93 protein-coding genes and 1 pseudogene (2 of these 94 only partly in view) are annotated in these 114,197 nt (G+C 74.4%); 49 read left to right on the top strand and 45 right to left on the bottom strand.

The features are described from left to right. Nucleotides 1-527: the 5' end (the start) of an ABC-F family ATP-binding cassette domain-containing protein gene (locus tag A2CP1_RS08990; RefSeq protein WP_012633058.1), read on the bottom strand. Its footprint begins 1,120 nt before the window's first position; the window shows 527 of its 1,647 coding nt (coding positions 1-527); its start codon is at nt 525-527; its stop codon lies beyond the left edge, outside the window. An 83-nt stretch (nt 528-610) separates the two neighbouring features. Between A2CP1_RS08990 and A2CP1_RS08995 the strand changes: the two genes are divergently transcribed. Then, nucleotides 611-1,390 (top strand): HipA family kinase, encoded by a 780-nt coding sequence (locus A2CP1_RS08995; RefSeq protein ID WP_012633059.1) that lies wholly within the window; start codon nt 611-613, stop codon nt 1,388-1,390. Continuing rightward, nucleotides 1,368-1,778, top strand: a complete 411-nt coding sequence (locus A2CP1_RS09000) for a DUF3037 domain-containing protein (protein WP_012633060.1) — start codon at nt 1,368-1,370, stop codon at nt 1,776-1,778. The genes A2CP1_RS08995 and A2CP1_RS09000 overlap by 23 nt, the downstream gene beginning before the upstream one ends. Nucleotides 1,779-1,804: 26 nt before the next feature. Here the strand turns inward: A2CP1_RS09000 and A2CP1_RS09005 are convergent, their stop codons facing one another. Beyond that, the gene (locus A2CP1_RS09005) at nt 1,805-2,536 is read right to left on the bottom strand and encodes a DNA-3-methyladenine glycosylase I (protein WP_012633061.1); all 732 of its coding nucleotides are present in this window, start codon (nt 2,534-2,536) and stop codon (nt 1,805-1,807) included. Between the two features lie 465 nt (nt 2,537-3,001). Here A2CP1_RS09005 and A2CP1_RS09010 point away from each other — a divergent pair, with 465 nt between their 5' ends. The 4 genes from A2CP1_RS09010 to A2CP1_RS09025 all read left to right on the top strand — a co-directional run bounded on the left by A2CP1_RS09010 (nt 3,002) and on the right by A2CP1_RS09025 (nt 9,587). Then, nucleotides 3,002-4,363, top strand: coding sequence for an NAD(P)/FAD-dependent oxidoreductase (locus A2CP1_RS09010; protein WP_012633062.1), 1,362 nt, complete (start codon nt 3,002-3,004; stop codon nt 4,361-4,363). A gap of 240 nt (nt 4,364-4,603) precedes the next feature. After that, nucleotides 4,604-5,380, top strand: a complete 777-nt coding sequence (locus A2CP1_RS09015) for a 4Fe-4S dicluster domain-containing protein (RefSeq protein WP_012633063.1) — start codon at nt 4,604-4,606, stop codon at nt 5,378-5,380. Further along, the gene (gene nrfD / locus A2CP1_RS09020) at nt 5,377-6,552 is read left to right on the top strand and encodes an NrfD/PsrC family molybdoenzyme membrane anchor subunit (protein WP_012633064.1); all 1,176 of its coding nucleotides are present in this window, start codon (nt 5,377-5,379) and stop codon (nt 6,550-6,552) included. Before A2CP1_RS09015 ends, nrfD begins: the two co-directional genes overlap by 4 nt. Continuing rightward, nucleotides 6,552-9,587, top strand: coding sequence for a molybdopterin dinucleotide binding domain-containing protein (locus A2CP1_RS09025; protein ID WP_012633065.1), 3,036 nt, complete (start codon nt 6,552-6,554; stop codon nt 9,585-9,587). The genes nrfD and A2CP1_RS09025 overlap by 1 nt, the downstream gene beginning before the upstream one ends. 83 nt (nt 9,588-9,670) lie before the next feature. Here the strand turns inward: A2CP1_RS09025 and A2CP1_RS09030 are convergent, their stop codons facing one another. The 4 genes from A2CP1_RS09030 to A2CP1_RS09045 all read right to left on the bottom strand — a co-directional run bounded on the left by A2CP1_RS09030 (nt 9,671) and on the right by A2CP1_RS09045 (nt 14,935). Beyond that, the gene (locus A2CP1_RS09030) at nt 9,671-11,014 is read right to left on the bottom strand and encodes an anaerobic C4-dicarboxylate transporter (protein WP_012633066.1); all 1,344 of its coding nucleotides are present in this window, start codon (nt 11,012-11,014) and stop codon (nt 9,671-9,673) included. Between the two features lie 260 nt (nt 11,015-11,274). Then, nucleotides 11,275-12,690: a sigma-54-dependent transcriptional regulator gene (locus A2CP1_RS09035; RefSeq protein ID WP_012633067.1), complete on the bottom strand. Its 1,416-nt coding sequence runs from the start codon at nt 12,688-12,690 to the stop codon at nt 11,275-11,277. Beyond that, a complete protein-coding gene (locus A2CP1_RS09040; RefSeq protein ID WP_012633068.1) occupies nt 12,687-14,309 on the bottom strand; it encodes a transporter substrate-binding domain-containing protein in 1,623 nt (540 codons plus the stop codon). Before A2CP1_RS09040 ends, A2CP1_RS09035 begins: the two co-directional genes overlap by 4 nt. 236 nt (nt 14,310-14,545) lie before the next feature. Beyond that, nucleotides 14,546-14,935 (bottom strand): hypothetical protein, encoded by a 390-nt coding sequence (locus tag A2CP1_RS09045; RefSeq protein ID WP_012633069.1) that lies wholly within the window; start codon nt 14,933-14,935, stop codon nt 14,546-14,548. A 295-nt stretch (nt 14,936-15,230) separates the two neighbouring features. Here A2CP1_RS09045 and A2CP1_RS09050 point away from each other — a divergent pair, with 295 nt between their 5' ends. The 4 genes from A2CP1_RS09050 (at nt 15,231) to A2CP1_RS09065 (ending at nt 19,751) form a co-directional block, all read left to right on the top strand. Beyond that, the gene (locus A2CP1_RS09050; RefSeq protein WP_012633070.1) at nt 15,231-17,000 is read left to right on the top strand and encodes a hypothetical protein; all 1,770 of its coding nucleotides are present in this window, start codon (nt 15,231-15,233) and stop codon (nt 16,998-17,000) included. A gap of 76 nt (nt 17,001-17,076) precedes the next feature. Beyond that, nucleotides 17,077-18,360, top strand: a complete 1,284-nt coding sequence (locus A2CP1_RS09055) for an IS1182-like element ISAde2 family transposase (RefSeq protein ID WP_012633071.1) — start codon at nt 17,077-17,079, stop codon at nt 18,358-18,360. Between the two features lie 372 nt (nt 18,361-18,732). Beyond that, a complete protein-coding gene (locus A2CP1_RS09060) occupies nt 18,733-19,224 on the top strand; it encodes a membrane protein (RefSeq protein WP_012633072.1) in 492 nt (163 codons plus the stop codon). A 140-nt stretch (nt 19,225-19,364) separates the two neighbouring features. After that, entirely contained in the window at nt 19,365-19,751 is a 387-nt protein-coding gene (locus tag A2CP1_RS09065; RefSeq protein ID WP_012633073.1) for a hypothetical protein, read from the top strand. A 173-nt stretch (nt 19,752-19,924) separates the two neighbouring features. Here the strand turns inward: A2CP1_RS09065 and A2CP1_RS09070 are convergent, their stop codons facing one another. The 4 genes from A2CP1_RS09070 to A2CP1_RS09085 form a co-directional block, all read right to left on the bottom strand. Next, entirely contained in the window at nt 19,925-20,458 is a 534-nt protein-coding gene (locus A2CP1_RS09070) for a hypothetical protein (protein ID WP_012633074.1), read from the bottom strand. A 318-nt stretch (nt 20,459-20,776) separates the two neighbouring features. Then, nucleotides 20,777-22,060, bottom strand: coding sequence for an IS1182-like element ISAde2 family transposase (locus A2CP1_RS09075; RefSeq protein WP_012633071.1), 1,284 nt, complete (start codon nt 22,058-22,060; stop codon nt 20,777-20,779). Between the two features lie 65 nt (nt 22,061-22,125). Continuing rightward, nucleotides 22,126-22,593 carry an aminoacyl-tRNA deacylase gene (locus tag A2CP1_RS09080; protein WP_012633075.1) on the bottom strand — a complete coding sequence of 156 codons (468 nt, stop codon included), beginning with the start codon at nt 22,591-22,593 and terminating at the stop codon, nt 22,126-22,128. Nucleotides 22,594-22,755: 162 nt separating this feature from the next. Then, nucleotides 22,756-23,952, bottom strand: coding sequence for a cytochrome c biogenesis protein CcdA (locus tag A2CP1_RS09085; protein ID WP_012633076.1), 1,197 nt, complete (start codon nt 23,950-23,952; stop codon nt 22,756-22,758). Nucleotides 23,953-24,126: 174 nt separating this feature from the next. On the opposite strand from A2CP1_RS09085, the gene A2CP1_RS09090 reads away from it, so the two are divergent. From A2CP1_RS09090 to A2CP1_RS09110, 5 genes are all read left to right on the top strand, one after another. Continuing rightward, complete coding sequence (locus A2CP1_RS09090) at nt 24,127-24,660, top strand: RNA polymerase sigma factor (RefSeq protein ID WP_245530022.1); 534 nt, start codon at nt 24,127-24,129, stop codon at nt 24,658-24,660. Beyond that, on the top strand, nt 24,647-25,393 hold the full coding sequence (locus A2CP1_RS09095; protein ID WP_012633078.1) for a zf-HC2 domain-containing protein: 747 nt from the start codon (nt 24,647-24,649) through the stop codon (nt 25,391-25,393). The genes A2CP1_RS09090 and A2CP1_RS09095 overlap by 14 nt, the downstream gene beginning before the upstream one ends. A gap of 123 nt (nt 25,394-25,516) precedes the next feature. Then, entirely contained in the window at nt 25,517-26,725 is a 1,209-nt protein-coding gene (locus tag A2CP1_RS09100; protein ID WP_012633079.1) for an MFS transporter, read from the top strand. Nucleotide 26,726: 1 nt separating this feature from the next. Beyond that, nucleotides 26,727-27,230, top strand: coding sequence for an asparaginase (locus tag A2CP1_RS09105; protein WP_012633080.1), 504 nt, complete (start codon nt 26,727-26,729; stop codon nt 27,228-27,230). A gap of 287 nt (nt 27,231-27,517) precedes the next feature. Beyond that, complete coding sequence (locus tag A2CP1_RS09110; RefSeq protein ID WP_012633081.1) at nt 27,518-28,645, top strand: DUF4382 domain-containing protein; 1,128 nt, start codon at nt 27,518-27,520, stop codon at nt 28,643-28,645. A gap of 102 nt (nt 28,646-28,747) precedes the next feature. Here the strand turns inward: A2CP1_RS09110 and A2CP1_RS09115 are convergent, their stop codons facing one another. The 8 genes from A2CP1_RS09115 to ric form a co-directional block, all read right to left on the bottom strand. Next, nucleotides 28,748-29,533, bottom strand: a complete 786-nt coding sequence (locus tag A2CP1_RS09115; RefSeq protein WP_012633082.1) for a 3-hydroxybutyrate dehydrogenase — start codon at nt 29,531-29,533, stop codon at nt 28,748-28,750. Continuing rightward, on the bottom strand, nt 29,530-30,471 hold the full coding sequence (locus tag A2CP1_RS09120) for a branched-chain amino acid ABC transporter permease (RefSeq protein ID WP_012633083.1): 942 nt from the start codon (nt 30,469-30,471) through the stop codon (nt 29,530-29,532). Before A2CP1_RS09120 ends, A2CP1_RS09115 begins: the two co-directional genes overlap by 4 nt. Then, nucleotides 30,472-31,338 carry a branched-chain amino acid ABC transporter permease gene (locus tag A2CP1_RS09125; protein ID WP_011421190.1) on the bottom strand — a complete coding sequence of 289 codons (867 nt, stop codon included), beginning with the start codon at nt 31,336-31,338 and terminating at the stop codon, nt 30,472-30,474. A 57-nt stretch (nt 31,339-31,395) separates the two neighbouring features. Beyond that, a complete protein-coding gene (locus tag A2CP1_RS09130; RefSeq protein WP_012633084.1) occupies nt 31,396-32,610 on the bottom strand; it encodes an ABC transporter substrate-binding protein in 1,215 nt (404 codons plus the stop codon). Nucleotides 32,611-32,637: 27 nt separating this feature from the next. Next, the gene (locus A2CP1_RS09135) at nt 32,638-33,369 is read right to left on the bottom strand and encodes an ABC transporter ATP-binding protein (protein WP_012633085.1); all 732 of its coding nucleotides are present in this window, start codon (nt 33,367-33,369) and stop codon (nt 32,638-32,640) included. Further along, entirely contained in the window at nt 33,366-34,118 is a 753-nt protein-coding gene (locus A2CP1_RS09140) for an ABC transporter ATP-binding protein (protein ID WP_012633086.1), read from the bottom strand. Before A2CP1_RS09140 ends, A2CP1_RS09135 begins: the two co-directional genes overlap by 4 nt. Before the next feature lie 275 nt (nt 34,119-34,393). Continuing rightward, the gene (locus tag A2CP1_RS09145; RefSeq protein WP_012633087.1) at nt 34,394-34,855 is read right to left on the bottom strand and encodes a hemerythrin domain-containing protein; all 462 of its coding nucleotides are present in this window, start codon (nt 34,853-34,855) and stop codon (nt 34,394-34,396) included. Then, nucleotides 34,855-35,550 (bottom strand): iron-sulfur cluster repair di-iron protein, encoded by a 696-nt coding sequence (ric, locus tag A2CP1_RS09150; RefSeq protein ID WP_012633088.1) that lies wholly within the window; start codon nt 35,548-35,550, stop codon nt 34,855-34,857. The genes A2CP1_RS09145 and ric overlap by 1 nt, the downstream gene beginning before the upstream one ends. 127 nt (nt 35,551-35,677) lie before the next feature. On the opposite strand from ric, the gene A2CP1_RS09155 reads away from it, so the two are divergent. Continuing rightward, a complete protein-coding gene (locus A2CP1_RS09155) occupies nt 35,678-36,688 on the top strand; it encodes a sigma-54 interaction domain-containing protein (RefSeq protein ID WP_012633089.1) in 1,011 nt (336 codons plus the stop codon). Between the two features lie 212 nt (nt 36,689-36,900). Here A2CP1_RS09155 and aceF read toward each other — a convergent pair whose 3' ends face one another. Further along, the gene (gene aceF, locus A2CP1_RS09160; protein WP_012633090.1) at nt 36,901-38,559 is read right to left on the bottom strand and encodes a dihydrolipoyllysine-residue acetyltransferase; all 1,659 of its coding nucleotides are present in this window, start codon (nt 38,557-38,559) and stop codon (nt 36,901-36,903) included. Nucleotides 38,560-38,576: 17 nt separating this feature from the next. Next, entirely contained in the window at nt 38,577-41,234 is a 2,658-nt protein-coding gene (gene aceE / locus A2CP1_RS09165; protein WP_012633091.1) for a pyruvate dehydrogenase (acetyl-transferring), homodimeric type, read from the bottom strand. Nucleotides 41,235-41,451: 217 nt separating this feature from the next. On the opposite strand from aceE, the gene A2CP1_RS09170 reads away from it, so the two are divergent. Further along, nucleotides 41,452-43,371, top strand: coding sequence for a hypothetical protein (locus A2CP1_RS09170; RefSeq protein WP_012633092.1), 1,920 nt, complete (start codon nt 41,452-41,454; stop codon nt 43,369-43,371). 1,080 nt (nt 43,372-44,451) lie between these two features. Beyond that, complete coding sequence (locus A2CP1_RS09180; protein ID WP_011421179.1) at nt 44,452-44,778, top strand: hypothetical protein; 327 nt, start codon at nt 44,452-44,454, stop codon at nt 44,776-44,778. Between the two features lie 11 nt (nt 44,779-44,789). On the opposite strand, the gene A2CP1_RS09185 is transcribed toward A2CP1_RS09180, so the two are convergent. Next, nucleotides 44,790-45,917 (bottom strand): energy transducer TonB, encoded by a 1,128-nt coding sequence (locus A2CP1_RS09185; protein WP_245530023.1) that lies wholly within the window; start codon nt 45,915-45,917, stop codon nt 44,790-44,792. A 312-nt stretch (nt 45,918-46,229) separates the two neighbouring features. Here A2CP1_RS09185 and A2CP1_RS09190 point away from each other — a divergent pair, with 312 nt between their 5' ends. The 5 genes from A2CP1_RS09190 (at nt 46,230) to A2CP1_RS09210 (ending at nt 52,732) form a co-directional block, all read left to right on the top strand. Further along, on the top strand, nt 46,230-47,603 hold the full coding sequence (locus A2CP1_RS09190; protein ID WP_245530024.1) for a kelch repeat-containing protein: 1,374 nt from the start codon (nt 46,230-46,232) through the stop codon (nt 47,601-47,603). Nucleotides 47,604-47,710: 107 nt separating this feature from the next. Then, nucleotides 47,711-50,659 carry a protein kinase domain-containing protein gene (locus A2CP1_RS22800; protein WP_012633096.1) on the top strand — a complete coding sequence of 983 codons (2,949 nt, stop codon included), beginning with the start codon at nt 47,711-47,713 and terminating at the stop codon, nt 50,657-50,659. A gap of 145 nt (nt 50,660-50,804) precedes the next feature. After that, the gene (locus tag A2CP1_RS09200) at nt 50,805-51,095 is read left to right on the top strand and encodes a hypothetical protein (protein WP_150106335.1); all 291 of its coding nucleotides are present in this window, start codon (nt 50,805-50,807) and stop codon (nt 51,093-51,095) included. Nucleotides 51,096-51,153: 58 nt separating this feature from the next. Further along, the gene (locus tag A2CP1_RS09205) at nt 51,154-52,095 is read left to right on the top strand and encodes an MvdC/MvdD family ATP grasp protein (RefSeq protein ID WP_012633098.1); all 942 of its coding nucleotides are present in this window, start codon (nt 51,154-51,156) and stop codon (nt 52,093-52,095) included. A 52-nt stretch (nt 52,096-52,147) separates the two neighbouring features. Next, on the top strand, nt 52,148-52,732 hold the full coding sequence (locus A2CP1_RS09210) for an RNA polymerase sigma factor (RefSeq protein ID WP_012633099.1): 585 nt from the start codon (nt 52,148-52,150) through the stop codon (nt 52,730-52,732). A 315-nt stretch (nt 52,733-53,047) separates the two neighbouring features. Here A2CP1_RS09210 and A2CP1_RS09215 read toward each other — a convergent pair whose 3' ends face one another. Then, entirely contained in the window at nt 53,048-54,040 is a 993-nt protein-coding gene (locus A2CP1_RS09215; protein ID WP_012633100.1) for an aldo/keto reductase, read from the bottom strand. Between the two features lie 129 nt (nt 54,041-54,169). Here A2CP1_RS09215 and A2CP1_RS09220 point away from each other — a divergent pair, with 129 nt between their 5' ends. Next, nucleotides 54,170-54,676 carry a GreA/GreB family elongation factor gene (locus A2CP1_RS09220; RefSeq protein WP_012633101.1) on the top strand — a complete coding sequence of 169 codons (507 nt, stop codon included), beginning with the start codon at nt 54,170-54,172 and terminating at the stop codon, nt 54,674-54,676. A 209-nt stretch (nt 54,677-54,885) separates the two neighbouring features. Here A2CP1_RS09220 and A2CP1_RS09225 read toward each other — a convergent pair whose 3' ends face one another. The 5 genes and pseudogenes from A2CP1_RS09225 to A2CP1_RS09250 form a co-directional block, all read right to left on the bottom strand. Next, nucleotides 54,886-55,626: a metallophosphoesterase family protein gene (locus A2CP1_RS09225; RefSeq protein ID WP_012633102.1), complete on the bottom strand. Its 741-nt coding sequence runs from the start codon at nt 55,624-55,626 to the stop codon at nt 54,886-54,888. Nucleotides 55,627-55,686: 60 nt separating this feature from the next. Further along, a complete protein-coding gene (locus A2CP1_RS09230) occupies nt 55,687-56,364 on the bottom strand; it encodes a hypothetical protein (protein WP_041450481.1) in 678 nt (225 codons plus the stop codon). Next, on the bottom strand, nt 56,351-57,097 hold the full coding sequence (gene rdgC / locus A2CP1_RS09235; RefSeq protein WP_245530025.1) for a recombination-associated protein RdgC: 747 nt from the start codon (nt 57,095-57,097) through the stop codon (nt 56,351-56,353). Before rdgC ends, A2CP1_RS09230 begins: the two co-directional genes overlap by 14 nt. After that, nucleotides 57,078-58,222: pseudogene (locus A2CP1_RS09240) on the bottom strand (HNH endonuclease). Before A2CP1_RS09240 ends, rdgC begins: the two are co-directional and overlap by 20 nt. A gap of 697 nt (nt 58,223-58,919) precedes the next feature. Next, on the bottom strand, nt 58,920-59,912 hold the full coding sequence (locus A2CP1_RS09250; RefSeq protein WP_012633105.1) for a GTPase: 993 nt from the start codon (nt 59,910-59,912) through the stop codon (nt 58,920-58,922). Between the two features lie 128 nt (nt 59,913-60,040). Between A2CP1_RS09250 and A2CP1_RS09255 the strand changes: the two genes are divergently transcribed. Together A2CP1_RS09255 and A2CP1_RS09260 are read left to right on the top strand one after the other, a co-directional pair. Continuing rightward, a complete protein-coding gene (locus tag A2CP1_RS09255; protein WP_041450484.1) occupies nt 60,041-60,484 on the top strand; it encodes a GNAT family N-acetyltransferase in 444 nt (147 codons plus the stop codon). A 177-nt stretch (nt 60,485-60,661) separates the two neighbouring features. Next, on the top strand, nt 60,662-62,287 hold the full coding sequence (locus A2CP1_RS09260) for a peptide chain release factor 3 (protein WP_012633107.1): 1,626 nt from the start codon (nt 60,662-60,664) through the stop codon (nt 62,285-62,287). A 59-nt stretch (nt 62,288-62,346) separates the two neighbouring features. Here the strand turns inward: A2CP1_RS09260 and gloA are convergent, their stop codons facing one another. Both gloA and A2CP1_RS09270 read right to left on the bottom strand, forming a co-directional pair. Continuing rightward, nucleotides 62,347-62,733 (bottom strand): lactoylglutathione lyase, encoded by a 387-nt coding sequence (gene gloA / locus A2CP1_RS09265; protein ID WP_012633108.1) that lies wholly within the window; start codon nt 62,731-62,733, stop codon nt 62,347-62,349. Between the two features lie 20 nt (nt 62,734-62,753). Continuing rightward, on the bottom strand, nt 62,754-63,146 hold the full coding sequence (locus A2CP1_RS09270; RefSeq protein ID WP_011421162.1) for a TraR/DksA family transcriptional regulator: 393 nt from the start codon (nt 63,144-63,146) through the stop codon (nt 62,754-62,756). A 124-nt stretch (nt 63,147-63,270) separates the two neighbouring features. Here A2CP1_RS09270 and ald point away from each other — a divergent pair, with 124 nt between their 5' ends. After that, on the top strand, nt 63,271-64,383 hold the full coding sequence (gene ald, locus A2CP1_RS09275; protein ID WP_012633109.1) for an alanine dehydrogenase: 1,113 nt from the start codon (nt 63,271-63,273) through the stop codon (nt 64,381-64,383). Between the two features lie 119 nt (nt 64,384-64,502). Here ald and A2CP1_RS09280 read toward each other — a convergent pair whose 3' ends face one another. The 3 genes from A2CP1_RS09280 to A2CP1_RS09290 form a co-directional block, all read right to left on the bottom strand. Further along, nucleotides 64,503-65,573: a 3-deoxy-7-phosphoheptulonate synthase gene (locus A2CP1_RS09280; protein WP_012633110.1), complete on the bottom strand. Its 1,071-nt coding sequence runs from the start codon at nt 65,571-65,573 to the stop codon at nt 64,503-64,505. A gap of 118 nt (nt 65,574-65,691) precedes the next feature. Beyond that, nucleotides 65,692-66,513 (bottom strand): class I SAM-dependent methyltransferase, encoded by an 822-nt coding sequence (locus A2CP1_RS09285; RefSeq protein WP_012633111.1) that lies wholly within the window; start codon nt 66,511-66,513, stop codon nt 65,692-65,694. A gap of 61 nt (nt 66,514-66,574) precedes the next feature. After that, the gene (locus tag A2CP1_RS09290; protein WP_012633112.1) at nt 66,575-67,522 is read right to left on the bottom strand and encodes a cation diffusion facilitator family transporter; all 948 of its coding nucleotides are present in this window, start codon (nt 67,520-67,522) and stop codon (nt 66,575-66,577) included. Between the two features lie 378 nt (nt 67,523-67,900). Between A2CP1_RS09290 and A2CP1_RS09295 the strand changes: the two genes are divergently transcribed. From A2CP1_RS09295 to A2CP1_RS09320, 6 genes are all read left to right on the top strand, one after another. Next, nucleotides 67,901-68,515 (top strand): hypothetical protein, encoded by a 615-nt coding sequence (locus A2CP1_RS09295; protein ID WP_012633113.1) that lies wholly within the window; start codon nt 67,901-67,903, stop codon nt 68,513-68,515. Continuing rightward, entirely contained in the window at nt 68,502-69,680 is a 1,179-nt protein-coding gene (locus A2CP1_RS09300) for a cytochrome c biogenesis ResB family protein (RefSeq protein ID WP_012633114.1), read from the top strand. The genes A2CP1_RS09295 and A2CP1_RS09300 overlap by 14 nt, the downstream gene beginning before the upstream one ends. Beyond that, nucleotides 69,677-71,494 (top strand): cytochrome c biogenesis protein, encoded by a 1,818-nt coding sequence (locus A2CP1_RS09305; RefSeq protein WP_012633115.1) that lies wholly within the window; start codon nt 69,677-69,679, stop codon nt 71,492-71,494. Before A2CP1_RS09300 ends, A2CP1_RS09305 begins: the two co-directional genes overlap by 4 nt. 557 nt (nt 71,495-72,051) lie before the next feature. Beyond that, complete coding sequence (locus tag A2CP1_RS09310) at nt 72,052-73,788, top strand: transporter substrate-binding domain-containing protein (RefSeq protein WP_012633116.1); 1,737 nt, start codon at nt 72,052-72,054, stop codon at nt 73,786-73,788. After that, the gene (locus tag A2CP1_RS09315) at nt 73,785-75,194 is read left to right on the top strand and encodes a sigma-54-dependent transcriptional regulator (protein ID WP_012633117.1); all 1,410 of its coding nucleotides are present in this window, start codon (nt 73,785-73,787) and stop codon (nt 75,192-75,194) included. The genes A2CP1_RS09310 and A2CP1_RS09315 overlap by 4 nt, the downstream gene beginning before the upstream one ends. Before the next feature lie 335 nt (nt 75,195-75,529). Beyond that, complete coding sequence (locus A2CP1_RS09320; RefSeq protein WP_012633118.1) at nt 75,530-76,852, top strand: dicarboxylate/amino acid:cation symporter; 1,323 nt, start codon at nt 75,530-75,532, stop codon at nt 76,850-76,852. A 168-nt stretch (nt 76,853-77,020) separates the two neighbouring features. On the opposite strand, the gene A2CP1_RS09325 is transcribed toward A2CP1_RS09320, so the two are convergent. The 6 genes from A2CP1_RS09325 to A2CP1_RS09350 all read right to left on the bottom strand — a co-directional run bounded on the left by A2CP1_RS09325 (nt 77,021) and on the right by A2CP1_RS09350 (nt 84,313). Further along, nucleotides 77,021-77,872, bottom strand: coding sequence for a phosphatase PAP2 family protein (locus tag A2CP1_RS09325; protein ID WP_012633119.1), 852 nt, complete (start codon nt 77,870-77,872; stop codon nt 77,021-77,023). Between the two features lie 176 nt (nt 77,873-78,048). After that, nucleotides 78,049-79,230, bottom strand: coding sequence for a hypothetical protein (locus A2CP1_RS09330; RefSeq protein ID WP_012633120.1), 1,182 nt, complete (start codon nt 79,228-79,230; stop codon nt 78,049-78,051). A 31-nt stretch (nt 79,231-79,261) separates the two neighbouring features. Then, the gene (locus A2CP1_RS09335; protein WP_012633121.1) at nt 79,262-79,927 is read right to left on the bottom strand and encodes a cytochrome c3 family protein; all 666 of its coding nucleotides are present in this window, start codon (nt 79,925-79,927) and stop codon (nt 79,262-79,264) included. A gap of 73 nt (nt 79,928-80,000) precedes the next feature. After that, on the bottom strand, nt 80,001-81,548 hold the full coding sequence (locus A2CP1_RS09340; RefSeq protein WP_012633122.1) for an FAD-dependent oxidoreductase: 1,548 nt from the start codon (nt 81,546-81,548) through the stop codon (nt 80,001-80,003). A gap of 507 nt (nt 81,549-82,055) precedes the next feature. Next, entirely contained in the window at nt 82,056-83,093 is a 1,038-nt protein-coding gene (gene tdh / locus A2CP1_RS09345; RefSeq protein ID WP_012633123.1) for an L-threonine 3-dehydrogenase, read from the bottom strand. A 20-nt stretch (nt 83,094-83,113) separates the two neighbouring features. Continuing rightward, complete coding sequence (locus A2CP1_RS09350) at nt 83,114-84,313, bottom strand: glycine C-acetyltransferase (RefSeq protein WP_012633124.1); 1,200 nt, start codon at nt 84,311-84,313, stop codon at nt 83,114-83,116. Nucleotides 84,314-84,541: 228 nt separating this feature from the next. Between A2CP1_RS09350 and A2CP1_RS09355 the strand changes: the two genes are divergently transcribed. From A2CP1_RS09355 to A2CP1_RS09365, 3 genes are read left to right on the top strand one after another with little or no spacing between them, the layout of a single operon-like run. Further along, nucleotides 84,542-85,090 (top strand): hypothetical protein, encoded by a 549-nt coding sequence (locus A2CP1_RS09355; protein ID WP_012633125.1) that lies wholly within the window; start codon nt 84,542-84,544, stop codon nt 85,088-85,090. Between the two features lie 9 nt (nt 85,091-85,099). Beyond that, nucleotides 85,100-89,710, top strand: a complete 4,611-nt coding sequence (locus A2CP1_RS09360) for an Lhr family helicase (RefSeq protein WP_012633126.1) — start codon at nt 85,100-85,102, stop codon at nt 89,708-89,710. After that, nucleotides 89,710-90,546, top strand: coding sequence for a DNA-formamidopyrimidine glycosylase family protein (locus tag A2CP1_RS09365; RefSeq protein WP_012633127.1), 837 nt, complete (start codon nt 89,710-89,712; stop codon nt 90,544-90,546). The genes A2CP1_RS09360 and A2CP1_RS09365 overlap by 1 nt, the downstream gene beginning before the upstream one ends. A 5-nt stretch (nt 90,547-90,551) precedes the next feature. Here the strand turns inward: A2CP1_RS09365 and A2CP1_RS09370 are convergent, their stop codons facing one another. Then, the gene (locus A2CP1_RS09370; protein ID WP_012633128.1) at nt 90,552-92,843 is read right to left on the bottom strand and encodes a CHASE domain-containing sensor histidine kinase; all 2,292 of its coding nucleotides are present in this window, start codon (nt 92,841-92,843) and stop codon (nt 90,552-90,554) included. Nucleotides 92,844-93,320: 477 nt separating this feature from the next. On the opposite strand from A2CP1_RS09370, the gene fdnG reads away from it, so the two are divergent. From fdnG to A2CP1_RS09390, 3 genes are all read left to right on the top strand, one after another. Further along, nucleotides 93,321-96,383: a formate dehydrogenase-N subunit alpha gene (gene fdnG, locus A2CP1_RS09380; RefSeq protein ID WP_012633129.1), complete on the top strand. Its 3,063-nt coding sequence runs from the start codon at nt 93,321-93,323 to the stop codon at nt 96,381-96,383. A 26-nt stretch (nt 96,384-96,409) separates the two neighbouring features. Then, complete coding sequence (locus tag A2CP1_RS09385) at nt 96,410-98,605, top strand: 4Fe-4S dicluster domain-containing protein (RefSeq protein ID WP_012633130.1); 2,196 nt, start codon at nt 96,410-96,412, stop codon at nt 98,603-98,605. Nucleotides 98,606-98,689: 84 nt separating this feature from the next. After that, nucleotides 98,690-99,520, top strand: a complete 831-nt coding sequence (locus tag A2CP1_RS09390) for a formate dehydrogenase accessory protein FdhE (protein WP_012633131.1) — start codon at nt 98,690-98,692, stop codon at nt 99,518-99,520. An 82-nt stretch (nt 99,521-99,602) separates the two neighbouring features. Here the strand turns inward: A2CP1_RS09390 and A2CP1_RS09395 are convergent, their stop codons facing one another. Next, nucleotides 99,603-100,787 carry a 6-phosphofructokinase gene (locus tag A2CP1_RS09395; protein ID WP_012525837.1) on the bottom strand — a complete coding sequence of 395 codons (1,185 nt, stop codon included), beginning with the start codon at nt 100,785-100,787 and terminating at the stop codon, nt 99,603-99,605. A gap of 129 nt (nt 100,788-100,916) precedes the next feature. Between A2CP1_RS09395 and A2CP1_RS09400 the strand changes: the two genes are divergently transcribed. The 4 genes from A2CP1_RS09400 (at nt 100,917) to A2CP1_RS09415 (ending at nt 104,539) form a co-directional block, all read left to right on the top strand. After that, entirely contained in the window at nt 100,917-101,993 is a 1,077-nt protein-coding gene (locus A2CP1_RS09400; protein ID WP_012633132.1) for a trans-sulfuration enzyme family protein, read from the top strand. A 65-nt stretch (nt 101,994-102,058) separates the two neighbouring features. Continuing rightward, nucleotides 102,059-103,216 carry a DUF748 domain-containing protein gene (locus A2CP1_RS09405; RefSeq protein ID WP_012633133.1) on the top strand — a complete coding sequence of 386 codons (1,158 nt, stop codon included), beginning with the start codon at nt 102,059-102,061 and terminating at the stop codon, nt 103,214-103,216. Beyond that, nucleotides 103,213-103,623, top strand: coding sequence for a peptidoglycan-binding domain-containing protein (locus tag A2CP1_RS09410; RefSeq protein ID WP_012633134.1), 411 nt, complete (start codon nt 103,213-103,215; stop codon nt 103,621-103,623). Before A2CP1_RS09405 ends, A2CP1_RS09410 begins: the two co-directional genes overlap by 4 nt. Before the next feature lie 40 nt (nt 103,624-103,663). Then, nucleotides 103,664-104,539: a hypothetical protein gene (locus A2CP1_RS09415; RefSeq protein ID WP_012633135.1), complete on the top strand. Its 876-nt coding sequence runs from the start codon at nt 103,664-103,666 to the stop codon at nt 104,537-104,539. Nucleotides 104,540-104,801: 262 nt separating this feature from the next. Here the strand turns inward: A2CP1_RS09415 and A2CP1_RS09420 are convergent, their stop codons facing one another. After that, nucleotides 104,802-105,383 (bottom strand): LOG family protein, encoded by a 582-nt coding sequence (locus A2CP1_RS09420; protein WP_041450488.1) that lies wholly within the window; start codon nt 105,381-105,383, stop codon nt 104,802-104,804. A gap of 213 nt (nt 105,384-105,596) precedes the next feature. Between A2CP1_RS09420 and pepD the strand changes: the two genes are divergently transcribed. Then, nucleotides 105,597-107,051, top strand: coding sequence for a beta-Ala-His dipeptidase (gene pepD / locus A2CP1_RS09425; protein WP_012633137.1), 1,455 nt, complete (start codon nt 105,597-105,599; stop codon nt 107,049-107,051). Here pepD and A2CP1_RS09430 read toward each other — a convergent pair. Beyond that, the gene (locus A2CP1_RS09430) at nt 107,026-107,805 is read right to left on the bottom strand and encodes a lysophospholipid acyltransferase family protein (protein ID WP_245530026.1); all 780 of its coding nucleotides are present in this window, start codon (nt 107,803-107,805) and stop codon (nt 107,026-107,028) included. The two genes, pepD and A2CP1_RS09430, sit on opposite strands and share 26 nt — an antisense overlap. Nucleotides 107,806-107,889: 84 nt before the next feature. On the opposite strand from A2CP1_RS09430, the gene A2CP1_RS09435 reads away from it, so the two are divergent. After that, nucleotides 107,890-108,441, top strand: a complete 552-nt coding sequence (locus tag A2CP1_RS09435) for a ribonuclease H family protein (RefSeq protein WP_012633139.1) — start codon at nt 107,890-107,892, stop codon at nt 108,439-108,441. Between the two features lie 71 nt (nt 108,442-108,512). Further along, nucleotides 108,513-109,529, top strand: coding sequence for an aldo/keto reductase (locus A2CP1_RS09440; protein ID WP_012633140.1), 1,017 nt, complete (start codon nt 108,513-108,515; stop codon nt 109,527-109,529). 12 nt (nt 109,530-109,541) lie between these two features. Here A2CP1_RS09440 and A2CP1_RS09445 read toward each other — a convergent pair whose 3' ends face one another. From A2CP1_RS09445 to A2CP1_RS09455, 3 genes are all read right to left on the bottom strand, one after another. Further along, nucleotides 109,542-110,066: a ferritin-like domain-containing protein gene (locus tag A2CP1_RS09445; RefSeq protein WP_012633141.1), complete on the bottom strand. Its 525-nt coding sequence runs from the start codon at nt 110,064-110,066 to the stop codon at nt 109,542-109,544. 127 nt (nt 110,067-110,193) lie between these two features. Further along, complete coding sequence (locus A2CP1_RS09450; RefSeq protein WP_012525848.1) at nt 110,194-110,517, bottom strand: FKBP-type peptidyl-prolyl cis-trans isomerase; 324 nt, start codon at nt 110,515-110,517, stop codon at nt 110,194-110,196. Nucleotides 110,518-110,612: 95 nt separating this feature from the next. After that, a complete protein-coding gene (locus A2CP1_RS09455; protein WP_012633142.1) occupies nt 110,613-111,341 on the bottom strand; it encodes an SIMPL domain-containing protein in 729 nt (242 codons plus the stop codon). Between the two features lie 133 nt (nt 111,342-111,474). On the opposite strand from A2CP1_RS09455, the gene A2CP1_RS09460 reads away from it, so the two are divergent. From A2CP1_RS09460 to leuB, 3 genes are all read left to right on the top strand, one after another. Continuing rightward, entirely contained in the window at nt 111,475-111,708 is a 234-nt protein-coding gene (locus A2CP1_RS09460; RefSeq protein WP_012525850.1) for a hypothetical protein, read from the top strand. Nucleotides 111,709-111,883: 175 nt separating this feature from the next. Then, nucleotides 111,884-113,434 (top strand): citramalate synthase, encoded by a 1,551-nt coding sequence (gene cimA / locus A2CP1_RS09465; RefSeq protein WP_012633143.1) that lies wholly within the window; start codon nt 111,884-111,886, stop codon nt 113,432-113,434. Nucleotides 113,435-113,467: 33 nt separating this feature from the next. After that, a protein-coding gene (leuB, locus tag A2CP1_RS09470) for a 3-isopropylmalate dehydrogenase (protein ID WP_012633144.1) crosses the window boundary here: on the top strand, nt 113,468-114,197 show its 5' portion. It continues 332 nt past the right edge of the window; 730 of the gene's 1,062 nt are visible here — the first part of the coding sequence; its start codon is at nt 113,468-113,470; the stop codon falls past the right edge of the window.

Consider the following 114,197-nt stretch of genomic DNA (forward strand, 5'->3'; position numbering starts at 1 on the left):
AGGATGCGCGCCAGCGCCACGCGCATCTTCCACCCGCCGGAGAGCGCGCCGACGTCGCCGTCCATCATCTCCTGCGTGAAGCCGAGGCCGGCCAGGATCTCCCGCGCCCGGGCCTCGAGCGCGTACCCGCCCAGCTCGTCGAAGCGCGCCTGCACGTGGCCGAAGCGCTCGACCAGCGCCTCCAGCTCGTCCGCGCGCTCCGGATCCGCGAGCGCCTGCTCGAGCCCGTGCAGCTCGGCGGCCACCTCCGACACGGGGCCGGCGCCGTCCATGGTCTCGGCGAGCGCGGTCCGGCCGGACATCTCGCCGACGTCCTGCGAGAAGTGACCCACGGTCACTCCGCGGTCGATGGAGACCTGGCCCTCGTCCGGCGCCTCCTCGCGCGTGATCAGGCGGAACAGGGTGGACTTGCCCGCGCCGTTCGGGCCGACGAGGCCGACCTTCTCGCCGCGGTGGACGACGGCGGAGGCCTCCACGAACAGGAGCTGGTTGCCGTGCTGCTTGGAGATGGCGTCGAGGCGGATCACGAGGGGCGCGTTCTCGCACGCCCAACGCCCCGGTTCAAGCCGGCACGTCGACGGCGCCCGGGCCCTGCGCTACGGTGCCGGCCATGAGGACGGTGGTCGCGACCCGCTACGTCACCCCCTTGCGCGAGGGCGGCTCCCTGCCGGCCATCGTGGAGGGCGACGACGACGGCCTGTACGTCGTGAAGTTCCGCGGGGCGGGGCAGGGGCCGAAGGCGCTGGTGGCCGAGGTGGTCGCGGGCGCGCTGGCACAGGCGGCCGGGCTGCGCGTGCCGGAGCGCGTGCGCGTGCTGATCGACCCGGCGCTCGGCCGCAACGAGCCGGATGGCGAGATCCGCGACCTGCTCAAGGCGAGCGCGGGCGAGAACCTGGGCCTCGACTACCTGCCCGGTAGCCTGACGTTCGACCCGGTGGCCGATCCGCCGCCGTCGCCCGCGGAGGCGTCGGAGGTGGTGTGGTTCGACGCGCTGGTGACGAACGTGGATCGCACCGTGCGCAACCCGAACCTGCTCCGCTGGCACCGCCGGCTGTGGCTCATCGACCACGGCGCGGCGCTCTACTTCCACCACGACTGGGACCGCGCCGCCGATCCGGCGCGCGCGCCGTTCCCGATGGTCGGCCAGCACGTGCTCCTGCCGTTCGCGGGCGAGCTGGCCGCCGCGGGCGAGCGGCTCGCGCCGCGGCTCGCGGGCGGCGCCATCGCCGGCGCGCTGGAGGAGGCGCCGGACGCCTGGCTCGTGGGCGACCCGCGCTTCGCGACGCCGGCCGCGCACCGGGCCGCGTACGTCGATCACCTGTCGCGCCGGCTGGCCGCGGCGCCCGCGTTCGTCGAGGAGGCCGAGCGTGCCCGCGCGAAGCTCGTTTGACTACGCGGTGGTCCGCGTCGTCCCGCGCGTCGAGCGGGAGGAGTTCGTGAACGCGGGCGTGGTCCTGTTCTGCCTGGAGCGCGGGTTCCTGGGCGCGCGGGTGGAGCTGGACCGCGCGCGCGTGACGGCGCTCTGCCCGCACGCCGACCTGGACGCGATCGCCGCCCACCTCGAGGCCATCCCGCGCATCTGCGCGGGCGGCCAGGGCGCCGGGCCCATCGGCGCGCTCTCGGTGCGGGAGCGCTTCCACTGGCTGACCGCACCTCGCAGCACCATGGTGCAGCTCTCGCCGGTCCACTCCGGCCTGTGCGACGACCCGGACCGCGCGCTCGAGCGGCTCTTCCAGCGGCTCGTGCGTCCGCCCGCGCCCCCCCAGGATCCTCGATAGCGGCAGCGCCCGGGCGGCGACCCGGGCTAGCGGCGCCCCCGCGCGACGGCCCGGGCTCGTGCGCGGGACGCTGGCGCCGGCTCGGGCTCCGCTGACGCCCCGTCGACGACGACCGGCCGCTCGAACCCGCGCCGCGCCCGCTCGACGCGGCCGCGCACGGCGCAGCCCTCCACGTGGTCGTTCACGAGCCCCATGGCCTGCATGAACGCGTAGCAGGTGGTCGGCCCGACGAACGCCCAGCCGCGCCGCTTCAGGTCGCGCGAGAGCGCTTTCGATTCCGTGGTGACCGGCTGCGCCCGGAGCGCCGCCCAGGTGACCCGCTCCGGCCGCGAGGCCTTCGGCGGCTCGAATTGCCAGAAGTAGGCCGCGAGAGATCCGGCCTCGGCGGCGAGCTCGCAGGCGCGCCGCGCGTTGTTGAGCGTCGCCTCGATCTTGCCGCGGTGGCGCACGATGCCGGCGTCCCCGAGCAGGCGCGCCACGTCGCGGGCGCCGAAGCGGGCCACCTTCTCGAAGTCGAAGCCGGCGAACGCGGTCCGGAACGCCTCGCGCTTGCGCAGGATGGTGAGCCACGACAGGCCGGACTGGAAGCCTTCCAGGCACAGCTTCTCGAACAGCCGGCGATCGTCCGCGACGGGGAGCCCCCACTCCTCGTCGTGGTACCGGACGTAGTCCGCGGCCGAGAGCCCCCAGGCGCAGCGGGCCCGGCCGTCGGGGCCCGTGCCGAGGCCGTCGTCGAGCGCGTGGGCGTGCTGGGGCATCGGGTTCCTCCCGCGCCGGTGCGCCGGCGCCGTGTGCGCGGAACCTGCCGGCCGGCGGGGGCGGCGTCAAGGCGCCGGGCAGGCACCCGATGGTGGCTCGGGGTCGGAGCGCGGAAATGACTCTGGGTCGGAAACCGAACCGAACCGAACCGAAGGGGCGGGAACCGAACCGAACAGAATGACTCTGGGTCGGGAAGAGAAGAGGACGGTCGGGGACGGGGCAAATGACGTGGGTCGGGAACGAACCGAGCCGAGCCGGGAAATGACTCTGGGTCGGGAAACCGGGGTCGAACCGGGGTCGGGAAACCGGGGTCGGGGAGGAGGGGGAGGGTCGCCGACGGGGCAAATGACTCTGGGTCGGGGACCGGCGGGCCTGGCGGCGGCCGGGTGTCGCACGGGCGGGGCGCGGCGCGCCCCCCGGGGCGGGTCGGGCCGGTGTATACAGGCCGCGGGCAAGGAGGCGGCGTGGATCCGCAGCAGGAGAAGGCGCAGCAGACGCCGCACGTGGTGATCGTGGGCGGGGGGTTCGCCGGGCTGTACGCGGCGCGCGAGCTGGCGGGCGCGCCGGTCCGCATCACGCTGGTGGACCGCCGCAACCACCACCTCTTCCAGCCGCTCCTGTACCAGGTGGCCACCGCCGCGCTGAGCCCCGCCGACATCGCGGAGCCCATCCGCCACGTCCTCTCGCGCCAGCGCAACGTCCGGACGCTGCTCGCCGAGGCGGCGGCGGTCGAGCCGGCGCAGCGCCGCCTGCGGCTCGCCGACGGGTACGCGCTCGACTACGACTTCCTGGTGGTCGCGGCGGGCGCGACGCACTCCTACTTCGGCCACGACGAGTGGGCCCGCTTCGCGCCGGGCCTGAAGACGCTGGAGGACGCGCTCGAGATCCGCCGGCGGGTGCTCACCGCCTTCGAGCGCGCCGAGGCGGATCCGGACCGCCAGCGCCGCGAGGCGCTCCTCACGTTCGTGGTGGTGGGCGGCGGACCGACCGGCGTGGAGCTGGCCGGGGCGCTGGCGGAGATCGCGCGCTTCACCGTCCCGCGCGACTTCCGCACCGTGTCCACCGAGCGCGCGCGCGTGATCCTCATCGAGGGCAGCGAGCGCGTGCTGCCGGCGTTGCCCGCGAGCCTCTCGGCGGCGGCGCAGCGCGACCTGGAGCGGCTCGGCGTGCAGGTGTGGACCGGCAAGCGGGTGACCGGGATCGACCCGCGCGGCGTGCAGGTGGGCGAGGAGCGGGTGGCGGCGCGCACGGTGCTGTGGGCGGCGGGCGTGGCCGGCGCGCCGCTGGCGCGGACGCTGGGCGTGCCGCTCGACCCGGCCGGCCGCGTGCCGGTGAGCCCGGACCTGACCGTGCCGGGCCACGAGGAGATCTACGTCGTCGGTGACCTGGCGCTCGCCCGCGACAAGCACGGCAGCGCCATCCCGGGCGTGGCCCCGGCGGCGATCCAGCAGGGCCGCCACGCCGGGCGCAACCTGCTCGCGACGCTGCGCGGCCGGCCGCGCGCGCCGTTCGTCTACTTCGACAAGGGCGTGATGGCGACGGTGGGGCGCGGGCGCGCGGTGGCCGGCTTCTGGCGCATCCGCATCAGCGGCTACCTGGCCTGGCTCGCCTGGCTGTTCATCCACATCTGGTTCCTCATCGACTTCCGGAACCGCGCCTCGGTGCTGTTCCAGTGGTTCTGGCACTACCTCACGTTCAAGCGCGGCGCGCGGCTCATCCTGGAGACGCCGGAGGAGATCCGCTTCCGTGCCGTGGCCGGCGTGGCCCCACCGGACGTGGACGCCTGGCCGCCGAACGAGAGCGACGCGGAGCGGCCGCGCGACTGAGCGCGCCGGCGCTCCGGACACGAGCGCTGGCGTGGGGAGCGCGGGTCGGCGCCACGAGGCTCCGATGCCGCGGCCGCGCGATGCGCACCGCGGCGCACCTCGTGCCCGCCGTCTCGCTCACGCTCGGTGCGGCCCGACCTGGGGCACGGACGATGTGCCGCATCGGCTGCTTGGAGCGCCAACGTTAGCTTGCCGGCCCTCGTTTCGCGCGCCCTCTGCGGCGCGCCGGAGGAACGGTCGATGCGAAGGCTGTCCCGGAGAAGTGCGCTGCGGCTGGGCGCGGCCGCGGCCGTGGTCACCGCGACGCGGCGCGCGGACGCGCTCGGCCCGGAGGTCGAGGACGGCGAGGGGCCCGCGTTCCGCGGAGATCCCGCGCGCCGCTGGACGATGATCGTGGACCTGCGCCGCTGCGTGGGCTGCCAGTCGTGCACCGTCTCCTGCGCGGTGGAGAACGCGGTCCCGGCCGGCTCGTTCCGCACCGTGGTGTCGGAGTACGAGGTGGTCCGCGGCGGCGCCGCGCGCCGCGTCATGGTACCGCGCCTGTGCAACCACTGCGAGTCGCCCGCCTGCACCACCGTGTGCCCGACGCAGGCGACCTGCCGGCGCGCCGACGGCGTGGTGGTGGTGAACAACACCCGCTGCGTCGGCTGCGCGGCGTGCGTGCAGGCCTGCCCGTACGAGGGGCGCTTCCTGAACCGCGAGACCGGCACGGCCGACAAGTGCACCTGGTGCGCGCACCGGATCGATCAGGGCCTCCTCCCCGCGTGCGTCGAGACGTGCGTGGGGGGCGCGCGCGTGTTCGGCGATCTCGCCGATCCCGGCTCCGCCGTGTCGCGCCTCGTCCGCGAGCAGCCGCTCCAGGCGCTGCAGCCGGCCATGGGGACGAATCCCCGGGTCCGCTACGTCGCGCTCGACGCCGAGGTCGCGGCGCGGCCGGACGCGGCGCGGCCCACGCTGTGGGACGCGGAGGACCTGGGCATCGAGGCCACCACCCGCGTGGCCGGGGAGGGCGCATGAGCATCACCGAGCTCGTCCAGCCGGTCTGGCCCGTGGCCTGGAGCCTCGCCGTCCCGCAGTACTTCTTCATGACCGGCGTCTCGGCCGCCGCGTTCCTGGTCTCCTCGCTCACCTACGCGTTCGGCGACGGCCGGTACCGCCCGGTGGCGGGGCTCTCGCTCATCGTGGCGCTCACGGTGCTGCTCGCCGCGCCGCTGAACCTCATCGCGGACCTGGGCCAGCCCGGCCGGTTCTACGAGCTCACCTTCGCCCTCCACGGCACCGCGCCCATGTCCTGGGGCGTGTTCCTGCTCACCACCTACCCGGCGCTCATCCTGCTCGAGATCCTGTTCGCGTACCGCGGCGCGCTGGCGGAGCGCGCCGCCTCTGCGCGAGGCCGGATGGCGACGGTGTACCGCTGGCTCGCGGCCGGCCGCACGTCGGTGGACGCGGCGGAGCGCGCGCGGACGCACCGGGTGTCGCGCCGCCTCGCGCTCCTCGGGATCCCGTGGGCGCTCGCGGTGCACGGGTACACCGGCTACATCCTCGGCGTCATGAAGGCGCGGCCGCTCTGGCACACCGCGCTCATGCCCATCGTGTTCCTGGTGTCCGCGATGGTGTCCGGCGTGGCGCTGCTCATCCTGGTGGCGGCGCTGTTCCAGCGGCTCGACACCGCCGGCGGACGCGTGGACCGGGAGCTCCTCGAGCGGCTGGCCCGCATGCTCGCCGGCTTCATCGTGCTGGACCTCCTGCTCCGGCTGTTCTGGTACACGATCCAGTGGATGTACGGCGTCGGCGCCTACGGCCCGGTGCTGCAGCACCTGTTCGTGGACTCGTTCTGGACCGCGGTGGTGCTCGAGACCGTGCTGGGCCTGCTCGTGCCGCTGGCCGTGGCGCTCGTGCCCGGCTGGCGCCGGCGCGGGTGGCTCCTGTTCCCGGCCGCGGCGCTGGCGGTGACGGGCGTCTGGGTGTTCCGCTGGGACACCGTCATCGGCGGGCAGCTCATCCCCAAGGTCGGCGCGGGCTTCTACGCGTACGCGCCGCCGCTCGGCGGCAAGGACGGCGTGCTGCAGGTCGTGGGGAACTGGGCCTTCTGGATCTTCCTGCTCCTCGGGGCGACCTCGCTGCTGCCGTGGCAGCGCGAGGCCGGCGGCGCGCCGGCCGGCGAGGCCGCGGCGGCGGAGGTGCGGTGATGGCGACGCGACGGGGCGTGCTGAAGGGGCTTGGGGCGCTCGGTGCCCTGGGGATCTTTGCGGCGGGCTACGCGCCGACGCTGCGCAAGCTCGGACGCGGGTGGTGGTCCGGGAGGAAGCCGCGCCACCCGGTGTACGGGGACGCGCTCCCCTGCGAGGCCGCAGTGAACGCGGCAGGCGAGGTAACGCCGAGCGGCGAGGTGGCGATCGCGCACGCGGTGTGCCACGGTTGCACCACCCTGTGCGGCGTGCGCGTGGTGAAGGACGCCCGGACCGGCGTGGCGCTCCGCGCGCTGGGCAACCCGTACCACCCGCTCTCGGCGGACCCGCCGCTGCCCTACGCGACGCCGGTGCGCGAGAGCCACCGTGCGTTCACCCCGTCCGGCCAGGCCAGCCGCGGCGTCATGTGCGCGCGCGGGAACGACGCGTTCGAGAAGATGTCCGACCCGCTGCGCGTCCGCGCCGTGCTGAAGCGTGCCGGGCCGCGCGGCTCGGGCCGCTGGCGCACCATCCCGTTCGACGAGGCGATCCGGGAGATCTCCCGGGGCGGGCGGCTGTTCGCCGAGGCCGGCGAGGACCGCGAGGTCCCGGGGCTCGCCTCGCTGCGCGACGTCGCCACGCCGCTCGACCCGGGCGCGCCGGAGCTCGGGCCGCGCGCCAACCAGCTCGGCGTCATGGCCTCGTTCGACGACGGCCGCATCGAGCTGGTGCGCCGGTTCGTGCGCGCGTTCGGCACCGCGAACATGTGGGAGCACCGCGGCACCTGCGCGCTCACCATGCGCGCGGGCGCCGCGGCGCTGCTGTCGGACTGGAAGGGGCAGCCGCACCTCAAGCCGGACTTCGAGCACTGCGAGTTCGCGCTGTTCTTCGGCACCTCGCCCGGCCAGGCCGGGAACCCCTTCAAGCGGCAGGCGCAGCTCCTCGCCGGGGGGCGGACCTCGGGCCCGCTCCGGTACGCGGTGGTGGACCCGGTGCAGCACGGGAACGACGTGCTCGCCGCGGGCGACCGCGCCCGCTGGGTTCCCATCCGGCCCGGCACCGACGCCGCGCTGGCGCTCGCCATCGGGCGCTGGATCCTGGAGCACGACGCGCACGACGCGCGCTACCTGGCCGCGCCGAGTCTCGCCGCCGCAGCGAAGGTCGGCGAGCCGTCGTTCTCCGGCGCCACCTGGCTGGTGGTGTCGGAACCGTCGCACGAGCGGCACGGCGCGTTCCTGCGGGCCGCCGAGCTGGGCCTCGGCGGCGACGACGCGGCGGTGGTCGTGGACGCCGCCACGGGGAAGCCGGCCGCGAGCACCGCCTGCGACGCGGGCGCGCTGTTCTTCGACGGCGAGGTGTGGCTGGGCGGGCGGCCGGTGCGTGCGCGCACCGCGCTGTCGCTGTACCGCGAGAGCGCGCTCGGGCTCACGCTGGCGCAGGCGTCCGAGGTCACCGGCGTGCCGGTGGCGACCATCGAGGCGCTGGCGTCGGAGCTGACCCGTCACGGCAAGCGGGTGGCGGTGGATGCGCACGGCGGCACCATGCACGCGGGTGGGTTCCAGGCGGCCTGGGCGGCGCTGGCGCTGAACGGGCTCCTCGGCAACCTGGGCTGGAAGGGCGGGGTGGGCACCGGCGGCGACGCGTTCCCCGCGTTCGGCGAGGGGCCGCGCTACGACCTCGCCGCCATCCCGGGGGGCGCGAAGCCGCGGGGCGTGAAGATCACGCGCGAGAGCGACTACCGCGAGACCAGCGAGTTCCGCGCCAACGGCTTCCCGGCGCGCGCGCCCTGGTTCCCGTTCGGCCGCGCGCTGCAGGGCGAGGTGCTCGCCTCGGCGCTCGACGGATACCCGTATCCGCTGCGCGCGCTCGTGTCGTTCGACGCGAACCCCCTGTACGGCGCGGCCGGGCTGGACCGCCTCGTGCGCGACCGGATCGCGGACCCGGAGCGGCTGCCGCTGTTCGTGGCCGTGGACCCGTTCCTCAACGAGACCAGCCGCTGGGCGGACTACGTGTTCCCGGACTCGGTGATGTACGAGAGCTGGGGCGTGAGCGGCGCCTGGGGCGCGGTGCAGACGAGGCTGTCCAGCACCCGGTATCCGGCGGTCGTCTCGCCGCTCCCCCGCACGGCCGCAGGCGACCCCGTGGACGGCGACGCGTTCCTGGTGGAGCTGGCCATGGCGCTCGGGCTGCCGGGCTTCGGCGACGCCGCCATCCCGCTCGCGGACGGCACGAGGGCGCCGCTGCGGCGGCCCGGCGACTTCTACCTGCGCGCCTTCGCGAACGTGGCGTTCGCCGGCGCGCCGGTGCCGGACGCCTCCGAGGAGGACGCCGCGCTGACCGGCGTGCGCGACGTCTTCGTCCGTCACCCTGGCGTGCTCACGCCGGAGGAGGAGAGGAAGGTCGCGATGGTGCTCTCGCGCGGTGGCCGCTTCCAGCCGGCGGGGGCGGCGTACGAGGGCGAGTGGCTGGCGCGGCGATGGGAGAAGCCGGTCGCGTTCCACGACGAGGCGCTGGCCCGCACGCCGCGCAGCCAGACCGGCCGGCCCTACGCGGCGGTCCCGACCTGGGAGCCGGCGGTGGGCGGCAGCGGCGAGCCGCTCGACGCGGCGTTCGGTCGGGAGTGGCCGCTGCGGCTGGTCTCGTACAAGTCGCAGACCCACTCGTCGATGCACCCGGGCACGCGCATCCGCAGCATCCGCGCCCGGAACGCGATCGAACTCTGCCCCGAGGACGCGCGCCGGTGCGGCGTGGTGCACGGCGGCCGCGCGCGCATCGAGACGCCAGCGGGGGTCGCCGAGGGTGTGGTCCGGGTGCGGGCCGGCATCGCGCCGGGGGTGGTCGCGCTCGAGCACGGCTTCGGACACTGGGGCTTCGGCGCCGAGGGGCGGGTGGTGGACGGGGAGGCGCTCCCGGCCGACGCGCGCCGCGGCCTGGGCATCGCCCACAACCGGCTGGTGCCCGGCGATCCGACGCTCGCTCGCCCGGGCCTCCTCACCGACTCGGTCACCGGCGCCGCCGCGCGCCAGGCGATCCCGGCCCGGGTGGTGAGGGCCTGAACCGAGGGCCTGCGGCCGACCGCCGAGGCCGGCGGCGCGCCCGTGCGCGCACCGCCGGCCCCGCCCCGCGCCCGCGGCGCCCTTCAGAACGCGAGCCGCGAGAGCGCGTACGCGACGACCGTGGAGGTCCCCACGCCGATGAAGCCGGGGATCATGAAGCTGTGGTTGAGCAGGTACTTGCCGATGTGCGTGGTACCGGTCCGGTCCATGTTGATGGCGGCGAGATCCGACGGGTAGAAGCAGAAGAAGAAGTAGGCGTAGCTCGCCGGCATGAGGCCGAGCAGCAGCGTCGCGGGCAGCCCGAGCGCGAGGCCGAACGGCAGCATGATGGTGAGCGTGGCGGCCTGGCTCTTCACGAACGCCGACACGCAGAACATGGCGACGGCGAACGTCCAGGGCGCCACCTGCACCATCGCCTGGATCTTCTCGATGAGGAACGGCTTGTTCGCGGTGACGAAGGTGTCGCTCATCCAGGCGATGCCGAAGATGGACACCACCGCGATCATGCCGGCGGTGAACACGCTCGAGCGCGCCACCTCGGCGGCCTTCACCTTCGCGGTGAACAGGATGAACGCGCCGAACGCCAGCATCACGATCTGCACCACCGTGGTCATGGCCACGGGCTTCCCGCCGTTCACGAGCGGGATGAGCCCGAGGTGCAGGAAGTCCTGGTCGAGCGCGAGCACCACGATCGTGGCGACGCCGGTGAAGAACAGCAGCACCGACAGCCTGGCGGCGCGGGGGAGCTGCTTGTCGAGGGTGGTGACCGAGACGTCGAGCGACTTGCGGAACTCGGGGTCCTCGAGCTTCTTCAGGAACTCCGGGTCGGAGTACAGGTCCCGGCCGCGGTTCATGCTCCACAGCGCGGCCGCGAGGACGCCCACCACGCCCGCGGGGATGGTGATCTTGAGGATGTCGTAGAGCGAGAGCGGCTGGCCCGCCTTGGCGGAGAACGCGAGGAAGGTGGTGACCGCCGCGGCCACCGGGCTCGCGGTGATGCCCATCTGCGAGGCGACGCTCGAGACCGCCATGGGCCGCTCCGGCCGCGTCTTCGTCTTCAGCGCGACGTCGGCGATCACCGGCAGCAGCGCGTACACCGCGTGCCCGGTGCCCACCGCCATGGTCAGGAAGAACGTGCAGAACGGCGCGAGGATCGTCACGTACTTCGGGTGCGCCCGCAGCAGCTTCTCGGCGAGCTGCACCAGGTAGTCGAGCCCGCCCGCCACCTGCAGCGTGGCGGAGGTGGTGACCACCGCCAGGATGATGAGCATGACGGCGATGGGCGGCTCCGACGGCGCGGCGCGGAACAGGAACACCAGCACGGCGACGCCCAGGCCGCCGATCATCCCGAGCGCCACGCCGCCGCGGCGGATGCCGAGCAGGATGGCGCCGAGCACGAGGGCGAACTGGATCCAGAACATGAGCATGTGTGGCCTCCGCCCGTGTCCTTGAGCACGGGCGGTGCCAGGGCGCCGGGCGCAGCAACGTCGCGGGATCGCTGGGCCGCGCGCGCCGCCGGCACGGGGGAGGGGTATGAGCGGGCTCCTGCGGATCCGGGCGGCCGCGCCCGAACCCCGCGTCCGGCCGCCGGATTCCACGCGGCATGCGCCGGCTCATGCGCATGAGCCCGCTCATGCCCGTTCCCGGGCGCGACCGGATGCCGCGGCGCGGGCCGCGGCGCGCGGGGTCACTCGCGCGCGGCCTTGAGCCGCTTCGAGAGCGCCGACTGGGTGATGCCGAGCGTGCGCGCCGCGATGGTCTGGCTGCCGCCGGCGCGCGAGAGCGCCTCCTCGACCAGCAGCTCGACCGCGTCGTGGATGGTGGGCAGGTGCTCGGCCACGGCGAACGGGTTCCGGTCCGGGAGGGCCCCCGGCGCGGGCGCCGCCGCGCCCCCGCGGGCCATGGCCTTCACGAACGCGTCCATGGAGAGCACGCGCTCGCGGTGCAGGCTCACCGCGTCGAGCACCATCGAGCGCAGCTCGCGCACGTTGCCGGGGAACGCGTAGCTGCCGAGCAGCGGCACGAGCTCCCTGGGCGGGGTGGGCCGCTTCTTCCCGAGCTCGCGCGCCGCCTCGGCGAGGAAGTGGTCGAGCAGCAGCGGGAGGTCGCCGCGGCGCTCGCGCAGCGGCGGGATGCGCACCTGGTGCGTGGCGAGCCGGTAGTAGAGGTCCCGCCGGAACGTGCCCGCCGCCTGCCGGGCCGCGAGGTCGTGGTGCGTCGCCACGATCACGCGCGCCAGCAGCCGCTTCGGCCGGTCGCTGCCGAGCGGGAAGTATTCGCCCTCCTGCAGCAGCCGGAGCAGCTTCACCTGCGACGCCTGCGAGAGGTCGCCGATCTCGTCGAGGAACAGCGTCCCGTCGGCCGCCTCCTCCACCATGCCCCGGCGCGCCTGCTCGGCGCCGGTGAACGCGCCGCGGGCGTGGCCGAACAGCGTGTCGGCGAACACCGTGTCGTCGAGCCCGGCCACGTTCACCGCCACGAGCGGCCCGCGCCGGCCCGAGACCTGGTGCGCAGCGCGCGCCACGAGCTCCTTGCCCGACCCGCTCTCGCCCTGGACGAGCAGGGGCTGCGGACTGCGCGCCACCGCCTCCACGTAGGAGAAGATCGCCAGCATGGCGCGGTCCTGGGTGACGAGCCCGGCGAAGGCCTCCGGGTGGCGGAGGTCGCCGGAGAGGAACCGGCTCGCCATCTCGCGGTTCTCGCGCTGCAGCTCGAGCAGGCGGATGGCGCGCAGCACGCCGCCCACCAGCCGGTCCTCCTCGGCGGTCTTCACGTAGTAGTCGAGCGCCCCGGCCTTCACGCAGCGCACCGCCGTCTCGACCTGGTTCATGCCGCTGATGACGATCACCGCGACCTCGGGCCGCTCCGCCGCGAGCCGCTCGAGCAGCGCCTCGCCGGAGAGGTGGGGCATGTTGAGGTCGAGCAGCACGAGACCCACCGGCTCGCGCGCCAGGAGCTCCGGGACCTCGCGCGGCTCCTGCGTCGCGAGCACGTGGTCCACCCCGGCGCGCTGCAGCGCCACGCGCATGGAGCGCAGCCAGGCCGCCTCGTCGTCCACCAGCAGCACGGCGAAGGAGGGGTAGGTGGACGCGGGCTCGCTCATGGGATCCCCTGGGGGCCGGCGTCGGGCGCGGCCGGGAGCGTGACGGTGGCGGTGGTCCCCGCGCCGGGCGCGGAGCGGAACTCGAGCGTCCCCCCGTGCTCCTTCACGATCCCGGACGACACCGAGAGGCCGAGACCCGTCCCGCCGCTGTCGCGCTTGGTGGTGAAGAACGGGTCGGTGAGGCGCGGCAGGTGCTCGGGCGGGATCCCCACGCCCTCGTCCCGGACCTCGCAGATCACCACGCCTCGGGCGCCGTCGGCGCGGGTCGAGACGCGCACGGCGCGGTCGGGCGAGGGCAGCGCCTGGCAGGCGTTCAGCACCAGGTTCACGATCACCTGCTCGATGCGCTGCGCGCTCCCCACCACCGGCGGGAGCGCGCCGTCGAGGGCCAGCTCGAACCGCGTGGTCGCCTTGCGGATGGGGTTCTCCACCAGCCGCACCGCCGCCCGCACCACCTCGTCGAGGTCGAGCGGCGCGCGCGCGGGGGCGTCCTCCCGCCGCGCGAAGTCCTTCAGGTCCTCGACGATGCGCCGGATGCGCCGCGCCCCGTCCAGCATCTCGTCGAGCATGCGCGGCACCTCCTCGCGCGCGGTCGCGAACGGCAGCCCGCCGAGCCGCGGGGGCGCGCCGTCCGGCCGGTCGCGGTCGAGCGCCTCCAGCGCGTCGAGGTACACGTCCTTCAGCGCCGGCATGTTGAGCAGGATGAAGCCGTTGGGGTTGTTGATCTCGTGGGCCACGCCGGAGACCAGCACGCCCAGCGCCGCCATCTTGTCGGCCTGGACGAGCTGGGCCTGGTTGAGCCGCAGCTCCTCCACCGCCGCGGCGAGGGAGGCGGTGCGCTCGGCCACCTCGCGCTGGAGCTGGCGCGACCAGAGCACCGTGCCGCCCAGCACGAGCAGCAGCGGCACGAACACCACCGCGCCGTACTGGAAGAACTTCCCCCAGGAGACGGGCTGCGGCTCGAGCACCCCCAGCCAGCGCTGCCGCAGCGCCTCGTAGCGCCCGGTCTGTTTCAGGATGGCGAGCCCCTCGTCGAAGCGGGACCGGAGCGCCGCGTCGCCCTTGCGGACCGCGTACCCGTAGCGCTGCGAGGCGACGCTATGCGCCACCGGGTCGAGGTTGGTGAGCTTCAGCTCGCGGATGATGAACGTGCCGGGCAGCGCCGCCACCACCGCGTACTCGCCCTTGCCGGACGCGAGCAGCCGCAGCGCGTCCGCCGGCGTGTCGGTGCGCAGCAGGCGGTCGCCCATGCCCAGGGTGGTGAGCTGGTCGTCCATGATCCCGTCGCGGTGGACCGCCACCGCGTGGCCCCGGAGCGCCTCCAGCGACGCCACCGCGGGCGTGCCCTTGCGCGCGAAGATGGCGTGGTTCACCACGAGGTGCGGCGGCGAGAAGTCCACCTCCGCGGCCCGCTGCTCCGACCAGGACATGCCCTGCAGCGCGTCGATGCGCCCGGCGGCGAGCGCGGCGCGCATCTCCGACCACGCGCCCAGGCGGATCTCCACCCGCATCCCCGTCACCTCGGCGATGGCGCGGGTCAGCTCGACGTTGAAGCCGGCGGGCTTCCCGTCGCGGTCGAGGAACTCGTAGGGCGGGTAGTCGCGGTCGCCACCGACCACCACGGTCCGCGCCGGCGGCGCGGCGGGGGGCGGCTCGGCGCGGACGGCCCCGGCGTTCGCCGCGGCGGCGACGAGCGCCGCGAGCGCCGCGCGGCCGAGCGCGGCGAGGGTGCGCGGGGCGGCGAGCCGGGTCCCGGGGATGGCGTCCTCCTCCCCGTACCGTAGGCCGTCGCGCCCGGGCGCTCAAGCGACGCGCCGCCTCGCACCGGGAGCGGCTGCCGCGCCGCCCGCCCGCGTCAGGGCCGCGCGTGCGCGTGGCGCCGCGCGCGCAGGCGGACGCCGTCGGCCTCGACGCCGTAGTCGGTGAGCGCCGAGACGATCAGGATCCCCACGCCGGACGCGAGGAACAGCCCGTCGGCCGGCGCGGTGAGCAGGCCCAGGAACACGAGCAGCCCGGCCCAGCCGGCCGCCTCGACGGCGCCGTGCGCCCAGAACGGGATCACGCGCAACGCGCCGGGGGCGTAGCCGGTGAGCAGCGACATCCCGAGGTGCGCGCCGCCCACCGCGTACGCGATCACCGCGGGCCCGGCGGGCAGGCCGAGCACGGATGGCGCCAGGACGAGCACCGCTCCGAGCAGGTAGTCGAGGATGCCGTGGATGGTGGGCGAGATGAGCGGCGCAGTCATGATCGAGCCCTCGTCTCAAGACGGTGGACACTCGGTCCGGGCGATGCCCCGCCGCCCGGACGCTCCGGGCGCGTGCGGCCTTCGCGCGGGGCCCGACCGTGCTGCGCCGGCGTCTCGCTGGCCCGGGCCGCGCGGGTCCACGCGGGCCGCAGGGAGCGTTGGCCACCGGATCGAGGGATCCCACCGTCACTCGAAGTCCGGATTGACGGCTTTTCGATCCTGACCCAAAAGTGCCCGACCTTCCTCTACAATGCCGCCGCGCCGCACCGTCGCGGCCGCACCTTCCGGAGATCCTGTGACCGACACGGAAAAGCGAAACCTGGTCGCGCAGTGGGCGTTCGACACCCGGCCCGTGCTCCTCCGCTTCCACCTCTGGCTGGAGGACGTCGAGGTCGAGCGCGCGCAGACCGAGCCGGTCTCCGCGTTCTCGTTCACGCCGCGCGGCATCGCCCGCTGCCTGGCCATGACCTCGGCCGCGACCGCGCTCGGCACGCGGCTGTTCGGCGACTACGGCGGCGGCGCGGGCAAGGACAAGGCCGCCTACAACCAGGTGAAGAAGGGCGCCGACGCGATCAGCGCCTACGTGATGAGCGAGGGCCTCTGGCACCTCACCCGGACGCTCCCCGAGAACCACGCCATCATGGTGTCGCTGGGCGAGGGGCTCATGCCCAAGGCGGGCGAGACGCCGGAGATGGGCGCGAACCCGCTGCTCGGATTCGGGCGCGTGTACGCCCGGCCCGAGGTGGCGCGGCTGGTGGATCGCGCGGTGCGCCGCCTGCTCAACGACCCCTCGCACTCCTTCGACGACTTCTACGGGTGGCTGCAGAAGCGCGGCATCACCGTGTGGGGCGCGGCGGTGGACACGCTCGAGAACACCTCGCGCTTCGCCGAGGGGAAGCCCACCGGGCCGATGGCGGTGTTCCACCTGTTCGACTCACCGCTGACCATGTCTCGGCCGTACGAGTCGTACATGGGCAGCCTCACCGTGCCGCGGGCGGTGGCGCAGTCGGCCGAGCGCGCCTCGGTGCTGCTCGACTACCGCACGCCGCGCCGCCAGGTGGTCGAGGCGATCGAGGCGACGTACCCGGGCATCCGCCGCGAGAACGTCCACGTCTGGACGCTGCGCGGGAAGAGCCGCGTGGCCCGCCTCGGCAAGCTGTGGGAGGAGTGGAAGTCGCTCGGCGTGGACCTCGTAGAGGACGGCTGGAAGGCGCCGTCCGGCGTGGCCGTGTTCACCGACTCGGGCACCTACGCGCCCACGTTCCTGGTGGGGAGCTGGAAGGACGCCGAGGGCGCGACGCACGTGTTCCTCACCGACGGCTACGCCGCGACCGCGGAGGCGGTGCAGGCGGCCAGCCTGTCGGAGGTGCTCGACGTCGAGACCACCATGGCGCCGTTCTCGCCGTCGTTCGAGCTGCCCTGCGACGCCGAGGGGCGGATCATGCAGCTCGATCCGGCCGCGCCGGACTTCGCGCGCCGGCTCACCGACGTGTTCGGCGGGCGCGAGCTCGAGGTGGGCAAGGTCGAGAGCTACGCCGAGGCCATCCGCGAGGCGGACGTGTCCAACATGCCGCTCGGTCGGCGGGTGCTGCGCGCCGCCGACTTCCTGCCGGAGAAGAGCTGGCGCGTGCTCGCGAGCACCGGGTACATGTGCGACGACCCGTACACCGGGAGCCCGGGCGTCACGAAGGTGCGCGACGGCGTCTACCGGGTCACCACCCGGCTCGCCACGCACAGCGCGTCCGCGCAGATCGCGTTCACGTTCCGGCTCATGGAGCCGCTCGAGCAGGCGCGGCACGTGTTCAGCCCGCTGCTGGTCCGGTTCATGTCGGGGGTGGACCACACGCAGCGCCCGGTGAAGATCTCCGACTCGGGCCGGATCCGGAACGAGCTGCAGACCATGTTCTCCCAGGCGCTCGAGCACGACCGCGAGAAGATCCGCGTCCACTTCGACCGGGTGGACGAGCGGGTGGTGCCGCGTGAGAAGCAGGAGGCGGTCCGCCGCGTGCTCGAGTGGTACAAGGCGAACCACCCGGTCTGGTTCTCCTGGCTCGAGCTGGGCTGAGCGAGCGCTGAGAGAGCGTGAAGGAATCGGCCGGTGCCCCATGGACTGGGGCCGCCGGCCGTGATCTTCTCGGGGCGTGAGCGAACACGACGCGCCGCGGGTGGTGAGGCCGGTCCGAAATCAACTCTCGCTGCAGCCGACGGACCTCGAAGCGCTGGTCCCGGACGAGCACCCGGTTCGCGCCATCTGGACGTTGGTCGAGCGGCTGGACCTGTCGGCGTTCTACGACGAGATCGCGTCGCGCGGCAGCAATGCTGGGCGGCCAGCAACGGACCCGGCGGTGCTGCTCGCGCTGTGGCTGTTCGCCAACTCGGAGGGCGTGGGGAGCGCGCGGTTGCTCGAGCGGCTGTGCGAGCGGGACGCGCCCTACCGCTGGATCTGCGGCGGGGTGCCGGTGAACCACCATACGCTCGCCGACTTTCGCGTGGAGCACGGGAAGAAGCTCGACCGGCTCATGACGCAGGTGCTGGCCGCGCTCATGAAGGAAGGCGTGGTGCAGCTCCGGCGCGTGGCGCAGGACGGGATGAAGGTCCGGGCGAGCGCCGGCGCGGCGAGCTTCCGGCGTCGTCAGTCACTGGAGCGCTGCCGCAAAGAAGCCGAGGAACAGGTCCGAAAGCTCAGGCGCGAGATCGAGAGCGATCCGTCAGCTTCGACGAAGCGTGTTCAGGCTGCGAAGGAGCGGGCCGCGCAAGCTCGGCTCGATGCCGTCGAGGCCGCACTTGCGGAGGTCGAAGTCGTCGAGAAGCAGCGCGTCGAGCGAGACGAGAAGAAGCCCTCGGACGCGAGGCGTCGCGGCGAGATCCGCGTCAGCACCACGGACGCGGAGAGCCGCGTGATGAAGATGGCGGACGGTGGGTTCCGGCCCGCCTACAACGTGCAGTTCGCGACGGACGAGAGCGGTGTCATCGTGGGCACCGACGTCACGAACAACGGTACCGACCAGCCGCACGTCGTGCCGATGCTCGACGAGATCCGGCGCCGAACGGGCGAGACGCCACGCGAGTACCTGGTCGACGGTGGCTTCGTGACGCTCGACAACATCGAGGCCATCGCAGAGCGGGGCGCGACTCCGTATGCGCCGCTGCCGAAGCCGAAGAGCAAAGCCGTCGATCCGCACGCTCCGAAGCGCAACGACACACCTGCGATCGGGGCCTGGCGCGTGCGGATGGGGACAGAGGACGCCAAGCGCGTCTACGTGCAGCGCGGCGTCCTCGCCGAGAGGACGAACGCAGATCTCCGTGTGCACCGGCGACTCGACCGGCTGAACGTCCGAGGGCTGGTAAAGGTGAAGACGATCGTGCTGCTCGCCGCGATCAGCTTCAACATCATGCGTCTCGTCGCGAGCAGACTCTCGGCCTAATCGCCTCCGGACGGGACTCCCGGCGCCGGACCGAGCTCCGCCGGCTGAACGAGCCCTCCGACGCCCCCGCGTCCCCGAAGGTGGGCGCGCTCGACCCCGGGCGCCTGCCCGCGCCGCACCCGCAGCGCGGACGGATTACTTCACGGTCCCTGAGCCGCCCCGACGTCCTGAGGTCCCACCCGGGTGAGTCACGCCACGGCGTGCCGTGGATTCACGCCCTCCGGGGGCGACGCATTACTCTCGGTCGGGGGAAGCGGACCCTAAGCGCCCGATTTCATTGATCGGCCGGACGGTCCGGGGCTGGTGCGGCGCATGCAGATCCGGGAGGATGGATGCCCGGCGCCCGCCGCCGGCCCAGCCCGGAGACGCTCCATGAAGAAGCCCGCCCTGCTCGCCCTCGCGCTGGTCCCGACCCTGCTCCTCCCCGCCTGCGTGACGACCACCACGAGCACGCGCACCTGGGGAGATCCGTACGGCGGCGGGGGCGGCGACTGGGTCCGCTACGGCCGCGTCGAGTCGATCCGCGAGGTGGTCCAGAAGCAGCAGGGCAACCCCGGCGCCGGCGCGGTGGCCGGCGCGGTGATCGGCGGCCTGCTCGGCAGCGCGCTCGGTGGCCACACGCACTACGACCGCTACGGCTACGCGCACACCCACGCCAGCGCGGGCGGCGCAGTGGTGGGCGCGGTCGGCGGCGCCATGATCGGCGCGGCGGCCAGCCAGGGCTCGAACGCGGAGTACCGCAGCTACGAGGTGTTCGTGCGCTACGAGGACGGCGGCGTCGAGCGCCACGTGTACCAGGGCTACGCCCCGTTCCGAGTCGGCGACGCGGTGGCGCTCACCGCGAACGGCCTCGCCCGCGAGTAGCCGTTCGTCGCCATCGCGGCGGGCGGAGGCACGCGCGGCCTGCGCGCGCTCCCGCGGCCGGCCCCTGCGCACTCGGGGTGCACCCGGCGTTCCGGGGGCGCGGCGCCCGGCCGCGCGGCCCGCGGGTGTAGGATCACGCCATGGTCACCGTCCGCGTCCGGCTCGCCGCCGCCGGCCGCGCCGCCGCCGGCGCGACCCTGCTCCTCGCCCTCGCCTGCGCCGGCCCGCCGGCCGCCACCGGCCCGCTGCCGGAGCGCCGCACCGCCTTCGCGCGCCCGGACCAGGATCCCGCCCTGCGATCGCTGCCGCTCGACGAGCGCTCGCTGACCGGCGTGGAGCGCGTGGTGGTGCGGCTCTCGCCCGGTCCTCGCGGCGGGGTGCGGCTGGTGGAGGTCGTCTCGCCGGACCTCACGCCGGCCGAGCGCGCCGACCTGGCGCGCGCCATCGAGGCCGGCGAGGTGAGGCCGGAGACCGGGCCGGAGCGTCAGGGCGCGAGCTGGACCAGCACCGTGCTGCGCCGGCGCTGATCCACCGAACGTGAACCTCCGCTCAGAGCGCGTGAATCCATCCCCGGACCGAGCCAGGCGGTCGAGCCGCGGGCAGCGCGAGGCGCGACGACCGAGCATGCCCCGAGGCATGTGAGGGAGGATCAACGACGCGATGCGACGCGGATCGGCCGCCGCGGCGACGGGAGGTGCTCTCAACGCCGGTCCTGGGTGGGATCGGGGTTCGAGCTCCCCGACCAGCCGCCGGTGGCGGTGTCGCCGCTCGACGAGGTGCCCCCGCCGGCGTGGGAGTCCTCCTCGCCGCCGGTGCGCGGCCCGGGTGGCTCGACCGGGCTCTCGGCGCTCGCGCCGGACGCCGCGCCCACCTGCTCGCCGGCCGTGGTCCGCCGCTCCGCGCCCGTGCCGCCCCGCCGCCCGTGCACCGGGCGCCGGACGTCCTGCGCGCTCCGCTGCTGCGGCACCGCCTTGCGGGCGTGGGGCGTGCCGGCCGCCTCGCCGCCCTTCGCGCGCGGCGCCTGGCTCGCGGCGGCCGCGTGCTCCCCTGTCGCGTGCGGCGCCGCCTTGGTCGCGTCACCCTTCGCCTTGCGCGGCGCCTCGGGCTGCGCACGCTCCCCGCCCGCTGGCCCGCGCCCGTCCTCCTGCGCGCGCTCCCCTTGCGCCCGCGCGCCGGCCGCGAGCAGCAGGCCCGCCGAGATGGCCGCCCCGATCGCCCATCGCCGCGCCGTCATGTTCCCGCCTCCCCGCGGCGAGCCCGCCGCGCTCCCTCACGGTGGGGAGCGGCGGCCGGCTTCGCAGCGGCAGCGGGCGCCGGGGCGGCGCGCAGCGGGGCGAGCGCCTCGGCGGCCCCGGTGACGGAGCGCAGGGCGGGCGCTTTCGCGCCCGCTCGTGCTGTCAGGGACCGTGAAGTAATCCGTCCGCGCTGAGGGAAGCGGCGCGGGCAGGCGCCCGGGGTCGAGACGCGCCCACCTTCGGGGACGCAGGGGCGTCGGAGGGCTCGTTCAGCCGGCGGAGCTCGGTCCGGCGCCGGGAGTCCCGTCCGGAGGCGATTAGGCCGAGAGTCTGCTCGCGACGAGACGCATGATGTTGAAGCTGATCGCGGCGAGCAGCACGATCGTCTTCACCTTTACCAGCCCTCGGACGTTCAGCCGGTCGAGTCGCCGGTGCACACGGAGATCTGCGTTCGTCCTCTCGGCGAGGACGCCGCGCTGCACGTAGACGCGCTTGGCGTCCTCTGTCCCCATCCGCACGCGCCAGGCCCCGATCGCAGGTGTGTCGTTGCGCTTCGGAGCGTGCGGATCGACGGCTTTGCTCTTCGGCTTCGGCAGCGGCGCATACGGAGTCGCGCCCCGCTCTGCGATGGCCTCGATGTTGTCGAGCGTCACGAAGCCACCGTCGACCAGGTACTCGCGTGGCGTCTCGCCCGTTCGGCGCCGGATCTCGTCGAGCATCGGCACGACGTGCGGCTGGTCGGTACCGTTGTTCGTGACGTCGGTGCCCACGATGACACCGCTCTCGTCCGTCGCGAACTGCACGTTGTAGGCGGGCCGGAACCCACCGTCCGCCATCTTCATCACGCGGCTCTCCGCGTCCGTGGTGCTGACGCGGATCTCGCCGCGACGCCTCGCGTCCGAGGGCTTCTTCTCGTCTCGCTCGACGCGCTGCTTCTCGACGACTTCGACCTCCGCAAGTGCGGCCTCGACGGCATCGAGCCGAGCTTGCGCGGCCCGCTCCTTCGCAGCCTGAACACGCTTCGTCGAAGCTGACGGATCGCTCTCGATCTCGCGCCTGAGCTTTCGGACCTGTTCCTCGGCTTCTTTGCGGCAGCGCTCCAGTGACTGACGACGCCGGAAGCTCGCCGCGCCGGCGCTCGCCCGGACCTTCATCCCGTCCTGCGCCACGCGCCGGAGCTGCACCACGCCTTCCTTCATGAGCGCGGCCAGCACCTGCGTCATGAGCCGGTCGAGCTTCTTCCCGTGCTCCACGCGAAAGTCGGCGAGCGTATGGTGGTTCACCGGCACCCCGCCGCAGATCCAGCGGTAGGGCGCGTCCCGCTCGCACAGCCGCTCGAGCAACCGCGCGCTCCCCACGCCCTCCGAGTTGGCGAACAGCCACAGCGCGAGCAGCACCGCCGGGTCCGTTGCTGGCCGCCCAGCATTGCTGCCGCGCGACGCGATCTCGTCGTAGAACGCCGACAGGTCCAGCCGCTCGACCAACGTCCAGATGGCGCGAACCGGGTGCTCGTCCGGGACCAGCGCTTCGAGGTCCGTCGGCTGCAGCGAGAGTTGATTTCGGACCGGCCTCACCACCCGCGGCGCGTCGTGTTCGCTCACGCCCCGAGAAGATCACGGCCGGCGGCCACAGTCCATGGGGCACCGGCCGATTCCTTCACGCTCTCTCAGTGCACCGGCGCGCCCAGGTTGGCGACCGGCTGCACCTGCTCGCAGCGCATCCACTCGGCGGTGTCGAGCAGGACGGAGTCCATGTACGTCCCGGCGGGCATCAGCAGGCGCGGCGCGTGGGCCAGCGTGGCGTCCACGAAGATCGGCGCGCCGAACAGGCCGAGCGGCGGCTCCGCGCCCGGGTCGCAGGGCCGGAAGTGCTCCGCGAGCTCGTGCTCGGGGACCAGCTCGGCGGCGGCGCCGGTCGCCTCCTCGAGCACGCCGAGCCGGACCTTCTCGGCGGCCGACACCACCGCGATCGCGTACTTGCCGTCGAGCCGCACCACCACCGCCTTCGCGACGCGGTGGCCGGAGACGTGCTCGGTGGCGGCGAGGTCCTGCGCCGACATGGCGAAGGGGTGCGTGTGCAGCTCGTACCCCCGGTGATGCTCCTTCAGGTGCGCCTCGATCATCATCGGGATCATGACCGTTCGCTCCCGTCTCGAGAGATGGGCTACGCGGCGATCGTGCCCCCGCCGGCGCGGCGCGGCGCGCCCGCGACCGGGGCCAGGCGTGGGTCTTCGGGGTTGCCGCGGGCGGGCGTGCCCCCGCGGCGCGCGGCGCCGCGCCCAGCGCTCGAGGATCGCTCAGCCCGCGGCGGGTCGCGGCGCCGCCGGCGCGGCCTGGCACAGCCGGCCGGAGAGGCGCTGCAGCGCGTCCACCAGCGCGTCGAGAGACTGCTCGCCCACCAGCCGCTGCACCTCGCGGCCGGCGCCGTCGAGCGCCAGGAACGTGGGCACGGCCACCACCCGGTGCGCGCGCGCCAGCGCCGCGCCCTCCGGCGCCTCCACCGTGTGCCGCTCCACCCGCGCGCCCGGGCAGCCGTGCTCCGCGGCGGCCACCACCGGCTCCATCCGCCGGCAGACCGGGCAGCTCCGGCTCACGATCTCGACCAGCGCCGGGCCGTGCCGCGGCGGAATGGCCGCGGGCGCCGCGCCGGGCGCGTCGGGCACCGCCACCGCGCAGGCGGCCGAGGACGCGTCGGTGCAGACCGCCGGCGCGTCGGCCCCGGCCGGCCGGGCCGACGCGACGGACGGGGTCGAGGGGACCGCCGGAGCGCCCGCCGCGACCTCCTCTGCCGCGGCGCCGCCCGCCCGCGGCATCAGCACCATGAGCCGATCGGTGGCGAGCAGGATCCCGGCGCCCACCAGCAGCAGCCCGGTCGCCTTCTCGAGCCGGGGCAGCTGCCGCTTCAGCCGGTCGAGCCAGGCGAGCGCGCGCCCCGCGAAGGCGGCCGCGAGGACGAGCGGGGTCACCAGGCCGGCCGCGTACGTGCCGAGGTAGAGCGCGCCGCGGGCCGGGCTCGCGCCGGCGGACGCGGTCCAGGTGAGCACCGAGCCGAGGACCGGGCCGACGCAGGGGGTCCAGCCGAGCGCGAACGCCCCGCCGAACGCGAACGACGCCGCGAGCGAGCCGCCGGGCCGCACGCGCGCCAGCCACGGCCGCCGCTCCACGTCGAGCGCGGGCAGCCGGAGCACGCCGAGCACCTTCAGGCCGAGCGCGACGACCAGCGCGCCGGACACCGCCAGCAGCGCGTCCCGGTGCGCCGAGAGCGCCTCGCCCGCCGCGCTCGCCCCGGCGCCGAGCGCCACGAACACCGCCGCGAGGCCGAGCGAGAACGCGATCGCCGATGGGACCAGCCCGCGCGGCCGCTCGCCCCGGCGGAGCGCCTCCACCGACGCGCCGCCGAGCAGCGACAGGTAGACCGGCACCAGCGGCAGGACGCAGGGGGAGGCGAAGGTGAGGATCCCGGCGGCGAACAGGCCGGGCAGATCGAAGCCCATCTCTGGATTCTCCCCGGGCGCGGGCCCGGCGTCACGGGGCCGATGTGGGAGCCCCGGCCGCCCGCTGGACGCGGGCCGGCGCCCCCTGGACACGTCCGGCCGGCCGGAAAGTTCCCGCGCGCGCCGCTCGGGCGGGTCGCCGGGCCGGCGCCGGGAACCTTTTCGCGGCTCCGCGTGTCTCACCCTCCGGTGGCCGGCGGCTTCCTCCAGCGTGCGCTCGCGCAGGTCCCGTTCCTCCGCCGGAACGGGCGCCGCCTCGCGCGCAGCGCCGCCGACGCGGACGACCTCGTGCAGGAGACGCTGGTGCGCGCGCTGGAGCGGCAGGAGGAGCTGCGCGACCCGGCCCGGCTGCGCGGCTGGCTCGGGGCCCTGCAGCGATCCATCCACCTGAACGCGGTGCGCGGGCTGCGGCCGCGGCTGGAGGTGCTGGAGGGCGGGCGCGCGGCGGAGGCGACGCCGGACGCGGCCCCCACCGCCGAGGAGGCGCTGCTGGCCCGCGCGCTCGGGGACGGGCTCTCGGCGGCGCTCGCCGCGCTGCCGCCGGAGTGGCGCGAGGCGCTGTGGCTGCGCGAGGTGGAGGATCTGTCGTACCAGGAGATCGCGCGCGTGCAGGGGTGCCCGGTGGGCACGGTGCGCTCGCGGCTGGCGCGGGCGCGGCGGGAGCTCGCCGGCCGCCTGCGCGAGGAGGACCGCCATGTCGGCCTGTAGCCCGGAGTGGAACGAGCGCGTCTCGGCCTGGCTCGACGGCGAGGTCGAGCGGATGGAGCGGGTGCGGGTGGAGGCCCACCTCGCCGGCTGCCCCGGCTGTGCGGCGGCGGCGGCGGCGTTCGGGCGGCTGGGCGCGGCGCTCCGGCGCGGCGCGGGCCCGGCCCGGGCGGCGCGGCAGGTCCTGCCGGCGCGGCGCGCACTCCGCCCGGCCTTCCGGGCGGCGGCGCTCGCGGCGGGCCTGGCGCTCGCGGTCGGAGGGATCGCCGGCGGGGTCTGGCTGGCGGGGCGGGGCAGGGCGGGCCTGGATCGCGGCCTCGCCTCCGACGCGGAGCGCACGCACCTGCGCTCCTTCTCGCGCGCCTCGCCCTGCGAGTTCGAGTCGCGCGACGCGGGCGCGGTGGCCTCCTGGCTCGAGGGCGCGCTGGGCTTCACGGTCCCGGTGCCCGACCTGCCCGGCGCGACGCTGCTCGGCGCGCGCCGGTGCGCGCTGGGCGGGCAGCCGGCCGCGCACCTCCTGTACCGGGTGGGCGAGCGCGCGCTGACCGTGCTCGTTCCGGGCGTGGGCTCGCCGGCGTCGGCGGCGGTGGAGCGGGTGGCGCGGGGCGGCGCGAGCTGCACCGCCGGGCCGCTCGGCGAGCGGGTCTGCGCGGTGCCGCTGGGGCAGCCGGCGCTGGCGGTGTCCGAGCTGGATCCGCCCGCGCTCCTGGCGCTGTTCGACGCGCCGCGCGGCTGACGCGCCCGATCGCGCGACGGGGCTCGGCGGGAGCGGAGCGCGGGATGCCGCGCCCCGCGGCTGACGGCCCGGGCCGACGGTTCCGCGAGCGCGGCGGCCGGATCGGATCTAAAACGTCCGGCCGTGTCCGCCGCCCCCTCCGTCCGGTTCATCGTGCTCGTGCTCGCCGTCGCGGCGGGCGCCAGCGTGGGCAACCTGTACCTGCTGCAGCCGCTCCTCCCCGAGGTGGCGCGCACGTTCTCCACCTCGCCGCGGGCGGTGGGGGTGGTCTCGATGCTGACGCAGGTCGGGTACGGCGCCGGCATGTTCCTGTTCGTGCCGCTCGGCGACGTGCTGGAGCGGCGCCGGCTCATGCTGGCGCTGCTCGGCGCGGTGGCGGTGGCGCTGGTCGCGGTGGCGGCGTCGCCGACGCTGCCGGTGCTGGCGGGCGCGTCGCTGGCGGTGGGGATGACCACGGTGGTGCCGCAGCTGGCGCTCCCGCTCGCCGCGCACGTCGCGCCGCCGGAGGAGCGCGGCCGCGCGGTGGGCGCGGTGATGGGCGGGCTGCTGGTGGGCATCCTGCTCGCGCGCACCGCGAGCGGCTTCCTGGGCGCGCACCTGGGCTGGCGCGCGGTGTACGTGGTGGCGGCGGCGCTCATGGTGGCGCTGGCGGCGGCGCTCCGGGCGCTGCTCCCGCGGAGCGAGCCGGACGCCTCCATGCCGTACCCGGAGCTGCTCCGGTCGATGCTCGACATCGCGCGCGAGGAGCCGGTGCTCCGGGAGGCGGCGGCGCTCGGCGCGCTCGGGTTCGCGGCGTTCAGCGTGTTCTGGAGCACGCTCGCGTTCCAGCTCGAGGCGCGGCACGGGCTCGGGCCGGACGTGGCCGGGCTGTTCGGGGTGCTCGGGGCCGCGGGCGCGCTGGCGGCGCCGGTGCTGGGGCGGCTCGCCGACCGCACCCGCCCGCGCGCGAACGCCGGCATCTCCATCGTGGTGGCGCTGGCCGGATTCGCGGTGTTCGCCGCGAGCGGGAGCGTCCCCGCGCTGGTGGCGGGGGTGCTGCTCCTCGACGTGGGGGTGCAGGGCAACCACGTCTCCAACCTGGCGCGGGTGCACGGGCGCCGGCCGGAGGCGCGCAGCCGCATGAACACGATCTACATGGTGACCTACTTCGCCGGCGGCGCGCTCGGGACCGCGGTGGGCACCTGGGCCTGGACCGCCCGCGGCTGGGCGGGCGTGTGCGCGGCGGGCGCGGCGTTCCTCGCCGCCGCGCTGGCCCTCTGGGCGCTCGGGCTGCGGCGCGACCCGGCCCCGGCGCGCGACGGTTCCCGCGGCAACCCGGCCCGAGGGGATTAGAATGCGCCCCGTGAGCCAGCCCATCCGCGTGTTCGTCACCGGCGGTACCTTCGACAAGGAGTACGACGAGCTGTCCGGTCGGCTCTACTTCAAGGACACGCACCTGCCGGAGATGCTGCGGCTGGCGCGCTGCCGCCTCGACGTGAGCGTCCGGAACCTCATGATGGTGGACAGCCTCGACATGACCGACGGCGACCGGCGGATCATCGTGGAGAGCTGCCGCTCCGCCGCCGAGGACCGCATCCTGGTGACCCACGGCACCGACACCATGGCCGAGACGGCGCGGGCGCTCCTCGCCGCCGGCCTCGGCAAGACCGTGGTGCTCACCGGCGCGATGATCCCGTACGCGTTCGGCAGCTCCGACGGGCTCTTCAACCTCGGCAGCGCGCTCTCGTTCGTGCAGGTGCTGCCGCCCGGCGTCTACGTGGCCATGAACGGCCGCGTGTTCCCGGGCGACAAGGTCCGCAAGAACCGGCAGACCGGGACCTTCGAAGACCTCGCCTGAGCGCGTCCGGCCACCGGACTCGACGCGCGCGCTGGTCGAGCGCGCCGCACCCGACTCGGACGGGAGCTTCTCCCCGCTGCGTCGCAGCGTCGCGGACGCGCGGCCTCGCTGTGCCCTGGCGTGGTGTCGCGCAACCCGGGGGCGGCGTGGTCGTCGGAGGTGGGTGAAGGTCGTCTTCCGGAAATTCAGGGCCTGAGAGGAGCGTTTCCCGGCCCCGAGTGTTCAAGGTTGCGACCGCCAGCCCGGTTGCTGGCGTCGCTCCCCTGGTCATCGAAGGAGGTTCGTACATGAAGCTTCAGGGTCTTCGCATCGCGCTCGCTGGCGCGCTCGCGCTCGGTCTCGCCGCGTGCGGCTCGTCCAGCAACGACGCGCCCGCCCGGATCAACGTCCGCCTGGTGGACGCGCCCGGCGACTACACGCAGCTGTTCCTCGACGTCCGCGAGGTGCAGATCGACGGACCGGACGGCTGGCAGACGCTGGGCACCTGGACCGGCGGCCCGATCGACCTGCTCACGCTCACCAACGGCCTGAGCAAGACGCTGGCCGAGAACGCGCCGATCGCGGCGGGTCACTACGGGCAGATGCGCCTGCTGCTCGGGCCGGACAACACCGTGGTGGTGGACGGCATCGCCGAGCCGCAGCCGCTCAAGGTGCCCTCGGGCATGCAGTCGGGGGTGAAGCTCACCGTCAACTTCGACGTCGAGCCCGGCACCACCAAGGACGTCTTCATCGACTTCGACGCCCACAAGTCGATCTTCGTCCACCGCGCCGGCAACTCCGACCAGTACATCCTCCGCCCGGTGGTGCGCGCGTTCGACCAGGTGGTCACCGGCACCATCTCCGGCACGGTCACCGCGGGCGGCACGGCGGTGGCGGGCGCCACGGTGCTCGTCGAGACGGTCGAGGGCGGCGCGCCGAGCGTGGTCCGCGCCACCGTGACGGGCGCCGACGGCAAGTACGCGGTCGGCCTGCTGCCGGTCGCCACGACCTATTACGTGGTCACGCAGCCGGTGGTCGGCGGCACGGTCTACCAGACCTTCGCGAGCGGGCCGATCGAGCTCACCGCGGCGGCGCCGCTGCCGGTGCAGGACGTCGCGCTCACCGTGGCGGCCGAGCACGGCGGCATCAACGGCGCGGTGACGCCCATCGCGACCGACACGCAGCGCGACCTGCTGCAGGTCGTCCAGCCGTTCGGGGCGACGCCGGTGAACCTGATCGTCCGCGAGGTCACCCCGGTGGTGGCCGCGACCGAGACGTTCGCGGCGCCGGACCTGCCCACCGGCGCCTACTCGCTGGTGCTCACGCGCGACACGTTCGACGCGAACGGCGACCAGACCGGCCACGCCGTGGCCGCGCCGGTGGCCGCGACCGTGACGAACGGCGCCACCGCGAACGTGGCGCTCACGGCGCCGTAGCCGCGCAGGACCGGATCCCGGGGCGCAGCCCCGTGGATCGGGAGGGGAGACGGCCCCGCTGCCCATCGCCGGGCGGCGGGGCCGTGCCTTTCCGGCCACGCCCTACTGCGCGGTGTAGCCGCCGTCGACCACCGCCGCCGACCCGGTGACCCCGGCGGCGCGGTCGCTCGCCAGGAACAGCGCGTAGTCGGCCACCTCGCGCGGCGAGAGCAGCCGCCGCTGCGGGACGAGCGGGTAGATGACGTCCTCCAGCACGCGCTCCAGCGGCACGCCGCGGGTGCGGGCCAGGTCGGCGAGCTGGTTGCGCACGAGCGGCGTGTCCACGTAGCCCGGGCAGAGCGCGTTCACGGTGATGCCGTCGGCGGCGCCCTCCAGCGCGGCCACCTTGGTGAGCCCGAGCAGCCCGTGCTTCGCGCTGTTGTAGGCCGCCTTCCCGGCGAAGCCGACGAGGCCGTTCACCGACGCCACGTTCACGACGCGCCCGTGCCGCTGCCGGCGCATGACCGGGAACGCGTGCTTGGTGGCGAGGAACGGCCCGACCAGCATGACCCGCAGCAGCAGCTCGAACTTCTCGGTGGGGAACGCGTCGAGCGGCGCCACGTGCTGCAGCCCGGCGTTGTTCACGAGCACGTCGAGCCGCCCGTGCGCGGCGAGCACCGCGGCGACCGCCCGCTCCACGTCCGCCTCGCGGGTGACGTCGCAGCCGATGCCCTGCGCCACGAGCCCCTGGGCCGCCAGCGCGGCGGCGGCCTGCCCGGCGCCCGCGGCGTCGAGGTCGGCCAGAACCACCCGGGCGCCCTCCCGCGCGAGCTGCTCCGCGATCTCGCGGCCGATGCCGCTCGCCGCGCCGGTGACCAGCGCGGCCCGCCCGTCCAGCCCAGCGCTCATGGCTTCCCTCCGGTGAACGACCGCCGCACCAGCGCGCGGACCTCGCCCACGATCCCGCGGCGGAACGCGACCACGCAGGCGACGAACACCGCGCCGGTGATCACCGTCACCCACGAGCCGGTGTCGGCAAGGTAGTTCTCGAGCGCCACCACCAGCAGCGCCCCCACCGAAGGCCCGAGCACCGTGCCCATGCCGCCGAGCAGGGTCATGAGCACCACCTCGCCCGACCGGTGCCAGTGCACGTCGGAGAGCGAGGCGAACTGGAGCACCACCGCCTTCAGCCCGCCCGCCAGGCCGGAGACGCCGGCCGAGAGCACGAACGCGAGCAGCTTGTAGCGGGCCACGTCGTAGCCGAGCGAGACCGCGCGCGGCTCGTTCTCGCGGATGGCGCGGAGCACGTGGCCGAACGGGGAGTGGATGGCGCGGTGGAGCAGCCAGAAGCCGGCCAGGAACGCGGCGTACACGAACCAGTAGGCGGTGCGCGGGTCGTCGAGCGGGATCAGCCCGAGCGCGCGGCCGCGCGGGATGCCCTGCAGCCCGTCCTCGCCGCCGGTCCAGGGCAGCTGGACCACCAGGAAGTACACGAGCTGCGCGAAGCCCAGCGTGATCATCGCGAAGTAGATGCCGGAGCGCCGGATGGCGAGCGCCCCGAACACGAGGCCCAGCGCGGCGGCGAGCGCGGTGCCGAGCAGCACCGCCACCTCCGGCGGCAGCCCCCAGCTCCGCAGCGCCCAGCCGGTGGCGTAGGCGGACGCGCCCAGGAACGCGGCGTGGCCGAAGGAGAGCAGCCCGGTGTAGCCGAGCAGCAGGTTGAACGCGCTCGCGAACAGCGCCAGGCAGAGCACGTTCATGGCGAAGACCGGGTACACCACGAACGGCGCGGCCAGCCCCGCGGCGAGCAGGGCCAGCCAGCCCCAGGTGACGAGCCGCCCGGGCATCTAGCGCTCCCTCCCGAACAGCCCGGCGGGGCGCACCAGCAGCACGAGCGCCATCACCACGAACACCACCACGCTGGAGGCGGGCGGGTACCAGAAGCGCGTCAGGCCCTCGAGCAGCCCGACGCCGAGGCCGGTGACGATGGCGCCGCCGATCGACCCCATGCCGCCGATCACCACCACCGCGAACACCACCATGATGACGCTCGACCCCATGAGCGGCGTCACCTGGTACACCGGCGCGGCCACCACGCCGGCGAACGCGGCGAGCGCCGCGCCGAAGCCGTAGGTGAGCGTGAACATGAGCGGCACGTTCACCCCGAACGCCTGCAGCAGCTTCGGGTTCTCCGTGCCGGCGCGCAGGTACGCGCCCAGCTTGGTCCGCTCGATGACGAACCAGCAGGCGAGGCACACCGCCAGCGACAGGCCCACCGCCCAGGCGCGGTACAGCGGCAGGAACATGAAGCCGAGGTTCACGCCGCCGCGCAGCCAGCCCGGCACCGGGTAGGCGAAGCCGGAGTTGCCGTAGGCGTGATGGAACAGCCCCTCCGCGATGAGCGTGAGGCCGAACGTGAGCAGCAGGCCGTAGAGCGGATCCAGCCCCTGCAGGCGGCGCAGCAGCGTCCGCTCGACGGCCATGCCGACGAGGCCCACCGCGAGCGGCGCGAGCAGGAGCGCCCAGCCGTAGGGGACGCCCAGGTACGTGAGCCCCATCCACGCGGCGAAGGCGCCCATCATGTACTGCGCGCCGTGGGCGAAGTTCACCACGTCGAGCAGGCCGAAGATGACCGCGAGGCCCAGCGAGAGGAGCGCGTAGAACGCGCCGTTGATGAGGCCGAGGAAGAGCTGGCCGAAGAGCGCCTGGGTCATGGGGGACGGGGCCCGGCGCGCGCCGCCGGCGGGCGGCGCGGCGCCGGGCGCGCGGGGCTACCTCTTCGCCAGCGGGCAGGCCTGGGCCTCGACCGAGGGGAACGCCTCGGCGGCCGGGATGGTCTTCACGATCTGGTAGTAGTCCCAGGGCTGCTTCGAGTCCTTCGGCGCCTTCACGCGGGCGAGGTACATGTCGTGGCGCAGCAGCCCGTCGGGCCCGATGCGGGCGTTCTTCGCGAAGAAGTCGCTCACCGGCGTCTCGCGCATCTTCGCCATCACCGCGTCGGCGTCGTCGGTGCCGGCCGCCTGCACCGCCTTCAGGTAGTGCATGACCGACGAGTACACGCCGGCCTGGACCATGGTCGGCATCTTCCCGTGCTTCTGGAAGAAGCGCCGCGACCACTTGCGCGTCTCGTCGTTCAGGTCCCAGTAGAACGCGGTGGTGAGGTACATGCCCTTGGCCGCCTCGAGCCCGAGGCTGTGCACGTCGGTGATGAACACGAGCAGGCCGGCCAGGCTCTGCTTCGGCGTGATGCCGAACTCCTCGGCCTGGCGGATGGAGTTCACGGTGTCCGCGCCGGCGTTCGCGAGGCCGACGATCTTCGCGCCGGAGCCCTGCGCCTGCAGCAGGTAGCTGGAGAAGTCGGTGGTCCCGGGGGAGGGGTAGCGCGCGGCGCCGAGCACCTTGCCGCCGGCCGCCTTCACCACCTTGGTGGTGTCCTCCTCCAGCGACTTCCCGAAGATGTAGTCGGCGGTCAGGAAGAACCAGGAGTCGCCGCCCTGCTTCACCACCTCGCGGCCGGTGCCGTTCGCGAGCGCCCAGTTGTTGTAGGTGTAGTGCACGTTGTACCGGGTGCACTTCTCGCCGGTGAACGCGGTGGTGCCCGGGCCGGAGAGCAGCGTGATGCGCTTCTTCTCCGCCGCGACCGGCATCACCGCGCCGGCGGTGGACGAGGAGACCAGGTCCACGATGGCGTCCACCTGGCCCTCGTCGATCCACTTGCGCGCGATGTTGGAGGCGACGTCGGCCTTGAGCTGGTGGTCGGCGGAGACGAGCTCGACGGGCTTGCCGAGGACCTTGCCGCCGAAGTCCTCCACGGCGATCCGCGCCGCCACCACCGAGCCGGGGCCGGCCAGGTCGGCGTAGTAGCCGGTCATGTCGGTGAGGACGCCGAGCTTGACCTTGCCGTCGGAGAGCTTCTCCGCGGCGGGGGCGGGCGCCGCGCCGGCGGCGAGGCCGGCGGTGACGAGGGCGAGGGCGAACCGGTGCATGCTTCCTCCCATCCGTGTGTGCGGGCGTCAGACGCCCAGGAACCGCTGCAGCGACTCCATCCGTGACTCCAGCTCGGCGCGCGCCACCTCGCCGACCACCCGGCCGCGCTCGACGAGCAGGTGCCGATCGGCGAGCGGCGCGACGAAGCGGAAGTTCTGCTCCACCAGCACCAGCGTGAACCCGTGGTCCTTCAGGGCGCGGACGGCCCGCCCCAGCGCCTGGACGATCACCGGGGCGAGCCCCTCGGTGATCTCGTCGAGCAGCAGCAGGCGCGCGCCGGTGCGCAGGATCCGGGCGAGCGCCAGCATCTGCTGCTCGCCGCCGGAGAGGCGTGAGCCGGGGCTCCTCCGGCGCTCCCACAGGTTCGGGAACATCTCGTAGATGCGCTCGAGCGGCATGCCGCCGCTGCGCACCTCGGGGAGCAGCGTGAGGTTCTCCTCGGCGGTGAGGCGCGAGAAGATCCCGCGCTCCTCCGGGCAGTAGCCGACGCCCAGGTGCACGATCCGGTGCGTGGGCATGCGGACGGTCTCGCGCCCGTTCACCACCACCGACCCGGTGCGGCGGCCGGTGAGCCCCAGGATGGCCTTCAGCGTGGTGGTGCGGCCCGAGCCGTTCCGGCCGAGCAGCGTGACCACCTCCCCGGCGGCGACCGCGAGGTCCACGCCGTGGAGCACGTGCGACTCACCGTAGAACGCGTGCAGGCCGGAGACGCGCAGCATCTCGCCGGCCGGCGCCGGGGCGGGGAAGGGCGCCGTCACGGGGACGCCCCGATGTACGCCTCGAGCACCGCGGGGTCGCGCGAGACCTCGTCGTAGGTCCCCTCGGCGAGCACGCTCCCGCGCGCCAGCACCGTGACGCGGTCGGCGAGGTCGCGCACCACCGAGAGGTTGTGCTCGACCAGCACCACCGTGCGCCCGGCGGCCACCTGGCGGATGAGGCCGACCACGCGCCCGACGTCCTCGTGCCCCATGCCCTGGGTCGGCTCGTCGAGCAGCATCACCTCCGGCTCGAGCGCGAGCGTGGTGGCGATCTCCAGCGCGCGCTTGCGGCCGTAGGGCAGCTCGACGGTGGTGACCTGCTCCTGCCCCTCCAGCCCCACCGCCGCGAGCAGCTCGCGGGCGCGCGCGTCGAGGACCGAGAGCGAGCGCTCCGGGCGCCAGAAGTGGAAGGAGGTGCCGAGCCCGCGCTGCAGCGCCACCCGCACGTTCTCGAGCGCGGTCAGGTCCGGGAACACCGCCGAGACCTGGAACGAGCGGACCAGCCCGCGGCGCGCGATCTCGGCGGGGCGGGCGCGGGTGATGTCCTCGCCGCGGAACAGGATGCTGCCCCGGGTCGCGGGGAGGAAGCGGGTGAGCAGGTTGAAGACGGTGGTCTTGCCCGCGCCGTTCGGCCCGATGAGCGCGTGGATGCTGCCGCGCGCGACGCGCAGCGAGACGCCGTTCACCGCCACGAACCCCTGGAACGCCTTCACCAGCTCCCGCGTCTCCAGGATCGTCTCGCCGTCCATACGCCTCCGCCGCACCCGGGGAAGGCTCCATTAAGCAGGACGATACGGCCTGTCGAGGTGTGCCACCCCGTGAAGGACGCGCTCAGCGTGAACGGATCGACCCGCACGGAGCGTCATCGCGGCCCGGGAGGGATCGCGCAGCGCGTCGAGGCCGCGCGCGCCGCCGCCTCCCGACCCCGCCGCCTCCCGACCCAGAGTCGTTTCGCCCCGACCCAGAGTCGTTGGGACGGCCGAGCTTCGCCCCGACCCAGAGTCGTTGGGACCGCCGAGGCGGCTCAGGGCAGCGCGGGGGCCAGGGGCCCGCCGATGGCGTGCCCGGCCGCGGTCTCGTCGAGGATGGGGAAGAACACCGCCTCCTCGAGCTCGAAGTGCGCGAGCACCACGCCGAGCAGCCGATCGGCGTGTCGCACGAACCCGACCGCGTCCTCGGGATCGCCGGCGCGCCGGGCCAGCTCGGCCATCCAGCGGTGGATGATGTCGTGCTCGTAGCGCATGGAGGCGCTGAACGCGCGCGGCCCCTCGCAGGCGAACTTGTCCACCACCGGGTGGAGCGTCCGCTCCTCCCACTCCAGGTGGCCGCGCAGGCAGCGGTCGAGCCCGGCGACCACCTCGCGCATCGTCGCGGCGCGCGCCGCGGGCGGGCCGGAGGTGACCGCGCCCGCCTTCTCCGCCACCTCCTGCAGCCGCGCCCGGATCCCCGCGCGCGTGGCGCGCAGGGCGTCGGTGGCGCGGGCCATCAGCCCCGCGCCTCGGCGGTCGCGCGCCCGGCGAAGCGCGGCATGAGCACGTGGTTCTCGAGGTGGACGTGGCGGAGCACGTCGGTCTCGAGCGTCTCCAGCTCGCTCATGAGCACGCGGTAGCTGCGGCAGCCCCACTCCGGCACGGTGAAGCCCTCGGAGAGCGCGCGGATCCGCTCGAGCAGCGCGCCGACCTGGAGGTGGTCGCTCATCATTCCCTCGAGCTCCTTGCGGAGGATCTCGCGGTCCGGGGCCGGCGAGAGGAGCGCGGGGAACAGCACCGCCTCCTCGTGGTCGAGGTGCGGCTCGAGCGCGGCGGCCAGCTCGAGGAACGCGTCGCGCACGCCGAGCAGGCGAGGGTTGTGGTCCCCGTGGACGCTCGCGACCTTGTGCGCGAGCGGCTCGAGGAACGGCAGGGTCCGACGCAGGTAGGCGTGGTGGCGGTCCACGATGCGGGCGACGAGCGCGAAGGTGGAGAGCGCGCGGGGATCCTCGTCGCCGTTCGCCTGGGGGAGCGACGCCTCGAGCTCGGCGAAGACCGTGTCCGGGTCGAGCGCGCGCGGGCGGCAGGCCTCGGCGACGCTGACATCGCCGTGGCAGCAGAAGTCGATGCGGTGCTTCTGGAAGATGCGGGCGGTGACGGCGTGGGCGGTGACGATCTCGGCGACGGTGGCGTTGCGGTCGATGGCGGGCATGTTCGTTCGTTTCTCCTCGGGGGAGCCCAGAGCACGGGCCGTGCCGGATGCCGATCCCCCGGTTTCCGGGCCGGAATGCGCCGATGCGCGCCGCGGCGGGCCCGGTTAAGCTCCAGCCTGGAACACCATGGAACGCCTTCCGGTCATGAGCGATGCGTGCGCGGTCTGCGGCCTGGGGACCGTGGTCGAGCGCGTCCGGCGCACCACGCACGTGGTGGCGGAGAGCCCGGCCATGCAGGCGGTGCTGGTGCGGGCGCGCGACTTCGCGGACGCCGATGCCCCGGTCGTCATCCTGGGGGAGAGCGGGACGGGCAAGGAGGTGGTCGCCCGCGCGCTCCACGCGAGCGGCCCGCGGGGCGCCCGCCCGTTCGTGGCGGTGAACGTGGCGGCGTTGCCTGGGGACCTGCTCGAGTCCGAGCTGTTCGGCCACGTGAAGGGCGCGTTCACCGGCGCGACCGCCGAGAAGCAGGGGCTGCTCGAGGCGGCGCACGGGGGCACGCTCTTCCTCGACGAGATCGGCGAGATGCCGCTGCCGCTCCAGGCGAAGCTGCTGCGGGCGCTCGAGGACGGCGAGGTGCGCCGGGTGGGCGACACGCGCGCGTTCGGCGTGGACGTCCGCTTCGTCTGCGCCACGCACCAGGACCTGGCGCGCCTGGTGACGGAGGGGCGCTTCCGCGAGGACCTCTACTACCGCCTGAAGGTGCTGGTGCTGCGCCTCCCGCCGCTCCGCGACCGCCCCGAGGACGTGCTGCCGCTGGCGCGCCGCTTCCTCGCCGAGGAGAAGCGCCCGGGCCCGGGGTTCTCGCCCGAGGCCGAGCGGCGGCTCCTCGCCTACCGCTGGCCGGGGAACGTGCGCGAGCTCGGCAACGTGGTCCGCTACGCGGCGGCGGTGGCGCGCGGGGCCGAGATCCGCCCCGAGCACCTGCCGGAGGAGCTGACCGCGCCGGCCGGGCCCGCGGCGCGCGGCGGCACGGCGGGCGAGCCGGCGGCGATGGCCACGCTCGCCGAGGTGGAGCGGGCGCACGTGCTCGCGGTGCTGGAGCGCTGCGGTGGCTCGCAGGCGGAGGCCGCGCGGGTGCTGGGCATCGGCCGGAACACGCTCTGGCGGAAGCTGAAGGCGTACGACGGGCCGGCCTGATCCGGCGCATCCCGACCCTTCGACTCCGGGCGCTCATCCCGACCCTTCGACTCCGAGCCGCTCATCCCGAGCGTAGGCCGTGCCCCCTCGACTCCGGGCCGCGTCGCGGCCCTACGCTCGGGGTGAGCGGACGTGACGGGGCACGGCCGGAGTCGAGGGACGCTCGGGGTGAGCGGACGTGACGGGGCACGGCCGGAGTCGAGGGACGGGCTCTAGAGCACGATCCGCCGCATATCCCCGAGGAGCTGGGCCAGGTACGTCGTGATCCGCGCCGCCAGCGCGCCGTCGATGACGCGGTGGTCGTAGGAGAGCGACAGCGGCAGCATCAGCCGGGGCTGGAACTGCGTGCCGTCCCACACCGGGCGCATGGCGCTCCGCGATACGCCCAGGATGGCGACCTCCGGCGCGTTGATGATGGGCGTGAAGGCGGTGCCGCCGATGCCGCCCAGGCTGGAGATGGAGAAGCAGCCGCCCTGCACGTCGGCGGGGGAGAGCTTCCCGTCGCGGGCCTTCGCGGCGAGCTCGCCCAGCTCCTTCGCGAGCTGCAGGACGCCCTTCTGATCGGCGTCCTTCAGCACCGGGACCACCAGCCCCTGCGGCGTGTCGGCCGCGAAGCCGACGTGGAAGTAGCGCTTCAGCACCAGCTCGTCGCCGTCGAGCGAGGCGTTCAGCTCGGGGAACCGCCTCATGGCGGCGACGCAGGCCTTCACCAGGAACGCGAGCAGCGTCACCTTGACGCCCTGCTTCTCGTGCTCGCGGTTCAGCTCGACGCGGAAGCGCTCCAGCTCGGTGATGTCCGCCTCGTCGAACTGGGTGACGTGCGGGATCATCACCCAGTTCCGCGCCAGGTTGGTCCGCGACAGCTTGCGGATGCGCGAGAGCGGCTGGCGCTCGACCGGGCCGAAGCGGGTGAAGTCCACCTTGGGCCAGGGCGCGAGGTCGAGCGCGCCGCCCCCGCCGCCGCCGGACTCGAGCCGGGCGAGCGAGGCCTTCACGAACTTCTGCACGTCGTCCTGCAGGATGCGGCCGCGCGGGCCGCTCCCCTCGACGCGGCCGAGGTTCACGCCCAGCTCGCGGGCGAGCTTGCGGACCGAGGGCGAGGCGTGCGGCACCTGGCCCTGGGCACCGGTCTCCGGCGCGACCGGCGGCGCAGCGGGGGAGGGCGCCGGCGGCGGCGCGGCGGCCTTCGCCGCGGGGGCCGCGGCGGGCTGGGACGGGGCCGGCGCGGCGGCGGTCGTCGCGGCGGCGGGCGCGACCGCGTCGAGGATCGCCACCAGCGATCCCTCGCTCACCTTGTCCCCGGCCTTCAGCGCCACCTCGCGGATCGTGCCGGCCGCGGGCGCGGGCACGTCGAGCGTGGCCTTCTCCGACTCGAGCGTGGCGAGCGGCGCGTCGGCCTCGACCCGATCGCCCGGCTTCACCAGCACCTCGATGACCGGGACGTCCTTGAAGTCGCCGATGTTCGGGACCTTCACCTCCACCGTGCGCGGCGCGCCCGCCGGCGAGGCCGCGGCCGGAGGCGCGGAGGGCGCAGCCGGGGCAGGGGAGGGCGCCGGCGCGGGCGCCGCGGCGGCGGGCTTCGGGGGCGCGGCCTGCGCGGGCGCCGCGGGCGCCTCCGCCTTCGCCTGCCCGTCCGACGCCTCCAGGGTCACGACCAGCGATCCCTCGCTGACGCGGTCGCCGACCTTCACCTTCACCTCGCGGATGGTGCCGGCCGCGGGGGCGGGCACGTCGAGCGTGGCCTTGTCCGACTCGAGCGTGACCAGCGGCGCGTCGGCGTCCACCTGCTCGCCGGGCTTCACCAGCACGTCGATGACCGGGACGTCCTTGTAGTCGCCGATGTTCGGGACCTTGACCTCGATGGTGCGCATGTCCTCGTTCTCGCGGTCTAGACGGTCCAGGGGGCGGGCTTCGCGGGGTCGATGCCGTACTTCTTCAGCGCCTCGGCGACCTTCGCGGCGGGCACGGTGCCCTCGTCGGCGAGCGCCTTCAGCGCGGCGATCGCCACGTGGTGCCGGTCCACCTCGAAGAAGCCGCGCAGCTTCTCGCGCGTGTCGGAGCGGCCGAAGCCGTCGGTGCCGAGCACGTGGTAGGCGCGCGGCACCCACGGGCGGATCTGCTCGGCGAAGGTGCGGACGTAGTCGGTCGCGGCGACGACCGGCCCCTGCGTGCCGCCGAGGCAGGTCTCCACGTGCGAGCGGCGGGGCGCGTCCTCGGGGTGGAGCCGGTTGTGGCGCGACACCGCCATGCCGTCGCGCGCCAGCTCGGTGAAGCTCGGGCAGCTCCACACGTCCGCGTCCACGCCCCACTGGCTCTTCAGCAGGTCGGCCGCGGCGATCACCTCGCGGAGGATGGCCCCGGAGCCGAGGAGCTGCACCCGCGGCGCCTTGCCCTTCGCCTTCGCGCCCTGCTTGAACAGGTACATGCCCTTCACGATGTCCTGCTCCGCGCCCTCCGGCATGCCCGGGTGCGCGTAGTTCTCGTTGAGGACGGTGACGTACCAGTACGCGTCCTCCTGCTCCGCCAGCATGCGGCGCAGGCCGTCGTGCACGATCACCGCCACCTCGTACGAGAACGTCGGATCGTAGGAGCGGCAGTTCGGGATCACCGACGAGAGCACGTGCGAGTGCCCGTCCTCGTGCTGGAGCCCCTCGCCGTTCAGCGTGGTGCGCCCGGAGGTGCCGCCGACGAGGAAGCCGCGGCAGCGCATGTCGCCGGCCGCCCAGGCGAAGTCGCCGACGCGCTGGAAGCCGAACATCGAATAGAACAGGTAGAACGGGATCATCGGCTCGCCGTGCGTGGCGTACGCGGACGCGGCGGCGATCCAGTCGCACATCGCGCCGGCCTCGGTGATGCCCTCCTGCAGCACCTGCCCCTGCTTGTCCTCGCGGTAGTAGGCGAGCTTGTCCGCGTCCTCGGGCGTGTAGAGCTGGCCGACGTGGCTCCAGATCCCGAGCTGCCGGTACATGCCCTCCATGCCGAACGTGCGCCCCTCGTCCGGCACGATGGGCACCACGCGCTTCCCGATGGCCTTGTCGCGCGCGAGGAGCGTCATGATCTGCACGAGCGCCATGGTGGTGGACAGCTCGCGGTCCTCGCTGCTCTTCAGGAGCCGGTCGAACGCGGAGAGCGGCGGTACCTCCAGCGGCTTCGCCTTGGCGCGGCGCCGCGGCCGGTCGCCGCCGAGGTCCTGCCGGCGCGCCTTCAGGTACTCGAGCTCCTTCGAGCCCTCCGGCAGCTTCAGGAACGGCACCTTCTCGAGCTGGTCGTCCGGCACCGGCAGGTCGAAGCGGTCGCGGAAGCGCCGGATGGCGTCCACCGCGATCTTCTTCTGCTGGTGCGCGATGTTCATGGCCTCGCCGGCCTCGCCCATGCCGTAGCCCTTGATGGTCTTCGCGAGGATCACGGTGGGCTGGCCGGTGTGCTTCACCGCCGCGTCGTAGGCCGCGTAGACCTTGAACGGATCGTGCCCGCCGCGGTTCAGCCGCCAGACGTCCTCGTCGGACAGCTCGGAGACCATGGCCTTCAGCTCGGGCGAGTTGAAGAAGTGCTCGCGGACGAACGCGCCGTTGCGCGACTTGTAGAGCTGGTACTCGCCGTCCACCACCTCCATCATCCGGCGGCGCAGGATCCCCTCCGAGTCCTTCGCGAACAGCGGATCCCAGTGGCGGCCCCAGATCACCTTGATGACGTTCCAGCCGGCGCCGCGGAACGTGCCCTCCAGCTCCTGGATGATCTTGCCGTTGCCGCGGACCGGCCCGTCGAGCCGCTGCAGGTTGCAGTTCACCACGAAGATGAGGTTGTCGAGCTTCTCGCGGCCGGCGCGGTCGATGGCGCCCATGGCCTCCGGCTCGTCCATCTCGCCGTCGCCGCAGAACGCCCAGACCTTGCGGTCGGCGGTGTCGGCGATGCCGCGGTCGTGCAGGTACCGCATGAAGCGGGCCTGGTAGATGGCCATGTGCGGCCCGAGGCCCATCGACACGGTGGGGAACTGCCAGAAGTCCGGCATGAGCCAGGGGTGCGGGTACGAGGACAGGCCCTTGCCGTCCACCTCCTGGCGGAAGTTCTGGAGCTGCTCCTCGCTGAGCAGGCCGAGCAGGAACGCGCGCGCGTAGATGCCGGGCGCGGAGTGGCCCTGGATGTAGACGAGGTCGCCGCCGCGGTCCGGGGTCCAGGCCCGCCAGAAGTGGTTGTAGCCGACGTCGTAGAGCGTCGCGGCCGAGGCGAAGCTGGCGATGTGGCCGCCGACGTTGGTGTGCTTGTTCGCCCGCACCACCATCGCCATCGCGTTCCAGCGGAGGTAGTGGCGGATGGTCTGCTCGATGGCGAAGTCGCCCGGGTAGCGCGGCTGCTTCTCCACCGGGATGGTGTTCACGTAGGCGGTGTTGGCCGAGAACGGCAGGTACGCGCCGGAGCGGCGGGCGCGGTCGATGAGCTGCTCGATGAGGAAGTGCGCGCGGTCCGTGCCCTCGCGCTGGAGCACGCCCTCGAGGGCGTCCAGCCACTCGCGCGTCTCCTGCGGATCGAGGTCGGGGAGCTTGTCCATGTCGGTCCCTGGGCGTTGGTTGCGCGCTACTCCTACTGGGGAGGGGTCCCGGATTCAAACGAACCCTTGGACCCCGAGAGGACGGTGCGCACCGGCGCGCAACCGTGCCGCACCGCGCCACGCACGCGACACCAAACGTCGTTGTGACCCCCGCTCGAACATCGGACACTGGAACGCGGGGGCGCGCGCAGGGGAGCGCGGCGCGAGGAGGGGGGCCATGCGGACGCGTCCGATCGGACTTGCGGCTGGAGTGGTGCTCGCCTTCCTGGCCGGGCACGGGTGCAGCAGCGGCGGCGGGGACGGGCCCGCGCCGGCGGTGTGCGAGGGAGCGCCGGATCCAGGGACGGCCGGGCCAGGGGACGTGGAGGGCTGGTTCCCGCTCGCGCCGGGCTGGAGCTGGAGCTACCGGATCGCCGGGCAGCCCGTCACGCGCCCCGCGGACCTGCGCATCGAGGTCGGGGGCGCGCGGAGCTACCGCGGGTTCGCCGCCACCGAGCTGCGCGAGCTGGATCCGACCACCGGCGCCGACCTCGCGGGCGGGACGGCGCTCGTCGCCTCCGCGCAGGCCGGCCTGGTCGAGCTCGGTGACGGGACCGCGACGGACCCGACGCCGTCCACCTACGACCTCCGCTACCCCGTCACCATGGGTGGAGCCTGGTCCGAGCGCTGCACCGGTCTCGATTACGGCGAGGACCTGGACGAGGACGGGAAGCACGAGACGCTCGACCTCGCGCTCGCGGGGCAGGTGCTCGGCCTCGAGGACGTGACCGTGCCCGCGGGGACGTTCGCGGGCGCCGCGCACGTCCGGCTCACGCTGACGCTCACGCTCTACCCGACGCGCGCCGGGCTCCAGCCGGTCACGGCCACCGCCTGGCAGGAGACCTGGTACGCCCGCGGCGTCGGCATCGTGCGCCGGAGCGACGGCGGCGAGCTCTCGCCCACCACCGCGTACGAGCTGGTGGGCTGGTCCGGCCCGGCCGGCGGCGGCGGGCTCGCCGAGCTGACCCGGCTCGTGGTCCCGCCGCCCAGCTCGGATCCGTACGTGAGCCCGTGGCGCGTGGTCCCGGCCCGCGGCGGCTCCTCCCGCGCGATGGTGCTGGACCTCGCCTGGCGCGACGGCCCGGTGCGGCTGGTGGGCCGCTTCGTGGACGGCGGCGCCGCCGGCGCGCCGGTCGAGGTGGTGCCGCAGTGGCCGGCCACCAGCGCGCTCCTCCCGTGGCACATGGCCACGCAGGTCGCGCCGGGGCCGGACCGGCACCTGGTCGCGTTCGCGGCGGAGCCGGCGCAGGCGCCGGGCACGGCGGAGATCCGGGCGGCACGGGTGACGGCGGACGGGGTCGCGCTGGACGGGCCCTCCGGGTTCCTGGTGGCGCAGTGCGCGAGCTGGACGGCGTACGCGGTCGCGGCCTCGCGCGCGGGCGACGGATACCTCGTGACCTGGGGCTGCAGCGCGCCGGCGGGCGGCGTGTACGCGGCCACGGTCGGCGCGGACGGCACCGTGGGCGCGCCGACGTTCCTCGGCGAGGGGCCGGTCCAGTTCCTCCAGGCCGCCGGACGCGGGGCCGAGCACCTCGTGGTCTGGGGCCGTGGGTCGTCGGCCGACACGGAGGTGGTGGGCGTGCGGGTGAGCGCCGCGGGCACCTCGCTCGACGCGGCGCCGGTCCGGCTGGTCGCGGATCAGGACTTCAAGGTCCCGGGCGACCTCGCCTGCGGCGACGCCGCGTGCCTGCTCACCTGGCGGCGGGCGGCGATGCCGTACGGCTCCTACGAGCTCGCCGCGGTGCGCCTCGCGCCGGGGGCGCTGGCGGAGCGCGCCGCGGTCCGGCTGGCCGGCCCGATCGACTCCGAGACCGAGCCGCTCGCCGTGCCGGTCGGCGACCAGTTCGCGATCACCTGGGGCGACCCGCAGATCTACCCGCTGCCGTGGGGCCAGCCGGGGCCGGCGGTCCGGGTGGCGTGGGCCGGAGCCGACCTGAGCCTCTCGCCGCCGGACGGGATCCCGGTCCTCTACCACTGGGACTTCTACGACGCGCTCGGCAACGCGGCGCTCCTCTCGGCCGGCGCCGCCGACGCGTGGGTGGCGTACGAGTGGATCCCGGCCTACCCCGAGCTGGACGCGGTGCACTGGATCCGCTGAGCGGTCACCAGCGCCGCGCCCAGGCCGGCGCAGGGCGAGGGTCGGGGCGAAGGGCGGAGAGGTCGTGCGCGCCGCGGAGGGCGAGCCCCGCGGCGCGCCCGTCGCGCAGCTCGAGCCGCGCGTCGTGCGTGGCGACGAGCAGCCGCCCGCGCGCGTCCCAGTCGGCCCAGGCCGCCTCCGGCAGGGCGACCGTGCGCCGCCCCAGCTCGACCGAGTAGGCTGGGCTGCGCCCCTCGATGCGCGGCGCGCGCGTGTCGAGCCCCCGGTCCTCGAGCGCCAGCCGCGCGGCGCGCGCGTGTCGAGCCCCCGGTCCTCGAGCGCCAGCCGCGCGCCGCCGCCGGGGCGCGGCTTCACCAGCCTGGCGCGCCGCCGCTCGTCCCAGGGATCGCCGCGCGGATCCCGCGGCTCGCCCCGCGGGTCCTCCTCCCATCCGCGCCGGCGCTCGGCTGCGTATTGCACGACGGGCGTCGGCACGAGCCCGCCGCGCGCGCGGAGCGGCGACGCGTCGCCCGCGTCCGCCGGCGCGACCGCGCCGACCTCGCCCGCTGCCGCGAAGTGGTGCCCGCGGCTCCAGGTCCCGCCCTCGCGCCACGCGGCGAGCGCGAACAGCCAGGGCGCCTTCGACACGAGGAGGTACGCGGTCCACGGGTGCTCGCCGAGGAACTCCGGCGACGACGCCGACGCGGCGAACGCGGAGAGCAGGGCGCCGTCCGGCGAGAGATCGCAGCGGCGCGGGTAGAGCGTCCCGCGGAACCACGCGCCCGGCTCGAGCGCGTCCTGCTCCAGGTGCCAGCGCACGAGGTGCCACCAGCCGCCGGGCCCGCGGCGGAAGACGAGCGCCACCGGGGCCGCGGTGGCGACCTGCGCGTAGAGGCGCGGAGGTGGGTGCGTCTGCATCACTTATCGTGTATCACGTGCGGCGCCCGCGCGCAGCGGGCCGGGCCGGGCGGGGAGCGGCGCCACGATCCGGCGCGTTTGCGGTGTGTGAATGTGGCCGGCGCACGCGTCCCGCGGTCCGTGGAGTGGTGGCGAGCACGGACGCAGCGTAGCGTCGGTCCTCGCACGCACGGGAGGGGTCGCATGGCGCTCCACGGCATCGCGGTGTGCAGCCTCGACGACGGTCGTGTCCTCCGGCTCCCGCCGGACGCCTGGTGCGTCCCGCTGCCGCCGCCGCTTCGCGGGCGCGCGCTCCGCATCGAGGCGGTGGAGCGCGGCTTCGAGGACCTCGCCTGCGTGACCTACGCGGACGCCGGCGGGCTGGCCGGCTACGTCATGAGCGAGGCGCGCCTCGGCTCGCGCGGCGCCGGCGAGGACGTGATCGTGCGCAGCGCCGCCGCGTTCGGCGAGCAGCGCTGGATGGTGGTGCGCATCGGCGGGGCCGTGGACGGCGTCCGGCTGGTCGGGTAGGGCGCCCCGCGCTACACGCCCTCGAACCGGATCGGCATCACCACCCAGATCGCCACCGGCCGCCCCCCGGCGTCCGCGCCGGCGCGCCACGGGCAGGCCCGCACCGCGGCCTCGATCGCGTGTGCGATCCGAAGATCGGGCACGCTCGACAGCAGCTCCACCCGCCCGACCCGCCCGTCGCCGCCGATCGCCACGCGCACCGTGATCGGCCCCGAGGTGAACCCGGTCAGCTCGCGCGGCAGCCGGATGGCCCGCCCCACGCAGCCCGGGTCCGCCTCGACCGGCTTGCGGAAGCCCGCCGTCATGTACTGCGGCGCGTCCTCGATCTCCTGCGGCTGCGCGCCGGCGCTGGTCCCCGCCACGGCAGCGCCGCCGCCCCAGGCGCCGCCGCCGCCCCCGCCCACCACGCCGCCGATGACGCCGCCCTCGACCTCGCCGGGCGCGTACTCGCCCTCGTCGGCGCCCTCCGGCAGCGCCTCGACGGGCTCGTCCGGATCCGGCACCCGCATCGCCGCCTTCACCTCGCGCGGCTGCAGGAGCGCGGTCGGCGGCGGCGGCGGGAGGGTAGCGCGCGGGCGGGCCCCGGGCGCGGGCGCCCTGCGCCGCGGCGCGGGCGCCGCCGGCATCCCGGGCAGGCCGGGCGGTCCGGCGGTCTTGCGCGGTGCGGCCGCCGGCAGGTGCACCGGGACGATCATCTCGATCTCCTCGCGCTCCGGCGCGGCCACCGCCGAGGCGAGGAACACCGCGGCGCCGACGAGGCACGCCTGCACGCCCGCGCCGAAGCCGGTCCAGGCCGCCCGCCGGCCGGCGCGCGCGGCGCGGTCGTGGCGGAGCAGCGAGGCGAAGGACGGCGGCGCGACGCCCTGCACCGGCGCGAGCGGCGGCCGCGCGGCGTCGTCCGCCGTACGGTCGCGCGGCAGGGTGGTCCCGGTCCCCGGGCCGGCCAGCCGCTCGAACAGCGGGTGGTCGGGATCCGGCGGGGGAAAGGACAGGATGGAGAGCAGCGCGCTCAGATCCGCGGGCGGGGGCTCGGCCGCGCCGGGCGGCAGCGGGACGAGGTCGCCGAACAGCCGCCGGGCGCGCTCCGGATCGTGCACCTCGACCGGGCCGGGCCCTCCGTTCACCGGGGCGGGGTTCACGGTGGGTATGGTATCGCCCGGCGCCGTGCCTTCCGCCGGACGCGTCTGCGCCGCGTCCTGCGCGCCGGGTTGCCCCCTCCGCTTCGCGCTCCGCCGGTTCAGGATCGTGTCGAACATCGGCGTCCCCTCTTCACTCCTAAGCCCGTCCCGGGAGACCGGCGTTGCGGTTCGTTGTCCGGGGGGAACGGGGGAGGATCGCGGGGGACCGGGCCGCGGGGGACGACGCGCGGGGTGGCCCGGAAGCGCGGCCCCGAGAGCACCCGCCCGCCCGCGTGCGTTCGACGGTCGCGCCGGTGTACACGTCGCGCCCGCATGCGCTCCCGCCACGCACTTTCCGTGATGGTCGCCGCCCTCTCGGCCGCGGCCGCCGCGCTCGCCGGCTGCACCGGCGGCTCCTCCGGCGCCGAGCCGCGCCCGCTCGCCGCGGCGCTCGCGGCCGACCCGCCCGCGTTCGCGCCGGGCGCCGGCGTGACGCTCGTGCCGGCGTTCGCGCGCGGCACCGCGCGCATCGAGCCGGATGTCGGCCCGGTGACGAGCGGTGGCCGATACCAGGTGGGCCCCGCGCTCGAGGCGCGCACCTACCGGCTGATCGTCGAGGACGGCGCCGAGCGCGCCGAGGCGGTGGTCCGGGTCCCGTTCGCCTACCGCGACGCCATCCGGCCGCTGGACCCGCCAGGGAGCGCCCGCGCGCAGCACGTCGCGGTGGGCCTCGGGGACGGCCGCGTCCTGCTCGCCACCGGCTCGGCGAACATCTCGACATTCAGCTGGACCGCGGAGCTCTACGACGCGACCACCGGCACCTCGGCGGCCACCGGCGAGCTGCGCCTGGGCCTCGCGGCCGCTGCCGCGCTGCGCCTCGCCGACGGACGCGTGCTGGTGGCGGGCGGGCAGAGCAACTTCCGCGATCGGGAAGACCTCGCGGCGGTCTGGGATCCGGCGGACGGGCGCTGGACCGAGCCGGGCGCGCTCGCCCAGGCGCGCGCGGGTCACGCGCTCGCGCTGCTCGACGACGGCCGCGTGCTCGTGACCGGCGGCGCGTGGCTGGGCAGGGCGCCGGGCTCGGTCGTCACCGAGGAGCTGCTCGACCCGGACGCGGCCGCGAGCCGGGCGCCGGCGGGCTCGGCCATGATCCATCCACGCGCGTTCCACACCGCCACGGTCCTGCGCGACGGCCGGGTGCTGGTGGCGGGCGGGCTGAACAGCTTCTCCGGCGGCGACGCGGTCGAGGCCGAGCTGTTCGACCCGGTCACCGAGTCGTTCGCGCTCACCGGCTCGCTCGCGCACCCCCGCGGCAGCCACGCGGCGGTGCGGCTCGGCGACGGCCGCGTGCTGGTGGTGGGCGGGCTCGACGCGGGGTGGACGTACGTGGCCGAGGCCGAGCTGTGGGACCCGGACACCGGCGCCTTCACGCCGGCCGGGGCGCTCGCGACGCCGCGGGCGGACCACTCCGCCACGCTGCTCGCCGACGGCCGGGTGCTGGTGGCGGGCGGTACCGACGTGGACGGCAAGCGGCTCGACACGGTGGAGCTGTGGGACCCGGCGACCCGGGCGTTCACCCCGGGGCCGGTCCGACTCGGCGCCCGGCGCGCGCTCCACAGCGCCACGGCGCTCCCCGACGGACGAGTCCTGGTGGTCGGCGGCGAGGACGGCGCGGACGCGCTCCGGCAGGCGGAGGTGTACGAGTAGGCGGGCAGGCCGGACCGTGCGTCCGTCCGTTCCGCTCCCGGCCGGGCCCCCTCGGGACGCCATGTCCGGGCATCTGGTAGAACCCGGGGCGGACCCGGGACCCCCTCGTGACGCCGCCCAAGCCCGCCCAGACCGCCGAGCCGGTGAGCCAGGACTCGCCGCGCTCCGAGCCGGCCGCCGAGCACCGCTCGGTCCAGCTCACGCGGCTGCTCGCCGAGATGGTGCACGTGAACGACGTGCCGCTCGGCGATGCCTGGTCCCCGGTGCTCCGGCCCGGCGCCACCATCGGCCGCTTCCGCCTGGTCCGCGAGCTGGGGCGCGGCGGCTTCGGCGTGGTGTACGAGGCCGAGGACGGCGACCTGGGCCGGACGGTGGCGGTGAAGGTGGTGCGCCCGGGCACGCGCATCGCCACCCGCGGCCGCGAGTGGATGCAGCGCGAGGCCGAGGCGGTGGCGCGGCTCAACCACCCGAACATCGTCACGCTGCACGACTTCGGGCAGGCGCCGGAGGGCCCGTACCTCGTGTTCGAGCTGCTGCGCGGCGACTCGCTGGCGCGGCGGCTGGAGCGCGAGAAGACGCTCGAGTTCGAGCAGGTGATCGACCTCGGCGTCGCCATCACGCGGGCGCTCGTGCACGCGCACGCGGCCGGCGTCGTCCACCGCGACCTCAAGCCCGGCAACGTCCACCTCGGCGACGACGGCGAGGTGAAGGTGCTCGACTTCGGGTTCGCGCACCTGTTCGGGCGCGGCGGCATCGGCGACGGCGGGACGCCCGCGTACATGGCGCCCGAGCAGTGGGAGGGGGAGGGCGGCGACGCGCGGGTGGACCTGTTCGCGCTCGGCATCATCCTGCACCAGTGCCTCGCCGGCGCGCTGCCGTACCGGGTGGACAAGGACTGGAGCGAGGCGCAGGAGCCCGGGCCGACGCCGGCCCTGCCGCGCCGGGCCGCCCCGCGGGCGCTCCGGGCGCTGGTGCGGCGGCTGCTCGACCGCGACGCCGCGAGGCGCCCCGCCAGCGCGCGCGAGGCCCGCGACGCGCTGCTCGCCATCCAGCAGGCGCACGCCGGCCGGACCCGCCGCCGCACCCTGGTCGCGACCTCCAGCGTGGCGCTCACCGCCATCGCGCTCTCCGCCTGGCTCGCGCTCGACCGCGAGCCGCCGCCCGGCGAGCAGCTGAAGGCGGTGCTCGGCGCCATGGAGAACCGCGCCGGCGATCCCACGCTCGACGCGGTCCCCGGCCTGCTCGCCGCCGCGCTCGAGCCCTCGAAGCGCGTGCGGCTGGTGGCGCCGGCGCGGCTCGCCGCGGTGTCGCGCGAGGCCGGGCTGGGGGAGCCGGGGCGGCTCGACGCCGAGCGGGCGCGCAACCTGGCCCGCATCGCCGGCGCCGGCCTGGTGCTGCTGCCGTCTGCGGAGCCGGGCGAGCACGGCCCGGTGCTGTCGGTGCGGGCGGTCGAGTCGGAGACCGGCAAGGAGCTCTTCGAGGCGACCGCCGACCTGTGGAGCGCCTCGGGCATGTCCGACGGCGTGGACCAGCTCGCCGAGCGGATCCGCCGGGAGGCCAAGGAGCGCCGCGCCGACCGCCGCGTGCGGCGCCCGGTGGCGGAGGCCGTGACCGCAAGCCCGGAGGCGGCGCGCTGGTACTACGCGGGGGTGGATTGCATGGAGAGGGCGCGAGCGTTCGCTGGCCCGTACGAGAGTTGCGTTTCGGCTCTCGACCGCGCGCTCGCGCTCGATCCCGCGTTCCCGCTCGCGCACTACAGGCTCGCGTTGGTCGGTTCGACCGCGGGTGCCAAGGACGACGTCGGGCTGCGGCACGTCGACGCGGCAATGAGGGGGGCCGGGCGATTGGGCCCACGCGAGCGGCGGCTCGTCGAAGCGCTCCAGGCGCGCATCGATGGCAGGTTTCAGGAGGCGCACCGCCTCTACGACCTGGTCCTGGCCGAAAACGGAGACGACGTCGAGGCGCTCGAAGGCGCCGGTGACCTCCTGTGGAGGCAGGGCAGATGGGCCGAGTGCGTGCCGTACTACGAGAAGCTCGTCGCGCTCATGCCCGATCGAGAGGATCCGCTGGCGACCCTGGCCGAGGCCCTGGGGCGCCTTGGGCGCTTCGACGAGCTTCGCTCGCTTCGAGCGCTCGTGTTCGGCCGTCCGGATTCGCCCGCCCGCAGCCAAGGGCTCGTGGACGTCCATCTGTGGCTCGGGGAACCCGACGTCGCCTTGGCAGAGGCTCGTCGCGCGTTCGAACTTCGGGGTACGACCGAGGCGCTTCTGCTGCAGAAGGCGGCGGTCGCAGCAGGAGAATACGCCGAAGCAGCCAAGGCGGCGCGCGCGCTCCAGGATCGCGCCAGGGGGTCGGTACAGCTCGCGCGGTTGCTCGCGGCGCAAGGTCAGCTGCGAGATGCTCTGGCCCTCAACGAAGCGGCGTACGCCGAGTATCCGGAGCCGATCGTGAACGAGCGCCACTACATTGGCGCTCACCTGTCCATGGTTGCGTGGGATCGCAAGCGGGTCTGGCCCTTTGCGGCTCGGGCGGCGGCCGTAAACCCGGAGTACGCGGCGGACCTCGCCGTTCCTCTCGCGCTCCTTGGCGACATCGATCACGCGCGGGCTCTTGGCCAGCACCTTGCGCCAGGGTCCGTCGCGGCCGAAGAACTGGCGGCGCTGCTCGCGTGGCGCGCGGGTGACGTGAACGGCGCACTGACCCGCCTCGCTGCGGCGGAGGTGCGGGACGCCTGGCCGATGGACGGCGTGCCGCCCGCCTACCTTTTCGCGGAGGTGAGCGCTAGCGCAGGGAACGATCGCGAGGTGCTCGCGGCGGTCCGGCGATTCCTCCGGCTTCCGCCCCGCGGTGCCTGGCGCTCCTTTGCGTTTCCACGTGCTCTCTATCTTGCGGCGAAGGCGGAGAAGAACATCGGGGACGACGCCGCGGCCCTGGAACGCGTGGACCGCCTCCTCCGGATCGTCGGCGAGGCCGATCGCGATGTCCCGTTGGCGAGGGACGCGCGAGCGCTCCGCTCATCGCTCGCCGCGCCTCAGGGGATTCGTGTCCGTCAGTGAAGTACTATCTCGTTCCGTCTCACGAACCCCGACCGGAGAACGCATGCCGAATGATCCGAGCCCCATGGCCACGACATTGTCGAAGGATGAGCCCAGCATCACCGCCGTGTCCACGCCGACAGATCCGGCGCCTACTGCGACCACGTTGAGCAAGGACGCCGCTACGACGGTCGCACTTTACGGACCGGAGAGCCCGCGCCCGTGGGGAAGCCCGGAGAACGTCAACCTCGACGTCGCGCGGAATCGCAAGGAGATCGCCTCCGCGCTCCTCGACCATCTCGGGAAGCTCCTCGACGTGCTCCAGCCGGCCCATCGCGCCGGCGCGCTCACGCCCGAGGACATCCGTCAGATGCAGCAGGTCGAGCTCTGGTACGCGAGCCTGCAGGTGGACATCGAGCACATCCAGGTCGCGACCGCCGGCGCGACCACGGTCTAGCGCGTCGACCGCACTGCCGCCGGCGCGCGCCTCTCGGTGCGCGCGCCGGCTCCCCCCCATGATCCTCGCCATCACCCACCCCGCGGACGAGCACGCGCCGCTGATGCTCCGGGCGCTCGAGGCCATCCGGGCGCCGGTCACGGTGCTCGACTTCTCGGACCTGCCGCGACACGGGCGCATCGTGCTCTCGCACGGCGGCCGCGCGCGCCGCCGGGAGCTCCGGCTCGACGGCCAGCCGCCCATCGATCCGGACCAGGTCACCGCGGTGTGGTGGCGCCGGCCGCTGCCGTTCGCCGCGGCGGCCGCCCTGAGCCGGCAGGACGCCTCCTTCGCGAACCGGCAGATGGGCGAGGCGATCATGGGCATCATGGCCTCGCTCCGCGAGGCGCGCTTCGTGAACGAGCCCTGGCGCGCCCAGGTGGCCTCCCACAAGACCCACCAGCTCGCCGCCGCGGAGCGCGCCGGGCTGCCGCTGCCGCGCACGCTCGTCACGAGCGATCCGGACGAGGCCCGCGCGTTCCTCGACGGGTGCGGCGCCGACGGCGCCATCCACAAGGCGCTCCACGCCATCGAGGCGGACTGGCGGACCACCCGCCGCGTCGGCCCGGACGACCTGGCGCGGCTCGCGGCGCTGCCGCTCGCGCCGGTCATCTTCCAGGAGCGCGTGCCGGGGGTGGACGTGCGGGTGACGGTGGTGGGCGACCAGCTCTTTGCGGCCGACTTCGACGCGCGCGACACGGCCTCGCCGGACGACTTCCGGCCGGTGACCCACCTCTGCCGCGTGGCGGCCTGCGAGGTCCCGGACGCGGTCGCGGCCGGACTGCGGCGGCTCATGGCGGACCTGGGGCTGGTCTACGGGGCGGCCGACTTCCGGCGCCGGGACGACGGCTCCTGGGCGTTCCTCGAGGTGAACCCGGGCGGCCAGTGGGGGTTCGTGGAGGAGCGGACCGGACAGCCGATCACCGCCGCGCTCGCCCGGCTGCTGGCGGGCCGGCGCTGACCTACACCGCTCCATCTCGACCACCGCCGCGCGCTCGTCTAGATTGCCGCGCATGGACGTCGAGTCCAGGGTCTCCGCGGCGCTGGAGGCGGGCGATCACCGCCTCGCCGCGACCGAGATCATCCGCGGCTACGGCCCGCGGATCCTGGGCTACCTGAACGTCCTGCTCCGCGACGAGACCGCCGCCTCCGACGCGTTCGCGCTGTTCGCCGAGCAGGTGTGGCGCGGCATGCCGGGCTTCCAGCGCCGCTCCAGCGCCCGGACCTGGGCGTTCAAGGCCGCCTGGAGCGCCGCCATGAAGGTGCGCGACGACGCCTGGCGGCGGCTGGGGCAGCGGCTCGACACCACCGAGGCCACCCGCCTCGCCGCCGACGTGCGCACCCGCACCGCGGTCCGCCTCGAGCGCCAGCGGCAGGAGCTGGAGGAGCTGCGCGCGATGCTGGACGACGAGGAGCAGACGCTGCTCGTGCTCCGGCTCGACCAGCAGCTCTCCTGGGACGAGGTCGCGGAGGTGCTGTCGCAGGAGGGGAAGCGCGTGGACCCGGCCACGCTGCGCAAGCGCTACGAGCGCATCAAGGACCGCCTCGCCGAGATCATCCGGCGGCGCGCGGTCGAGGGCAGCCGGGAAGAGTCCTGACGGGCGCCCCTTTCATGGTAAACGTTCTATTGCGCTGAAATGGTGAGTGGTTTCCCCGGGCCGCGCGAGACCCGCGCCCGAGGCGTCACACGCCGCGGGCCGGCCGTTCAAAGTCTGCGGAGCGTCCAAGGGTGAGCGCTCCACTCGAAGTGGCCGGGGGGCCACGGGGGCTCCGCCGGGAAACCGGCGGAGCCTCCGACTTTCTGGGCCCTCGACTCCGCGCGGCCTTCAGCCGCGCCGCTCACCCTGAGCGTAGGCGAGCCGCAAGGCTCGCCGGAGTCGAAGGGTCGTAGTCGAAGGGCGGAACTCGGACGCTCACCAGGCGTACGCCTCCGGCGCCTCGCCGCCGGGGCCCGGCCAGATCGCGTCGATGGCCTGCACAGCGGCCGCGTCGAGCGTCAGCTCGGTCGCGGCGATGGCCTCGTCGAGCTGGGCCACGGTGCGCGGCCCGACGATGGGCGCGGTGACGCCGGGCCGCCCCAGCACCCACGCCAGCGCCACGTCCGCGGGCCGCTGGCCCATCTCGGCGCAGAGCTTCTCCCAGCGCTCGAGCTGCGGGCGGTGCTGCTCGATCTTCTTCTGCACCCGCTCGCCGGCGCGCCGGCCGGTGGCGGCCTTCGCGAGCGCGCCGCCGAGGAGGCCGCCCGCGAGCGGGCTCCAGGGCAGGATGCCGACGCCATAGGCGCGGCAGGCCGGGACCACCTCCAGCTCGATGGTGCGGGAGACGAGGTTGTAGAGGCTCTGCTCGGAGACGAGGCCGAGGAGGTTCCGCCGTGCGGCGGCCTCGCAGGCCTGCGCCACGTGCCAGCCGGCGAAGTTGCTGCTGCCGACGTAGAGCACCTTGCCGTCGCGCACCAGCCGGTCCATCGCCTCCCAGAGCTCGTCCCACGGCGTGGCGCGGTCCACGTGGTGCATCTGGTACAGGTCCACGTGGTCGGTGCCGAGCCGGCGCAGGCTGTCCTCGCAGGCGCGGCGGATGTGGTACGCGGAGAGCCCGCGGCCGTTCGGCCCCTCCCACATCGGCCCGTACACCTTGGTCGCGAGCACGATGCGCTCGCGCCGCCCGCCGCCCTGCGCCAGCCAGCGCCCCACGATCTGCTCGGTGCGCCCCTCGCGCGGGAGCTTGCCCCACTCGCTCGCCTTCTGGCCGTAGACGTTGGCGGTGTCGAAGAAGAACACGCCCGCGTCGAGCGCGCGGTCCATGATCCGGAACGCCTCGTCCTCCGGCGTCTCCGGCCCGAAGTTCATGGTGCCGAGGCACAGCCGGCTGACCTCGAGCCCGGTCCTTCCCAGTCGCGTGGTGTCCATGGGTGGAGGTGATGGCGCCTCCGGCGCGGCCGCGCAAGCTGCGCCGAAGCTGCGCCACCGTGTCGCACGGCCCGGCCCGGGCGCCCGGCCCGGCGGGCGCGCCCGGCGGCCGGCCGCTATCCTCGGAGCGTGTCCAAGGCCTTCACCAGCGAGGAGACGCCCGACCTCGGCCCGGTGGTGCGCCCGCCGCCGCGGCTCGCGCCGGGCGAGGTGCGCTATGTCACGCCCGAGGGGCAGGCCGCGCTGCGCGAGGCGCTGGCGCGGCTCCGGGCCGAGCGCGCCGACGCGGCCCGGCTCCCAGACGCCGAGCGCGCGCCGCGGCTCGCCGACCTGGACGCGCGCATCGCAGCGCTCGACGCGACGCTGGGCGCGCTCACCGTGCTCGGGCCCGAGGCGACGCCGGAGGGGCAGGTGGGGTTCGGGACCTGGGTGACCGTCGAGGAGGAGGACGGCCGCCGGGTCACCTGGCGCCTGGTCGGGCCGGACGAGGCCGACGCGCGGCGCGGGCTCATCAGCGCCGGCTCGCCGGTGGCACGCGCGCTGCTCGGGCGTCGCGCCGGGGAGGTGGTGGAGGTGCACCGGCCCGGCGGCGAGGCGGAGCTGACCGTGGTGGCGGTGCGGCGCACCGCGCCCTGACGCGACGCTCGCCCTTCGACAGGCTCAGGGCGAGCGGAAGACCCCGGTCGCTCATCCCGACCCTTCGACTCCGTTCGCTCATCCCGACCCTTCGACTCCGGCGAGCCGTCGGCTCGCCTACGCTCAGGGTGAGCGCGCATGGCCGCGCGGAGTCGAGGGACGCTCAGGGTGAGCGGACTTCTCCGCTGGGCCGCGCGGAGTCGAGGGACTCAGGCCCGCCCCGTCTCCAGCCAGCGCGCCCAGTCCTCGCGGCCGTTCGCGCGCGCCGTCTCCGCGGCGCGGAAGTGATCGTAGGCCACGCAGCGGAACGCGACGCTCCAGCCCCGCAGCGTGCGGTGGCAGAGGGCGTAGCGCGCGTGCGGCGAGCCGTTCTCGACCCTGTGGTGGGAGGGGTGGTCGTCCTCGTACGCCTGCAGCCCGACGCTGCCCGGGTTCACCACCAGGCGACCGCCGCTCAGCGCGGTCGCGTGCGGCACGTGCGAGTGGCCGCAGAGGATGAGGCTCCGGTCCACACCGAACGCGCGGGTCTCGAGCGTGCCCGGCGCGGCGAGGCGCAGCCCGCCGTGCTCGACGTCCTCGAGCAGGTGCTGGGTGTCGCTGGTCGGCGAGCCGTGGCAGAGGAACACGCCCGCGCGCGCCAGGTCGAGCGTGGGCGGCAGGTGGCGCAGCCACTCGCGGTGGCGTGGCGTGGTGTGCTCGAACGCGTGCTGGTCGGCCGGCCCGCCGGCGTGGTGCTCGCAGGCGAGGAGCTGCCGCTCGTGGTTGCCCGCGATGGTCGGCAGGCCGAGCGGGATGAGCAGGTCGGCGGTGGCCGCCGGCTCGAGCGGCCCGGAGAGGACGTCGCCCGTGTTGACGACGAGGTCCACGCCCTGCCGGTGCGCGTCCTCCAGCACCGCCTCGAGGGCCCAGACGTTCCCGTGGATGTCCGAAAGCGCCGCGATGCGCAGCATGGCCGCGCAGTATTCCGCCGCGCGGCGGTGAGGGCACGGGAAAAATGAGCGGTGCCGCGACTACCGCGCCTTGCGCGCCCGAGGCGCCGGCGCCTCCTCCGGCTCCGCGCCCCCTTCGTCGTCCTGCATCCAGCGCTTCAGCGCCGGGACCGTGCGCGAGGCCCAGGCCCGCGAGGCGCGGACCTCGAGGAACGCCGCCGCGAGCGCGTCCACCAGCGCCGAGAGCCGCTGCGCCTGCTCCAGCCGCTCGACGAGCTTGTCGTCGTCCGCCTCCGCCAGCGGCGGCGGCAGCTTCGCGCCCTTCACGTCCAGGAACTCCGCGTCGAGCGTGACCTCGTAGGCCTGCTCGCCGTGCTGGATGCGCACGCGGGCCTGGTGCACCAGCAGCCCCGCGTCGAGCGCCCGCCGGACCTCGCGCGCGTACGGCGCCTGCGTGCCCCGCGCCGCCAGCTCCGTCACGTCGCCCACCACCCCGCGCAGCGTGACCCGCCCGACGAAGAGGACGACCACCGGCGTCCCGTCCAGCTCGGTGATCGGCTCCCCCGACTCCGAGCGCCACAGCAGCCAGGTCAGCAGCTCGCGCCCTAGCCACGTGCGGCCGCGAACCAGCGCCTCCCGCGCCTTGTCGCGCTCGACCTCCGCCTCGTCCCGCCCGTCCGCGTCGGTCGCGACGCCATCGACGCCCGTGTCGCCGCGCATGAACGCGGCCTCCGCCCTCGCCTGATCACGCCTCGCCACGGCTCGCCTCCTTGCCCGAAAGCCCCGTCAGCGCCGCGGTGGGAGCCAGCGCCGAATCGGAGATCTCCGACCGGACCGCCAGCGCGCTCACCGAGGAGGGCGTCAGCTTGATCTCCAGCGCCCCCTCCACCGCCGCCGCGATCTCGTCCACCAGCTTGCGCGACGCCGCCCACACCAGCAGCTCGCCAGACCCGAGGTGCAGGCTCACGTCATGCACCTTGCTGGAAGGAACCGCCCGCTGCCGGTGCGCATGGCGGATGAGGTCCTTCTGCGTCGCCTTCTCGCCCTTCGTCGGCGGCCGGCCACGCTCCTTCTCGTGGAGCGCGATCCACCGGTCCAGCTCTGCCCGGACCGCCGAGGCCGGCACGCGCAGCGTGTCCACGCGGAACCCGAACAGCGCCCACTCGCCCTCGAGCACGCCCGAGGTGAAGTCCGTGACCCCCGGATCCTCAGCGGAGACGAACCCCGCCGCCCGATCGTCCTCCCCGCGTTCGACATCGAGCGCCTCGAAGGCCCCCTTGGCGAGCCCGCGGGCCAGCCAGCGGCGCGTGTCGGAGGAGCGCTTCGCGGGGATCTCCGCGCGGAAGCGAGCGAAGGTGACCGAACCTCGTCGGATGGGCATAGGGGGGCGCAAGATGGGGGAGGGCGGGAAGAAGGTCAAGCGGCTCAGCGTCCAGGCGGCGAGATGACTTCCCATTCCGCATGCATCCCGCTCACCGTTCGACAGGCTCACTGTGAGCGGAGTGGACCACGGAGCGTCGCCCTCGGCGCGTGTGGCGCTCTATCATCGCCGCCCCCAGCACCCGCCGCGCGGCTTCGAGGTTGTGCGCCGCACAGAGCACGCGAAGGTTGCCCGGAGACGACTCCCCGCCCAGTGACAGCGGCACGAGGTGGTCGAGCTGGAGCGCATGCGTGGACCCGCAGATGTCGCCATTGGCGAGCCGCCACTGGCAGCACCCACCGTCCCGCAGCCAGACCTCGCGGCGCACGCGGGCAGGGATGTGACGCGGATCGCGGGAAGGGCGGGCCGAGGCCCGTGGCCGATCCGTGAGCGCAGCCTTCCGCTTCTCTGCCTTGGCGAGGAGGAGGTCCACCGCCGCCTCGAGCAGCGCATCGTCCGAGAGGTCCGGACGCAGCGACCGCAGCCGCTCCAACTTCTCCCCGAAGCGTTCACTTACCGTGACGTGGAGCCGCTGACGGTCCGCCGTGAGCGGCGTGAGCGCCGCCGAGCGTGGCGGAGGCGCCGCAGCGGTCAGTTCAACAGTTGAACCAGCCGTCCCGCCAGGGCCACCCAGTTCAACAGTTGAGCCGAAGGCCACCGCAGGGATCGCCAGTTCAACAGTTGAACCAGACGTCACGGCAGGGGCAATCAGTTCAACAGTTGAACCAGAGGCCGCCGCAGGGGCAGCCAGTCCAACAGTTGAACCGCCCAGCGGCCGGACCGCCGTGAGCACCGTCCGAACCGGCGGCGCCGGATGCGGCGACAGCCCCGCCACGACTTCCGCCGCCTCGTGCCGCGACAGCCCGTAGAACCGGGGCAGGACCGTCTCCCAGTTCTCGCCCGTCACGACCCGCGCCACCTCGATGATGGAGGTGAAGCACAGCCGCCCATCCCGCAGCGGCTCGATGACCGCCGGGACCGCCTGGATGAGCTCCGCCGCGACCTTGCGGTACTGGGCCGAGCCCTTCGAGAGCCCGAGCTCCCGGTGCAGGTATGGAAGAGCGAGGCGTACCCCAGGTCCGCCCACGCGCGCCGCGCGTCGAAGCTCGCGAGCGCGACGAGAAACTCCGTGAGGGAGAAGCGCTCGCGGCGGAGCAGGGTGGCCAGCCGATCCGAGAGTTCACGCGCAGTGTCCATGCAGACACTGTCTCACGCGTTTCCGAGCCCTCGCCGGACGCACGCGTTCGCCGTCAGACGCACGAAGGGGAGGGGAAGATCGCGAACGCGCCCGGAGCGAGGGCGCGACGCGCAGAGAGGGAGCAGCGCGTTCTGAGCGGGGTTTCCGTGCGTCCCGCGCCGCGGGAATCGCCGCACAGTGAAGTGGCGTCAATGGGAACGAACGTGCCCGTTGGGTCGCAAGCAATCACTCAGCGTGATTCCGGTCCCCGCGTCACGCTCATGGTTCGACGGGGCTCACCATGAGCGGAAGACGGCGGCTCACCATGAGCGAAATACCGGGGCTCACCATGAGCGGAAGTCACAGCAGCGCGCGGCCCCGGGAAGCCATCCCCGCCTCCCCGTCAGGCCTCTCGCAAGCCGATCCCCCCGCGCCGCCCTCGGCCAAAAAGGCCCGTTCCGCAAGCCCGCTGCCCGCCTCTAGCTCCTCTTCCACCACGCGCCCCGTCCCGCAAGCCCGCTGCCCCGCCTTCAGCTCCACTTCCAGGCGCCCCGCCACGCAAGCCCGCTGCCCCGCCTCTAGCTCCTCTTCCAGCACGCGCCCCGTCCCGCCAGCCCGCTGCCCGACCTCCGGCCCCTTTCCAGAGGCCCGCCCCGCCACCCCGCTGCCCCACCTCTAGCTCCCTTTCAAAGGCCCGCCACCATCCAAGCCCCGCAACTACGAATGCAGCTCCACCACATCCCCATCCCCCAGCACGTGCCCCCGGTCGACCTGCTGCCCCTCGAACCGCGCGTGCGGCCCCCACAGCCGCGCGAACTTCAGCCGCTCCGCGAGGTCGTGATGCACCCGGTCCGCCAGGTCGTGCACCGTCGCCCCCTCCGGCAGCACGAACGGCTTCCCGCCGTCCGCCGCATGCCCCGGCTCCTTCGTGTGTACGCGGATCCGGTGCAGCGACCTGAACAGCACCGCCCGCAGCCCCTCCAACCCGTCTCCTCGGACGGCCGACACAGAGAACATGAACAGATCCGGCGGCACCGCCTCCCGCGCCAGCGCCGCGAACGTCCCGTCGTCGTCCAGGTCGCACCGGTTCACGAGCACCACCACCGGCACCGCCCGCTCCAGCGGCGACGCCCCCGCCGCCGCCGCCCGCCCCGCCGGCCGGACCCTCGCCCGCTCCAGCAGCTCGAGCGAGCTCCGCAGCCCCGCCTCCAGATCATCCGCCGCCACGTCCAGCACGATCAGCACCCCGTCCGCCCCGTGGACGAGCTGCGGCAGCCAGGCCGGCACCTGCGCGCCCCCCACCGCCGGCGTGTCCACGAGCTGCACCTGCACGTCCTCGAACTCCATCATCCCCGGCAGCGGATCACGCGTGGTGAACGGGTACTCCGCGATCTCCGGCTTCGCGTGGGTGAGCGCCGCGAGCAGCGACGACTTCCCCGAGTTCGCCGGCCCGATCATCACCCACTGTCCGGCGCCCTCGCGCACCACCTGGCCGACCTCGGCGCGGCGCCCGGGGCGGTGCGCGTGCGTCGCCTCCTCCTCCAGCTTCGAGAGGCGGGCGCGCAGGTCCCCGAGCAGCTTGTCGGTCCCCTTGTGATGCGGCAGGAGCGCGATCATCTCGCGGAGCGCGTCCTCCTTCTCCTCGCGCGTGGTGGCGCGATGGAGGCGCAGCTCCGCGTCCTTGTACCGGGGCGGAACGTTCGCGGGCATGGCCGATGCTCCATCGGCGGCGCCGCCGGTGGCACGGCCGCCGAAGGGCTCGCCCGGTCGAGGGAAACCGCGCCGTTTCGCCGCACCGCGGCATGAGCCTGAACGATCGTTTCGGCTACCGTGCCCAGATGCCCTTCCTCGTCCGTTTCGCCTCGTCCACCCAGGACCGCGACGCCGCCTACGCGCTGCGCCGCGACGTCTTCGAGCTCGAGCAGCACATCCCCCGGCCGCTCGACCGCGACGCCTTCGACTTCTCCGCCGACCACGTGGTGGCGTTCGACCGCGGCGGCCGCTGCGTCGGCACGGGCCGGGTGGTCCGGACCGACCACCGCACCTGCCACATCGGCCGCATGGCGGTGGCGCGGGAGGCCCGCCGGAGCGGCGTCGGCGCCGCGATGCTCGAGTCGCTCGAGCGCATGGCTCGCCTGCGCGGGATCCGCGAGGTGGTGGTGGCCTCGCAGCTCGGCTCGGAGCCCTTCTTCCACGCGCGCGGCTACCGGCGCGACGGGGACGTGTTCGAGGACCAGGGCGTCCCGCACGTCCACATGCGCAAGCTCCTGCTGGTGAGCTAGCCCGCCGGTGGGCCGGCCGGGCGCGGAGGGGCCCCGGCACGGCCGGACGGAGGGCGGCGCGGGGGATGCAACCCACGCGCCGCTGGGTTAGAGTGCGCCCCCGACGACACAGACGCTCGCTCGCCCCGGGTCCCGCGGCCCGGGGCGATTCGCATTCTGGAAGGACCCCCGCAGTCCATGAGCCACCACGAGATCTCGCGCCGGCGCACCTTCGCCATCATCGCCCACCCGGACGCGGGCAAGACCACGCTCACCGAGAAGCTGCTGCTCTACGGCGGCGTCATCCAGCTCGCCGGCGCGGTGAAGGCGAAGCGCGGCCGAGCCAACGCGGTCTCGGACTGGATGGAGATGGAGCGCGAGCGCGGCATCTCCATCACCACCAGCGTCCTGCAGTTCCCCTACCGCGGGCTGCAGATGAACCTGCTCGACACCCCCGGCCACGCCGACTTCAGCGAGGACACTTACCGCACGCTGCACGCGGTGGACGGGGCGGTCATGCTGCTCGACTGCGCCAAGGGCGTCGAGTCGCAGACCCGCAAGCTGTTCCGCGTCTGCCGGCAGCGCTCCATCCCCATCTTCACGTTCGTGAACAAGATGGACCGCCCGGGCCGCGACGCGTTCGAGCTCATCGGCGAGGTGGAGAGCGTCCTCGGCATCGGCGTCTACCCCATCACCTGGCCGGTGTTCCGCAGCGGCGTGTTCCGCGGCGTCTACCACCGCATGGCGCGGCGCGTGTACCTGTTCGACGCCGACCACGCCAACTCCAGCTCCACCACCGGCGCCGAGCGGCCGCCGGTGGAGGTGACCGGCATCGACGACCCGATGCTGCGCGAGGCGCTCGACGACGCCGGCTACGATCGCCTGCGCTCCGAGGCCGACCTGCTCGACGCCGCCGGCGACGGCTTCGACCGCGAGCGCTTCGAGGCGGGCGAGCTGTCGCCCATGTTCTTCGGCAGCGCGGTGAACAACTTCGGCCTGGAGGCGTTCCTCGAGACGTTCAGCGAGCTGATGCCGCCGCCGCGCCCCCGCGACACCGACCAGGGCCCGGTGGAGCCGACCCGCGACGAGTTCAGCGGGTTCGTCTTCAAGATCCAGGCGAACATGGACAAGGCACACCGCGACCGCGTCGCGTTCGTGCGCATCTGCTCGGGCCGGATGGTCCGCGGGATGAAGGCGCACCACGTCCGCACCGGCAAGGACGTCCGGCTCGCCAACCCCACCCAGTTCCTGGCCCGCGACCGCAACGTGGTGGACGAGTCCTGGGCCGGCGACGTGGTGGGCATCCACGACCCCGGCAACCTGGAGATCGGCGACACGCTCACCGGCGGCTCGCGCTTCGTCTACGAGGGCATCCCCAGCTTCGCGCCGGAGCACTTCCGGCGGCTCGCGCTGGTGGACCCCATGCGCCGCAAGCAGTTCGCGACCGGGCTCGAGCAGCTCGCGCAGGAGGGTACGGTGCAGCTCTACCGGCCGCCGGCCGGCCGCGCCGGTGATCTCGTGCTGGGCGCCCTCGGCCAGCTCCAGTTCGAGGTGGTGCGCTACCGCCTCGAGTCGGAGTACTCGGTGCAGGTGCGCGTGGAACCGGTGCCCTACCAGCTCGCGCGCTGGGTCTCGCGCGCCGACGGCAAGCCGCTCGATCTCGACGCGCTCCACGACGCGGTCGAGGGCATGGTGGTGCTCGACGTGCGCGACCGGCCGGTGGTGCTGTTCGACCGCGAGTGGGCGCTCCGCACCGCGGAGCGGCTCCACCCCGAGTACCGGTTCGCCGAGACCGCCACCGGCGTGGTGGTCCGGGCGGCGTGACCCCCCGCCCGCTCGCCCTTCGACAGGCTCAGGGCGAGCGGAGGTGAGGGAATCCGCGCTCAGCTCCCGCGCTGGATGAGCTCGACCTTGTAGCCGTCGGGATCCTCGACGAACGCGATCACCGTGGTCCCGTGCTTCATCGGGCCGGCCTCGCGCACCACCCGCCCGCCGCGCGCCTTGATCTCGGCGCAGGCGGCGTAGGCGTCCGGCACCTCCAGCGCCACGTGCCCGAAGCCGGTGCCGAGGTCGTAGCGCGGCGTGTCCCAGTTGTGCGTCAGCTCGAGGGCGGTCTGCTCGGACTCCGGGCCGTAGCCCACGAACGCGAGCGTGAACCGGCCGTCGGGGTACTCCTGGCGGCGGAGCAGTGTCATGCCGAGGACGCCGGTGTAGAAGGCGAGCGACCGCTCCAGGTCGCCGACGCGGAGCATGGTGTGGAGGATGCGCACGGGGATCTCCGGGGTGCGGGTCAGCTGAAGTCGGTCAGGTTCTTGCGCGTCGCGTTGCGGCGCGGCTCGGAGCGCGCCTGGCACTCCGGGCAGAGCGCCGCGTAGGGCATGAGCGCGAGCCGGCGGGGCGCGATCTCCTCCTCGCACGACTCGCACAGCCCGAAGTCGTCGGGGCGGTTCGCCAGCTTCGCCAGCGCGCGGTCGATCCGGCCGACCAGCTCGGCCTGCCCCTTGTTGCGCTGCGAGGCGAGCACCTGGAGCATCTCCGAGAGCGCCTGCGCGTCCTCGTCGGAGACGCCGGTGCTGGCCGGGTCCCGGCGGTTCGGCTCGATGCGGGCGGGGCCCGCCTGGACGAGCTGCGCGCGCAGCCGCTCCAGGGCGAGCCGGTGGGCGGCGCGCTCCTTCGCGTTCATGGCCGCTCCTTAGCCCAGAACCGTGGGACGCGCCATCGCGAACACCCGGTGCGGGGGTCGACGGCGGCCCTCGTTCGTCTTACTCGGTGGGGGCCGCTCGGCCCTCACCACCCCGGAGCTTCGCATGCGCGTCGGCTGCCCCAAGGAGATCAAGAACAACGAGAACCGCGTCGGCCTGACGCCCGGCGGGGCGCGATCGCTGGTCGCGGCCGGCCACGAGGTCCTGGTCGAGTCCGGCGCCGGCGAGCGGAGCGGGTTCACCGACGCCGAGTACGAGGCGGTCGGCGCGCGCATCGCGCCGGTGGCGCGGCAGGTGTTCGAGCAGGCCGAGCTGATCGTGAAGGTGAAGGAGCCGCAGCCGCCCGAGCTGGCCGCGCTCCGGCCCGGGCAGATCCTGTTCACCTACCTGCACCTCGCGCCGGACCCGCTCCAGACGAAGGCGCTCCTCGAGCACGAGGTCACCGCCATCGCCTACGAGACCATCCGCGACGCCTCCGGGCGGCTGCCGCTGCTCACGCCCATGTCCGAGGTGGCCGGCCGCATGGCCGCGCACGTGGGCGCGTTCTACCTGCAGCAGCCGAACGGCGGGCGCGGCATGCTGCTCGGCGGCGTGCCCGGGGTGCCGCCCGCGCACGTGGTGGTGCTGGGCGGCGGGGTGGTGGGCCTGAACGCCATCAAGGTCGCGGCCGGCATGGGCGCGCGGGTCACCGTCCTCGACAAGAGCCTGCCCACGCTCCGCTACCTCGACGACATCTTCGGCAACCGCATCGAGACGCTCTGGTCGAACGAGGCCCACGTGGAGCAGGCGCTGGTCCAGGCCGACCTCGTCATCGGCGCGGTGCTCATCCCCGGCGCCGCCGCGCCACGGCTGGTGCAGCGGCGCATGCTGAAGGACATGAAGCCGGGCTGCGTGATCGTGGACGTGGCGGTGGACCAGGGCGGCTGCGTCGAGACCACCCGGCCGACCACCCACGCCGACCCGGTCTACTTCGTGGACGGCGTGCTGCACTACGCGGTCGCGAACATGCCCGGCGCGCTGCCGCGGACCTCGACGCTCGCGCTCACCAACGCGACGCTCCCGTACGCGATGCAGCTCGCCGGCCGCGGCGTGAAGGACGCGCTCCTCGCGGATCCCGGCTTCCTGGCCGGGCTCAACACGTACCGGGGCAAGCTCACCTGCGCCCCGGCGGCGGAGAGCCTGGGGATCCCGTACACGGATCCGCGGACGCTGCTGTAGGGGCCCCTCCCGCCGCGGTCCGTCCCTCGACTTCGCGCGGCATTCGCCGCGCTACGCTCGGGATGAGCGGGGATCACTCCGCTCGCCCCGAGCCCGTCGAGGGGCGAGCGGCCCGGCTGCTACCCGCGGTCGCGCCGCGGCAGCACGTCCTTCAGCACCTCGCGGGCCTGGCGCACCATCTCCACGGTGGTGTCCCAGCCCACGCAGGCGTCGGTGACCGAGCAGCCGTAGCGGAGCTTCGAGAGGTCTTCGGGGATGGGCTGGCTGCCCGCCTCGATGAAGCTCTCGACCATGAAGCCGACCACCGAGCGGTTGCCCTCGCGCACCTGGTGCACCACGTCGCGGAGCACGAGCGGCTGCAGGTCGGGCTTCTTCCACGAGTTCGCGTGGGAGCAGTCCACCACCAGGTTGAGCGGGAGCTTGGCGCGCGTGAGCGCCTGCTCGGCGAGCGAGATGGAGACGGTGTCGAAGTTGGGCCGGCCGCCGCCGCCGCGCAGCACCAGGTGGCCGTAGCGGTTGCCGCGGGTGCGGATGATGGCCGACCGGCCCTGGCCGTTCACGCCCAGGAAGCTGTGCGGCCGCCCCGCCGACAGGATGGCGTTCACCGCCGCGTCCACGTCGCCGTCGGTGCCGTTCTTGAAGCCGACCGGGGTGGAGAGGCCCGACGACATCTCGCGGTGCGTCTGCGACTCGGAGGTCCGGGCGCCGATGGCGGTCCAGGAGACGAGGTCGCCGTAGTACTGCGGCGCGTGCGGGTCGAGCGCCTCGGTGCCGGCGGGCAGGCCGAGCTCGTTCACCTGGAGCAGGAAGCGGCGCGCCCGCTCCATGCCCTCGTCCACCCGGAACGAGTCGTCCATGTACGGATCGTTGATGAAGCCCTTCCAGCCCACGGACGTGCGCGGCTTCTCGAAGTACACGCGCATCACCAGCACCAGCGTGTCCTTCACCTCCTCGGCGAGGAGGCGCAGGCGGCGCGCGTAGTCGAGCCCGGCGGCGGCGTCGTGGATGGAGCAGGGGCCGATGACGCCGAACATGCGCGGGTCGCGGCCGTCGAGGATGGCCTCGATGGCGCGGCGGCCCTCCACCACGGTGCGGACGGCCTCCTCGGTGATGGGGATGCGCGCCTTGACCTCGTCCGGCGACGGCATGAGGTCGAACGCGGCGATGTTCAGGTCCTCGGTCTTCTGCACGGGCTCGCTCCGGCGCGGGGGAAGGGGAGCGAAAATACACCCGATCGGCGCGTCCGTTCCACCCCGCGCAGGGGCGATTCCCAGCAGGAAACCGCCGGCCCGCCGGTCGTGCGGCGGGCTACGGCACGCGCGCCGAGAGGATCGGGATCACCCAGGCCGCGTACTGGTCCGGATCGCGGATGGTCGCGATCTGGTCGTCGAAGTGGCGCCGGGCCTGCTCCGCGCTGAAGCGCGTGTGCTGCCCGATCGCGTCCACGTAGCCGTCGCGCCAGGCCTCCCAGATGGCCGCGAACGTCTCGCGCGGCACGCGCAGCGTGTCCACGGCGACGTAGTCGAGCGTGATGTCGGCGAGCCCGAGCGCGCGCATCATCGCGTAGGCGCGCCGCCCGACCAGCATGTCCGAGCCGGTGCGGGCCCCGAACTCGCGCGGCGCGGTCGGCCAGAAGTCGGCCGGGTCGAGCGTGCGCGGCGGGATGTGGATCATCCCGTAGTCCTCGGCGAGCAGGTGGATGCGCCCGCCGCGGCGCGTCACCCGGGCCAGCTCGGCCAGCGCGCGCTCGGGGTGGGGGATGGCCTGGATGACGTGGCGGCAGACGGTGAGGTCGAGCTCGCCGTCCGGCAGCGCCAGGTGGAACACGCTGCCCTGCGTGAACGAGACGCGCGGCGCCAGCGCGCCGTGCCGGGCGCGGGCCACCCGGAGCGGCGCCTCGAGCACGTCCACCCCGAGCAGCGTCGCCTGCGGGAACAGCCCGGCCAGGCGGGCGGTGATCTCGCCCGTGCCGCAGCCCGCGTCGAGGATGCGCGCGCCGGGCGGCAGCTCGTAGCGCCGGAACAGCGGCGCCTCCTGTGGCCAGATGGCCGAGGCCTGCGCGGCCAGGTTGCGGAACATCGACTCGTCCGCCATCTGGCGGGCCTGCGGGTTCAGCGTCTCCTGGCTCATGCCGCGCCTCCGCGCCGGCCACCCGGCGGCCTGCAACTGATGGCGAGGCGTTCGCGCCGCGTCAAGGTGCCTGGCGCGGCGCGGCCGGCGGCAGCGGCCGGTCGAGCTCCTGGTCCTGCCAGGCGGCCGGATCCTCGAGGGCCTCGAGGTGCGTCTCCATGGTGGCGTTGGGCAGCACCGCCCGCGCCTCCTGCTCGATCGCGTCCACCAGCGCGTGCCCCCGCGCCACCGTCCAGGCGCCGGGGACGAGCACGTGCACCGTCACGAAGCGGCGCGAGCCCGCCTGCCGCGTCCGGAGCGCGTGGAACTGCACCTCGGAGCAGGCGTGGCGGTCGAGCACGGCGCGGAGCGCCGCCTGCTCCTCGGGCGCGAGCGCGCGGTCCAGCAGCCCCAGGGCCGAGCGGCGGATGATCTTCACGCCGGTCCAGACGATGTTCGCGGCCACCGCGATCGCGATGAGCGGGTCGAGCCGCTGCCAGCCGGTCAGCGCCACCAGCCCGACCGCCCCCAGCACGCCGGCCGACGTCCACACGTCGGTCATGAGGTGGTGGGCGTCGGCCTCGAGCGCGATCGAGTGGTGCCGCCGCCCCGCCCGCAGCAGGACCCGCGCGACCCCGAAGTTCACCAGCGACGCCGCCACCGAGACGACGAGGCCCAGCCCCACCTGCTCGATGGGGTGCGGCGAGAGCAGGCGCTCGGTCGCCGTCCAGGCGATCCCGGCCGCCGCGAGCAGGATGAGCGCCCCCTCCGCGCCGCTCGCGAAGTACTCCGCCTTGCCGTACCCGTACGCGTGCTCCTCGTCGGGCGGGCGGGCCGCCACGCCCAGCATCGCCAGCGTGAGCATCGCGGCGACGAGGTTCACCAGCGACTCGAGCGCGTCGGACAGCAGGCCCACCGAGCCGGTCAGCAGGTACGCGCCGGTCTTCAGGCCGATGGTGGTGACCGCCGCGGCGATGGAGAGCCAGGCGAAGCGGGTCAGGGAGGCGCGGGCGGGGGCGGGCGTGGTCATGACGGACGGTGCCAGTTGTCCGCCCGGGCCCGGCCGGCGGCAAGCGCGAAGGGGCGGGCGGTCCGCGGCGCCCGCGGGCGAGCGGCCGCCTGCGACAAAGGGCCGCACCGGAGGCCCGGAAAGCGCGTGACGAACCGTTTGATCCCGATCATCTCAAGGGATAGGTTCCTGCCCCGTCTGGTACGGAAGGGTTCCGGGGGCTTGCTGTTGAATGGCAGCCCGCGCTGGACGGTCACAGCGCTGCGGCATGCGCAACTTCGCTGCGGTTTCGAGGGCGGCTGGCCGCCCGTACACGAGGGATGGATGCGAGTCGAAGCACCTGATCCGGGCGCGAGGCGGGACGGCGCACGTCCGTGGTCGTCTGTCGCACCCGTATGGGTGGTCCTGGGCGCGCTGGCCCTGGCCGCGAGCGGCTGCCAGCGCGAGTCGGTGAGCCACTTCCGCGTGCCGAAGTCTGCGCCGGCGCAGGAGCCGGTCGGCATGGCGGCGATGCCCGCGGGCATGGGCGGCGGGATGGGCGCGCCCGGCATGGCGGGCGACGTGCCGCCGCCGGCGCAGCCGACCGGCTCGTCCGCGCTGGCGTGGACGCTGCCGAAGGGCTGGAACGAGGTCCGCGGGGGCGGCGCGATGCGCTACGCGACGATCACGCCCCCGGCCTCGGGCGGCAAGGTGGAGGTCACGGTGATCGTGCTCCCCGGCCCGGCGGGTGGCGAGCTCGCCAACGTGAACCGGTGGCGCGGGCAGATCGGCCTGCCGCCGCTCGACGACGCCGCGCTCGCCTCCGCGCGCAAGCACGTGAAGACCCGCGCCGGCGACGTGTCGGTCTACGACTTCCTCGGCGAGGGCCAGCAGAAGACTCGCGTGGTGGCTGGCTTCACGTTCACCGAGGGGAACACCTGGTTCCTGAAGATGTCCGGCGACGCGTCCGCGGTCGGCGCGCGCAAGCCCGAGTTCGTTTCCCTGCTGGAGAGCCTCCGCCTTGACGCGAATTGAGAACCGGCCCCTGCGCGCGCTGCTCGGCGTGCTCACCTCGCTGAAGCTCACCATCGTCTGCATGGCGGCGCTGATGGTGCTGGTGGTGGCCTGCACGCTGGCGCAGGTCCACCTCGGCACCTGGGGCGCGGTCAACGTCTACATGCGCAGCTGGCTCGTCTGGTGGGACGTGCCGGGCACCGTGCTCTCGGTGCCGGTGTTCCCCGGCGGCGCGCTCGCCGGCGCGGTGCTGGCGGTGAACCTCATCGCCGCGCAGCTGAAGCGGCTGGAGCTCTCCTGGAAGAAGGCGGGGCTCTGGATCGTCCACGCAGGCCTCATCCTGCTCGTCATCGGCGAGTTCGTGACCGGCATGTTCCAGCAGGACATGCAGCTCGCGTTCGAGGAGGGGCACACCGCGAACTACGTGGAGTACCCCCGCGAGAACGAGCTGGCGGTCATCGACGTCACCGACCCGGCCTGGGACGAGGTGTACGGCATCCCCGAGACGCTGCTCGCCCGCGCCGACGAGGTGCAGGTGCCCGGGACGCCCATCACGCTCAAGGTGAAGCGCTTCCTCAAGAACGCCGACCTGGCCATGCGCACGCCGAACGACGCGCCGGCCATCGCCACCGCCGGGGTGGGCGCGAGCATCCGCGTGGCCGAGCTGCCCCCGGTCACCACCGACGACCGCCCCAACGCGACCGCCGCGTTCGTCGAGCCGGTGGCGGGCGGGCGGAGCTACGGCACCTGGCTGGTGTCGGCGCTGCTCGCCGCCCCGCAGCAGTTCGTCCACGAGGGGCGCACCTACCAGCTCGCGATGCGCTCGCGGCGGGTCTACCTGCCGTACTCGCTCACGCTGAAGGACTTCACCCACGACGTGTACCCGGGCACGGAGATCCCGAAGAACTTCTCCAGCCTGGTGCACCTCAACAACCCGGCCAGGGGCGAGTCGCGCGACGTGCTCATCTACATGAACCAGCCGCTGCGCTACGACGGGAAGGCGTTCTACCAGGCCAGCTTCGGAAAGGGCGACACCCTCTCGATCCTGCAGGTGGTGTCGAACCCGGGCTGGCTCCTGCCTTACATCTCCTGCGTGCTGGTCACGGTGGGGCTGCTCGTCCACTTCGCCATCACGATGAGAAGGTCGATGCGGCGCCGTGCGGCCGCGGCGGAGGCGCACTCATGAAGCTCGAGAAGCTGATCCCCTGGCTCGCCGGCGGCCTCGCCGTGGTCGGCGCGGCCATCGCCGTCATCCCGCCGAGCCCGGTCCGCGGGTTCGACACCGACGCGTTCGGCCGCCTGCCGGTGCTGGAGGGCGGGCGCGTGAAGCCGGTGGACTCGGTGTCGCGGAACGCGCTGCTCATGATCCGCGGCCAGCAGAGCTTCAAGTACGACGCGGACGGCGACGGGCCGGAGAAGGGCCGGACCATCGCCTCCGACGAGTGGATCCTGGACGTCCTGTTCCGCCCGGAGCTGGCGGACAAGTACCCGGTGTTCGTGATCAACGACCCCGAGGTCCTCGGGCTCATGGGCATGCGCCAGAGCTCGAACCGCTACTTCTCGTTCACCGCGCTCGTGCCGCACCTGGAGGAGATCCAGAAGCAGGCCATGGCGGCGCACCAGGTGGACGCGAAGCAGCGCACGCGCTTCCAGTCGGCCATCGCGAACCTGTTCGAGCGCGTCTACCTCTACTACCGGCTGAAGAACACCGTGCAGCTCGCCGGCTCCCCGGGCCTCGCCGCCGAGGTCGCCTCGGCGGGCACGCCGGGCGCGCAGCAGCGGCACCAGGCCATCGAGGAGCTCGCGTACTTCCGCCCCATCCCGCCGGCCGCGGGCACCACCGGCGACGACTGGCTCAACATGGGCCAGGCGCTGCGTGGCGCCGCGTCGGGCCAGCCGGGCGACGCGCTCTCGAGCTGGGCGCGCCTCTCGGTCGCGTACATGGCGCAGGATCCCTCCAGCTTCGGCCGCGCGGTGGCCGACGTGGCCGCTGCGGACGCGGCGGCGCGCCCGGGCTCGATCGACCTGGCGGGCCACGAGATCGTCTTCAACCGCGCGCAGCCGTTCTACGCGGGCATGGTGGTGTACGTGCTCGCCATGCTGGCGCTGTTCGCGTCCTGGCTGTGGAAGCCGAAGATCCTGCAGCCGGCCGCGTACGGGCTGCTGGTGGCGGGCGCCGTCATCCACACGCTCGGCCTCGTCTCGCGCGTGCTCCTGCAGGGCCGCCCGCCGGTCACGAACCTCTACTCCTCGGCGGTGTTCGTGGGGTGGGGCGCGGTGGTGCTGGGCGTCATCCTGGAGCGCATCTACAGGAAGGGGTTCGCGACGGCCGTGGCCGCGGCCTCGGGGTTCGCCTCGCTCATCGTGGCGCACCACCTCTCGGGCGACGGCGACACGATGGAGATGATGCGGGCGGTGCTGGACTCGAACTTCTGGCTCGCCACCCACGTCGTCACCATCACCATCGGCTACAGCGGCACGTTCCTCGCGGGCGCGATGGCGATCGGCTACACGCTCCGCAAGCACCTCGTCCGCAAGCCGGACCCGGGCACCACCAAGGCGCTCATGGGGATGACCTACGGCGTCATCTGCTTCGCGCTCTTCTTCAGCTTCCTGGGCACGGTGCTGGGCGGCATCTGGGCCGACCAGTCCTGGGGCCGGTTCTGGGGCTGGGATCCGAAGGAGAACGGCGCGCTGCTCATCGTGCTGTGGAACGCGATCATCCTGCACGCGCGCTGGGGCGGGTTCGTCCGCGAGCGCGGCATCATGGCGATGGCGATCTTCGGCAACGTCATCACCAGCCTGTCCTGGTTCGGCGTCAACATGCTGGGCGTGGGGCTCCACTCCTACGGCTTCATGGACAGCGCGTTCTGGGCGCTCACCGGCTTCATCGCCTCGCAGGTCGCCATCATGGCGTTCACGCTCCTGCCCGCGCAGTTCTGGAAGACCGCGCACGCGCACGGCAAGCAGCAGGAGCCTTCGCCGGAGCCGGGGCACTAGGCGCTCCGGGCGCCGGACCCTTGCGGCCCCGCTCCCGGCACTCGGGGGCGGGGCCGTCGTCCTTTCGCGGTCGGCCACGCGAGCCGCCTCCAGGCCCTTGGTGGGGAGCGTTCGCCGGAGGAACTTGTCGCCGTGGTGCCTCGAAGCCGCCCGCACGGACCCCCGTCCGCAGCGCGTACGCCCTCGCCCGCGACCGCGACTGTCAGCGCAGGCGCAGCACGCGGCGGCCACCTCTCGCGCGCGTATCCAGCCGGCGTGCGCGGCGAGCGTGTCTGAGGCCGCGCGTCGCGCCAGCGATACGCGCGGCCGAGTTCGCGAGCGCGCCCGGGAGCATCGAGCGCGACCCGCGCGCGTCCTACGACCGAAGTCCCGCGCCGAGCATTCCTTCTCCACGTCGCGGGAGCGGGCGAGGGCGGGAGCGCACAAGAGGACCCGAACCCACGGCCCCCCCGGCTTCGAGTCACGCGACGTCCGGCGAGCATCTCCGCCCGGATCCAAGCGATCCCGGCCTGGCCCCCGCTTGTCGCGGCGCCGCGCGCGTCGTAGCGTGGCGACCGATGGGCCGAATCCAGGCTTGCCTGCTCGTCGCGGCGCTGCTCGCGGCGGCCCCGGTTGCACGGGCGGTCCCGCCCGCGCCGCAGCCGCAGGGGGGACGCGCGGTGGTGGTCGGGGCCGACCGCTCCTACCCGCCCTACGAGTTCCTCGACGAGAAGGGTCAGCCGGCGGGGTTCAACGTGGACCTCACCCGCGCCATCGGCGAGGTGATGGGGTTCACGGTCGAATTCCGGTTCGGCGACTGGGCGGGGATCCGGGCGGGGCTGGCGGACGGCAGCATCGACGTGCTGCAGGGCATCTCGTGGTCGGAGGAGCGCGCGCGCAGGCTGGACTTCGCGGCGCCGCACGCGATCGTCCACCACGCGATATTCGTCCGGAAGGACGGCCCGCACCCGCGCTCGATCGAGGCGCTGGCCGGGCGCGAGGTGGTGGTGTTCGGCGGCGGGATCATGGACGAGGAGATCACGCGGGCCGGCACGGCGGCGCGGGTGATCCGGACGCAGACGCCCGCCGACGCGCTGCGCCTGCTCGCCTCGGGCCAGCACGACTGCGTGGTGCTGGCGCTCCTGCCGGGCATCTACCTGCAGCGCCAGCTCGGGCTCAGCAACGTCGAGCCGGTCGGGGAGCCGGTCCGCGCCGAGCGCTACGGGTACGCGGTCCGCAAGGGCGATCGCGAGCTGCTGGCCCGCTTCGACGAGGGGCTCGCCATCCTGAAGCAGACCGGGCGCTACGACGCCATCCACGCGCGCTGGCTGGGGCCGCTCGAGCCGCGGCCCATCGGCTGGCAGGCGGTGGCGCGCTACGCGGCGCTCGGCGCGCTGCCCATCCTCGTGCTGCTCGGCGCCAGCGTCGCCTGGAGCCGGTCGCTGCGGCGGCTCGTCGCGCAGCGCACCGCGTCGCTGCAGCGCGAGGTGGCGGAGCGCGAGCGGGCGGTGGCCGCGCTCCGCGAGCACCAGCACCAGCTCGTGCAGGCGCAGAAGGCGGCGGCCATGGGCGTGCTGGTGTCCGGGGTGGCCCACGAGATCAACAACCCGGCCGGCTACATCCTGCTCAACGTGCCCACGCTGAAGGCCGCGTTCGCCGACGCGCAGGAGGCGCTCGATGCGCGCGCCCGCGAGCGCGACCTGAAGCTGGCGGGCGTCCCGTACGCGCGGATGCGCGACGAGATCCCGCAGATGCTCGACGAGATCGCCGAGGGGGGCCGGCGCATCAAGCGGATCGTGGACGACCTGAAGGACTTCGCCCGCCGCGACGACGCGCCGCGGCTCGAGCCCATGGACCTCGGCACCTCGGCGCGGGCCGCGGTCCGCCTGCTCGAGGCGCCCATCCGCGCTGCGACCTCGCGGTTCGAGCTGGCGCTCGCCCCCGGCCTGCCGCGCGTGCGCGGCAACCCGCACCGGCTCGAGCAGGTGATCGTGAACCTGCTCCTGAACGCCTGCCAGGCGCTCCCCGACCGCGATCGCGCGCTGCGCCTCTCGATCCGCCACGATCCCGTCGCCGGCGAGGTGGTGCTCGAGGTGCGCGACGAGGGCGTGGGCATCCCGCCCGAGCACCTGGCGCGCCTCACCGACCCGTTCTTCACCACCAAGCGCGAGAGCGGCGGCACCGGCCTCGGCCTGTCGGTGTCCGCCGGGATCGTGAAGGAGCACGGCGGCCGGCTCGAGTTCGGGTCGCAGCCCGGCGTCGGCACCACCGCGGCGCTGGTGCTGCCGGCGCTGCGCGAGGAGGGCGCGGCGTGAGCGAGTCGTTCTATCCCGCGTTCGCGATCCTGGCGGTGGACGACGAGGCCGCCTGGCTGCGCTCGGTCTCGCTCACGCTCGAGCGCGCGGCCGGCATCACCCACCTGCTCACCTGCCAGGACGCGCGCCGGGTGATGGAGGTGCTCGACGGCAACGACGTGGGCGTGGTGCTGCTGGACCTCACCATGCCCCACCTCTCCGGCGAGGACCTGCTCGGCCGCATCTCGGTGGAGCACCCCGACGTGAAGGTCATCGTGGTCTCCGGGATGAACCAGGTCGAGACCGCCGTGCGCTGCATGAAGCTGGGCGCGTTCGACTACCACGTGAAGACCGAGGAGGAGGACCGGCTGGTCGCCGGCGTCCTGCGCGCCGTGCGCATGCAGGAGCTGCAGCGCGAGAACGGCGAGATGACCGCGCGCTTCATGTCCGGGGAGCTGCGCAACCCGGAGGCGTTCGCCGGCATCGTCACGCAGGACCGCACCATGCTGACGCTGTTCTCGTACGTGGAGGCGGTGGCGCGCAGCCCGCAGCCGCTGCTCGTCACCGGCGAGAGCGGGGTCGGCAAGGAGCTGGTGGCCGGGGCGGCGCACCGGCTCTCCGGGCTGCCCGGGAAGCTGGTGGCGGTGAACGTGGCCGGGCTCGACGACGCGGTGTTCGCCGACACGCTGTTCGGCCACGTGCGCGGCGCGTTCACCGGCGCCGAGCAGCCGCGGCGCGGCATGGTGGAGGAGGCCGCCGACGGCACGCTGTTCCTCGACGAGATCGGGGACCTGTCGGTGCCGTCGCAGGTGAAGCTGCTGCGCTTCCTGCAGGAGGGCGAGTTCTTCCCGCTCGGGAGCGACCGGCCGAAGCGGGTGAAGGTCCGCGTGGTCGCCGCCACGCACCAGGACCTCGCCGCCAAGGAGCGCGCCGGGATGTTCCGGCGGGACCTGTACTACCGGCTGCGCACGCACCGCGTGCGGGTGCCGCCGCTCCGGGAGCGCCGCGAGGACGTGCCGCTCCTGCTCGATCACTTCCTGGGCGAGGCCGCGCGGCAGCTCGGCAAGAAGAAGCCCACCCCGCCGAAGCAGCTCGCGCAGCTGCTCATGACGCACGACTTCCCCGGCAACGTCCGCGAGCTGCGCGCCATGTGCTTCGACGCGGTCAGCCGCCACCGCGACCGCGTGCTCTCCATGGACGCGTTCCTGGAGGCGATCGGCCGGCACGGCAACGGCGCCCACCCCGCGGCGGAGGAGGGGCAGAACCCCTTCGGCGTGGTGGAGCGGCTGCCCACGTTCGACGAGGCGCTGGAGCTGCTGGTGCAGGAGGCGATGCGGCGCTCCGGCGGGAACCAGACGCTCGCCGCGCGGCTGGTGGGCATCTCGCAGCCCGCGCTCTCGAAGCGCCTGAAGTCCTACCGGCGCTGATCCCGCGGAACGCGCAGCGGCCCGGCCGCGCCGCCGAACGGGCATTCCCGCGGGAATGTCCATGCCCGCTGGCATGGCAGGGCCCAGACGCGCGGGATCACTGCGGTCCGCACCCGCACGGGCCCTGCGGCGCGCGGTCGCGATAACGCGCGGCATGCTGGTTCGGATCGCGACGCGCTGCGCGAGCGGCGGGTGATCACGCCGCTTTCCGCGCGCGGGCGATCCGGCACCGAAGGTGCTCTGGGGCGGGGCCTCGGCACACATGACCGGCCCGCGGCGCGACCGCCGGCCTCGACCCCGCGCCGGGCGGCGGCGGCTCCCGGCAGGAGAGACACGTGAAGCGTCTCGCGCGCAGCCTGTACCTGCAGGTGCTCCTGGCGGTCGTCCTCGGTGCGCTGGTCGGGCACCTGTTCCCGGCCACCGGCGCGTCGCTGAAGCCGCTCGGCGACGGGTTCATCAAGCTGGTGAAGATGCTGATCGCGCCCATCGTGTTCGCCACGGTGGTGACCGGCATCGCGAAGATGGGCGACCTGCGCAAGGTCGGGCGGGTGGGGCTGAAGGGGCTGCTCTACTTCGAGGTGCTCACCACCGTCGCGCTCGCCATCGGCCTGGTGGTGGCGCGCCTGGCGCGCCCCGGCGCCGGGATGAACGTGGACCCGGCCACGCTCGACACCAAGGCCATCGCGTCCTACACGAACGGCGCGCAGGCCCACGGCACGGTGGACTTCCTCATGAACGTGATCCCGCGCGACGTGGCGGACGCGTTCGCGCGCGGCGACATCCTCCAGGTGCTGCTGTTCTCGGTGCTGTTCGGCGCCGCGCTCGCCGCCCTGAAGGACAAGGGCCGCCCGGTGCTCGAGTTCGTGGACGGCCTGTCGCTGGTGCTGTTCCGCATCGTCGGGTTCGTGATGCGCCTCGCCCCGGTCGGCGCGTTCGGCGCCATGGCGTTCACGGTGGGGAAGTACGGCATCGCCACGCTGCTCAGCCTCGGCAAGCTCATCGCCTGCTTCTACGCGACCAGCGCGCTGTTCGTGGTGCTGATGCTGGGGCTGGTGCTCCGCTGGTGCGGGCTGAGCCTGTTCCGGTTCCTGCGGTACATCAAGGAGGAGATCTTCGTGGTGCTCGGCACCTCCTCCTCCGAGTCGGCCCTGCCGCTCATGATGCGGAAGATGGAGAAGCTCGGCTGCTCCAAGCCGGTGGTCGGGCTGGTGGTGCCGATGGGCTACTCCTTCAACCTGGACGGCACGTCCATCTACCTGACGCTCGCCACCCTGTTCATCGCGCAGGCGACCAACACGCACGTCACCCTGGTGCAGGAGCTGGAGATCCTGGCGGTGCTGCTGCTCACCTCGAAGGGGGCCGCGGCGGTGACGGGCGGCGGCTTCATCACGCTGGCGGCGACGCTGTCCGCGGTGGGCAACATCCCGGTGGCGGGGCTGGCGCTGCTGCTCGGCGTGGACCGCTTCATGTCCGAGGCCCGCGCCATCACCAACCTCATCGGGAATGGCGTCGCGTCGGTGGCGGTTTCGCGCTGGGAGGGTGAGCTGGACCAGGCCCGCGCCCGCGCCGTCCTCGCCGGCACCGTGCCGGAGGAGGTGGAGCCGGCCAACGAGCCCGAGCCGCCCGCGGTCCCGGCCGGTGCCGGGCTGCACGGCTGAGCCGCCGGGTCGCCCCCCCGCCGGACCCCACGGAGGAACCCGAGCATGATCCGCCTCATCCGCACGCTGGCCCGCCTCTGGAACGCGCTCTGCGAGCTCGACGCCCGCACCGCGCTCCGCCCCGCGCCCGCGCACGTGCGCAAGTAGCCCGCGCCGCGCCGGGAGGCGCTACCAGGTGCCGGTGAGCTGGACGCCGCGCCCCATGGGCGCGAGCGCCACCGGCAGCCGCCCGCCGCGCGCGTGGAGCAGCGGGACCAGCGTCCCGAACCCGAACCCCGCCGCCGCGCCCACCAGCACGTCGGTGGGGAAGTGGCGCCCGGCCAGCACCCGCTCCGCGCCCACGCTCGCGCCCACCGCCGCGGTCACCAGCCACGGCCACGCGGCCGGGCCCCGGCGCAGCGTGTACGTCCACGACGCGGCGGTGAGCGCCGCGACCGCCGTCGAGGTGTGCCCGGAGTAGAACGACCGGTAGCCCTGCGCCTGCTTCACCAGGCCGTCGCGCCCGGCGTAGGTGACCGGCAGCGGCCGCTGCACCGCGAACTTCACGGTCATCACCGCGGCCGAGTTGAGCGCCAGCGTCTCGGTGAGGACCATGAGGTCCTCGCGGAGCGCCCGCGTGTTCCCCACCCAGAACGCGTCCGCCACCACCGGCACGCCCACCGAGGCGAGCACGGTGACGTCGCTGATCACCCCGGCGGCGCGGCTGTGCAGGTCGATCGCGAAGCGGTCGAAGCCGTTCACCTCGGCCCGATCGCACGGACAGCGCGGGGTGATGAAGCTGAACGGGTAGCGCGCCGGAAGGATGGCGACGCCCGCCGCGAGCGCGGTGAGCGGCACGTCGAGCCAGGGGACCAGGCGGTAGACGCTGTCGCCCGGCGGCCGCACCTCGGGCGCGTCGAGCGGCAGGTCCGGCGCGACCGGCGGCGCGATGGCTGCGGGGGAGGGCAGGGCCGCGGGCACCGTCTGGACGGCGGGGACGGGCTGGGCGGCGAGGGCGAGCGCGAGCAGGGCGGGGAGCATCGGTGACCCGCCGCGGGGGCGGGCACCTCCGAGCCTGTGCACCGGGCGGTCCCGTGTCGAGGCCTGCCTTCACGATCCGTGGCTGCTTCGCGGGGCGGACGCGCCCGGACGAGTGGGCCCCCGGCCGCGAGCGGGACGCGGCCGGGGGCCCGGGGCTGCGAGGGGTTCACCGCTGGTCAGAAGGAGTACATCGCGGTCAGGGACCCCTGGTCGGCGGTGCGGGTTCCGGTGATGGTCCGGGTCTCGTACCGGTAGTACTCCAGGCCGAGGGTGTAGGGCCCCTCGCAGTACTTGGTCAGCGCGCCGACCGACACGTTGCGGAGGCGCGTGGCGCCGGCCTCGCGGACGTCGGCGTCGTCCGGATCGTCCATGCCGGCGAACAGGTGGGCGGAGACGGTGTCGGTGAACGACCATCCCGCCTGCGCCCAGGCACCCCAGCCCTGGATGTCCCCGAACTGCACGATGGCGCCGAAGAGCTGGCCGACCGCCTGGCCCGTCCAGCCGTTCGCGGCGAGCTGGAGCCGGCCCGCGGTCACCTTGCCGCCCAGCTCGGCGGCCCAGCCGTCCACGCCGTCCTCCGGGGCGGTGGCGCCCACGCCGGTCAGGTCCTTGCGATCGTAGTGGCCGACCAGGAACGCGGAGTAGGCGACGCCGTCGGCGGGCTTGCCGCTCAGCATGGCGCGCGCCTCGACCTGCGGGATCGAGGACGCCTCGCCGTAGGAGACGCCCAGCGGCAGGTCGGCGTCCGCGTCGCTCCAGGAGCCGCGGGTGGCGCTCACCGCCAGCTCGAGGACGTGGGCGCCGGCGAGCGGGATGCGGTGGAACACCATCACGCCGGGGAAGCGCCAGCCGATGCCGCCCGCCGCGTAGCTGGCGGGGAACGCGACGTGCGCGAGGCTCACCGGCGCCATGGCGAAGATGAGCCCGTGGTTCTGGCCCACCTGGAAGGTGGTGTTGCCCAGCACCAGCTCGGCGTAGGCGAGGCGCAGCCGCGGCCCCACCGACTCGTCGCCGAACGCGCCGCCGGTGTTGCCGCCGAAGAAGTCGGCCTCGACCAGCGCGCGCGGCGTGGCGCGGCCGGAGAGGATGGCGGGCCCCGTGGCGGCGAGCTGGAGCCGGGTCTGGCGCAGGTCGCCGCCGAGGAACGTCTCGTCGGTGCGCGGCTCGGTCACGGTGAACAGGGAGCCCTGGCCATTCCAGGGACCGGTGGTCGCGTCCTGCACGAACACGGTGGCGGACACGAACCCGTGGAGCGCGACCGAGGGCTTCTCGGGTGCGGTGGCCGGCTCGGCCGCGAGGGCCGGCGCGGAGGCCGCGAGCGCGGCGGCGCACGCGAGCCGTATGACGGTGTCGATCATGGTGTCTCCTCCGGTGCTGCGTGACCGGGCGTCAACGCTCCGCGCCCGGCAGCTTCTTCATCTCGAACTTGGGGTGGCAGTTGAGGCAGTAGTTCTCCGAGGCGGCGTGGGCGTGGTGGCAGACGGTGCAGTCGATCTCCCCGAGGTGCGAGTGGTGCGGGTTGCGGTCGGGGTGCACGGCCGGCTCGGTCGCCTTCGCGAGCGCGTCGGCCGGGCCGTGGCACGCGAGGCAGCGGTCGTTCGCGACCGTCGCGCCCGGCTCTGGGAGCTCGCCGGCGTGGCAGCCGGCGCAGGAGACGTCGGCCCGGGCGTGGGCGCCGTCGAGCAGCGCCGACCCGGCCCAGGAGGCCGCGGCCCGGCGCAGCGGCGCGTCGCCCTCGGCGAGCTTGCCGATCGGCTGCTTCCCGCCGGCCAGGCCGAAGCGCCCGCGGGAGAGCGTGTGGCAGACGGTGCAGTCGGCGTCGGGCGCGCGGTGGGCGCGGTGCAGGCGGGCCGAGAACGCGTCCGGCTTCGCGTCGGCGGCGGGCTTGTGGCAGCCGAGGCAGGCGGCGAGCGTGGTGCCCTTCACCGGCGGGTGGTCCTTCGGCAGCACGGTCCACGAGGGGTGACACTGCTTGCAGCTGCCGGCGTGGGCGGAGGGGCGAGGGGGCGCGGCGGCGACGAGCGCCAGCGCGGCGAGCGCGACGAGGGCGTTCATGGATGGCTCCGTGAGGGAAGGGCGGGCGCCCGGGCCGGCGAGCGGGACCGGCGCCGGGCGTCCGCGGGCCGGCCTAGGCGGCCGGGCTGGCGCCCGCCGCGCTGCGGCCGGCGATGCGCCCGAACACGACCGCGTCCGGGCCGGCGTTGCCGCCGAGGCGGTTCGCGCCGTGGATGCCGCCGGTGACCTCGCCGGCGGCGAAGAACTTCGGGATGGGGTTGCCCCAGATGTCGATCACGCGCGCCTGCTCGTCGATGCGCAGGCCGCCCATGGTGTGGTGCACCGCGGGCCACTGCGCGATCCCGTAGAACGGCCCCTCCTCGAGCGGCAGCATGCGGTCGGTGATGGGCTTGGCGAAGTCCGGGTCCTTCTTCTCCCGGATGTACCGGTTGTGCGTGGCGACCGTCTCGCGGAGCGTGTCGGCGGGCAGGCCGAGCTTCCCGGCCAGCTCGTCGATGGTGTCGGCCTTCACGAAGCGGCCCTTGGAGATGCCGGCGTCGATCTCCTCCTTGGTCCCGCCCATGAGCGGCGCCATCTTCGCGTTGAAGATGGAGTAGGTCGGCTTCATGCCTGTGTTGATCTCGGCGCGCGAGACCACGTCACGGCGCTCCAGCTCGTTCACGAAGCGCTTGCCCTTCTTGTCCACGTACAGGATGCCGTAGCCCGGGCCACGGAACGGGTAGACGGCCGGCGCGTCGAGGATGCCGGTGTCCGGCTCGGCGTACGGGTAGAGCTGGATGAACCCGAGGTGCAGCGTGTCCGCGCCGACGGCCTGCGCGAAGCGGATGGTCTCGCCGGTGGCGCCCGGGTGGTTGGTGCAGTTGTAGCTCGCCACCAGGCTCGGGTTGAACGCCATGCGCATCTTCACGTCGCGGCTGAAGCCGCCGGACGCGAGCACCAGCCCGCGGTTGACCTTGACCTGGAGCTTCTTCCCGCGGGCCTTCACCTCCACGCCCAGCACCGGCCCGTCCACGTCGGCGCGCCAGATCCAGGTGATCTCGTGGTTGAGGCGGACCTTCACGCCGGCCTTCTCGGCGATCTTGCGCTCGGCCTCGGTGTAGCCGCGCCCGACGCCCTCCTTGCAGGTGTGGGTCCGGTAGGCGGTGTGGCCGCCGGTGCGGTTCAGGATCTCGCGGAGCTGCAGCCCGCCCTCGTCGATCATCCAGTCGAGCGCCTTCGGCGACTCGCGGCAGAGGATCTCGACCAGCTTCGGGTCGCCGTAGTAGTCGCCGCCCTTCAGCGTGTCGCTGCCGTGGAGGTCCTTCGAGTCGTCGGGGAGCTTCAGCTTCTCGCGCAGGTGCAGCTCGTCGGTCCAGGCGTTGTACTCGCCGCCGTTGATGATCGAGTTGCCGCCGTACACCGGCATCTTCTCGAGCACCGTCACCTTGGCGCCGGCCTTGGCGGCCTCGGCCGCGGCGGCCAGGCCGGCGAAGCCGGAGCCCACCACCACCACGTCCCAGGTCTCGTCCCACTTCTTCGGCAGCGGCCGCTTCGCGCGTGGCTCGGCTGCCTCGGCCTTCCCGCCGAAGAGGTCGAGCGCGAGGCCCGTGCCCGCGGCCACCGCCGTGGCCTTGAGCATCGCGCGACGTCCGATTCCGCTCTTCTGCTGCTGGTCGCTCATCTGGCTTCTCCTCTCCGCCGGGGGGCGGATGAGCCGCGCTCCGGTCTGGGCGCGGCGTTGCGGGAGCCAGCGTTCGACCGGGGCGGGGTGGCGGCAATGGGTCGGCGCCACCCCCGCGCGGCGCACGCGGTGCGCGACGGAGCGCGGTTCGTTCGCGCGCGCGGACGGGCCGCACCGTGCGCCGGGGCGCGGGGTGCGCCGCGCCGCCGCCGGCCCGCGTGGCGCGGGCCGTGAGCGCGCTGGCCGCGCCGGTCCGCAGGATGTGGATTCCACCGGTCCGCATGCCCGGTCGCGCCCGATCGGCCCGGGTCCGGGCAGCCCGCACGCGCTGCGCGTGCGACGTTCGCGCAGGGCACGGCGGGGACGAAAGTGGACCGGTCCGGTGGGGATCCGGGCGCAGTCCTCGCGGCGTCGCACCCCGCGTGCGGGTGCGACCGGCGCGCGGCTTGTTGCCGCGCGGCGCGGGCGCGCCGCACGCGCGGTGTCAGATCACGGTCGGTGAAGCGGTCAGCGCGCGGCGCCCCAGTCCAGGACCACCTTGCCGGAGCGCCCGCTGCGCATGACGTCGAAGCCCTGCTGGAAGTCGTCGATGGAGAAGCGGTGCGTGACGACCGCGGTGAGGTCGAGCCCGCTCTGCAGCATCGCGACCATCTTGTACCAGGTCTCGTACATCTCCCGGCCGTACACGCCCTTGAGCTGGAGCCCCTTGAACACCACCTGGCTCCAGTCGATCGGCTCCGGCCCGGCCATGATGCCGAGCAGGGCGACCTTGCCGCCGTGGTTCATGACCTCGAGGAGCTGGCGGAAGGCGCGGCCGTTCCCGCTCATCTCCAGCCCCACGTCGAAGCCCTCGCGCATGCCCAGCTCGGACATGACCGCGCGCAGGTCCTCCTTCGCCACGTTCACCGCCCGCGACGCGCCCATCCGGCGGGCCAGGTCGAGCCGGTAGTCGTTCACGTCGGTGACGACCACGTGCCGCGCGCCCACGTGCCGCGCGATGGCGGCCGCCATGACGCCGATGGGCCCGGCGCCGGTGACGAGCACGTCCTCGCCCACCAGGTCGAACGAGAGCGCGGTGTGCGTGGCGTTGCCGAACGGGTCGAAGATGGCGGCGATGTCGTCGGGGATGTCGTCCGGGATGCGGTAGACGTTGTCGGCCGGGATCACCACGTACTCGGCGAAGGATCCGGGCCGGTTCACGCCCACGCCCACCGTGTGCCGGCAGAGGTGCCGGCGGCCGGCGCGGCAGTTGCGGCAGAAGCCGCAGGTGACGTGGCCCTCGCCGCTCACCCGCTCGCCGGGCCGGAACGCCTCCACCTCGGCCCCGACCTTCTCCACCCGGCCCACGTACTCGTGCCCCACCACCATGGGCACCGGGACGGTCTTCTGGCTCCACTCGTCCCAGTTGTAGATGTGCACGTCGGTGCCGCAGATGGCGCTCTTCGTGACCCGGATCATCACGTCGTGGACCCCGACCTCGGGGACCGGCACGTCGTGCTGCATCCAGATGCCTTCCTCGCGCTTCGCCTTGACGAGTGCCTTCATCGCGTGATGTTTCCTCTCGGTCAACGTCCCTGGATGACGCCCAGCGCGCGGCCGACCTTCTCGAACGCCGCCACGGCGTGGTCGAGGTCCTCGCGCGAGTGCGCCGCGCTCATCTGCGTGCGGATGCGGGCCTGCCCCTTCGGCACCACCGGGAAGAAGAAGCCGGTGACGTAGACGCCCTCGTCGAGCAGCCGGCGGGCCATCTCCTGCGCCAGCGGCGCCTCGTGGAGCATCACCGGGATGATGGGGTGCTCGCCCGGCAGCAGCTCGAAGCCGAGCCGGGTCAGCTCGGCGCGGAAGTGGCGGGCGTTCTCGCGGAGCTGCCGCCGCAGGGCGTCGCCGGACTCCAGCAGGTCGAGCACCGCGATGCTGGTGGCGGCGATCACCGGCGCGAGCGTGTTCGAGAACAGGTAGGGGCGCGCCTTCTGGCGGAGCCACTCCACCACCTCGCGCGAGCCGGCCACGTAGCCGCCCGACGCGCCGCCCAGCGCCTTCCCGAGCGTCCCGGTGACGAGGTCGACCCGGCCCATCACCCGGTGGTGCTCGTGGGTGCCGCGGCCGTGCTCGCCGATGAAGCCCACCGCGTGGCTGTCGTCCACCATCACCATCGCGCCGTGCCGCCCGGCCAGGTCGCAGATGGCGGGCAGGTTGGCGAGGTACCCGTCCATGGAGAAGACGCCGTCGGTGACCACCAGCTTGAAGCGCGCGCCGGCCGCGTCGGCGGCGGCGAGCTGCGCGGCGAGGTCGGCCATGTCGCCGTTCGCGTAGCGGTGGCGCCGGGCCTTGCAGAGCCGGATGCCGTCGATGATGGAGGCGTGGTTGAGCGCGTCGGAGACGACCGCGTCCTCCTCGCCGAGCAGCGCCTCGAACACGCCGCCGTTCGCGTCGAAGCAGGACGAGAACAGGATGGCGTCCTCGAAGCCCAGGAAGCGCGCCAGCCGCTGCTCCAGCTCCTTGTGGACGTCCTGGGTGCCGCAGATGAACCGCACCGAGGACATCCCGAAGCCCCAGCGAGGCAGCGCCGCCACCGCGGCGTCCACTAGCTCCTGCCGTCCGGCCAGGCCGAGGTAGTTGTTCGCGCACAGGTTCACCACCCGGCGGCCGTCGGCCTCGACCCAGGGGCCCTGGCGGCTGGTGATGACGCGCTCGCGCTTGAACAGCCCCTCCGCCTGGAGGCGGTCGAGCTGGGTGCGCAGGTGGTCGGTGAAGGCTGGGTTCATGGGGGCGCGTCCTCGGGTGCGGGGCGCCCCCTTTCTAACCCGCCGTGCGCGGGTGCGCCGCCCGTCCGGAGGGGGACGCCGCGCCGCGTCGCAGGCCGTGCGGGCGCCGCGGGCCGGGCGCGGGGCGTGGCGCCCCGCCGCCCGGCGACGCAACGTCGAGCGGACGGCGCCCCCTCGCGCCGCCGGTATCGACGGCGCGCCTCTCCGCGCCGTGGATGGGCAGGTCCGATGTCCCCGTCGCTCGCCGCGCTCCTCCTCTCGCTGGCGGCCGTCGCGCCGCCGCCGGCCGAACCGCCGTCCTCCGCCGCGCCGGGCGGTCCTCCCGTGGCCCAGCCCGCCGCGCCGGCGCCCGCGCCGCCCACGCTGCGCGAGGCGAACCTGGCCCGGGCCGGAAAGGGCCTGCTGCCGCGCAGGGCGCCCCCGCGGCGCGCGCCGCGCCGGTTGCAGGTGGTGTCCGCGCGCGACCAGGTCGCCCGCGCGCAGCAGGTCGGCGGCCGCGCGGCGGTCGAGCTCGTGGCGGTGGCCGCGGCGGAGCCCGAGCTCGAGGCCGCGCCCCGCGCCGGCGGCGCGGCCTGGATCGCGGGGAGCGTCATCCGCGGCCTGGCCGGCGGCGGCGGCGGGCGCGGCGGCGAGCCCGGGGCGCGGGTGGAGGCGGAGCCCGGCGGGCTGCGCGCCGGGGCGCGGGTCGCCTCGGTGGAGGTGACGGTGCGCGTGCGCGCCGGCGCGCTGGCGCTCGCGGCCGGCTCGCCGGGGGCGGCCGTCCGGCCCCTCCGTTAGACTCGGGGGATGGCGCGATCCCCGGGACCGGCGGCGGTGCCGTTCCACCCCGCGGTGCGGGCCTGGTTCGAGCGCGCCTTCCAGGCGCCGACCCGCGCGCAGGCGCTCGGCTGGCCGCCCATCCACCGGGGCGAGCGCACGCTCCTGCTCGCGCCCACCGGCAGCGGCAAGACGCTGGCCGCGTTCCTCTCCTGCATCGACCGGCTCATGTTCTCGCCCGAGCCGGCGCGCCGGGAGCGGCTGCGCGTCGTGTACGTGTCGCCGCTGAAGGCGCTCGCGGTGGACGTGGAGCGCAACCTGCGCGCGCCGCTCGCCGGCATCGCGCAGGTGGCCGCCGCGCGCGGCGACGCGCACCGGATCCCCACCGTGGCGGTGCGCACCGGCGACACGCCCGCGTCGGAGCGGGCCCGCTTCGCGCGCGATCCGGCCGACATCCTCATCACCACCCCGGAGTCGCTCTACCTCCTGCTGACGCAGGCGGCGCGCGAGGGGCTGCGCACCGTCGAGACGGTGATCGTGGACGAGATCCACGCGCTCGTCCCCTCGAAGCGCGGCGCGCACCTGGCGCTGTCGCTGGAGCGGCTCGAGCAGCTCGCCGGGCGGCCGCTGCAGCGCATCGGGCTCTCGGCCACGCAGCGCCCGCTCGACGAGGTGGCGCGCTTCCTGGGCGGCGCCGTCCCCGCCGCGCCCGCGGCGGCCGGCGAGGCCGAGGGCGCGCTGGGCGAGCTGCGCGACCGGGCCGCCCGCCCGGCCTGGCGCCCGGTGACGGTGGTCGACGCCGGATCGCGCAAGCCCCTCGAGCTCACGGTGGAGGTGCCGGTCGAGGACATGGCGCGGCTCGGCGAGCCGCTCGACCTGCCCGGCGGCGACGCCTCGCAGGCGCCGCCGCGCGCCTCGATCTGGACCGCCATCCACCCGCGGCTGCTCGAGCTGGTGAAGGCGCACCGCACCACCTTGCTGTTCGTGAACAGCCGGCGGGTGGCCGAGCGGCTCGCGGGCGCGCTGAACGAGCTGGCCGGCGAGACGCTGGTGCAGGCGCACCACGGCTCCATCGCCCGCCCGCAGCGCATCGCCATCGAGGACAACCTCAAGGCCGGCCGGGTGCGCGGCCTGGTGGCCACCTCCTCGCTCGAGCTGGGCATCGACATGGGCTCGGTGGACCTGGTGGTCCAGATCGAGGCGCCGCCCTCGGTCGCGAGCGGCCTGCAGCGCATCGGGCGCGCCGGCCACCAGGTGGGCGCGCCCAGCGCCGGGGTGCTGTTCCCGAAGTACCGCGGCGACCTGGTGGCGTGCGCCGCGCTGACCGAGGCCATGCAGGAGGGGGACGTCGAGGCGACCCGCTACCTGCGAAACCCGCTCGACGTCCTGGCGCAGCAGATCGTGGCCATGGTCTCGCTCGACGACTGGCGGGTGGACGACCTCCACGCCGCGCTGCGCGGCGCCGCGCCGTTCGCCGAGCTGCCGCGCGGGATCCTGGAGGGCGTGCTCGACCTGCTCTCCGGCCGCTACCCGTCGGAGGAGCTGGCCGAGCTGCGCCCCCGCGTCACCTGGGACCGGGTGCGCGGCGTGCTCCGCGCGCGCGAGGGCGCGCGGCGGGTGGCGGTGGTGAGCGGCGGGACCATCCCCGACCGCGGGCTCTACGGCGTGTACCTGCTGGGCGGCGCCAAGGGCCAGGCGCGGGTGGGCGAGCTGGACGAGGAGATGGTCTTCGAGACCGCCGTGGGCGAGACGTTCACCCTGGGTGCCTCCACCTGGCGCGTCGAGGAGATCACGCACGACCGCGTGCTGGTGTCGCCGGCGCCGGGCGAGCCCGGCAAGATGCCGTTCTGGCACGGCGACGCGGCCGCGCGGCCGGTGGAGCTGGGGCGGCGCATCGGGCGGCTGGTGCGGGAGCTGCGCGGCGTGCCGCGCGCGGCGGCGCTGGAGCGGCTGCGGGCCCGCCACGGCCTCGACGCGCGCGCGGCGGAGAACCTGGTCCGCTACCTGGAGGACCAGCAGCAGGCGGCCGGGGCGGTGCCGGACGACCGGACCGTGCTGGTGGAGCGCTGCCGCGACGAGCTGGGCGACTGGCGCGTGTGCGTGCTCGCGCCGTTCGGCAGCGCGGTGCTCGTGCCGTGGTGCATGGCGGCGGCCCGGCGCGCCCGCGATCGGCTCGGCGCCGACCCGGAGACGCTCTGGACCAACGACGGCTTCGCGCTGCGGCTCCCCGAGACCGACCAGCCGCCCGAGGTGGACTTCCTGTTCCCGGAGCCGGAGGAGGTCGAGGCGCTGGTGGTGGAGCAGCTCGGGGCCACCGCGCTGTTCGCCGCCCGCTTCCGCGAGGCCTCCGCGCGCGCGCTGCTCCTGCCGCGCCGCCGCCCCGGTCAGCGGACCCCGCTGTGGCAGCAGCGCAAGCGCGCCGCCGACCTGCTCGCGGTGGCGTCCCGCTTCGCGCAGTTCCCGCTGCTCCTCGAGGCGTACCGCGAGTGCCTGCGCGACGTGTTCGACATCCCGGCGCTGGTGGAGCTGATGCGCGACCTGAAGGCGGGGAGGGTGCGCCAGGCGGTCGCCGACACGCGGGTGCCCTCGCCGTTCGCCGGGTCGCTCCTGTTCGGCTTCGTGGCGAGCTTCATCTACGACGGCGACGCGCCGCTGGCGGAGCGCCGCGCGCAGGCGCTCGCCATCGACCAGGCGCAGCTCCGCGAGCTGCTGGGCGAGGCGGAGCTGCGCGAGCTGCTCGACGCGGACGCGCTCGCCGACCTGGAGGCGCGGCTGCAGCTCCTGCCGCCCGAGCTGCGGGTGCGCAGCGCCGACGGCCTCGCGGACATGCTGCTCCGCCTCGGCGATCTCACCCGGGCCGAGGTGGGGCGCCGCGCGGCCAGCCCGGAGGTCGCGGCGAGCCTCGACCGGCTGGTGGCGGAGCGGCGCGCGGTGGCGCTCCGCGTCGGCGGCGAGGAGCGGTTCGTGGCGGTGGAGGACGCGGCCCGCTACCGCGACGGCCTCGGGGTCCCGCTGCCGCCCGGCGTGCCCGAGGCGCTGCTCGCCCCGGTGCCGGACGCGCTGGACGGGCTGGTGGCGCGGTACGCGCGGCGCCACGCGCCGTTCACCGCGGGCGAGCTGGCGGCGCGGCTCGGCCTGGCCCGGGCCGCGGCGGAGCGGGTGCTGGAGCGGCTCGGGCGCGCGGGCCGGCTGCTGGAGGGCGCGTTCCGGCCGCACGGGGCGGAGCGCGAGTGGTGCGACCCGGACGTGCTCCGGACGCTGCGGCGCCGCTCGCTGGCGAAGCTCCGCGAGGAGATCGAGCCGGTCGAGCCGCGCGTGCTCGGTCGGACGCTGCTCGGCTGGCACGGGATCACCCGGCGGACCGCGGGGCTCGACGCGGTGCTGGACGCGGTCGAGAAGCTCCAGGGCGCGCCGCTCCCCGCGTCGCTGCTGGAGAGCGAGATCCTGCCGGCGCGGGTGGAGGGCTACCTGCCCGGCGATCTCGACGCGCTCGCGGCGGGCGGCGAGGTCACCTGGGTGGGCCTCGAGCCGCTGGGCGAGCGCGACGGGCGGGTGGCGCTGTTCCTCGCCGACGCGCTGCCCGCGCTGCTCCCGCCGGCGCGCCCCGCCGAGCCGCCGGAGGACGCGCGCGAGCGGCGCGTCCTCGAGCACCTGGCGCGCCGCGGGGCCTGCTTCTTCCCGGAGCTGCACGAGGCGGCGGGCGGCGGCTTCGCGCAGCAGACGGTGGACGCGATCTGGGCGCTGGTGTGGCGCGGCCTGGTGACGAACGACACGTTCCAGGTGCTCCGGGCCCGCGCCGCGCGGGCCGCGCCGCGGCGCGATCGCGAGCGGGCCCGCCGCACCGCCCGGCGCGCGTCGGCGGCCGGGTACCGCTCGCGGCTCTCCGCGCCGCCCGGCGCGGGCGGGCGCTGGACGCTGGTGGAGGCGCGCCGCGACGCCGGCGGCCGTCCCCGGCCCACCCCGACGCAGTGGAGCGCGGCGGTGGCGCAGCAGCTCCTCGCCCGCTACGGCGTGGTCACCCGCGGCGTGGCCGCCGCCGAGGCGCTGCCGGGCGGCTTCGGCGCGGTCTACGACGTGCTCCGCCACCTGGAGGAGTCCGGGCGCATCCGCCGCGGGTACTTCGTGGCCGGGGTGGGCGCGATGCAGTTCGCGCAGCCGGGCGCGCTCGACCTCCTGCGCGCGTCGCGCGAGCCGGGCGAGGCGCCGGAGGTGGTGACGCTGGCGGCGGCCGATCCGGCCAACGCCTGGGGCGCGCTGGTGGAGTGGCCGCCGGTGCCGGGCGCGCCGGACGGCAAGCGCCCGGCGCGCGCGGTCGGCGCCCAGGTGGTGCTGGTGGACGGCGCGCCCGGCGCCTGGGTCGCCCGCGGGCTGCGCCAGATGCTGGCGTGGCTGCCCGAGGACGAGCCGGACCGCTCGCGGGTGGGCGAGGCGGTGGCGGCCGCGCTCGCGGGGCTGGCCCGCGACGCGCTCGCGCGCGGGGAGGGCGCCTTGCTCGAGGAGGTGAACGGGGCCGCCGCGGCGGAGCACCCGCTGGCCGGCTTCCTGGTGCAGGCCGGGTTCTCGCCGGCGGGGACCGCGCTGCAGCTCCCGCGCCGCGCCGCCGGCGCGCTCACGCTCCCGTCCGGCGCCGGGCTGGCCTGATGCCGGAGGGCGACACGCTGGCCCGGGCCGCGCGCGCCCTGCACCGCGCGCTCGCCGGCAAGCCGGTGGTCCGCTTCGAGACCGTGCTGCCCCGGCTGGCACGCGTGGCCGCCGACGCGCCGGTGGTCGGCCGGACCGTGGAGCGGGCCGAGGCCGTCGGCAAGCACCTGCTCCTCCACCTCTCCGGCGGCCTGGTGCTCCGCACGCACTTGCGCATGAACGGGAGCTGGCACCTGTACCGGCCCGGCGCCCCCTGGCGGCGCCCGGCCTCGGCGATGCGCGTGCTGCTGGAGGTGCCGGACGCGGTGGCGGTGGCGTTCGATCTCCCGGTCGCGGAGTGGCTCCGCGCGGCGGACCTGGGGCGCCACCGGGCCCTGTCACGCCTCGGGCCCGACCTGCTCTCCCCCGCGTTCGACGCGGCCGAGGCGGAGCGGCGGCTGCGGGCGCGCGGGGGGCTCGCGGTGGCGGACGCGCTGGTGGACCAGGCGGCGCTCGCCGGCGCCGGGAACGAGCTCAAGTCGGAGATCCTGTTCGTGGCCGGGGTGAGCCCGTTCCGGCGGGTCGAGGACCTCGACGACGGCGAGCTCCGGGCGGTGATCGCGACGGCGCGGCGGCTGATCGGCGAGAACGTGCCGCCGCCCGGGCCGGGTGGGGTGGAGACCTGGCGCGGCGGACGGCGCACCACCCGCCGCATGAACCCGCGGGAGCGGACCTGGGTGTACGGCCGGGGCGGGCGCCCGTGCCGCCGGTGCGGCGCGCCCATCGCGTTCGCGCGCCAGGGCCCGCACGCCCAGGGCACCTGGTGGTGTCCGCGGTGCCAGCCGGGGCCGGCGTAGCGCGGTCAGGCGGTGGGGGGCGGGCTGGTGGTGGCGGCGCCGGCCCGGTGCGTCGCGGCGGCCTCGGGCGCGCGCGACAGCGTCACGGTGAAGGTCGAGCCGGCGCCGGGCGTGCTCTCGACGCGGACGGTCCCGCCCAGCACCTCGACGATCTCCCGCACGATCCACAGCCCCAGTCCGAACCCGCCGTAGTGGCGGCGCGACACCGCGCGCTCGAACCGCTCGAAGATGCGCCGCTGGTCGGCGGCGGAGATGCCGATGCCGTGGTCGCGGACCGAGAGCAGCGCCCGGTCTCCGTCGGTCCGCACGCGCACCTCGACCGGGCGGCCCGGCCCGTACTTCACCGCGTTCCCGAGCAGGTTGGTGAGCACCTGGTCGAGCCGCACCCGGTCCCAGCGCCCCACCACCGGCTCGGGCGCCTCCAGCGAGAGCGGGCACGCCGCCCGCGAGGCCTCCTCCTCGAACCGCGCCACCACGTCGCGCGCCACCTCGGCGAGGTCCACCGGCTCGAGCTCCAGCTCCAGCCGGCCCGCGTTGATGCGCGAGAGGTCGAGCAGGCTCGCCACCAGCCGGGTGAGCCGGTCCACGCTGCGCCGGATCACCTCGGACTTGCGCACGAGCGCGTCCGCGTCGCCGCGCCCGGCGCTGGCGCGCAGGCTGTCGGACTGGAGCGCGAGCGAGGTGAGCGGGGTCTTCAGCTCGTGCGAGGCGATGGAGAGGAACTCGTCGCGGACGCGCACCGCGTCCTGGGCGCGCCAGGTGAGCCGCGCGGTGTCGACCGCGGCGGCGAGCAGCCGGGCCAGGTCCTCGGCGAGCGCGCGGTCGTGGGCGTCGAACGGGCCGTGCGCGGAGAGCAGGGTCACGGCGCCGACCGGCTCGCCCCGGACCACCAGCGGCACGCTGAGCAGCGCCTCCACCCGCTCCTCGCGCAGCCGCGCCGCGACCGCCGGCGAGCGCGCGAAGTGGGGCAGGCGGTCCGGCGCGTGGTCCACCTCGTGCGGCTGGCCGGTGGACAGGGCGGCCGCGATCCCGGTGCGCCCCTCCGGATCCAGCCCGGCGGCGGCGGCCGCGGCCAGCCAGCCCTCGGCCCGCGCCGGCTCGCGGTGGCCGGCGAACCACAGCGGCCCGGTGGGCTCGACCACGCAGCCCACGCACGCGTCCGCCACCCGCTCGGCGGCGAGCCGGGCCACCTCCGGCAGCGTGCGCCGGTAGTCGAGGTCCGAGGCCAGCCGCTGGCTGGCGGCGGCGAGGAACGCGGTGCGGCGCGCGTCCTGCTCGGCGCGGCCGCGCGCCATCACCTCGGACCGGGTGATCCAGAACAGCAGCACCGTGAGCGCCGCGCCCACCCCCAGCACCAGGCCCGGGAGCGCGCGGTCGGTGAGCGAGACGAACGCGGCGGTGGCGGTGTGGCGCACGGTCCAGGTGCGGCCGGCCACCTCCAGGCGCTGCGCGGTCGTGAGCGCGCCGCCCCGGGCGGCGGTCCCGTCGTCGTACAGCAGGGCATCGGTCGTCTCCGCCTCGCCGTCGTACACCGCCAGCCCGATGGTGCGCGCCGGCGCGTCGTCGAGCGTGGAGCGCAGCAGGTCGGTGGCGCGGAACGGCGCGTACACCCACCCGCGCAGCAGCTCGCGCCGCTCCTGCAGCGAGCGCGGCGCCCGAGCGTACACCGGCAGGTAGACGAGGAACCCGGCCTGGCGCTCGCTGCCGGCCTCCTGCACCAGCTCCACCGGCCCGGACGCGGCCACGTCGCCGCTGTCGCGCGCCCGCTCCATCGCCGCGCGCCGGACCGGCTCGGAGAACATGTCGAAGCCGATCGCCCGGCGGTTGCGCCAGTCCAGCGGCTCGAGGAAGACGATGCTGGAGTAGAGCGCGCGCTCGCCCTCCGGCCAGACGCGGTAGCCGGGGTCCCACTGCGCCCGCACCGCGGCCACGTGCGCCTCCAGGTCGCGGGGCAGGAGCGCCCGGCTCCAGCCGAGGCCCTGGATGCCGCGGTAGTAGCGGGTGAGCTCCGTGCTCTGGACGTAGGCGCGGAAGCCGATCCGGTCCGGCTCGCCGCCGGTCGCCTCGACGAAGCCGCGCGTGGCGCGCAGCATCGCCACGTACGCGTTCATCCGGTCGCGGATCGCGTCGGTGCCGGCGGTGGCGCGCTCGCGAAAGCGCGCCGCCTCCTGGGCCTGGACCGCGGCGCGGACGTACTGCCACGACGCGAGCGCGGCGGCGAGGCTGATGGCGGCCACCGCCGCGGGCACCGCGTGCGTGCGGAGGACGACGACGGGCGGGCGGCGGCGGTTGGGCATGGGCGTCTGGCCGGGCCCGCGGCCCCGCCTCGTCAAAGTATGCCCGTTGTGCGGGCCGGGCAGGGAGGCATCGCGCGGGCGCCCCCGGGCGCGCGTCGGCCCCCGCGCACCGATTGCGCCGGGACGGCCGCAGGGGAATCCCGGCGCGTAATTTTCGTCCGGGCCCCGGGCGCGCGACCAAATGCACGTGCGCAATTGATCCCGATCAACCCGGTACCGGACCCGAGAAGTCCAGGGGTTCTCCCGCTCCCCCGGAACAGGTATTCCCTACTTCATGGACCTTTGAACTCGACTTGGGCCTAAATTCGCTCGCCGTGACGCGTACTTGCATCAATGTGGACCGATCGGTACAGTGCGCCCGCGTCGAGGCCCGGCCTACGCTCGAGGAGGCAGTCGATCGGGTGGCCCGGGCGGTGCACACGCCGCGACCCGCGGAGCAGCCGCCATCCGGATTGGCAACGAGAGGGAAGCACCACAATGACCCTGAGCAGAAGAAATTGGTTGAAGATTGCAGCCGGGGGCACGGCCGGGCTGGCGCTCGCCGACCTGGGCTTCGGCCCGGGTGAGGCGCGGGCCGCCACCGGCGCCCTGAAGCTGAAGGGCACCAAGGAGTTCACCACCGCCTGCAACTTCTGCTCGTGCGGCTGCGGCATGGTCGCCCACGTCAAGGACGGGCAGCTGGTCAACCTCGAGGGCGATCCGGACCACGCCATCAACTTCGGCGCGCTCTGCACCAAGGGCGCGGCCATGAAGGCCACGCACGACTCGCCGCAGCGGGTGAAGGTCCCGATGTACCGCGCGCCGGGCTCCGACCGCTGGGAGGAGCTCTCCTGGGAGCAGGCGTACGAGAAGCTCGCCCGGAAGCTCAAGGAGGTCCGCGACGCGAGCTGGACCGCCACCGAGCAGGACGGCGACACCGAGTACCCGGTCAACCGGACCGACGCGATCGCGCTCATGGGCGGCGCCCAGAACACGAACGAGGAGTGCTACCTCTTCAACAAGATGGGCCGTCTCCTCGGGACGAGCTACGTCGAGCACCAGGCCAGGCTTTGACACAGCCCCACCGTCCCCAGTCTGGGGGCATCGTTCGGCCGTGGCGCGATGACGAATGGTTGGGCTGACCTGCAGAACGCCAAGGTCTTCCTGATCGAGGGATCCAACGCCGCCGAGAACCACGTGATGGCGATGAAGTGGATCCGCAAGGCGCAGGAGAAGGGCGCCAAGATCATCCACGTCGATCCGCGCTTCAACCGCACCTCCTCGGTCGCCGACGTGTTCGCGCGCATCCGTCCGGGCTCGGACATCGCGTTCCTGTCGGCCGTCATCAACCACGTGCTGCAGAAGCGCCTCTACGACGAGGCGTACGTGAAGCTGCACACGAACGCGCTGCTCGTCTCGAAGGACGAGTTCGGCTTCGACGAGGGCGTGTTCTCGGGCTACGACCACGAGAAGCACAAGTACGACAACGCCTCGTGGGGCTACGAGCTCGACGCCGCGCGCAAGCCGGTCAAGGCGAAGGACCTCGACGACCCGCGCTGCGTGTTCTCGAAGCTGAAGCGGCACTTCGCGCGCTACACGCCGGAGGTGGCGGAGCAGATCTCGGGCGTGCCGGCGAAGCAGGTGGTCGAGATCGCGGAGCTGTACGCGAACAACCGCCCCGGCACGATCCTGTACGCGCTCGGGATGACCCAGCACACGGTGGGCATCCAGAACATCCGCTGCTACGGCATCCTGCAGATGCTGCTCGGCAACATCGGCGTGGCGGGCGGCGGCGTGAACGCGCTGCGCGGCGAGCCGAACGTGCAGGGCGCCTGCGACATGTCCGTGCTGCACGGCTACATGTTCGGCTACCTGAACTACCCCGAGCACGTCCACAGGACGTTCAAGGACTGGACGAAGGCCAACGGCAGCTTCCGCGCGAAGATGACCGCGAACGGCCTGAAGGCGTGGTTCGGCGAGAACGCCACCCCCGAGAACGAGTTCGGCTGGGCCTGGCTGCCGAAGAAGAGCGCCAAGAAGGACTACTCGCTGTACGGCATCCTCGACGCCGCCTACGCCGGGCAGGTGAAGGTGCTGTGGGCCCTCGGGCAGAACCCGATGGTCACGAACCCGAACCTCTCCTACGTGCACGACGCGCTGTCGAAGCTCGACATGCTGGTGGTGCAGGAGCTGTGGGAGACCGAGACCGCCGCGTTCTGGCAGCGCCCGGGCACCGACCCGAAGGCGATCCAGACCGAGGTGCTGCTGCTGCCGGCCGCGTACTTCATGGAGAAGGAGGGCACCATCACCGGCTCGGGCCGCATGGTGCAGTGGCGCCACGAGGCGGTGAAGCCGCCCGGGCAGGCCAAGACCGACCTCGAGATCATCGACGCGGTCTACCGCAAGGTCCGCGACCTGTACGCCGGGTCGGCGGATCCCAAGGACGCGCCGCTCGCCAAGGCGGCCTGGGACTACCGTGCCGAGAGCCGCGCCGAGGACGTGCTGAAGGAGATCAACGGCCGCGTGCACCGCGACGTGACGCTCCCCGACGGCAAGGTGCTGAAGGCGGGTGACTTCGTGGGCGGCATCGGCCAGCTGCAGGCCGACGGCTCCACCTCGTCGGGCGTCTGGCTGTACGCGGGCGTCTTCGCCGGCGGGAAGAACCTGTCGAAGCGTCGCGACAGCTCGGACAAGTCCGGCATCGGCTTCTACAAGGACTTCGCCTGGTCGTGGCCGGGCAACATGAAGATCCTCTACAACCGCGCCTCCTGCGACGCGAACGGCAAGCCCTGGCCCGGGACCATCCCGATCATCGCCTGGGACGAGACCGAGAAGAAGTGGAAGGGCAAGGACACGCCGGACGTGCCGGACGCCACCAAGGGCCCGGACACGCCGGAGGGCCAGCGCGCGTTCCGCATGAACGCCGAGGGCCTGGGGCGGCTCATGGCCGCGCCGTACAAGTCCTTCAAGGAGGCGAAGGACGAGCTGCCGATCGACAGCTCCTACGTGCCGAAGGACGGTCCTTTCCCCGAGCACTACGAGCCGGTCGAGAGCCCGGTCGCGAACGTCATGCACCCGAAGGTGCAGACGAACCCGTGCCTCAAGTACCCGCGGGTCAAGGCCAAGCAGCCCATCGGCGCGTCGAAGGACTTCCCGTACGTGCTCATGACCTCGTCCATCGCGGAGCACTGGTGCGCCGGGTCCACCACGCGCAACGTGCCGTGGCTGAACGAGCTGTTCCCGGAGCCGGTGATCGAGCTGCCGGAGAAGCTGGCCGCGAAGCTCGCGATCCGGTCGGGCGACAAGGTGAAGGTGACCTCGGCGCGCGGGAACGTGACGGTGAAGGCCGTCGTCACCAAGCGCATGCAGGTCATGACGATCGCCGGCCAGGAGGTGCCGGTGGTGTGGATGCCCTACAACTGGGGGTTCAAGGGCCTCAGCACCGGTCCGAGCACCAACTACCTGACCATCGACGCGGTGGACCCGGGAGCCGGCACCCAGGAGACGAAGGCGTGCCTCGTCGACGTCGCTCGCGTGGAGGAGGCCGTCGCCTCGCGGTAGGGGCGGCGCGCTGAAAGGACACGACGATGAGCAAGGCCACGTTGATCGACACGACGTACTGCATCGGGTGCCGCTCCTGCCAGAGCACCTGCAAGCAATGGAACGACCTCCCCGCCGAGCAGACCGTCCTGCTCGGCGGTGACAAGGGGCTCCAGAACCCCAACACGCTGACCTCCAGCACGTTCGCGGTGGTCACGTTCGACGAGGTGGAGGACGCGAGCGCGCCGGGCGGGCTCCGGTACGTCTCCACCAAGCGCCAGTGCATGCACTGCGAGGAGCCGGCCTGCGCGGCCGCCTGCCCGGTGACGGCGCTGCACAAGACCGAGTCGGGCGCGGTCGCCTACGACGCCTCGAAGTGCATCGGCTGCCGCTACTGCATGTGGGCCTGCCCGTTCGGCGTGCCCACCGCGGAGTGGGACTCGCTCGCGCCGAAGATCCAGAAGTGCGACATGTGCGTGGGCCGCCAGACGGCGGCCGTGCCCGTGGAGCGCAACGGCGTCGCGCTCACCGCCGAGGAGCGCACCCACCTCGCCGCGGCGTACGCGATCCCCGCCTGCGTGAAGCAGTGCCCGGCCGGCGCGCTGAAGTACGGCGACCGGGACGAGCTGCTGAAGGAGGCGCACGCGCGCATCGCCGCCAGCCCGTCCAAGTACGTGGACCACGTCTACGGCGAGCACGAGGTGGGCGGGACCAACATGCTGTACCTGTCGCCGGTCCCGTTCGAGAAGCTCGGGTTCCCCATGGACCTCGGCACCGATCCGCTCCCGCGCCGCAGCGCGGTGGCGCTCGGGGCGGTCCCGCCCGCGGTCATCGGGGTGGGCGCGGCGCTCGGCGGCGTGTACGCGCTGTCGAAGCGCAAGCAGGAGGTGAAGGCGAAGGAGGGGAAGGCGCACGAGCACCACCCCGAGTTCGCCCCGGTGAAGCAGCCGTTCTGGACCACCGCGAACAAGCTGCTCGCGGCGGTGATGGCCTGGGGCGCGATCTCCTTCGTGGCCCGGTTCGCCCTCGGCCTGGGCGGCTCCACCAACCTGAGCGACACCTACGCCTGGGGCCTCTGGATCGTCTTCGACCTGGTGTGGATCGCGGTCGCGGCCGGCGCGTTCGCCACCGCGGGCCTCATCTACGTGCTCCAGCGGAAGGACCTGTACTCCATCGGACGGTCCGCCGTACTGATGGGCCTGCTGTCCTACTCCTTCGTCACGGTGACGCTGCTCGCCGACCTCGGCCTGCCGTGGCACTTCTGGCGCCTCGGCACCGAGGCCCCGCACCACTCGGCCATGTTCGAGGTCTCCTGGTGCGTCGGCCTGTACGTGACGGTCCTCGCGTTCGAGTTCATGCCGGTGCCGTTCGAGCGCTGGGGCATGAAGAAGGCGATGGACGCCTGGAAGCGCTGGTCGCCCTGGTACGTGGTGGGCGCGGTGACGCTGTTCGTCTACCTGATGTCCCGCAACGTGCTGATCGCCGCCGGCGCGGCGGCGGTGTTCTCGGTCCTGGCGTACGCGTTCCGCACGCGCCCGGGCGAGAAGCCGGTGCCCATCCTGCTCGCCATCGCGGCGGTGACGCTGTCCACCATGCACCAGAGCTCGCTGGGCTCGCTGTTCCTGCTCATGCCCGACAAGCTCGACCACGCCTGGTGGTCGCCGGTCATGCCGGTCTACTTCTTCCTCTCGTCCGTCGCGGCTGGTCTGGGCCTGATGGTGCTGGTGGAGCTGTGGATCGCGAAGGCGTTCAAGCGGCAGGTCCGCGTGGCGCAGCTCGCCGCGCTGGGCAAGGTGGCGTTCTGGGCCCTCGCGGTGTACGAGGCGTTCCGCCTGGGCGACCTGGCCGTCCGCGGCCAGCTCGGGCACGCGTTCACCGGCCCGAAGGCCGGCCTGTTCCTGGTCGAGGTGCTGCTGGGCGGCCTGCTCCCGCTCGTGCTCCTCGGCGCGGCGAAGCTCCGTGAGCGCCCGGCTGTCCTGGGCCTGGCGTCGGCCCTCGCGACCGGCGGCATCGTGCTGAACCGCATGAGCGTGGTGGTGTTCGCGATGAACCTGAAGGGCGCCATGCCCCAGGACTCGGCGCAGCCGTACCTGCCGAGCGCGGTCGAGTGGGGCGTCTCGCTCGGCCTCATCGCGGCGACCATCTTCCTGTTCGGCCTCGCCGTCCGTCACATGCCGGTGCTGCCGAAGGAGGAGCCCGCCCAGGCGGCGAACGAGCCGAACGCAGAGCAGGCCAGCGCGTAACGCGCCAGCGCGTACGCGACCCCGAAGCTCCCGGTGCCGGTTCCCGGTGCCGGGAGCTTCTCTTTTCGCTACAAGGGAAGGCCCATGGACACGGAACTCCAGGACTGGCTGCGCACCCACCCCTACCTCTCACGGATCGCCGACGTCCAGGGGAGGGTCGAGGACGCCGCGGCGCGCGCCGAGGCGGCCCCCCCGCCCGCGCCGGAGCAGTGGGAGGCCTACCGCGCCGAGTACGGACGCGGGGTCGCGCTCCTGCGCGCCGAGCAGGGCCGGCCGGACGTCGCCGCGCACGGCGCCGCCGCGCTCGAGCAGGTGATCGCCGCGCTGGACGCCGCGCCGCTGCCCGACGCCGTCGCGGCCGGCGTGCGCGAGCTGAAGGAGCGCTTTGCCGGCCGGCCCGCGGATCTGCGCGGCGCCGTCGCCTGGGTGCTCGACGGCGAGCACGCCGAGGCGCCGGCGCAGCCGGGCCTCCTCCGCTACCTGGGCTGGAGCGCGCTGCGGCGCGTGCTCGCGCCCACCGTGGCCGCGTTCCAGGCCTGGCGCGACGAGGACGGGTGGATGCACGCGCACTGCCCCACCTGCGCGGCGCGCCCGGTGGTGGCGCAGCTCGTCCCGGCGGCGGCCGGCCGCGAGCGCCGCCTCGCCTGCGGCTGCTGCGGGACGCGCTGGAAGTTCCGCCGCATCGGCTGCCCGTACTGCGGCAACGCCACCGCCGAGAAGATCGACGTCTTCGAGGTGGAGGGTGAGGACGGCCTGCGCCTCGACGTGTGCCAGGGGTGCAACGGGTACCTCAAGACGGTGGCCCGGGAGGGCGCGCCGGACCTGCTGCTCGCCGACTGGACCACGCTCCAGCTCGACGCGCTCGCCCGCGAGCGCGGCTACAAGCGGCTCGGGACGTCGCTGTACGAGCTGTAGGCCGGTCGGACCGCGCCGCGGCGCCGCGCCGGAGGACGGGCGGCCGCGGCGGCGCGGGCCGGGCGCCGCGCCGGGGGTCGCGTCAGATCTTGTTGAGGAACACCGGCAGCCCGCGCTTGTTCGCGTAGATCGGGCGCAGGCGGTCGGTGTTGTACATGCTCGCCACGTCCACCTTGCGGGGCCCGAGCTTCGGGTCGGGGATGGGGACGAGGTCGTAGCGCCCGTCGACCAGCGCCGACATGAGGCCGCTCTTGCCCTCCAGCACCGCGTCGAACGCCATGGTGCCGAAGGTGTACGCGATGAGCTTGTCGATGAAGTCGGGATCGCCCGAGCGCAGGTCGTAGGTCAGGTCGGAGACGATCGTTTCCTCGCCGGTGCGCCGCTTGATCTCGTCGGAGAGCGACTCGCCCACGCTGGCCTTCTTGCGGTGGCCGAACGCGTCGGGGTCGCCGTACTCCTGCACCGCGTAGCCCTCCCACTGCGCGCCCTCGGAGAGCACGATGAGCGCGTAGCCCGAGGGGTTGTCGCGCTTGTCGGTGACCAGCAGGTCCACCACGTGCTCGATCTTCGGCTTGTGCTCGGGGATGAGGCAGCGGATCGAGGTGACGTAGGCGGTGTAGAGCGAGGTGAACCCCGCGTCCCGGCCGAACACCCGGAACACGCCGATGCGCTCGTGCGAGCCGACCGTGGTGCGCTGGCGCTCGATCGCGTCCATGGCGCGGGTGATCGCGGTCGAGAACCCGATGCAGTACTCGGTGTTCCGGACGTCGTTGTCCATGGTCTTCGGGATCGCGATGACCTTGAACCCGAGGTCGTGGAGCCTGGCCGCGTAGGACAGCGTGTCGTCGCCGCCGATGGCGAGCAGGTAGTCGAGCCCGAGCGCCTCCAGGTTGGCGAGCACCTGCTTCGAGACGTCGAAGGTGGTGGTGGCCGTCCCGCCCTTGGTGCTGGTCGAGGTCGGGAACGACGTCCCCTGCAGGTGCGGCGGCAGCTTCTTCATCTTCGCGGGATTCGTCCGCGAGGAGTGGAGGATGGTGCCGCCGGTCCGGTCGATGGTGCGGGTGTTCTCGCGATCGAGCGGCCAGACGTAGCGCGCCTTGCTGGCGGAGTCGGTGAGGTCGAGGTGGGTGAGCCCCTCCCACCCGCGCCGGATGCCCACGACCTCGATGTCGTGCTCGGCGCCGCGGTACACGACGCTCTTGATGACGCTGTTCAGGCCGGGGACGTCGCCGCCGCCGGTGAGGATGCCGACGCGCTTCTTGGTCATGGCCAGCATCCTAGCCGCGCCCGCGCGCCCGCGCCCGAAACCGGAGCGTGACGCCCGGTGACCGGGCGGGGCCGGGGTCACGCGTGCGGCAGCTTGCCGCCGGGGCCGGGCGGGACGAGGATGCGCCGCATGGCCGATCCGCTCCGCCCCGAGACCCTCGCCCTCCACGCCGACGCCGGCCTCGAGCCGTCCCCCGACGTCGCCCCGCCCATCCACCTCTCCACCACCTTCGACGCGGACAACCCGGAGGGCCTCGTCTACTCGCGCGACGAGCAGCCGACGCGCCGCCGCCTGGAGGCGGTGCTCGGCGCGCTGGAGGGGGGCGGCACCGCGGTGGTGTACGCCTCCGGTCTCGCGGCGGTCACGGCGGCCCTGCTCCACCTGCAGCCCCGGCGCGTGGCCATCGCCCGCGGCGGGTACCACGGCACGCACGCCGCCATCGACGCGCTGGCGCGGCTCGGGGTGGAGAAGGTCCCGCTCGACGCGCCGGTGGGCAAGGGCGACCTCGTCTGGCTGGAGACCCCGCGCAATCCGACCTGCGAGGTGCAGGACGTCGCGGCGCACGCGGCGCGCGCCCGCGCGGCCGGGGCGCTGCTGGTGGTGGACGGGACGTTCGCGACGCCGGCGCTGCAGCAGCCGCTCGCGCTCGGCGCCGACCTGGTGATGCACTCGCTCACCAAGTTCCTCTCCGGCCACTCCGACGCGCTGGGCGGCGTGCTGGTGGCCCGCGATCCGGCGCTGGGCGCCGCGCTGCGCCGCGGGCGCACGGTCGGCGGCGCGGTGCTGGGCGCGCTCGAGACCTGGCTCGTCCTGCGCGGCGTGCGCACGCTGGGCGTCCGGGTCCGGGCGCAGTCCGCGACCGCCACGCGCCTGGCCGAGTTCCTCGCGCCGCGGGTGGCGCGCGTGTGGCACCCCTCGCGCCCGGACTTCCCGGGCCGGGAGCTGGCCGCCCGCCAGATGCGTGGGCCCGGGCCCATGCTCGCGTTCGAGCTCGGCAGCGAGGCCGAGGCGCGGGCGCTCCCCGGCAAGCTCCGGCTGTTCCGGGACGCGACCTCGCTCGGCGGCGTCGAGTCGCTCGTCGAGTGGCGACGCAAGGTGGACCCCGAGGCGCCGCCGGCGCTGCTGCGCGTCTCGGCCGGCCTCGAGGATCCCGAGGACCTCGTCGCGGACCTCGAGCAGGGGCTCCGCGCCGTGGCCGCCGGATAGGGCGCCTGGCCGGCGGTCCCCGGCGGTGCCGGGCCGCGCGTCCGGGGCCATGCTTCAGCGAGGCCATGCGGCGCCGCACCGCCAGACGCCTCGCCGTCGCGCTCGGGATCCTGCTCGTCCTCGGGATCGCGGCCCGGCTCGCGCTCGGTCCGATCGCCACCTGGCGGACGCGCAAGGTCCTGGCCGGCCTGGAGGGCATGCGCGGGACGTTCTCCGACGTGGAGATCCGGCTGCTCTCGCTGTCCTACGTCATCCACGACCTGCGCATCGTGAAGGTGGGCGCGGGCGGCGCGGCGCTGCCGTACCTGGAGGCCGAGCGCGTGGAGCTGGGCTTGTACGGCAAGGAGCTGCTGCACGGGAACGTGGTGGCAGGCGTCGAGCTGCGCCGGCCCAAGCTGAACCTGCTGGTCGGGAAGGCGCGCGAGCGCACGCAGGCGGCGAAGGAGGCGTCGGAGGCGGGGCGCGGCCTGGAGCGGCTGGCGCCGTTCCGGATCGATCGGGCCGAGGTGAAGGACGGCGAGCTGCTCTGGGTGGACGGCCGCGAGAAGGAGAAGCCGCGGCTGTGGTTCCACGGCATCGAGGCCACGCTCGAGAACTTCGCCACCCGCGCCGCGCTGGCGCGCCGGGAGCCCACCGTGCTCGCCGCGCGCGCCACCCTGCAGCGCTCCGGCACCGTGTCGGTGTTCGCGACCGCGGACCCGCTCGCGAAGCAGCTCACCTTCGCCGGGCAGGGCACGGTCACCGGGCTGCGGCTCGCGGAGCTGGGCGAGCTGCTCGACGCGAAGACCGACCTCGTGCCGGAGAAGGGGACGCTCGACCTGTACGTGCGCTTCCGCGCCGAGGACGGCCGGCTCTCCGGCGGCGTGCGCCCGCTGGTGAAGGACGCCGAGCTGAAGGCCGGCGCGTCGGATCTCGGCACGCGGCTGAAGGCCATGCTCGCCGACGCGTCCCTGCACCTGTTCTCGGACGAGCGCGGCGGCAAGGAGGTCGTCGCGACCACCATCCCGATCGAGGGGAGCGTGCGAGGGCCGCAGGTGCAGGCGGTGCCGACCATCCTCGGCGTGCTGCGGAACGCGTTCGTCCGCGGGCTGGCCGGCGGCCTCTCCGGCCTGCCGCCGCCGAAGGCGAAGGAGAAGCAGGGCACGCTGGAGCAGGCGCGGCGGGCGCTGTCGCCGGGGCACGGGCCGCCGCGGGCGCAGCCGCGGAAGGGCGAGAAGCGATGAGGGCCTGGCGCGCGCTCGCGCTGGCGGCGGCCCTGGGCTGCGCGACCGGCGGCAGGAGGGAGCCGGTGCGCCCGTCGCCGACCGGGGGCGCGGCCGAGGCGCCGGACCGGCCCGAGGAGCTCGGCGTCCCCCCGCGCGGCGAGCGCCCGCGCGTGCCGTCGTCGCCGGAGGCGCTGCTCGCCCCGGGCGCGGTCGGCGAGATCCAGGACGCGCTGCGCGACCGCGGCTACCTCGGCGCGCACCGCCGCGGCGAGCTCGACCGCGCCACCAGCGCCGCGCTGCGCCGCTTCCAGGAGGCCCAGGGGCTGGCCGCCACGGGCGCGCCGGATCGCGAGACGCTGCGGCGGCTCCACGTCGATCCCGCAAGGGCGTACGGGCGCGACGAGGGCCCCGGCGGCGGCTCGTGACGGGGCCCCCGCCGCGCGGCGCCGCTGGTACAGTCGGCGCGTGCGGTACTGCGAGGGACGGCCGGAGTCGGGCGCGCGCCCGCTGACGCCCGGCGAGCGGACCTGGGCGGCGGCGCTGCGCCGACGGCTGGCGCTCCGCGCGGTGCTGGCCGCGCTGGCGGGTCCGCTCGCGCTCGCGACCGTGCCGCTCGCACCGTGGTTCGCGCGGCACGTGATGCGCCTCGGCGAGCGCATGGCCTACGCCGCCGGCACCGGGTGGATGGGGCTGGTGCTGCTGCTCGGCGTGCCCGCGGCCGTGCTGCTGGTGCGCGACGGCCTCCGCGCCTGGCGGACGCTGGCCCGCGATCTCGACGAAGGGCTCGCGGTGCGCTTCGGCGAGGGCGCCGGCGCGCTCGAGCTGCTGCCCCGCAGCGGCCGGGTGCTGCCCGGCGGCGCGCGGGGCAGGGCGCGGCGCGTGGCGGTGGGCGAGGCCGCGGCGCTCCCGGCGGACCCGGTCACCTGGGCGCTGCCGGTGTCGGACGTGCCCGAGGCGCTGCAGGGCGGCGGCTGGGTGAAGCGCGCCCTCACGCCGGAGGAGAAGGACGAGATCGCCGCGTTCGCCGCCCGGGTGGCGCGCTTCCCATGGGCGCTCGCGATCCTCACGCTGGCGCTGCTCGCGGCGGCGGCCGGCCGGGCGGGCGCGCACGCGGCCGCGCCGGCCACGGCCGCGCTGTGGGTGCTCGCGGCGGGGCTGGGCTGGTGGCGGGTGGCGAGCGCGCGCGCCATGGCGGCGCGGCTGCGCGCCGACGTGCGCGAGGGCTGGGTGATGCGCGCCACCGCGGGCGCGGCCGCCGGCGACGAGATGCTGCCGGACTCGCGCGCGGCCTGGGCGCGCGCGGGCGCCCCGGCGCCGTGGCGGCTGCGGCGCCGGGCGTGAGGCCTCGAAGAGGGGCGACGCGTCGACCTCGGCCCGCTCATCCCGGGCGTCGCGCGGCCTCGGCCGCGCGGAGTCGAGCGGCGCGGCGATCGATCCCTCAGAGCGCGTGAATCCATCCCCGGACCGAGCCAGGCGGTCGAGACGCGAGCAGCGCGAGGCGCGACGACCGAGCATGCCCCGAGGCATGTGCAGGGAGGAGCAACGAAGCGATGCGACGCGGATCGGCCGCCGCGGCGACGGGAGGGGATGGGTTCACGCTCTCTCAGGGCTCCACGTCGCGCGCCGCCGCCCACCTGTGCTCGGGCGGGCGGTACGCGGCGAGCTTGTCGAGGAGCTCCGCCGGATCGCGCGCCACCTGAAGCATGGCGCGGTACTCGGGCCGCATGAAGCCCTCCTTCACCGCGTGGTCCGCCATCGCCAGCAGCGGCGCGAAGTAGCCGGACACGTCCAGGACGCCGAGCGGCTTGCGGTGGATGCCGAGCTGCGCCCAGGTCCAGATCTCGAACAGCTCCTCGTAGGTGCCGGCCCCACCCGGCAGCGCCACGAACGCGTCGGTCAGCTTCGCCATGAGCGCCTTGCGCTCGTGCATGGTCTCGACCACGTGCTGCGCGGTGAGGCGCTGGTGCGCCACCTCGCGCTCGACCAGCGTGCGGGGGATGACGCCCACCACCTCTCCGCCGGCGGCGAGCGCGGCGTCGGCGGCGAGGCCCATCAGGCCCACCCGCCCGCCGCCGAACACCATCCCGATGCCGCGCCGGCCGAGCAGGGCGCCGGTGTCGCGGGCGGCGGCCGCGTACTCGGGCCGGACACCGCTGGAAGAGCCGCAGAAGATGCAGATCCGCATGGAGGGGAGCGCTCCGGGAGTGTGGAGGGCGTCGGTATAGCGCATCGGGCGGACGCCCGCCGCAGGGAGACGCGAGCCGGCCGTCCGTGACGCGGCCGCGGCCGCCGCGCGAGGGCGTTCCGCCGCGCCGGCTTCCTGCTAGGCTTCGCGCGCACGGAGCCCGCCCGCACGGTGCGGGGACCGCATCCGCGAACCTTCGCAACGGGAGCACGCATGTCCGCCGATCTCGGAACCCTCGAGCCCAGGGCCCTCTGGAGCTACTTCCTCGACCTCTCGCGGATCCCGCGCAGCTCGAAGAACGAGGCGGCGGCCGCCGCCTGGGTCGCCGGGGAGGCGACCCGGCTCGGCTGCGAGGTGGAGCGCGACGCCATCGGGAACGTGCTGGTCCGCAAGCGCGCCTCGCCGGGTCGCGAGGGCCGGCCGGCCCTGGCGCTGCAGGGCCACCTCGACATGGTGTGCGAGAAGAACGAGGGCACGCCGCACGACTTCGAGAAGGATCCGATCCAGGTGTGGCGCGACGGCGAGGTCCTGCGCGCGCGGGGCACCACGCTCGGCGCCGACAACGGCGTGGGCGTGGCCGCGGCGCTGGCGGTGCTGGCCTCGCGCGACCTCGCCCACCCCGCCATCGAGGCGCTGTTCACGGTGGACGAGGAGACCGGCCTCACCGGCGCGAACAACCTGAAGGCCGGCTGGCTGCGCGCGCCGCGCCTGCTCAACCTCGACAGCGAGGAGGAGGGCGAGCTGACCATCGGCTGCGCCGGGGGCGTGGACACCGTCGCGTCGCGCGCGCTCGCCGTCGCGCCGGCGCCGGAAGGCCGGACCGCGCTGCGGCTGCGGGTGATGGGCCTGAAGGGCGGCCACTCCGGCGTGGACATCGCGGCCGGCCGCGGGAACGCGGTCCGCCTGCTGGGGCAGGTGCTCGAGGCGCTGGTCGCGAGGCACGGCCTCGAGGTCGCCGCGCTGAAGGGCGGCAACAAGCGGAACGCCATCCCGCGCGAGGCCTCGGCGGTGGTGCGGGTCGAGCCGGCCCGCGAGGCGGCGCTCCGCGCGGACGTGGCGGCGCTGGCGCAGGACTGGAAGGCAGCGCTGGGCGCGTTCGATCCCGGCCTCACGATCGTCCTCGAGCCCGGCGCGGCGACGCAGGTGATCGCGGCCGCCGACGCGCGCGCGGTGATCGGGCTGCTCGTGGCGGGGCCGCACGGCGTGGAGGCGATGAGCCCGGACATCCCGGGGCTGGTGCAGACCTCCACGAACCTCGCCATCGTGGACGCGGACGCGACGACGGGGCGGGCCGAGGTCTGCTTCCTCACGCGCAGCGCCATCGACGCCTCCAAGCGCGCGCTGGCGGCCCGGATCGCCGCCATCGCGGCGCTGGCCGGGTTCGAGGCCCGGCACTCCGGCGGCTACCCCGGCTGGAAGCCGGAGCCGGGGTCCGGGATGGTGAAGCTGGTGAACGGGGTCCACCAGGCGCTGTTCGGGAAGCCGATGCTGGTGAAGGCCATCCACGCCGGCCTGGAGTGCGGCCTCATCGGCGAGAAGTACCCGGGCATGGAGATGGCCTCCATCGGCCCGAGCATGTGGGACGCGCACACGCCGGACGAGCGGGTCTCGATCGCGTCGGTGGCGGCGTTCTGGCGCCTGCTCACCGCGATCCTGGAGCAGGCGTAGCCGGCGCGGCCCGCGGCGGCGCGGCGGGGGCCTCCAGCTCCGCCAGCGCCGCCGCGATCCGGCCGCGCACCTCCTCGCGGAGCGCATCCACGTCGGCCGGCGTCCGGCCCACGGTCGGCACCGGCGGCAGGATCCGCACCTGGATGGTGGCGGGCCGGATGGCCGCGCGGTCCGGCGGCATGGCGCGCCAGGCGCCGGAGATCGCCACCGGCACGATGGGCACGCCCAGGTCCACGGCCAGGCGGAACGGTCCGGCGTGGAACGGCTGGAGCAGGCCGTCGCGGGTGCGGTGCCCCTCGGCGAACAGGCCCACCGGCACCCCCGCCTCCAGCCAGCGCCGCATCGCCGCCAGCGCCGCCGCGCCGCTGGCGCGATCGCCGCGCTTCACCGGCACGTAGCCGGCGAGGTGGAACGCCCAGCCGAGCCAGGGCAGCCGGAATGCCTCCACCTTGCCGAGCCACTTCATGTTGCGGGGCAGGCACGCGACCGCGATCGCGTCCACGATGGACTGGTGGTTCGGCACGACCACGAACGTGGCGGGCGGCGGCGGGAGCGACCCCTCGATGCGCGCCGGCCAGAGCGGCGCGTGGCGCAGCAGCACCTCGCCCAGCCAGCGGAGCAGCTCGCTCACCGCCATCCGCCGCCGGTCGAACGGCGCGGTGAGCAGGAACAGGCCGAGCGCGAGCGGGAAGGACACGGCCACCACCGCCCCGGCGAGCGCGTAGGTGAGGGCGGTGGCGAGCAGGCGGCGCACGGGAACAGGGTAGCGGGCCGGGCGCCCGCCGGCCACGCTGCGCCCCGAGGTGCTGTCAGGGCGGCGGGGTAGGGTGCGCGCCCCATGTCCCAGGCCCGCTTCATCGCCTTCTCCGACGGCTCGGCGCTCGTGAACCCCGGCGGCCCGGGCGGCACCGGCTTCGTGGTGCTCGACCGCGCCCGCCCGGCCTACCGGTTCGGCGGCACGCGCTGGGTCGAGGACGGGCCGAACGCCGTCACCAACAACCGCATGGAGCTGCGGGCGGTGCTGGAGGCGCTGGAGGGGCTCCCGGGCGGCGAGCAGGTCGAGGTGATCTCCGACTCGCGCTACGTGGTGGACGCGCTCTCCCGGTGGATCCACGGCTGGCGCAAGAAGGGCTGGCGCACCGCGAGCGGCGAGCCGGTGCTGAACCGGGACCTCATCGAGGCGCTCGACGCGCGCGCCAGCGCGCTGACCGTCCGCTACACCTGGGTGCGCGGGCACGACGGGCACGCGGTGAACGAGGTGGTGGACCAGCTCGCGCAGGCGGCCGCGCGCGGCGTGGCCGGTCCGGGCGAGGCCGAGGTCGTGGCGGCGCTGCGGGCGGAGGCGTTCCTGGCCGGCGGCTCGGCGGCGCCCCGCTCCTCGCGCGCCTGACCGTGCACCGGACGCGGGCGGCGCGGCCGAGGCTCCCGCCGCGGCGCGGGCGGCCGCATCGTGTGGCGGAGATGCCGCCGCTGACCCGCCGGGACTTCCTCCGCGCCGCGCTCGCCGCGACCGTGCTCCCGGCCGCCGGCTGCGGCGGGGGCGCGCGCATGGGCGACGGGCGGGGAGGGGGCGCGGACGAGGTCCCGCGGCGGGCGCTGGGCCGCACCGGCGAGACGGTGTCGATCGTCGGGCTGGGCGGCTTCCACCTGGCGGTGCCGGCCTCCGAGCAGGAGAGCCTCCGCATCCTCCGCACCGCGGTGGACGGCGGCATCACGTTCCTCGACAACTGCTGGGACTACCACGACGGCGAGAGCGAGCGCCGGATGGGCAAGGCGCTCCGCGACGGCTACCGCGACCGCGTGTTCCTGATGACGAAGGTGGACGGGCGGACGAAGGCGTCGGCGACGCAGCAGCTCGAGGAGTCGCTCCGCCGGCTCGAGACCGATCACGTGGACCTGCTGCAGCTCCACGAGGTGATCCGCGACGACGACCCGGGCCGGACGTTCGCGCCCGGGGGCGCCGCCGAGGCGCTGCTGGAGGCGCGCCGGGCCGGGAAGGCGCGCTTCCTCGGCTTCACCGGCCACAAGTCGCCCGACATCCACCTCGCCATGCTCGCGGCCGCCGGGGCGCACGGCTTCCGCTTCGACACCGTGCAGATGCCGCTCAACGTGCTCGACGCCCACTTCCGCAGCTTCGAGCACCGCGTGCTGCCGGCGCTCCTGGAGCAGGGCATCGCGCCGCTCGGCATGAAGCCGATGGCGGACGCGCGCATCGTCCAGCGGAACATCGCCTCGGCCGAGGAGTGCCTGCGCTACGCCATGAGCCTGCCGGTCGCGACCGTGATCACCGGCTGCGACGCGCTCGAGCGCGTGGAGCAGGCGCTGCGGGTCGCGCGGGGCTTCCGGCCGCTCGCCGAGGCGGACGTGAGCGCGCTCCTCGCCCGCACCGCGCCGGCGGCCGCGAGCGGCGCGGACGAGCGGTACAAGACGACCGACGGGTACGACGCCACCACCCACAACCCGAGCTGGCTGGGGTGAGGCCGGGCCGGGCTACCCGGCGTCGGAGCCGGGCTCGTCCGCGTCCTCCTCCTCGAGGTCCGGCCCGCGCGGCAGCTTCTCCATCTTCTCGCGCACCAGCCGCTGGTGCTTCAGCTCCTCGCCCTGCAGCTCGGTGAAGAGCTTGCGCACCTCGGGATCGCGCACCTGCTCGAGCGCGGCCGTGAAGAAGTCGTACGCCTTCTCCTCGGAGGCGAGCGCCACCTCCATGGCCTGGCGCGCCGACATGAACACGCGCGGCGCGGTGACGTCGGGCGCCTCGACGTCCTCGACGGCGTCCGGGGAGACGTGCGCCGGCGCGGCGCCGAACAGCTTCGCGCGCCGCTCGGCCAGCTCGGTGCGGTGCCGGGCCTCGTAGCTCGCCATCATGCGGAACATGTCGGACGCGTCGCCGGCGTACCGGCCGCCCACCAGCTTCGTGAACTCCTCGTACCGGCCCTGCGCCTCCTGCTCGATGCCGATGGCGAGGTCGAGCGCGTCCTGCAGGCTCAGGCTGGAATAGTCGATGGTCGTGGTCACGTGCCCCCTCCTGTCTCCGGTGGATCGCGGACGGGGAGCACCTAACGGCGGGCCGGGCGGGTTGCGACGGCCGCCGCGGCCTCCTCTCGGGGGCCAGCGCAGGAGGGCGGCGGCCGGACGCGGACCGTCAGTAAACCGAGAGCAGCTCCACCTCGAACACCAGCGTGGCGCCGGGCGGGATCTCCGGGGGCGCGCCGCGCGCCCCGTAGGCCAGCTCCGGCGGCAGCGTCAGCTTCCGCTTCCCGCCGACCTTCATCCCGGCGACGCCGCGGTCCCAGCCCTCGATCACCTCGCCGGCGCCGAGCCGGAAGGAGAACGGGCTGCCGCCCACCGACGAGTCGAACTGCTTCCCGTCGAGGAGCCAGCCCGTGTAGTGGACCTCGACCGTCTTGCCCCGGACCGCCTCCGGGCCCTTCCCCTTCACCAGCTCCTCGATCTTCGGCTTGGCCATGCGCGTGCGCTCCTCGACGGGTGTGGCGCGTAGGGTAGCCGCGCGCGGCCCGGCGCGCCACGCGGGGACGCCGGGCGGCGGGCAGCCGTCGCGAGTCAGCGGATGGCGAAGGTGACGCTCACCGTCGCGGCCACCTCGACCTCGCCCGCGGCCACCGGCGCGGCCTCCGCCTTCATGGACATCACGCGCGCGTCGCGCATCACCGGGAACGGGCGGACCTCGCCGCCCTCGGAGACGGTCAGCACCTCGCCCAGCGTCACGCCGGCGGCGCGGGCGATGGCCTCGGCCTTGAAGCGCGCGGTGGCGCAGGCGGCGGCGAGCGCGCGGGCCTGCTCCGGCGTGGGATCCTCCTTCTCGAACGCGAGCGACCGCAGCGTGTTCGTGCCGACCGCGAGCACGCGCTCGATGACCGTGCCGAGGGCGGCGAGGTCGCGGACCTTCACGCGCAGCTCGTCCGTCACCGTGTAGCCGGTGATGGGCCCGGGGCCGCCGCCCTTCACGTTCCAGTCGCGGTCCACCGAGACGTCGTGGCGCGCGGTCTGCACGTCCTTCTCGGCGACGCCGGCGCGGGCCAGGGCGTCGAGGATGCGGCGGAGCTGGGCGTCGGTGTCGGCGGTGACGCGCCGGAGGTCCTTGCCGGTGGCGGTGACGCCGGCGAACAGCACCGCGACGTCCGGGCGCACCGACACGTGCCCCTCGCCCGAGACGGCGATGACGCGCGGCGCCGGGGCGGGCGCGGGCGCCGGGCCGGCCGGGACGGGCTGGGCGCCCGGCGCGGTGGGGGCGAGGGCGAGGGCGGTGGCGAGGGCCAGGGTGCGGAACATGGTGCGACCTCCGGTGCGGGTTCGGCGGTAGGAACGCCCGGGGGCCGGATCCGATCTAGACCCCGACGGGGTCAAGGCCGGCCGCGCATCCGCGGGTGACGCCCGCCGGCGAGGACCGTAGAATCCCCGACCCTTGGAAGCCCTCCTCGACCCCTCGAAGCCGCTGCACTGGATCGTCGCCGCGGTGCTGCTCGTCTCCGGCCTGGTCTGCGCCTGGATCGGCGTGCGCGACGGGTTCGTGCGCCGGCGCATGCCGACCAGCGGCGGCCTGCTCACCGGCGGGAAGGCGCTCGCCGCCGGCGTTCTGTACGTCGCGACCGGCCTGGCCGGCGTGGTGGGGGCGCTCCTGTTCGCGCTCCGGCGGTGAGCCGCGGCCCGCCGCCCGCACGCAACGTGGCGGATCGACGCAACCATCCGGGTCGTGTATCGTGCACGGTCCAGCCCCGTTGGGGGCTCGATCACAGCGGACGGCGGGACGGCCGCGGCGCGACGGGCGCCGGCGATCGGGGACGCGTCGTCCGCAGCGCGCGGAAGGAACGCGGATGATCCAGATCTACGACACCACGCTGCGGGACGGCACCCAGCGCGAGGGCATCTCGCTCTCCTGCGAGGACAAGCTCCGGATCGCGCGCCGGCTCGACGAGCTCGGGGTGACGTTCATCGAGGGCGGGTGGCCCGGATCGAACCCCAAGGACGCCGAGTTCTTCGAGCGCGCCCGCGACCTGCCCTGGAAGCACGCGAAGATCGCCGCGTTCGGCTCGACCTGCCGCGTGGGCGGCGGGCCCGAGGACGACGCGAACATCCGCGCGCTCCTCGACGCCGGCACGCCCGCCTGCACGGTGGTGGGCAAGACCTGGACGCTGCACGTCACCGAGGTGCTGCGCACCACCTTCGACGAGAACCTCCGCATCATCGAGAAGAGCCTCGCGTACCTGCGCGCGCAGGGGCGGCGGGTGATCTACGACGCCGAGCACTTCTTCGACGGCTGGCGCGCCGACCCGGGCTACGCGCTCGAGACGCTCCGGGCGGCGGTGCGCGGCGGCGCCGAGACGCTGGTGCTCTGCGACACGAACGGCGGCTCGCTGCCCTGGCAGATCGGCGAGACGGTCGCGAAGGTGCAGGCCGCGCTCGGCCACCCGCTCGGCGTCCACTGCCACAATGACTCCGAGTGCGCGGTGGCGAACTCGCTCGCGGCGGTGCACGCCGGGGCGGTGCAGGTGCAGGGCACCGTCAACGGCTACGGCGAGCGCTGCGGCAACGCGAACCTCTGCTCGATCATCCCCGCCCTGGAGCTGAAGCTGGACGTGCGCTGCCTCCCCGACGGCAAGCTCTCCGAGCTGTACGAGGTCGCGCACTTCGTGGCCGAGGTGGCGAACCTCGCGCCGGACGAGCACCTCGCCTACGTGGGCCGGTCCGCGTTCGCGCACAAGGGCGGCATCCACGTCGCGGCGATGCGGCGCAGCGCCACCAGCTACCAGCACGTGGACCCGGAGCGGGTCGGCAACACGATGCGCGTGGTGGTGAGCGAGCTGTCCGGCCGCGGGAACCTGCTCTCCAAGGCGGAGGAGTACGGCATCGCGCCGGACTCGATCGCCGACGTGGGCGCGGTGCTGAACGAGATCAAGGCGCTCGAGGCGAGGGGCTTCGCGTTCGAGGCGGCCGAGGCCTCGGTGGCGATGCTGATGCGCCGCCAGCAGCCGGGCCACCGCGCGCCGTTCGAGCTGGTGGACTTCCTCGTCAACGTGGAGCACCGCACCGGCCGCGGCATCTTCTCGGAGGCCATGGTGAAGGTGCGGGTCGGCGAGGAGGTGCTGCACACCGCCGCCGAGGGCGACGGCCCGGTGGACGCGCTCACCGCGGCGCTGCAGAAGGCGCTGGCGGGGCACTACCCGCAGGTCAAGGAGCTGCACCTGTCGGACTACAAGGTCCGCATCCTCGACGGGCAGCACGGCACCGCGGCGGTCACGCGGGTGCTCATCGACATGCAGAAGGGGCCGCGGCGCTGGAGCACGGTGGGCGCGAGCCAGAACATCATCGAGGCGAGCTGGATCGCGCTGGTGGACGCGGTCGAGTACGGGCTCGCCCTCGCCTAGACCTCACACCAGGAACCCAAGGAGACACCGAGCGTGAACGCGAAGATCGTGGTGCTGCCGGGCGACGGGATCGGGCCGGAGGTGACGGCCGAGGCGGTGCGGGTGCTGGAGGCGGTGGCGCGCCGGGGAGGGCACACGCTCTCGTTCACCGAGCGGCTGATGGGCGGGTGCTCCATCGACGCGCACGGGACCGCGCTCACGCCCGAGGTGCTCGCCGACTGCCAGGCGGCCGACGCGGTGCTGCTCGGCGCCGTGGGCGGGCCGAAGTGGGACGACCCGCGCGCCAGGGTGCGCCCGGAGCAGGGGCTGCTCGGCCTGCGCAAGGGCCTGGGCGTCTTCGCGAACCTGCGCCCGGTGCGCGTGCACCCGAGCCTGCTCGACTCCTCCCCGCTCCGCCCGGAGAAGCTCCGCGGCGTGGACATCATGGTGATCCGCGAGCTGACCGGCGGCCTCTACTTCGGCCAGCCCAAGGGGCGCGACGTGAAGGACGGGCACGCGCGCGCGGTGGACACGCTCGAGTACCAGGACTTCGAGGTGCGCCGGGTGGTGGAGCTCGCGTTCCGCATCGCCAAGGGGCGGAAGAAGAAGGTCACGAGCGTGGACAAGGCGAACGTGCTCGAGTCCTCGCGGCTCTGGCGCGAGATCGCGACCGCCATCGGGCAGGCGAACCCCGACGTGGCGCTCGATCACATGCTGGTGGACACCGCCGCCATGCGGCTCGTCACCAGCCCGGCCACGCTCGACGTGGTCGTCACCGAGAACA

The sequence above is a fragment of the Anaeromyxobacter dehalogenans 2CP-1 genome, from assembly GCF_000022145.1.
Taxonomy (GTDB): Bacteria; Myxococcota; Myxococcia; order Myxococcales; family Anaeromyxobacteraceae; genus Anaeromyxobacter; species Anaeromyxobacter dehalogenans.

Bases quoted from the DNA above. Each gene is read 5' to 3' on its own strand.
- A2CP1_RS08995 (WP_012633059.1), top strand. From the start codon at position 611: ATGAGGACGGTGGTCGCGACCCGCTACGTCACCCCCTTGCGCGAGGGC.
- A2CP1_RS09005 (WP_012633061.1), bottom strand. From the start codon at position 2,536: ATGCCCCAGCACGCCCACGCGCTCGACGACGGCCTCGGCACGGGCCCC.
- A2CP1_RS09015 (WP_012633063.1), top strand. From the start codon at position 4,604: ATGCGAAGGCTGTCCCGGAGAAGTGCGCTGCGGCTGGGCGCGGCCGCG.
- nrfD (WP_012633064.1), top strand. From the start codon at position 5,377: ATGAGCATCACCGAGCTCGTCCAGCCGGTCTGGCCCGTGGCCTGGAGC.
- A2CP1_RS09025 (WP_012633065.1), top strand. From the start codon at position 6,552: ATGGCGACGCGACGGGGCGTGCTGAAGGGGCTTGGGGCGCTCGGTGCC.
- A2CP1_RS09030 (WP_012633066.1), bottom strand. From the start codon at position 11,014: ATGCTCATGTTCTGGATCCAGTTCGCCCTCGTGCTCGGCGCCATCCTG.
- A2CP1_RS09035 (WP_012633067.1), bottom strand. From the start codon at position 12,690: ATGAGCGAGCCCGCGTCCACCTACCCCTCCTTCGCCGTGCTGCTGGTG.
- A2CP1_RS09045 (WP_012633069.1), bottom strand. From the start codon at position 14,935: ATGACTGCGCCGCTCATCTCGCCCACCATCCACGGCATCCTCGACTAC.
- A2CP1_RS09060 (WP_012633072.1), top strand. From the start codon at position 18,733: ATGAAGAAGCCCGCCCTGCTCGCCCTCGCGCTGGTCCCGACCCTGCTC.
- A2CP1_RS09065 (WP_012633073.1), top strand. From the start codon at position 19,365: ATGGTCACCGTCCGCGTCCGGCTCGCCGCCGCCGGCCGCGCCGCCGCC.
- A2CP1_RS09070 (WP_012633074.1), bottom strand. From the start codon at position 20,458: ATGACGGCGCGGCGATGGGCGATCGGGGCGGCCATCTCGGCGGGCCTG.
- A2CP1_RS09080 (WP_012633075.1), bottom strand. From the start codon at position 22,593: ATGATCCCGATGATGATCGAGGCGCACCTGAAGGAGCATCACCGGGGG.
- A2CP1_RS09085 (WP_012633076.1), bottom strand. From the start codon at position 23,952: ATGGGCTTCGATCTGCCCGGCCTGTTCGCCGCCGGGATCCTCACCTTC.
- A2CP1_RS09095 (WP_012633078.1), top strand. From the start codon at position 24,647: ATGTCGGCCTGTAGCCCGGAGTGGAACGAGCGCGTCTCGGCCTGGCTC.
- A2CP1_RS09105 (WP_012633080.1), top strand. From the start codon at position 26,727: ATGCGCCCCGTGAGCCAGCCCATCCGCGTGTTCGTCACCGGCGGTACC.
- A2CP1_RS09110 (WP_012633081.1), top strand. From the start codon at position 27,518: ATGAAGCTTCAGGGTCTTCGCATCGCGCTCGCTGGCGCGCTCGCGCTC.
- A2CP1_RS09115 (WP_012633082.1), bottom strand. From the start codon at position 29,533: ATGAGCGCTGGGCTGGACGGGCGGGCCGCGCTGGTCACCGGCGCGGCG.
- A2CP1_RS09120 (WP_012633083.1), bottom strand. From the start codon at position 30,471: ATGCCCGGGCGGCTCGTCACCTGGGGCTGGCTGGCCCTGCTCGCCGCG.
- A2CP1_RS09125 (WP_011421190.1), bottom strand. From the start codon at position 31,338: ATGACCCAGGCGCTCTTCGGCCAGCTCTTCCTCGGCCTCATCAACGGC.
- A2CP1_RS09130 (WP_012633084.1), bottom strand. From the start codon at position 32,610: ATGCACCGGTTCGCCCTCGCCCTCGTCACCGCCGGCCTCGCCGCCGGC.
- A2CP1_RS09140 (WP_012633086.1), bottom strand. From the start codon at position 34,118: ATGGACGGCGAGACGATCCTGGAGACGCGGGAGCTGGTGAAGGCGTTC.
- A2CP1_RS09145 (WP_012633087.1), bottom strand. From the start codon at position 34,855: ATGGCCCGCGCCACCGACGCCCTGCGCGCCACGCGCGCGGGGATCCGG.
- ric (WP_012633088.1), bottom strand. From the start codon at position 35,550: ATGCCCGCCATCGACCGCAACGCCACCGTCGCCGAGATCGTCACCGCC.
- A2CP1_RS09155 (WP_012633089.1), top strand. From the start codon at position 35,678: ATGGAACGCCTTCCGGTCATGAGCGATGCGTGCGCGGTCTGCGGCCTG.
- aceF (WP_012633090.1), bottom strand. From the start codon at position 38,559: ATGCGCACCATCGAGGTCAAGGTCCCGAACATCGGCGACTACAAGGAC.
- aceE (WP_012633091.1), bottom strand. From the start codon at position 41,234: ATGGACAAGCTCCCCGACCTCGATCCGCAGGAGACGCGCGAGTGGCTG.
- A2CP1_RS09170 (WP_012633092.1), top strand. From the start codon at position 41,452: ATGCGGACGCGTCCGATCGGACTTGCGGCTGGAGTGGTGCTCGCCTTC.
- A2CP1_RS09180 (WP_011421179.1), top strand. From the start codon at position 44,452: ATGGCGCTCCACGGCATCGCGGTGTGCAGCCTCGACGACGGTCGTGTC.
- A2CP1_RS09190 (WP_245530024.1), top strand. From the start codon at position 46,230: ATGCGCTCCCGCCACGCACTTTCCGTGATGGTCGCCGCCCTCTCGGCC.
- A2CP1_RS09205 (WP_012633098.1), top strand. From the start codon at position 51,154: ATGATCCTCGCCATCACCCACCCCGCGGACGAGCACGCGCCGCTGATG.
- A2CP1_RS09210 (WP_012633099.1), top strand. From the start codon at position 52,148: ATGGACGTCGAGTCCAGGGTCTCCGCGGCGCTGGAGGCGGGCGATCAC.
- A2CP1_RS09215 (WP_012633100.1), bottom strand. From the start codon at position 54,040: ATGGACACCACGCGACTGGGAAGGACCGGGCTCGAGGTCAGCCGGCTG.
- A2CP1_RS09225 (WP_012633102.1), bottom strand. From the start codon at position 55,626: ATGCTGCGCATCGCGGCGCTTTCGGACATCCACGGGAACGTCTGGGCC.
- A2CP1_RS09250 (WP_012633105.1), bottom strand. From the start codon at position 59,912: ATGCCCGCGAACGTTCCGCCCCGGTACAAGGACGCGGAGCTGCGCCTC.
- A2CP1_RS09255 (WP_041450484.1), top strand. From the start codon at position 60,041: ATGCCCTTCCTCGTCCGTTTCGCCTCGTCCACCCAGGACCGCGACGCC.
- A2CP1_RS09260 (WP_012633107.1), top strand. From the start codon at position 60,662: ATGAGCCACCACGAGATCTCGCGCCGGCGCACCTTCGCCATCATCGCC.
- A2CP1_RS09270 (WP_011421162.1), bottom strand. From the start codon at position 63,146: ATGAACGCGAAGGAGCGCGCCGCCCACCGGCTCGCCCTGGAGCGGCTG.
- ald (WP_012633109.1), top strand. From the start codon at position 63,271: ATGCGCGTCGGCTGCCCCAAGGAGATCAAGAACAACGAGAACCGCGTC.
- A2CP1_RS09285 (WP_012633111.1), bottom strand. From the start codon at position 66,513: ATGAGCCAGGAGACGCTGAACCCGCAGGCCCGCCAGATGGCGGACGAG.
- A2CP1_RS09290 (WP_012633112.1), bottom strand. From the start codon at position 67,522: ATGACCACGCCCGCCCCCGCCCGCGCCTCCCTGACCCGCTTCGCCTGG.
- A2CP1_RS09305 (WP_012633115.1), top strand. From the start codon at position 69,677: ATGAAGCTCGAGAAGCTGATCCCCTGGCTCGCCGGCGGCCTCGCCGTG.
- A2CP1_RS09310 (WP_012633116.1), top strand. From the start codon at position 72,052: ATGGGCCGAATCCAGGCTTGCCTGCTCGTCGCGGCGCTGCTCGCGGCG.
- A2CP1_RS09325 (WP_012633119.1), bottom strand. From the start codon at position 77,872: ATGCTCCCCGCCCTGCTCGCGCTCGCCCTCGCCGCCCAGCCCGTCCCC.
- A2CP1_RS09330 (WP_012633120.1), bottom strand. From the start codon at position 79,230: ATGATCGACACCGTCATACGGCTCGCGTGCGCCGCCGCGCTCGCGGCC.
- A2CP1_RS09335 (WP_012633121.1), bottom strand. From the start codon at position 79,927: ATGAACGCCCTCGTCGCGCTCGCCGCGCTGGCGCTCGTCGCCGCCGCG.
- A2CP1_RS09340 (WP_012633122.1), bottom strand. From the start codon at position 81,548: ATGAGCGACCAGCAGCAGAAGAGCGGAATCGGACGTCGCGCGATGCTC.
- tdh (WP_012633123.1), bottom strand. From the start codon at position 83,093: ATGAAGGCACTCGTCAAGGCGAAGCGCGAGGAAGGCATCTGGATGCAG.
- A2CP1_RS09350 (WP_012633124.1), bottom strand. From the start codon at position 84,313: ATGAACCCAGCCTTCACCGACCACCTGCGCACCCAGCTCGACCGCCTC.
- A2CP1_RS09355 (WP_012633125.1), top strand. From the start codon at position 84,542: ATGTCCCCGTCGCTCGCCGCGCTCCTCCTCTCGCTGGCGGCCGTCGCG.
- A2CP1_RS09360 (WP_012633126.1), top strand. From the start codon at position 85,100: ATGGCGCGATCCCCGGGACCGGCGGCGGTGCCGTTCCACCCCGCGGTG.
- A2CP1_RS09365 (WP_012633127.1), top strand. From the start codon at position 89,710: ATGCCGGAGGGCGACACGCTGGCCCGGGCCGCGCGCGCCCTGCACCGC.
- A2CP1_RS09370 (WP_012633128.1), bottom strand. From the start codon at position 92,843: ATGCCCAACCGCCGCCGCCCGCCCGTCGTCGTCCTCCGCACGCACGCG.
- A2CP1_RS09385 (WP_012633130.1), top strand. From the start codon at position 96,410: ATGAGCAAGGCCACGTTGATCGACACGACGTACTGCATCGGGTGCCGC.
- A2CP1_RS09390 (WP_012633131.1), top strand. From the start codon at position 98,690: ATGGACACGGAACTCCAGGACTGGCTGCGCACCCACCCCTACCTCTCA.
- A2CP1_RS09395 (WP_012525837.1), bottom strand. From the start codon at position 100,787: ATGACCAAGAAGCGCGTCGGCATCCTCACCGGCGGCGGCGACGTCCCC.
- A2CP1_RS09400 (WP_012633132.1), top strand. From the start codon at position 100,917: ATGGCCGATCCGCTCCGCCCCGAGACCCTCGCCCTCCACGCCGACGCC.
- A2CP1_RS09405 (WP_012633133.1), top strand. From the start codon at position 102,059: ATGCGGCGCCGCACCGCCAGACGCCTCGCCGTCGCGCTCGGGATCCTG.
- A2CP1_RS09410 (WP_012633134.1), top strand. From the start codon at position 103,213: ATGAGGGCCTGGCGCGCGCTCGCGCTGGCGGCGGCCCTGGGCTGCGCG.
- A2CP1_RS09420 (WP_041450488.1), bottom strand. From the start codon at position 105,383: ATGCGGATCTGCATCTTCTGCGGCTCTTCCAGCGGTGTCCGGCCCGAG.
- pepD (WP_012633137.1), top strand. From the start codon at position 105,597: ATGTCCGCCGATCTCGGAACCCTCGAGCCCAGGGCCCTCTGGAGCTAC.
- A2CP1_RS09435 (WP_012633139.1), top strand. From the start codon at position 107,890: ATGTCCCAGGCCCGCTTCATCGCCTTCTCCGACGGCTCGGCGCTCGTG.
- A2CP1_RS09440 (WP_012633140.1), top strand. From the start codon at position 108,513: ATGCCGCCGCTGACCCGCCGGGACTTCCTCCGCGCCGCGCTCGCCGCG.
- A2CP1_RS09450 (WP_012525848.1), bottom strand. From the start codon at position 110,517: ATGGCCAAGCCGAAGATCGAGGAGCTGGTGAAGGGGAAGGGCCCGGAG.
- A2CP1_RS09455 (WP_012633142.1), bottom strand. From the start codon at position 111,341: ATGTTCCGCACCCTGGCCCTCGCCACCGCCCTCGCCCTCGCCCCCACC.
- cimA (WP_012633143.1), top strand. From the start codon at position 111,884: ATGATCCAGATCTACGACACCACGCTGCGGGACGGCACCCAGCGCGAG.